The sequence below is a fragment of the Atribacter laminatus genome, assembly GCF_015775515.1.
In the GTDB taxonomy this organism is placed as follows: domain Bacteria; phylum Atribacterota; class Atribacteria; order Atribacterales; family Atribacteraceae; genus Atribacter; species Atribacter laminatus.
On record NZ_CP065383.1, the window covers coordinates 1,672,473 to 1,787,815 of the forward strand.

A 115,343-nucleotide genomic window follows, 5' to 3' on the forward strand; every position below is an offset into this window, starting at 1 on the left:
TTGAATTTGTCCTCTCGGCATCACATGATGAGTTTCCTCGATTTGTATTTGCTCCCCGAGATCCCCAAGATGCTATCGATACAATGATTCGTGCTTTTAATCTATCCGATCACTTTCAAGTTCCGGTTATAATTCTTTCCGATCAATACTTAGCTGATAGTAACTGGACTTTTTCTCAAATAAAAGTGAACGAGAAACCCAAAAATACACAAACTGTAATCGGTGACCAAAACTACCAAAGGTATGTTCTGGCTGAATCTGGAATCTCTCCACGAGCCCTTCCTGGAATGAGCGAAGCTTTGGTTGTTGCCGATAGTGATGAACATGATGAAATTGGTCATTTAACTGAGGATTTAGAACTAAGAGTTCAAATGCATCAGAAGAGAATGAAAAAAATTGAGAAAATGAGAGAAAAAACCCGGCCACCGGTTTATAAAGCCGGTAAAACCGCCACTATTGTCGGATGGGGTTCAACTTACGGAGTGTTGTATGAAGCAAGAGAGAAACTGGTAAATTTAGGAGTAGATGTCGGGTTGCTTCATTTTAACGATATTTATCCTTTATCAAAAGATATCCTCACTTTTATAAAATCAGTTCCCCAACCGGTTGTTATAGAGGGAAATTACCAAGGTCAACTGGCAAGGTTATTGGAAAGAGAAACGAAAATTCCCTTTAGTCTTCGTATTAACCGTTATGATGGAAGGCCCTTTTTTGTGAACGAGTTGATGAATCAAATTCGGGAGGTGCTTTCATAATGTTTTCTTTTCGAAATCAGCTTGAAATTGCTTGGTGTCCAGGTTGTGGAAATTTTAACTTACTTACTGCTCTTTCTGAAGCGTTGGTGGAGCTTGGTTTAAAACCAAGTCAAGTGGTGCTGGTCTCGGGAATTGGACAAGCAGCAAAAGCCCCCCATTACATTCAAGCCAATGTTTTTAACGGTCTTCATGGACGCTCGATCCCAGTTGCTTTTGGTATTCAATCAGTAAATCCTGAGCTTACCGTTATTGCTGAATCCGGTGATGGGTGCATGTATGGCGAAGGTGGCAACCATCTTATCCATGCTATTCGAAGAAATCCAAATATTACAGTTATTGTTCATGATAATCAGGTCTATGGCTTGACCAAGGGACAAGCCTCTCCAACTTCTGAAGCTGGGTTTGTCAGCAAAACCCAACCTCTAGGAACAGTATCGGAGTCTTTCCACCCCTTAGCTTTGGCTGTTTCTCAAAATGCTAGCTTTGTCGCTCGTGGTTTTGCCGGCGACAAAGAAGAGTTAAAGTCAATTTTCAAACAAGCCATTCAGTGGAAGGGGTTTTCTTTGGTGGACGTTCTTCAGCCATGTGTCACTTTTAATCGTATCAATACTTTTGGATGGTATAAAAGTCGAGTGTATTCTCTTCCCGAAGATTATGATCCTGAAGATCAAGTCGGCGCATTCAAAATATCTCTGGAGTGGGGAGATAAGATTCCTACGGGTATTATCTATCGTCATTCCAAACCGATATTTTCAGATCTGGTTTTTGAAAAGTTGGGTCGAAAAGAATTTCTTAACCCAACAAGGAATTACCAGTCAATTTTTGAAGATGAAAAACATGGGTTTGAGTAAAAAGCAGGTCCTTCCTACGGGGAGATAGGAATCTCCCCGTAATTATTTTTTCTTAATGAAGAGCAGATAGGCACTTAATAACTGTAACTGGAATACAGGTCCTTTTAATAACATCAACCGTAACACTTCCTAAGAATATACTGGCGAGTCCAGTTCTTCCATGAGTTCCCATAATAATCATGTCAACCTGGCTTTCTTCAGCAAACTTTACAATCTCTTCGGCAGGTTCTCCAACAAGAACTTCTAAAATTGGTTTTTTTCCCAGCTGGCATCCAGATGAGTTTTTATTGTATTCTTGCTGCATATCGTTTTGGATGGCTTGGATAACATTTTCCCAGGGATTTCCAGGTTCTGAAGTGAGTGCATTCACTTCACCCAAAGTCAGAATATGAGCTAAAGTAAGTTGGGCATCGAAAACCTTACAAAAGAAAGCCGCATTTTGAATTGCCAGATCAGAAAATGGAGAAAAATCAGTTGGTACCAAAATGTGAGAGATTTTCAAATAATGTTCCCTCCCTCTTTTTTTCAACAGATTAACCTTTACCCAGAGAAAAAGCAAGATATTTCTCCTGGGAAGTGGATAAAAATATGCTAAAATGACAAGCAAAATAGAGCCGGTGATAATGGTACTGGAGGGAGAGGTATTGAAAAACTATTGGAATATCTTTCGACTTAAAATGCATCTTCGCTCCCTTATTGGAGAAAAAGATCAGGGATTTCTAAGTCTTGGAAAAAAAGCGTTCCAACTGATACATGACAAGGAATTGGAAAGAGAAGATTTAAAAGAAAATGTACAGGAGATTCTTTCCATTGAAGATGAAATCGATCAGGTTCGGGAAGCACTCCACCGGGAAATGGGACAACCACCTCGCAAGCAATGCCAGTCCTGTGGGAAATATATCGATACCTATGCACGATATTGTCCCCATTGTGGAAATATTCAAGAAAGGAGTAAGTCAGAATGATAGAACGTTACAGTCGACATCAAATGAGTAAAATTTGGGACGAAGAACACCGGGTTCAAGTTTGGTTAAAAGTTGAAATGTTGGCTTTGGAAGCTTGGGTTAAACTGGGATTATTGACCAAGGATGAATATAAAAAGATTACCGATCAGGTTACTCTTTCTCTTGATCGTATGAAAGCGATTGAAAGTATCACCCGCCACGATGTCATTGCTTTTCTTAGCAGTTTAACCGAAAAATGCGGCTTAGAATCCCGTTTTATTCATTTTGGCATGACGTCATCCGATATGTTGGATACTGCTCAGGCATTTCTTATGAAAGAAGCAGCTGATTTACTTCTTGAAGACTGCCGAAAAGCTCTCCAATCCATCAAACAAAAAGCCATAAAGTATCGAAGCACGCTTATGGTGGGTCGAACTCATGGAATTCATGCCGAACCAACCACCTTTGGGCTAAAAATGGCCATGTGGTATGCCGAAATGCGAAGGAATTACCATCGATTAATCGAAGCTCGCGAAAATATAAGAGTTGGAAAAATTTCTGGAGCAGTAGGGAACTATGCGAATATCCCTCCCCTTGTAGAACAATATGTTTGTGAAAAATTGGGTTTAAAACCGGCAGAAGTATCTACCCAGATTATCCAAAGAGACCGTTATGCCGAATTTGTTTGGGCAATGGCAATGATTGGAACATCCCTAGAAAAGTTTGCTTTGGAGCTGAGAAGCTTGCAAAGAACCGAAATACGAGAGGTTGAAGAAGGTTTTTCTTCCGGTCAAAAAGGGTCGTCGGCCATGCCTCATAAAAAAAATCCTATCACCGGAGAACAAATATGTGGACTAAGTAGGGTTTTAAGAGGCAATCTGGTGGTTGCCATGGAGAACATTCCGCTTTGGCATGAACGGGATATTTCTCATTCTTCAGCTGAACGTATTATTATTCCTGATTGTTGTATACTTTGTGATTATTTACTTATTACCTTTTGTCGATTAATGGATAATTTACGAATTTTTCCTGAGAATATGCAAAAGAATTTAGAATCCAATCGTGGCTTAGTTTTTTCAGAACGAATTCTCCTTGAATTAATTAAGAGAGGTTTAAGTCGGGAAGATGCCTATAAAATTGTTCAAAGCTCGGCGTTGACCACTTGGGAAGATCCCAATACCTCATTTCAGGATGTTTTACTTCAGGATGATGAGCTGAAGAAGTATCTTTCCAAAGAAGAAATCAAAAAGCTTTTTGACTACCAGCATTTTCTTCACTCAGTCGATTATATTTTTGAAAATACTGGTTTAAATGAGGAGGATCAAGGGTGATAGAAGGATGGACTTATAAAAAAGCTGGTGTAAATGTTGATTTAGCCAATACGACAGTTGAAAAAATAAAAAATTTGGTGAAATCTACCCGAAGGTCTGAGGTAATTGCCGATATCGGCGGTTTTTCTGGTATTTTTTGTATGGGAGAAACAGGTAAAAACCGTCCTTGTTTGGTTGCCAGTACCGATGGTGTTGGGACCAAGCTAAAGATTGCTATTCATCTAGGGATACACGATTCGATCGGAATCGATCTGGTTGCTATGTGTGTAAACGATATTCTTTGTACTGGTGCCGAACCTTGGTTTTTCCTCGATTATTTTGCTTGTGGAAAATTACGTTCTGAAATTCTGGAAAAAGTTATTTCGGGAGTTGTCAAGGGGTGTCAATTGGCTGGATGTGCATTATTGGGAGGAGAAACTGCTGAAATGCCAGGAATGTACCAGGATAATGATTATGATTTAGCTGGTTTTGTAGTCGGGTCAGTTTTAGAAAAAAGAATTATCGACGGACGTAATATTCAAAAAGGTGATGGAGTTATTGCTTTGGCCTCATCAGGGCTTCATAGTAATGGATTTTCTTTGGTTAGGAAGGTTTTAGATTGGAACCATGTTCAATACGATCATGTGATTGGTGACCTTGACTTAGCCCAAGAATTATTAATGCCAACCCGAATTTATGTAAAGAGCATTTTGAAACTGCTTCAGGAAGTACCGGTCCGGGGAATTGCCCATATTACCGGGGGTGGAGTCGTGGAAAATGTTCCCCGTATTCTTCCTCAACACCATGGAATATTGCTCTTCAAGAATGAGATTCACATCCCTGAAATCTTTTCCTTTATACAGAAAATTGGAAAAATACCAGAAACCGAAATGTGGCGAACCTTTAATATGGGTATAGGGATGATTATTATTGTTGAAAAATCTGAAGTTGACAAAACACTCAATTTACTTACCAAAAATGGTGAAAATGCCTATCTGATTGGAGAAGTCGTCTCAGAACAAGAAGGGGTGAAATGGAGTGAATGAAAAAAATATTGTTGTTTTGGTTTCGGGAAGAGGAACCAATCTTCAAGCAATCATCGATGCGACTCAATCCGGTTATATTCCCGGAAAAATTTCTTTAGTGATCAGCGACTGTCCTGATGCCTTGGCTTTGATAAGGGCTCAAAAAGCGAATATTCCAACTTTAATTCTCGATTTTAAGAGTTTTTCTGGAAAAAAAGTTTATGAAGATGAACTTTTAAGAGTCCTAAAAAAGGAAAATCCATCAGTCATCTGTCTGGCTGGTTATATGCGAATCGTTGGGAAGACCGTTATTTCTCAATTTTATCATCGAATCCTTAATATCCATCCTTCTCTCTTACCAGCCTTTCCTGGTTTAGATGCTCAAAAACAAGCCCTAGAATATGGAGTGAAAGTGAGTGGATGTACAGTTCACTTTGTAGACGAAGGGATGGACACCGGCCCAATTATTCTCCAAGCTCCGGTTCTAGTCAAAGAAACTGACACGGTAGAAACGCTTTCTCAGTCAATTCTTGAGAAAGAACATGAAATCTATTGTCAAGCGATTAAGATGCTATTGGAAGAGAAGCTCATGATACAGGGAAGAACGGTTAGGGTAAAGGGGGGAATTAAATGAAAGTCATGTTAATTGGAAGTGGGGGAAGAGAACACTGCATTGTCTGGAAAATTAAACAAAATCAGGAAGTAAAGGAATTATATTGCATACCAGGAAATGGGGGCATAAGTTCTCTGGGAGTATGCAATACCTTGAATACTTTACAGGATATGGTTCAGTTTGCCAAAGAAAAGGAGATAAACCTTACCCTGGTTGGTCCCGAAGCTCCACTGGCTAAAGGATTGGTTGACCTCTTTCAATCAGCGAAATTAGCAATTGTAGGTCCTAACCAGGATGCGGCACGACTTGAATCAAGTAAGGTGTATGCCAAGCAATTTATGAAAAAAAATAAAATTCCAACTGCTCAATTTGAAGTTTTTAATCGTTCTGATTCGGCTATTACCTACCTTAAATCTGGTTTAAATTTCCCTTTGGTCATTAAGGCTGATGGGTTAGCGGCCGGGAAAGGAGTTTTTATTGTTGAAGATGAAGAAGAAGCCGAAGACGTTGTTGTTGATTTGATGGTTAATAAAATATTTGGGGATGCCGGGAACCAGATTATTGTAGAAGAATGTCTTGAAGGAGAAGAAGCGACAATTATGTTTCTTTTCGATGGAAAGTCCTATTGTATCCTTCCTTCTTCCCAGGACCATAAAAGAATTGGAGACAGCGATGTAGGACCTAACACCGGGGGGATGGGTGCTTATTCTCCAGCACCACTGGTCACCGATCAAATATTGAAAAAAATTGAAGTAAATATCATTCATCCTTTTATTGAAGGAATTCAGCAAGAAAAATTGGATTATCGGGGAGTTGTCTATCTGGGTTTGATGATAACCCATCATTCGGATATTCATGTTTTGGAATTTAATGTTCGTTTGGGAGATCCAGAAACCCAAGTTGTTTTACCTCGGCTTAGAAACGATTGGTTAGATTTAAGTTTAGCTCTTTATCAGGGTTCACTTTCCAAGGTCAAGCTTGAAGTAGATGCTCAAAAACTTTTGGGAGTGGTATTAACCAGTCGCGGTTATCCGGGGAATTATGAAATCGGGAAGAGAATTGATGGTTTAGAAGATTTTCCCAATGAACCGCAGGGAAAGGTTCTGGTTTTTCATGCCGGAACCCAGATAAAGGACAATCAAATTGTTACAACTGGGGGGAGAGTGTTAAATGTATGTGCTTTTGGCGATACTCTTAAAAAGGCAGCTTACAATGCTTATTTAGCAATTGGGAAAATCAGCTTCGAAAATATGTATTATCGTCGGGATATTGGATACCGTGCTTTTCATCGGGAGGGATAACTATGTCGGTTTATGTGGTTATTGGAAGTAAACATGATTTCAGCTACGCCCTGAAATGTATTGAGCTTCTTGATAAGTTTGGAATTCAGCATCGACTTTTTATCGCTTCTGCCCATCGGACTCCAGAAAAAATTGATGAAATATTACATTTGGTAAAAGAGAACCATATTCAGGTTCTTATTGCCATGGCTGGATATGCGGCTCATCTTCCCGGGGTTTTGGCTGCCCGTGCACTATGTCCGGTTATTGGAGTCCCACTGGATTCTTCCTCGCTTTTAGGACTGGATGCTTTATTTTCCATCGTTCAAATGCCGGCTGGCATACCCTGTGCCTGTGTGGGAATCGGAGAAAGTGGAGCTAAGAATGCAGCTATCTTGGCAGCTGAGATTTTAGCCCTTCAAAATTCTCAATTACAAGAGAGAATAAAAGCTTATCGAGAAGAAATGAAAGAAGCGGTTATTCAGGCTAATCGGGAAATAGCCCCTTGATTTCATGAAAAAACAATAAAAAAAGCCTCCCCTTTCAAAGGGGAGGCTTTTTTTATTTAGACTTTTGCTTTTTCTTTATGAGATTTTGGAGCTGGTGTTTCTTTTAGTTTTTCCAGGTACTCTTTTCTTTCAGTTTTATAATCTTTGTAATAGATGGTTCCTTTGTAGTTTTCTTCCCAGTATGGGTCAGATAATTCTTTAAAAGCTTGAGAATACTTATCGATATCATCTTTCAGTTCTTTGATGAGACTGTCAGCACCTTCATGGCTGGGTCGTGCTCCGTATTTTTCTACAACATCTCGAAGGACTTGAGGAACATCGATCAACATGCAAGGACGCATTAAATTATTGTCATACGGTTGATTTTCTTGAATCGCCCGGAAGAAGGGTGAAGAAAAGACCTCTTTCAAACTTTTATCCTTGATATTGTCAACAGTAAAGTGACAAAATACGCAAGGTTCAACATCGCCAGCATTGTTGATATGGAAATATCGTCGACCACCGGCTATACAACCCCCAACATATGGTCCGTCATTCCAAAAATCACCGATGAAAATTGGCTTGTCGTATCGTAGATGGTGAACTTGATTACGGATGTGAAGACGTTGCTCAGGTGTTGGCATGAGATTCATGTCTGGTTTTTTTCCAATCGGGACATAGGTAAAGTACCAGCCAAAACTCACCCCTTTGTTGATCAAGCCATCCATAAATTCGTCACTGCAAACCAATTCGGTATTGTTTCGGGTGGCAGTAATGGAAAATCCAAAGAGTGCTCCTTCGTCACGAAGAGCTTCCATGGCATTCATGATTTTCTTGTAAGTTCCTTTGCCGCGTCGAGCATCGGTTTCAGCTTCATAACCCTCAACACTAATAGCTGGATAAACATTACCCATTTGAGCTAAACGCTTTGCCATGTCTCGATCAATAAGGGTTCCATTGGTGTAAACTTGGAAGGAGAGTTCGCTGTGTTTTTCCATTAGATCAATTTGTTCTTTACGGAGAAAAGGTTCTCCACCAGAAATGGTGAGGAAATTCATGCCCAATTCATTAGCCTCAGTAAAAATTCTGTCAAGGACTTCTATTGGCATATCGCTTTCTTTGCGATATTCGCCGGCATAACATCCATAACAGTTGAGGTTACAACGCATGCTTGGGCTTACTACAAAAAACATGGGTACTTGACAGCCTAATTCCTTTTCAATTTTTTGTCTTTTAGGAACTCCTAAAAGAATGCTTTTGCAGATGAGATTTTCAATTAGCTTCCGTCTCACGTTAGGATGAATTTCTTGAAGCACTCGCCGTGCCAGCACTATCTGAGGTCTTTTTTCCTCAAACATCTGACGAAGTCCACGAATCTGGTCACGATAAAACTCAATCGGTGTAAGTTTTTCGGCTAGATAGGTTAAACGGATAATAGATTCGTCGGAGGAGTTTCGTAAAGAACCGACCATTGCTTTGACAACCTGTTCTGCAGTAAAAGCTTTTATGGAATCAAAATAACCCATATTATGAACCTCCTTCATACGACGTGTTTATTCTATAGAACATATAAAACCACCCCTTATGGAGTATAGTAAGTAACCGATATAACAAGTATACTCTTCAGAACCTATCGTTTTCAAAATCGTTCTTATCATTTCATGCGTTCCCGTATACTCTTTTTACGTAATTTCGGATAGGAAAGTTTTAAGTTACGAGTTTCATAGGTACTTAAAAGCATAATTATAAAATAAATTAAAGAAAAACTAAATACTTTACACTTCTATATTATAGCAAAAAAATTAAATTTCAACCTTGGATGCTATGACGAATTAAATCATAATTCCTTTTGACTTCTTTAATATCTTCCCAGGTAAGGTAACGGGGAGAACCCCTAGAACGATCGTTATAACGGAGGAGAAAACTGGGATGAAACATGGGAAATATTTTTTTGCCACCTCTCCATTCCTGCCAGACGCCGCGAATTTTGCTAATCGGATTTTTGGTATTGAGAAGGTAGCTGGTTGGAACACTGCCTAAGGTGATGATAAAAGTCGGGTTGATAATAGCTATTTGTGCTTCCAAATAAGGGAAGCAGGCATCTATTTCCTGAGATTCTGGATTTCGATTTCCTGGTGGACGGCATTTTACCATGTTAGCAATAAATACCTCTTCCCGAGTAATTTTAACCGATTGTAAAATTTGGGTCAGGAGCTTCCCGGCTCTTCCAACAAAGGGACTTCCCGTTCGATCCTCTTCTTCTCCAGGACCTTCACCAATAAACATGATAATTGCATCAGGATTTCCTTCACCAAATACAGTATGGTTTCGGTTATTAGCTAAGGGGCATAAATGACAACTATTAACTTCCTGGCGAATTTCATCTAAAAGCTGTTCTTTTTTTGATTTTTGGTATGACATCTTTCACTATCCTACGGCATAGATTAAAAAAACCTCTCAAAGATCATCAGATGATTTTTGAAAAAATTTCTAAGAACTTATCTTAGTTATAGTATATTGATACGGTTTTTTTTACAAATTTGCTTTGGAAAAAAAGAAATTTTGTGGTTTCTTTCGAATTATTTTGTGATGAGACCGGCTAGGTATGAAGCAAGCTGCCTTCCGTAGGGCTTCAGCATTAAAGAGAAACCATAAGTAAAGGTCTGCAAAAGTTCGTTCTTTAAATTTGTCCATAATTCCACTTTTTTTGATTTTTTCAATAGCTGGAGAATAACAATTCTGATACCATTGTTGAACGGCAACTTCCCAAGGTATTTTATTTTGGCATTGATCTCGAGTAATTTGGTTGTTTGGACAGTCAGAACATTGAAAACATTGAATTAATTTGAGTATTTCTCGGTACCCTCCGGGAAGAGTAATTTGGATATTTTGCAAACCGGTTTTCTCCCGAAACATTTTTTCTTCTAACTTTAAAAAATAATTATCAGGGGATGACGAATTAAAGTGAACATTTGGGATGTTGATTTCTATGACTTCAGCATCGATATAAAGTTGTCCGGCATTTTTGGCTACTGAAACCCGATTATGGCCGTCTCGGATAAAATAATAATCACCGATTTTATAGAGAGAGATAACCGGTAGGGATTCATGTTGTTCATAATAGGAACGAATATTCGTCCACTTTCTCCGGTTGAACTTGTTTAGTGGCAAAAACGCTCGGTCAAAGTCTTCAAAACGGTTTTCACTCCCGATTATCTTATCGATCTCAACAGTTTTCACACCCAGATGATGTTCTTCACCAGTTCCTATGATTTCTTTAATTTGGTTTAAAGGAAGTAAACGATTTTTGTGATTTTTTAAGGATCCAAGAATTTTTTTAAAGAACCCTTTTCGATAGAGATGATCAAATTCTCGATTCGATTCCGCTGATCGAAAAATCTCTGGCATCTTTACCCCTTCCAAAATCTATAATACGATAATTATAACAATTTATTACTATAGTTTGATAAAGAGGATCTTGATAGCTTTGATTCCGGTCATATAAATGAGTATGTCCATGAAGGTGGTATCTTGGGTGAAATTTTTTAATCATATGATTAAATACCTTAAAACCTTTATGAACCGGATCATCACTTTCATGAATTCCACTGGGAGGAGAATGAGTGACCAAAATGTCAAGATAATGGTGATAACGCATTTTTGCCCAATACAACTGAGGTAGTAGAGAAAGGTATTTATGATACATGTCTCTTTGGGTATATTGGTGAATATTCCCATTATACCATAGGGATCCTTCCAAGCCGGCGAGAAGGATCCCTTGAAAATTTATAACTTTTCCATCTAAATTATAACCACCTGCCAAGCTTTTTTTCCCGGCAGAAGGATCATGGTTTCCATGAACAAAGAATAAAGGGACATTGAGATTGCTGACTATGAAATCCAGATAATGCTCGGGAAGATCTCCACAGGAGATAATGCAACTCACATTATGAAAACGCTCCCGACAGAGGTTACTATAGATTCGTGGGTCAATATGGTCGCTCACGGCTAAGATTTTCATCCCGTTAATTATACCTAAAGGATTTATTTTTGATAAGTAATATTGGTTTTTAAACAACTCAGTATGAATTTTATTCCTAAATATTAGTTGCTTGCCAAGAGAGAAGATAATAAAAAAAAGAACCAACTTTCCTTGAAGGTTTCTAGATCTTTAATTTGTTTTAAATGAAAAAAATGAAAAAATATCATAAGAGGGAATGATATCCTTAATGATATAATGCTGATTGAAATCTTGTGGGAAGGAACTGTGAAGTTCGAATGGACGAAAAACATCATTATGGGGTAGTTGACAATCTTGATAAACTGTTTTTAGTTTTACCAGAACATATTCTGAAGGCCCTTGAGGAAAAGGAAAACTCTGACGAATTGATAGAAATCGTTATGGACTTAGGCCGTTCTCCTGAAGCACGGTTTACCAATGGTTTCAGTATTCTTATTGAAAGTCCTGTTGAAAGAAGTGATATTGAATTTACTTTAGGCAGAGTTGGCATGTTTACCCGTGATAACCGAGCTGGAATCGAGAGGACTCTTCACCGAATATCATGTATCCGAAATCGGGTAGGAAATGTAGTCGGTCTTACCATGCGGGTGGGGCGAGCTGTATATGGTACTATTGATATTGTTCGAGACATAATTGTATCAGGGAAAAATATCTTATTTTTAGGTCCTCCAGGGGTTGGCAAGACCACCAAACTTCGAGAGGTGGCTCGGGTGTTGAGCGATGAATTTCAAAAAAGAGTCATCGTTGTTGACACCTCAAATGAGATAGCTGGTGACGGTGATATTCCTCATCCAGCTATTGGACGGGCACGGCGGATGCAAGTACCGTCGCCAGAAAGACAACATGATGTCATGATTGAAGCGGTGGAAAACCACATGCCGGAGGTTATTATAGTTGATGAAATCGGACGGGAAGAAGAAGCTCGGGCATGTCGAACCATTGCTGAAAGAGGAGTCCAATTGATTGCAACCGCTCACGGTAATTCCTTACGAAACCTTTTGTTAAACCCGACGCTTACCGACTTGGTGGGTGGTATTCAATCGGTTATTCTCAGTGATGAGGAATCGAGAAGGCGTGGAACCCAAAAAGCCGTATTAGAGCGGAAGGCAATCCCGACATTTGATATTGTTGTTGAACTCAGGGATCGGGATACTTTAGGAATCTATCGAAACACTGCCGAAGCAGTAGATGTCATTTTAAGAAACTATGACCCTCGTCCAGAAGTAAGGAAAAAAACCAAAGATGGTTCAATCGAAGTTCTTAAAGAAATCGAGGAATTCGAAACCGTCGAGGAAGTATACAGCTTATCCGATTGGAATCAGCCGAAATATCCAGAAGGTAAAATGCTACGAGTATTTCTATTTGCTGTGAGTCGAAACTACATGGAAAGAGCTATTACCCAGCTTAAGGCAACTCTTGAAGTTGTTGAAGATATAAATGATGCCGATATCGTTTTAACCCTGAAAAGTCGTTATCGTAAAAAAACCAATCGGCTTCGAGAAGCTGAAAATCGAGGCATGCCGGTTCATGTTATTCGTAGCAATACCTATAGTCAGGTGCTCCGTTTTGTTAAAGATTTATTTGGTTTGTCCGATAGCTATGAAAAATCAGGAGAAACCGGTTTGATAGAAGCTGAGAAGGCCGCAAGGCAAGTCCTGAGAGAAAGTGAACCAATAGAACTTACTCCTCGGAATGCTTTTGTCCGAAGACTTCAACATAAAATCGCCGAAAGATATAATTTGTTTTCGCAGAGCATTGGTGAGGAACCTTTTCGCAGGGTAACCATCTATCCAAGAAATCTGGATGATACTTGATGAGACAATTTCCGGGATTGTTTATAACCTTTGAAGGAATCGAAGGAACAGGAAAGTCAACCCATGCTAAGCGCCTCTTTGCCTATTTAGAAGAAAAGGAGTATCGAGTTCTGTTCACTGCTGAACCAGGTGGAACAGATGTTGGTGATCAAATTCGATCAATCCTTCTTCACCCTCAAACTGGAGAAGTTGATCCCGTAACCGAGCTTTTTCTTTTTGAAGCCTCGCGTCGGGAACACGTCTTACAGGTTATTCAGCCAGCATTACAAACCGGAAGAATTGTTCTCTGTGTACGGTTTTGTGATTCAACCATTGCCTACCAAGGATATGGGAGAGGTTTGTCGGTTGAGATGATTCAATATCTCAACCGTTTAGCTACCAATGGTCTGGCGCCTGATTTAACCCTTCTCCTTGATATTGACCCCGAGGAAGGGCTAAGACGATCTTTTCATCATACCTCTCCGCAAGAGCTGCGATTTGAAGAGGAATTCATTAAGAAAAAGGATATTTTAGATTCCATTCGGAAAGGTTTTTTTAAAATTGCCAAGGAGGAACCAAATCGATTTCAGATGATATCTACTGTTGAATCAAAAGACGTTGTCTTTGAGAAGATAAAAAATTGTGTGTTAGCAGCTATTCAAGACAAAAAAAGGAGGAATGAGCTATGAGGCCAACCTCTTTGTTGATATGTGTTGTTCGGGATCAAGATGCTTTGAAGCTGGTCGATATCCTAAGAGAAAAGCAAATATCTTTCACCAAGCTGGCTTCTACTGGTGGATTTTTGCGAGAAGGAAACACAACACTCTTGATAGGTATCCACGAAGCAAAAAAAAATGAGGTTATTGAATTGATTCGCAGTCAGTGCGAACGCAGGGAAGAATATGTTGAATCTGCCATTCCGGTTAATGAACCAATTGGACCTTATGTACCACAACAGGTAAAAGTTATTCGAGGAGGAGGAGTATTGTTCGAAGTTCCCATCGAACGTTACGAAAGGTTTTAATGCGATGAGTTGGTCAGAGATCTGTGGGCACTCATTACAAAAGCAATTTTTTCAGCGAGTTTATCAGAATCAATCCCAAAGCCATTCATACCTCTTTTCTGGACCGGAGGGAATTGGAAAAAAGACTTTTGCTTTTGAAATTGCCCGGTTGTTTAACTGTGAGCATCCATCAATTGATGGATCCTGTGGAATATGCCAGAATTGCCGTTTAATCAATGCTGGAACCCATCCCGATGTAATTTTGCTTTCTCCTCGGGAAAGTAAAATTTTAGTGGAGGATGTGCGAGATTTTATTTTTCGTTTGGGATTGCAAAGAGTCTATGGGAAATTCCGGATTGGAATTGTTGAGTCAACTGAATTATTTAGTAAAGAAGAAATACAAAATTGTCTTTTAAAAACAGTCGAAGAACCTCCAGAGAATAGTATAATAATTCTTCTTACTTCCCAGGTTCAAGTTTTATTACCAACTCTCCTATCTCGATGTCAAAGGATCCATTTTCAGTTATTAGATCAAGAAATTATAAAAGAGTTTATCCAGAAAAAATATAATCTTACCGACCAAAAAGCTGATTCTATTGCTGAGCAATCAATGGGTCGTCTTCGGAATGCATTTGATTTATTAGAAGGGAACCAATCCCTCACAGAGAAATCATTTTTTTTGTGGGATTGGATTACTGGTGAAAATGAAATTTTTTCTCTTGGTTCCTGGTTTGTTGAGAACAAAGATAAAACGATCGAAATCTTTTCGCAATTAGAGTGGTATTTAAGAGATATTATGATTTTTCAATTCATGGGAAGAGATAGCGAGCGAATCCTCAGCTATTCTGGTTATAAAAAGCGGATTCTTGACGATTCAAATCGGTTATCACCAAAAATTATTTCTGGTTTTATCCTTGCAATTGAACAATTAGAGAAGGATCTGAAGAGCAATCTCAATTATGATACCACATTGTTGCATTTTCTTTTAATGGTAAGGGAGGAATTGAATAGTGCCCCGTGTTGTCGGAATCAAATTTGAACATAATTTAAAAATGTATTTTTTTGAAGCAAGAAATCTTGATTTACACTATAGCCAGAAGTGTGTAGTTGAGACGGTTTTAGGTTTGGAAATGGGTGAAGTGGTAAAAAGACCATTTATTTGTGAAAATATAAAAAATAACCTCAAACCAGTTATTCGGCCAGCTCAGGATATTGATATTTTGCAGCTGAAAAGTAACCGAGAAAAGGAAAAAATTGCCTTTGAAATAGCGAATCAAAAAATCAAAGAACACCAGCTTTCTATGAAATTGTTAAGAGCCCATTATACCCTGGATAGGGGAAGATTAACTTTTTATTTTGGATCTGAGGAACGAATTGATTTCCGCAATTTAGTCAAAGATTTAGCGGCCATTTTCCGAACTCGAATTGAACTTCGTCAGATGGGAGTTCGAGATGAAGCCGGGATGATTGGAGGATGTGGAATGTGTGGTCGTGAATTATGCTGCAGTACATTTCTTATCAATTTTGAACCCATATCGATTAAAATGGCTAAAGAGCAGAATTTAGCTCTCAATTCGGCAAAAATTTCCGGAGTTTGTGGTCGGTTAATGTGTTGCTTGTCTTTTGAGTATTCTCAATATAAAAAATTGATTTACCAACTTCCCAAAAAAGGGAGTAAAATTTTAACTTCCCAAGGATTAGCTAAGATTCTTGAAATAGATATTTTTAAGGATATGATTCGCTTGGAACTTGAAAACGGGAAAGAGATATGTATTAATGAAGAAGAATACAATCGTTTTTTCCTTTAGTTTTTTTCTGGTCGGGGTTTGAAGGATAAAAGGTGGTGGGAAAACCGTGGGAGAAGCGCAGGTTCAAAAAGCAGCTTGGTATCAAGGTTTAACAGTGGAGCAAGAAAAAATCTGGTTTGAAGAACAAATACGACAATGCGAAAAAGACATTACTCGATTTGCCTGTCATATTACAGGTAATATGGAAAAGGCCAAGGATATAATACAAGAAGCTTTTCTAAGAGCTTATAAGTATCGTCATAGTTATAACGACAAGTATCCCTTTCGAAATTGGCTTTATGCCATCCTTTTAAATATTCACCGACATAATTGTAAAAAAGAAAAGCTTATTAAGACTATTATTCCTTGGAAAAATTCCGATGATGAAGAGCAGGATACCTGGGATTTTATTGAAAGTGAAGAAGAAGGTCCTGAAGCGAGAACCTTAAAAAAGCAACTGGTAGTTGATATTGAAAAAGCTATTCAAAAACTTCCCTTGAAAATGAGAGAAGTAATCGTTTTGTGTGACATGGTTGGATATTCTTATGAAGAAGCCAGTGAAGTTGTTCATTGTCCATTGGGGACAATTCGGTCGAGACTCCATCGAGCCCGTCGTCAAGTTCAAAAGGAACTGGAAATTAAGTATGGGGAAGATTTACTCACTTCTTGGAGCTGAGAATTATGGAATGTGAACGGATAAGAAAATTACTTTCAGCTTATCTTGATGGTGAGCTGTCCAAAGAAGAACGCAGAGAAGTGCGAAAGCACCTTTTTGTCTGTTCTCAGTGTGAATTGGAATTCAAAAAAATGCGAAATATGAAAGGATTGATTATCCAATTTGGGCAATCTTTTGAACCGAAAGTCGACTATGAGATTCATTATGATACCCTTCAATCTCAAGCCAATGGACGCCGATTGAAAGAGGTTCTCCTTTTTTCAGTTTTGGCTTGTATTATTTTCCTCCTTTTTGTTTTTTTCCTCCCTATTTATAAAAACATTATGCCAGGATCAAACGCTGATGCATCGATTGGGGAGATACATCGTAATCTTACTGGTGACAGCTATGACGTACCTAAGAATTCAGGGAGAGTCGTGGTTAATTTTCTAAAACAAGTTTCGAATGACTGGGAATGAAAAGATCAACTCTATTTCTTGTGTTTAATGTTCTTCTTCTCGTTTCTTTTTTGGCTACCTATACCTCTCAAGCTCGTATTTTGAGTCCTGAAGAAGGCCGACTTTTTTTAAAGCGTATTATCCAGAATAGTACTGCCCATAGTTATTGGGGAATTTGGAAACTTTCCGATTATACCGATGAAAATGAGAGTATCTTCTATGAGGTGGCTTACATTCCCCGTTTTGGCTTTGGTTGGATAAATCTTGATAATCCTCATCATTATATAATTGGTGATGGCACTTATCGCTTTATTTACGATGAAGAAAAACAAATAATTACAGCTGTGTATCCCGGCTTTGATCTTCCTTTCCTTCCTCTGGGAGAAGATAATATTGATATATTGGTTTCAAATTATTTGATCAACGTTGACGAAAATGTCGTGATGATCATTTCTCGTGAAAATAAACAGGTGGTGAAATCTTTTCTTTTAGACGAAAGACAAGCGCTTATCAGCCAAACGTATTATTCTAAAGATGGACAGGTGATAAAACGTGGAGAATATGTTTATCGCATTGACCATCCCAATGATGATCGAATATGGAAAATATTCCAAATAATGGATCAAGTCGTTCAAAAGAAAAATAATTTCCCAGAGGTTCTTTTTAATCGGGAACGAATGTTGATTCCTCGTTTATTGCCTCCTGGTTATTCTTTGCGCCGATCCTATCTTGTGGAAGGTGATCAGGGAAAGATGTACCAAATGGTATATAGCGATGGAATAAATTTTTTTTCTCTCTTTCAAACTCTTTTATCTCCCCATTCAAAGTTCTCTAGCCGAATTCGAAAATTCACTATTAAGAAAGATGGAGAACTTACTACTCTAATCGGAGAAATAATGGGAAGACAAGTTTTTTTAGTTGGAAACTTGAGTCATGAAATTTTAAGTGAGATATTTGATTCAATTGCTGATGAAGGGAGATAATGATATGAATAAAAAAATGAAGTTAATATTTTTGTTATCCTTTAGCGTTTTTATCCTTTTTTCATTAACTAGCTGGGCTCAAGCTGTCAATTCAATCATGCCTGAAGAAACCAACCTGGTAGCTGATATAGTAGAAAAAGTCGGAGCCTCAGTGGTTTATGTTGATACGTTATCTTTTAAGACCTATCGGAATCCTTTTGCACCCTTTTTTAATGACCCCTTTTTTCGAGATTTTTTTGATTTTTTCCCACAGCAAGAAGAAAGGAGAATTCCTCAAAAAGGTTTAGGCTCAGGTTTTATCTTCCGATCCGATGGATATATTCTCACCAATGAACATGTTATTCAAGGGGCCGAACAAATCAAGGTTACCCTTAAGGACGGCCGGAAATATGATGGAAAGATAATAGGTTCTGATCCATTAACCGATATTGCTATTATAAAAGTGGATGCAACCGATCTTCCAGCCCTTCCTTTGGGTGATTCAGATCGAGCTCGAGTAGGAGAGTGGGTGATCGCTATTGGAAATCCTTATGGATTGTCGCATACAGTTACGGTAGGCGTTTTGAGTGCAAAAGGGAGACCAGTATACTCTGGAGACTCGGGAAGAGAATATGAGAATTTTTTACAAACAGATGCTGCCATTAACCCTGGAAATAGTGGAGGACCACTATTGAATATCAAAGGGGAAGTCATCGGGATCAATACCGCTATTCTTCCTTATGCCCAGGGGGTTGGATTCGCTATTCCTATTAATATGGCAAAAAATTTATTGGATCCTTTAATTGAAACCGGTAAAATCGTTCGTTCTTGGACTGGGATTTATCTGCAGGATATCACTTCTGATATGATTCAACAATTCGGTTTAAATGAACCAAAGGGTGCGTTAATTGCCGATGTTGTTCCAAATAGTCCAGCTTCGAAAGCAGGAATTCAACGTGGAGATGTTATTTTAAAAGTTGATGATCGAGAAATTATTGATGCTGCGGCATTTCATACCAAAATTCGAGATAAAAAACCTGGCACTCAAATAATGTTATCTGTTTGGAGAGACAACCGAAGCAAAGTAATTTCGTTAATCTTGGAAGAGTTGGTCACCGAAGGAGGAGCTGTCTCGACTACATCTTCTAACCTTGAGTTCGGTTTTGACGTTGAAGAAATTACTCCAGAATTAATTAGGAAATATAATTTAAAAACAAGATCTGGAGTGGTGATCACTCAAATAGACTCGCAAGAAATTATCGAAACCGGTTATTTACAAGAAGGAGATGTCATTCTTCAAATCGATCGTCAGACTATCAGAAACCTTCAGGATTGGAATGCTATTTTGCCAATGATAGAACCTGGTGATAACGTAATTCTTTTGGTAAGTCGAAGAGGACGAACTTTTTTTGTACCCGTAGAAGTAAAAAGTTCGAGCTTATTTATCCCATGAAGGAAATTTCAGAGTGGGGCAAATTCTTTATTTGCCCCACTCCCATTGGAAACTTAGGAGACATTACCTATCGTACCGTTTCGATATTCCATCAGGTAGATCTTATTGCCTGTGAGGATACAAGGGTATCTAGAAAGCTTTTACAACGCTATTCAATTCAAAAACCTTTGTTTTCCTATCATGCCCATAATTACCAATCTGCAATTCAAAAGATCCTTACCCACCTTAAAAGAAGGGAAAACGTCGCTTTGATTACCGATGCAGGAATGCCAGGAATTCAAGATCCAGGAATGGAAATTGTGAATCAACTGATTCACAATCATATTAACTTTGAAGTGTTGCCTGGCGCATCGGCAGTCTTACCAGCAGTAGTTTACTCAGGGTTTTCATTCAATGGTTATCTTTTTTTAGGTTTTCTTCCCAAGTCAGGGATTGAAAGAAAAAAAAGGCTGGAGCAGCTGCTTTTTTCTCCTCAAGCCGTTGTTTTATATGAGTCACCCAAAAGAATCCTGACTACACTTCAAGAAATTCAAAATCTGGTTGGAGAGGAAAGAAAAGCAGTTTTCTGCCGTGAATTAACAAAAATTCATCAAGAAATTATAAGAGGTACTCTAAAAGAAATAATTGATACATTAATTCAGAGAAAAACCGTTAAAGGTGAAATAGTATTGGTGTTGGAAGGGGTATCAATTGGCGAAGAAAGAGTTTTACCTTTGGTTCAGAACTGTTTAAAACAACTCTTATTTACTGGTCATTCTGAAAAAGATGCTGTAGAATTGACCAGTGCTATTTTTGGGCTCAAGAAAAATAGATTAAAACTCGAAATCAAACACCAAAAAAATCTTTTTGGTGAAAAGAAAGAGAAAAGCATTTTTTAAGATTAAAATTCAAAATATTGATTGAAAAGGCATACCTTGGAGCGAACTTTAATACCTCTTTATAAACATTACAGAATTGATTTTATTCTCAAAAATTGGTTTAATGAATTCGGTACAGGAGGTGTTTCCAATTAAAGCGCACCGCGAATCTGCCGGAATTATTCTGTTTTTGGTCGCCCTTTCTTCCCTTTTATTTTTAATTGGCATTATCGTTGTACTCTTTATTGAAGGATTACCCACCTTTCGTGAAGTTTCGCTATCGCAATTTCTTTTTGGAAACCGATGGTACCCAACATCAGAGCCCCCTCGCTTAGGAATTCTTCCCTTAATTCTTGGGTCTCTTTGGGTAACAATTGGAGCGTTAATTTTTGCAATTCCTTTAGGTCTTTTTTCAGCAATATTTCTTGCCGAACTTTGTCCAAAAAAGCTGAGAGAAATCTTAAAACCAATTATTGAAATGTTAGCAGGTATTCCTTCGGTAGTTTATGGTTTTTTTGGAATGGTTATTCTCAGTCCACTTTTAAAAGATCTTTTTTCTCTTCCTACTGGTCTGACTGCTTTTACTGCCTCGATCATTTTAGGGATAATGGCTATTCCCTCTATTGTAAGTACTGCTGAAGATGCAATCAGCATGGTCCCTAAGAGTTATCGTGAAGCTTCATTTTCAGTTGGGGCGACTCATTGGGAAACCATAAGGAAAGTTGTTATACCCGCTTCTTATTCAGGTTTAGGAGCGGCAGTGATTCTCGGTGCCGGACGAATTATTGGTGAAACCATGACAGTATTAATGATTGCCGGTGGAGCAGCAGTTATACCAACCAGTTTTTTCCAACCAGTCCGTACCATGACAGCAACTATTGCAGCCGAGATGGGAGAAGCGCCAGTAGGTAGTATTCACTACCATTCTTTGTTTGCTATTGCCATTATTTTGTTTCTCATCACTTTTCTTTTGAATATTTTTGTTGATCGTTTAGCTCAAAAATACCATACCCAGGTGAGATAGAGTGGATATTCGCTTGAAAATGAAGTATATATCACAAAAGATCTGGTTCTTTGTCTTCTTCCTTTCCATAATTATTATTTGTTTTGCCTTGGGTTTTATCATTTATTTTTTAGTAGCTCGAGGGTATAAAGTTATTAATTGGGAATTTCTCACCGCTTTACCTTCTCGAGGAATGACCGAAGGAGGAATTCTTCCGGCAATAGTTGGGACACTTTATCTCATAATTGGTAGCATCCTTGTTTCTCTTCCCCTTGGAGTTTTTTCAGCGGTGTATTTAGGAGAATATGCTAAACCGTCGACAACAGTTACTTTGCTTCGGTTAGCGATTCATTGTTTAGCCGGTGTTCCTTCGGTAGTTTTTGGTTTATTTGGTTTGGGAATATTTGTTAAATTTTTTGGATTTGGGGTTTCTCTTCTTTCCGGATCACTTACCTTGGGAATAATGGCTCTACCGATTGTCATTACTTCGGTCGAAGAGGCGTTAAAGACTGTCCCTCTTTCCTTTCGTGAGGCTTCCCTCGCTCTTGGTGCAACCAAATGGGTGACAATCCGGAGAGTTGTTCTTCCAGCTGCACTTCCCGGTATTTTAACCGGTTTAATTCTCTCAGTTGGAAGGGTCGCTGGCGAAACCGCCCCAATATTATTTACAGCTGCAGCTTTTTATGCCCGAGGCCTTCCTCGATCAATTTTTGATCGGGTTTTAGCTCTTCCCTATCATATTTACGGTTTAATGACCGAAGGTACTCGCCCAGAAAAACAGATACCGATTGCCTATGGCACTGCCTTAGTCCTTCTCATAATGGTTCTCTTGGTTAACTTTATTGCCATCTATCTCAGGCGGCGATCAAGATCAGCTCGAAAGTGGTGAAAACATGGAAAGGGATGAAAGCAAATTAAAAGTTTTAAATTTTAATTCTCATTTCGGGGAGAAGCAAATACTATATGATATCAGCCTTGGAATACCAGATAATCGAGTAACGGCGATAATTGGTCCCTCGGGATGTGGTAAATCAACTTTATTGCGCAGCATTAACCGTATGAACGACTTTATAGAAAATTTTTCAATATCTGGTGAAATTATTTTTGAGAATCAGAATATATATGGAGAAGAAGTTGATCCGGTTGAACTCCGACAGAAAATTGGAATGGTTTTTCAAAGACCGAACCCTTTCCCGAAAAGCATTTTTGAAAACATTGCTTATGGGCTTCGAGTTCAAGGTTGGAAAGACCGCCATGCCATTGCTGAACAGGTGGAAAAAAGTTTACGGGCAGCCGCTCTATGGGATGAAGTGAAAGACCGTTTAAATTCATTGGCATTTGATCTTTCGGGAGGACAACAACAGCGGCTTTGCATCGCAAGAGCTATTGCGGTTGAACCAGAAATACTACTCATGGACGAACCGGCTTCAGCTTTGGATCCAATTGCGACAGCTCGAATTGAAGAGCTCATTAAAGATCTCAAGGAGAAATATACTATTGTGATTGTTACTCATAATATGCAAGAAGCTGCTCGTACCTCGGATTATACTGCTTTTCTCTTGTTGGGACGATTGATTGAATATGGGTTGACTGATCAAATTTTTACCAACCCCCAAAAGAAAGAAACCGAAGAATATCTGACTGGTCGATTCGGTTGATAATGAGGTGAATTATATGAAGTTCCGATTCTTTTCCTGGTTGTTGGGAATATCTCTGGTTTTTTCTCTGGGAATTTTTTCTGTATACGCCCAAGAAGCGACAAGTATAGCCATTTTTCCCTTTTCAATGAGAGATGAGGTCGATGGATATTTCGGTTATTATCTTCGAGACCTCATTAAAGATGCTTTTGATGGTATCGAACAGGTTGAAGTCATCGATAACATCATGATTGATGAAATCTTGCGGGAAGCGAAAATTCCACGAGATGTAATCCTCGTTCAATCTATGGCTCAAGTTTTAGGAAAAAGAATCGGGGGAGATTATATACTGAGTGGAGCATATCGGATTCGTCAACTGGGAGATAAAGAACGTTTGGTTGTGAGTGTACGGCTTTTTGATTTGAGAAAAGAAGCCATGATTGATTTAAAAAGTAATGTTTTTGAAGTGAATAATCCCGATGAGTTTCGACAGCTCATTGTCCCTGAAGTCTTAAAATCGCTTAATATTGATTTTGCTGAGCCTGTTGAATCGTTTCTTTATGACCCCCAATTGATTTTTCCTCTCTATCGTGCAGTTGATAAAATGGATGAGGCTCTTCGGACGTACGGAAGTGCCCAATTTCCTGATAAACCACTCTGGAAAGAGGCTTTTGCCGAAGCGCAGGAAACCATTGATACCGTTCCGAATTACTTGGAGAGTTACTATTATCTCGCCTATATGTATCAAAAAACGGGATGGTTGGCGAAAGAAGTCGAGACCATGATGAAGTATGTTGAACTCCTTGAAGGTTCAGGAAGGGAAAAAAATTCAATACAAAGAGCGACTCGAGCTTATTTAAGACTGGCTAATTCTTACCTTTCTCAAAAGAAATATGAGATGGCCGAGGAGAGCATTAACCAGGCTTTACAAATAAACCCAGAAATCGCTGAAGCTTATTTTCTTTTAGGCAAAATTGCTTATGACCAAGGAAAATCTGCTCAGGCACAAGAATATTGGAATAAAGCCTACTTCTTGGATCCATCTCTTAAGGAAGCCCAATATTTTGCTGGAGAAGCTGGGAAAGCAGCAGTTTATGGGAAGGATGCCTATGAATCCTACCGAACTGGTTATACCTATTATGCCAATGGTGATCTTAAAACGGCGGAAGGATACTTTCGGAACGCTGCTCAACTAAATCCGAATATGAAGGAAGCCCAATATTGGTTGGGAAGAACCCTTTACGATTTGGGTAAATTAGCCGACGCTGAAGTGACTTGGAGGAAGGTTATTGAAATTGATCCCTTTGACAGCCAGGCAAAACGCTTCTTAGAAAGAACGATTCAAGAAAAACAATATGGGAGGAATGCCCTGAGCCAATTCCGTCAAGGCTTTGACCTCTATCAAGAAGCGAAATACGCTGAAGCAATTCCCTGCTTTGAAAAAGCCGTTCAGGAAAGTCCTCGTTTCCCCGAAGCTCATGAATATTTAGCTCGATCTTATTATCTGTTGGGGCAAAAAGATAAATACTTAAGAGAAAGAGAAAAAAGTCTGAATCTCATTGAACAACCGACTGATAAAGCCTGGCAATATTATTTGGTTGGGTATGAGCTTTTCTCTTGGAATGAAAAAGAAAAGGCGATTGATTACTTGCAAAAAGCGGTTGAAGTGGATACCAGTTTATCGGAAGCCCATCTTTTATTGGGCGAGATATATGGGAGTATGAATCAATGGAAACAAGCTGCTTTTCATTATGGCCAAGCTAGTTCTATCCCTGAAAAGAATACTGAAGAGGATCAATCCTCGGTATTGTGGGGAGCAAGTGTCTCATATATTCAATTGGGTGAGTGGGCCAAAGCGTATGAATACCTAAATGAACTGGTGAAGAAATACCCTTATGCCGATTTTATTGAAGAAGCAGAGTCATTACGGATTGAAGCGATGGTGAAAATGGGTCAATATCGCGATGCCCGAGTCGGTGTGCAACAATTTCAGTTGCGTTTTCCATCAGGGCGCTTTCGAGAAAGAGTGCAATTTTATAATGCATTTAGCTTTTATCAAGAGAAACAGTGGAAAGAAGCTGCTCAAGCTTTAGAATCATTCCATAAAAATTATCCTCAGAGTCAATATCGGAAAGAAGCCTTAGAGGCTCTGGGTTATTCTTATCGAAACTTGGGACAAGAAGAAAAGGCTCGGAGTTATTTTTCTCAAATCGAAGGACAGGAAAACACCTTTTTGGTAGCTGATACCTTTTATCGAGAAAAAAAATGGCAGCAAGCTCTATCGTCCTTTTTAGAATACCTTAAGACCACTCCTCAAGGTCAGTATGTTCAGGAAGCAAGATTAAAAGTGGCATCATGTTACTTAGAAACCAACCAGGTTGAATTGGCCGAGAAATTAGTAGATGAGATAACCAGTTCGTTAGATGCTAAGTTTCAACTGGACTACCTCCGGCTTACCATAAAGTTGGCTTATAAAAAAGGGAATTGGCAGAAGGTGGTCGAAGGAGTTGATCAACTAGAAAAGCAGTCTGGGTCTCTCGATGAGGAATATTTATACCTATTAGCTTGGTCTCAGGTAAAATTAGGAAAGGAATCTGAAGCTAGACAGCTTTTGGAAATAGCCGGTTTGAATCCCGATGAGATTCTTTCCGATTCGGAAATTGAAAAAATAAGCGATATTATGGACGTTCTCCGATCAGGTGATTATCCTTCGGCGATATCACAACTGAAAGAACTCTTGACCGAAGGTGTGAACAGTGAGAATAGTGCTGCCGTTCACTTTTTGTATGGAAAAGCTTTGTATCTCAATGGAGATTTTAATGAAGCCACCCAATACTTAAAAGAAGCGGTTGCTATAGAAAGCAAGGACTATAGGGAAGAAGCTTGCTTTTATTTAGGTGATATCGCCTATAAGAACGAGAATTGGTTGGAGGCTGCTCAATGGTATCAAAAGTTAAACATCCAGGATAATCTTGACCTTCTCTGGCGATTGGCAACTTCACTAGATAAATCGGGGGAAAAGGATCAAGCTCTTGATATTTATAAAAAACTGAAAGGTGATAATGCGTATTCTGAACGAGCTGGTATTATAGTTTTGGACACTTTATACGATCAAAAAAAATATCAGGATTTTTTAAAGGAAGCTACAGAATATTTAAGGGATCATCCTAGTTCGGTCCAAAACGAAGAAATAATATATATGACCGCGTGGTCGGCTTATTATTTAGGGAATGTCCCTGAAGCTTTGGAACGGATCTCTCTTTATCAGGATAAATACCCTCAAGGGGGATATTTCGATGAATTAGAGTCGTTGGCAGTCGATCTCATGATCGTACAAAAAAATTATCAAGATGTTCTAAACAAGTTATTTAGCTTAGAAAACAAACTCAAGGGAGAAAAATTGGAGTATACTTGGTATCGGATTGGAAGCGTCTATTTGAAATTAGAAGAATATGACCGGGCAGCTTTCTATTTTGAAAAATTATTAGGAAATGTGAATGGGAATTACTATACCCGTGGTGGATATTTGATGGGTGTTTGTCTTGAGTATTTAGAACAACCCGAGACCGCCTTGACGTTTTATCACCAGGTTGTTAATAGCGGATTAGAAGACGAATGGGTTGAAAATTCACAGAAACGAATCAGTCTATTGACTGAGGATTAAACTGGGGATACACTTATGCTGATTCTTTCTCTACAATGCAGGAGGTTTCATTGATGCAGATATTTACTGTGATTGGCAAGGGCGGATTAATCATGTATCCGATCGTGGCCTCATCGATTATTTTCTTAGCGGTGTTTATCGAGAGGTGGTATGTTTTACGACATTCAAAAGAGAGAGTAAAAAGATATTTGCGGTCATTGAGAAAAGCTATTAATCAGAGAGACTTGCGGACCGTTATCGACATTAGTCAGAAAAATCCTGGTCCAGCATCACGGATAATCATGGCAGGTATAAAAAAATATCTAAATGGTGTTCCACGGGAAGCAAAAGAAGCAATGGAAACTGTGGCAATGCAAGAGTTTCCTTATTTTGAAAAGCGTTTAGGAGTGTTATCGACTATTGCGAGCATTGCCCCGTTGTTAGGGTTACTTGGAACGGTTACTGGAATGATTCGAACTTTTAATGTTATAGCCTCGATTGGGGTAGGAAAACCGACGGAAATGGCTGGAGGTATTTCTGAAGCATTGATAACCACCGCTGCTGGATTGTCAATCGCTATTCCGACAGTCATTGGTCACTATTACCTTTCCCAGATTGCCGAAAACATTATGAACGATATTGAAAAAGCCAGTTCAGAAGTTCTAGATATTATTGAGGAACTGAGAATCAATAATGGAAACGAAGGAGTAGAATTCGAAAAAGCCAAGAACCCAGAAGGAGTTGAGGAGAATGTTCCGATTTCGACAAAAGAAACAGAGGCGCCAGCCTGAGATTAACCTCACTCCAATGATCGATGTGGTGCTCCAATTAATAATATTTTTTATCGTAACCACCACGTTTATCAGTATTGAAAGTGGGGCCAAAGTGAATCTTCCCTCGGCAGATTTTTCCAAAATTGAGGAAGCCAAGACCATCACCGTAACTATAACTGAAAACAATATGCTTTATGTCAATGGTGCTCTGGTTGATGCCAAAGAGCTTCCTTCGTCGGTCGTAGTGGCTTTACGTAATGAGCCAGAGGCAACGGTTATCGTTGAGGCAGATAAGCAAGTTTTGCATGGTAAAGTTGTGTCAGTCATGGATGTTCTTAAAAAAGCCGGAGCCGAGAAAATAGCCATTGCCACTCAACCGACCAAAGAAGAGTAGTCATGAATAAATTTTTCATTAATGAAAAAAAGGTTTGGACTTTTTCTCTTACCTTATCAGTAATTATTAATCTGGTAATATTGGCTGCAATATCTATCTATTGGTTATCGATAAAATACGAACCCCCTCTTCAAGACGAACCTATGGTGATTCAGGTTTTAGAAATACCGTCCTCTCGTAAGCCTGTAACAGTTGCTCCTGCTGAAGAAGCCAATATAGCTGAATTAAATCCTTTGAAGGACATTCAAAATCAAGATGTTAACAGTGAACCTCAGATACAAAGTGAAATAGCAACTGATGTTCAGCAAAAAAAGGAACAGGTTACCATTCCAAAACCACCTGTTGACCTCCCTGATTCAGAAATGATTTCCGAATCAGGATCACCTTCAGGAGCAAAATTGGTGAATCCAGGAGAAAATATCGATGTGCCAGAGGATTTAAAGTGGCAGGGGGTTGAAGCTGAAAATACACTGAAAGCCCAATTCGAAAGATCTGGCCAATCAACCCGTTTAGCTCGTTTAGCAGAAGAGGGGGTAGAAAGGATAGAAAGTACAGTTGGTGAAACACTGGCTACCGGTGAATTAGCTGTGCCAACTGGTCAGGTTGACAAAAAATCTCCCTTTTCTAAACGGCCGATTTCGGTCATCATTGAAAATGCACCCGCAGCACGTCCCCAAGCAGGACTTAGTAAAGCTGATGTTGTCTATGAAATTATGGCCGAAGGTGGAATTACCCGATTCTTAGCTATTTATAACGAAGGCGTAGCGGATAATGTTGGTCCAGTTAGAAGTGCACGTCCTTATTTTGTGATGAAAGCGGCTGAACACAATGCCATATTTGCTCATGCCGGTGGGAGTGTTGAAGCGTATGTCTATATGAAGGAAATGAACATTGATACCATCGATGAGTTTAAATTCTTTCAGGCTTTCTGGAGAAGTAAAGATCGGAAAGCTCCACATAATCTCTACACTTCTATAGCCAATCTCAGAAATCAAGCTCAGCGGTTAGGTTACAATAAACCGGTAAAAGGAGGAGGGGGATTTCAAGTCCGGACACCCCAAGAAGCTTTAGGAACCGAGGATGCTCCCCAAGTAGAAATCTTGTATGCTGGAGATTATCGAGTGAAATATACTTGGGATGCTTCTCAAAAAGTGTATCGAAGGTTTATCAATGGAAATCCCCACGTCGACTCTCTGAACGGTCAGCAAATTATAACTCCCAATATTATCATTCAAATTACTGAACAGAAAGTGAAAGATGAGGAAGGTCGAATAGAAATTACTTTTGTTGGGAGAGGAACTGGATGGATTTTATTAGATGGGAAAGCGGCTGCAATAAGTTGGGAAAAGAATTCTCTGGGAGAAAAAACCAACTTTTTTTATGCTGACGGAAGAGAGTTAAAAATTAATCCCGGAGCCCTTTGGATAGAAGTGGTCAGTACCCAGAATAAGGTGGCGATGTAATGCACAGTGTATTATTTCGAATTGGTCAATTTCCAGTTTATGCTTATGGCTTTTTTTTGGGGGTAGCTTTTTTAGTGGGCATTTATTATGCCTCGCGACGAGCTCCTGGTTATGGAGTTTCTCCCGATTCAGTTGTTGAAGTCAGTGTACTCTGTATTTTTGGAGCTATCTTTGGATCCCGTTTAGTTTTTGTTTTACTCAACTGGGATATTTATCGCGATAACCTCATTCATATCTTTTTAATCCGTGAAGGTGGTCTGACCTTCTACGGTGGTATTTTTGGAGCAATATTTTTAGCAATCCCATATATTATACATAAAAAATATTCTTTACCGGCTTTATTTGATATTTGTACTCCGGCTATCGCTCTGGGTTATTCCATTGCGCGGATTGGTTGTTTTCTTAATGGTTGTTGTTATGGTCGGGTTTGTTCCTACACCAGCTTTCCCCTTGGAGTTCATTTCCCTGCTTTGGAAGGGTGGAGGTATCCAACTCAACTCTATTCAGCTGGATACTCTCTCCTAATCCTCTATTTTTTACTCAAACTGGAGAAGAAAAAGGTTTTTCGCGGAGAGCTCTTTTTTGATTATCTTTGGATGTATGGGATCGCTCGTTTTTTAATCGAATATTTACGTGATGAACCCTTTTCGGTTTGGGGAGTTATGACAGCAGCTCAATTTGCCTGTTTGTTGATAATTATAATTGCTCTTATTCTGCGAGAGATATTGAGAAAGCATGCTACCCAACGATCTCAGGAACGTTCTTGAAGCGTATCTCCAGTTTTTGTATTGGGAAAAAAGACTTTCTGATAATACTATTCAATCCTATGAACAGGATTTGGAGCAGTTAGTTGGTTTTTTGGAAAAAAAAGACATAGTATCTTTTTCTCAACTTGATCAAGATATGGTTGAAAAATTCCTACGATATGAAGCCAAACGCGAAATAGCTCCAGCTTCTCTTGCTAGGAAAATTTCTGCCCTTCGTACCTTTTTTCAATATTTGATCCGTGAGAAAATTATGCCTGAAAATTGTGCTAAACTCATCGATTCTCCTCGTTTTCAAAGAAAAATACCCGATATTTTAGACGAAAGTGAGATCGAATCCTTATTAAATGCTCCAGATTTGGCCAAGCCAATTGGAATTCGGGACCGAGCAATTTTGGAGTTATTGTACGCAAGCGGATTGAGGGTAAGTGAATTAACCGCTCTAGAATTTTCACATTTGGATTTGGAAAATTTTATGTTACGGCTTTGGGGAAAAGGGTTTAAAGAGAGGATGGTGCCTTTTGGCGAGGAAGCCGGTGAAGCGTTAAATCGATATTTTCAGCAAGCAAGAGAACAAATATTAAAGGGAAAACGGAGTCGGTCGGTTTTTGTCGGAGCTTCCGGTAAACCTTTAACCCGACAAAACATTTGGGTAATGATAAAGAAATACGCACGAAAAGCTGGAATTGAAAAAACCATAACTCCTCATACTCTTCGGCACACCTTTGCAACCCATTTGTTGGAAAACGGAGCTGATTTGAGAGTTGTACAGGAGTTTTTGGGACATTCTGACATCGTGACGACTCAAATATATACCCATATTAGTAAAAAAATTCTTCGAGAAGCATATGCCCGTTCATTTCCAAGAAAATAATAAACAAATTGTTTTTTAAAAAAATGATTACTATAGGGTTTGCTTTTTACCAATTCGGACAATTATAATTTTGAAGGGGTGTTTTTATGGAGAATTTACGTTTAAAAATTGAAGAAAGTGCTCGTTTCATTCAAGAAAGAATTGATTTTTCACCTGGAATAGGCATTATCTTAGGTACTGGTTTAGGAGCTCTTGCTGATGACATTGAAATTGATCGAGTTGTACCCTATGATGAAATTCCCTGGTTTCCAGTTTCCACAGTTGAAAGTCATCATGGGAATTTTATTATCGGTGAATTAGCGGGAAAAAAGATCGTTGCCATGCAGGGAAGATTTCATTATTATGAAGGATATTCGATGAAACAAATTACTTTCCCGGTTCGGGTTATGCAAGAACTGGGAATTCAGATATTAATTGTCAGCAATGCCGCTGGTGGAATGAATCGAAACATGAAACGCAGCGATTTAATGATTATTTGTGATCATATTAACCTTTTAGGCGACAATCCACTTCGTGGCGAAAATGATCCGGAGTTGGGACCACGATTTTTGGATATGTCAAATACTTATGACCCTGAACTCATTCAATTGGCTCAACAAATCGCCCTTGAGAAAGGGATATATGTTATGAAAGGCGTCTATGCTGCTCTTGCTGGGCCAAATTTCGAAACTCCTGCTGAATATCGTTTTTTGATCTCGATTGGTGCTGATGCGGTTGGGATGTCAACAGTACCCGAAGTCCTGGTAGCTCGTCATGCTGGAATGAAAGTTTTTGGAGTATCTTGTATAACCGATCTGGCGATTGATGGGGTTATAGAACCGGTATCCCACGAAGTGGTCATCCAGGCAGCCAACGAAGCTCAACCAAAGCTTAAGCTTCTCATTCGAGAATTAGTGGGCAGAATAGACTTAGTATGAATTCGCAGTTATGGATTGCTCTTTTGAGCTTTTCACCCATTTCAGAAATTAGAGGGTCTTTGCTTTATTGGGTATCTAATCCGGTGATTCCATTCTGGCAAGCTCTTCTTATTTCAATTTTATTCAATCTTCTTCCATTTTTTTTGGTCATGTTTTTTCTTAATGCTATCTTATCAGTATTTTTACGTTTTCAATGGTTTCAATCCCTTTGGAATAGATTGGTGATCAGTACTCGAAAGAAATTTCAAAAATATGAAAAATGGGAACAGATCGGTTTGACTTTATTTATCGGAGTTCCACTTCCTATTACCGGAGTATGGACGGGTTCTTTAATTTGTTTTTTAATGGGCTGGCCAATAAAAAAATCCCTTCCCTTTGTTTTGTTGGGTTTAGGAATTGCTTCTACTATCGTGAGTGTGATTGTGCTTTCGGGTAGGAGTCTGTTCACTCTTTTTTAATTATTTCTACTCATGGTTTATGGAGAAATCACAGAGTATGAGGATATATTCAGGAAACACATCTAAGGATTTGATAAATCAAACCCTTACAAAAGATATTAAAACATATGGAAAAAATTGTTTGTGTCTGGTTAATAAAACGGTATGTAATAAATGAAAAAGAATCAATAACCTATGGAGATGAAAAATGTTCAAAACTATTGAGTGGAAGAATAACCAAGTTGTATTTCTTGATCAAAGGCAGCTCCCCTTAGAAGAAAATCTCATCGAAACCAATGATTTTCGTGTTATTGCTGATGCTATTTCGGCTCTTGGTTTGAGAGGAGCCCCTTTGATTGGAGTAGGAGCAGCCTATGGTATTGCTTTGGGGGCTCAGGAGGCTTTGAGCGGCCATAGGGATCAATATTTTTCCTTTTTAGAATCTGTTGACCAAACCTTACGATCCACTCGACCAACCGCTGTAAACTTATTCTGGGCTTTGGATCGAATGAAAAAGATTTGGAAGGATGCAGAAATGCAAGGAATATCACCTCATGATTGTACTGAAAAACTTCTTGAAGAAGCTATTAAAATACATAATGAAGATATTCAAACCAATCAAAGTATTGCACAAAAAGGATCTTCTCTCATTCAGGATAAAGATGCCATATTAACCCATTGTAATGCTGGAGCGTTAGCCTGCAGTGCCTGGGGAACAGCGTTAGGAATAGTATACTGGGCAGCTCTTCAAGAAGGGAAAAAGCTGACAGTATATGCCGATGAAACCCGACCACTTCTTCAGGGAGCGCGCCTTACCACTTTTGAACTTTTGAAAAATCATATTCCGGTCACGCTTATTACTGATAATATGGCTGGTTATCTTATGGCTCGGGGACAGATTCATAAAATTATCGTGGGAGCCGATCGTATAGCGGTCAATGGAGATACAGCCAATAAAATCGGAACCTATTCATTAGCGGTTTTAGCATCTTATCACAATATTCCTTTTTATGTTGCCGCTCCATTATCAACGATTGATATCCACATTACCTCTGGAGAGGTCATACCTATTGAAGAGAGAAAACCAGATGAGGTTTTTTATTTTGGAGAAAAACGAATAGCACCCCAAGGTATTGAAGTATGGAACCCGGCTTTTGATGTGACGCCACACCAACTGATTCGGGCTATTATTACCGAGAAGGGGATTCTTTATCCTCCTTTTGTTGAAAAACTCACCCTTTTGAAACAAGATGAGTAGAAATGATATGTATCTATCCTGGAAATACCATCTTATAAATTCCCCCATTGAGGGGGGATAAAGGGGGGTGTGCCTTTAATCGGTCATCCTGAGCCCTCGCTTTTTGAGGGCGTGAGGATCTCATCTTTTAAGTTTTTTCTTCATAAATACTTTAAATGATGAGATTCTTACGTCGTCCGGCAAAAACACCGGACTCCTCAAAATGACTAAGTGGATGGTAGAGATTGCCACCTCGCTGCGTTCCCCGCAATGACGGATTTAGATAGGTATTTTCATCCTCATCTGGTGCTACTAAGAAGCATGAAGGTCTATCCTGAAAATACCAGAACGTTTTTTAAGGTAATTCTTTTAGAGCAACTCACCAGGATTTCACTCTGTTCTGGGCTTTCACCCTCATCCTCACCTTCTCCCATCAAGGGAGAAGGAACTCTGAATTCTTTTGTTCTTTTTTCCCTCGCCCCTTGGTGGGAGAGGGCCAGGGTGAGGGGGCAACTTATTTTCATCCTCATCTGGTGCTACTAAGAAGCATGAAGGTCTATCCTGTAAACACAAGGTATGATAAATCAAACCCCTGCAAAAGAATGTTTTTGCCTAAGGGTGTAACTTATTGCACTGGATTAATCGTGACCTGCCAAGGCATGTTGAATCTTGTCCTTCATATCCATCTGGTGCCACGAAAGTTGCATGAGTTTCTATTCCGTCAAAACTTTATCTTCATAATGAAAAAGTAAGTTTTTCCAGTGAATTATTCTCAAAAGGAATAAAAAAGATATTCATTTGTTTTGTTATCTGTTATAATGTTCCCTCGAGAATCATAAAGATTTTGATGAAGTAACCGGTTTTCAACTTCCAGTTCTTCTGTCAAGTCCCCTTTTTTGAGTCTCAAAAAAAAGAACGAATGGATCGTCATTTCAAACATAGTGATAATTACATATTGGGAATGTATGGTGGCATTGAATGTCCAATGGGTGTACCTCCTCAAATCGATGGATCGGATCTCATCGGAAAAAATGTCAATGGGTGATTTTGATCGCGATCTTTTCGATTTAAAAAAAGGAGGTCAATCTATTGACCGAAAAAATAACTTTTAAACAATTTCCACTTCGTCAGGAAATTCTCTGTGCTTTGAAGAAGAAAAAATTTGATAATCCGAGTCCGGTTCAGATACAAGTGATGAATGAAACCAATATTATGGATGAAGATCTCATCGTCCAAGCCAAAACCGGATCAGGAAAAACCTTGGCTTTTGGAATTCCACTCCTCAATACCATTGAACAGATTCCAACCCAGCCGGTGATTCTAATTCTCTCTCCAACTCGGGAATTAGCCATTCAAACAGCTCAGGAGCTGAAATGGTTAGGGAGTGAGATGACTATAAAGGTAGCAACTTTGGTTGGTGGAATGGATATCGAAAATCAACGCCGAGAATTATTAAATGGACCTGCCTTGGTAGTTGGAACTCCCGGACGAGTATTGGATCATATTCGAAGAGGTCACTATCGTACTGAAGAAATTCAGACCATTGTTCTTGATGAAGGCGATCACATGTTAGATTTGGGATTTCGTGAAGAGTTGGAAGCAATTTTTGAATCACATGAAAATGTTGACCGAATCTGGTTATTCTCTGCAACCATGCCAAAACAGGTTCGTGAACTCTCAAAAAATTATCTGACTCATCCCAAGTGGATTTCATTAGACCAAGACCTTACCGCTCACCAGGATATTAAGCATCGGGTTTATTTAGTTCCATATCAACATCGCTTAGAAAGTTTGGTTAATGTGTTACTTTGGGAAGGACCAGAAAAAGCGCTGATCTTTTGTTCAACCCGCCAAGAAACCATAGAATGTGCTACTTTTTTAACTGAAGCTGGGTTTTCAGCTAAAGCACTCCATGGTGATATGACCCAAAGAGAAAGAAATTCTTCTCTCAATTCATTTCGAGTGGGAATAACGACCTGTTTAGTGGCAACCGACGTTGCTGCCAGAGGTTTGGATATCGATATGGTAAGTCATGTTATTCAGCTGGGACTCCCCGGAGACTTGAATAATTATGTTCATCGAAGTGGACGGACTGGGAGAGCGGGTCATTCGGGATTAAGCATCGCTTTGCTTTCTAATCGCGAAGCATCCCATTTTCGTAATATGTTTTCAAGAAGCTCACTTAAAGTAGAATGGAAGCCGCTTCCCGATCAAGCAGAGATCCAACTGAAAAATCAGCAACGGATTGAGTACAAACTCACCGATAGCAATATGGCGGTAGAACCTCACATTCAGCAATGGGCAGAGAAACTGATAGCTAAAGAAGACCCGGTTGATTTGGTGGCAAAGCTTTTACAGTGGAATAGCAAGGGAAATAATCTGGGCTATTCTTTAAAATTGTTTCTTGATGAAGATAAACGAATCGAGCGAGAAAGAAAGTCTCGGTTCCTTCAAGATGGAAAAAACCATCAGAAAAAAAACCGGGAAAAGAAAGGCTATTCAGCTTTTGCGAAGGGAGGTACTATTCGTCTATCGACCGGTACGACCAACGGTTGGGAAGTAGGTAAACTGCTGGGAACCCTTTGTCGAATTTTAGGAATAAGCCGTCAAGAGATTGGGAATATTCGATTACGAGAAGACTATGCCAATGTCGAGCTTTCCCAGAAAGCTTTACAACTATTTCAGGAAAAGAAACCAAAATTCGTCGAAGAATATCTGATTAATCATATGAGTTCTACCAAACGTTCCTCGCCAATGAGAAGCTCAATTATTTCAAATTAGCCATTTCAATAATGGGTAATGAATGAAAAATGGTGTTATCCGGTGTGGGAGATTTTCCCGCGGGTGGATTTCATCTGAAACCGAAAGCGCCACCCTCACGGTTTCGAAAAGCGAAACCGTGAGGGTTTCATCTTTTAATTCTTTTTCAAAAATGCTTCCTGAATGAAATCGACACATTTTTTCCCTCTCCCCTGGTGGGAGCAAATTAAGGTAAGGGAAACCTACAAATCTTTCTCAAGATCGTTTTAAAACACCAAACCTGGATCTGAATCTTAGGTTTCACCCGTATCTTGAATATTTCACCTCAAGGGAGAAAAAACTCTGATTCCATTCAATGACGGTATTCGATAGGTATTTTCATTTTCACCTGGTACTTTGACATTTTGTAAGAGTCTAACCAGTTTAGGACTATTTCCCTTTAAATTGTTTTAAATCGTTCAAAAACATTTTTTTATTGGTTATAAGATGAATCATTCCTAAAATAAACATAATAATCCCAAGAGTGGGATGGATGCGGGAAGCAAAGCTCCACAACCCTGGATTGTTCATGATTCCAAGCATGGCTAACCATAATATAATACCGCTAATCACCATAATAAAAATGAGAATAAGCATGCCCAATGCCACTAAACCTCGAATTTGCATAGTTAATTTGTTCACCATTTTCCTCCTTTATCTCCTGCGGGTTTGGGAAAAAGAGAATGATGCTTTTTAATAAAAAATGAAAAGTTTTATAAAGCGCTAAATTCTTTTCTTTCATTATAATATAATGAAGAGAAAGAACCGGGACAATTCTTTAGATCTTTTTTTTAAAGAACGAATGTCCTAGGTGATAAGGAGAATTCTCAATCAGGATAAAATAATTTTCTCAACAAACATAACTCTTAATTGAATCGGAGGGATAACGGTGAATCAATATATTTTAGTGCTTGATTGTGGTGCAACAACGCTCCGGGCAGTAGCTGTTGGGATGAAAGGAGAAATACTGGCCATCTCGGCTCTACCCAACGTTCCCCGATTACAAAGTGGATGTGAAGAATGCCTTATCTGGGATATAGATGAAATTTGGAATAAGTTTTTACAGGTTATTCCAAAGGTCAGGTCTCAAGTTGATGGAAAGATAGAAGCAGTCACTGTTACCACCTTCGGAGCTGATGGAACCACGGTAAAAAAGGATGGCACCTTAACTTATCCGGTCATATCCTGGCAATGTTCACGAACATCCGGATGGGCAAAAAGGATAGCAAGCTTAATATCCCCTCGAGAAATTTTCCGACTCACCGGCTATCAAATTATTCCCTTCAATACTATTATTAAGTTATTGTGGATGAGAGAAAACGTTCCAGAAGCACTCGACCAGGCTGATTCCTACATGATGATGCCTGGTTTGTTAAGTTATAAACTTTGTGGTGAAATGTCTTTTGATTATCCCTCAGCATCGACAACTATGATGATTGATATTCGAACTAAAAAATGGTCGGATCGTTTGTTGTCTTTGGTTGGCTTGGATGAAACATTTTTTCCACCTTTTACTCCAAGTGGAGGTGTAATCGGTCAAGTAACAGAAAAAGTTCATTCTGAAACCGGGATTCCCAAGGGAACACCAGTGATAGCTGCTGGTCATGATACTCAATTTGCTTTGATTGGATCAATGGCTGACCAAAGTGAGATGGTTTTGAGTTCTGGAACCTGGGAAATTGCAGCCATACGGATTCCAGAATATCATGACTCAGAAAGAGCCTTTGAAACTGGTATTATGACCGAATTTGATGCTATTGATGATCTTTGGAATCCTCAAATGCTGATGATGGCAGGTGGTGTGGTAGAGTGGGTGCGACGAAATTTTTATGCGGACATCAAAGATCGATCGGACATCTATTCATTGATGATTGATAGCGGGAGGGAAGTTGAACCCGGAAGTGGAAGAGTAATAGTGATTCCTTCCTTTATGCCCTCTGGTCCGAATAAGCCTTATGAAACCCAAGGAACGATTTTAGGGTTAGGATTAACTACTGATCGTTCGCAAGTGTATCGCGCCGCCTTGGAAGGATTATCCTTTCAACTAAAGCAAGCAGTAAAGGCATTTTTTGAGACCTTTGGATTTGAGCCAACAGCCCTAAGAGTAGTTGGAGGAGGCTCAAAAAACCACCTTTGGAATCAGATACGAGCAGATGTCTTAGGGATACCGGTTATTACGATTTCCTGTGAAGAGGGAACGGTTTTAGGAGCAGCCCTTTTTGCTATGGTTGGTTCCGATGCAGCTCGATCCATAGAAGAAGCCAAAAATATGGTTGAAATAACGACTCGGGTTTGGGAACCTTCGGAAAATTGGCCACGATATCAAAAGTTATATGAAGAGTATGAAAAGCTTCCTCTTTTCTTAGCTTCTCATTACCGAAATAAGATTTGAATCTCTTGACAATTAACAATATCAAGTTAGAATAAATCATTGAGAAAATACTTCTTCAGGGTAGGGTAAGGGAGAAATTCCCAATTCCTAACCGGCGGTGATGGTTAATCCTAAGCCCGCGAACCCTTTTTGGGTTGATCCGGTGAAAATCCGGAGCCGACGGTATAGTCCGGATGGGAGAAGAAGCCTATAGTGAGCCCATAAGCCCTGAAGGCGCAATGCTTTCAGGGCTTATTAATTTCTGGAGAAAGATAAATCGAGGAGGTTTCTTGGTATGAAGTGTCGTAATTTGGTTTATACTGGAGCATTTTCTGCTCTTTCCATTGTTTTGAGCTATTTAATCCACTTTCCCCTCATTCCTTCGGCACCCTTTTTACTGTATGACCCTGGTGATGTACCCATATTGATTATGGGCCTTAAATTCAGTCCTGGGATTGGAGTAATTATGACTGCAATTGTTTCAGTTCTATTTGCGGTTTTAACCGGCCAAGGAGGCCCCTGGGGGGTTCTCATGCATTTTATTGCGACTGGTGTATATGTATTGGTTGCTAGTTTGATTTACCGAAGGCATAGAAATCTTTCTTCAGCGGTAAAAGGTTTGATTATTGCTCCTTTGGTGATGACCGGGGTTATGGTGATAGCCAATCTTTTCGTTACGCCTCTGTACTTAGGAGTAACCAGAGAAATGGTTGTTGGCATGCTGCTTCCTGCTATTATACCCTTTAACCTTCTCAAGGGTGCTATTAACGGAATCATAACTTTCTTACTCTATAAAAAAGTCAGTAACTTTCTTGAAGTCGGTAATCAGTGTGTTTCAAAACCCAATGCTGTCGGGCAATAATTTTGTTTTTATAAATGAATATTTTCGAGGGTCAGTAAACGTAATTTCCAATTCAGCCCGTAACCGAATCCTCCTAAAGAGTTTTTGGCGATAACCCGGTGACAGGGGATAATCAGAGGAATTGGATTGCGGTGTAGCGCTTGTCCAACTGCCCGATAAGCTCGTTTCTGCGATGAAAGTTGTGCAACTTGTTGATAAGTCTTTACTTCACCCCAAGGAATATTTTTGGTGATATCCAATATCTGGCGTGTGTAATTAGGAAATTGGTTGATAATAATCGGCTCGGAAAACGCAACTTTTTCACCGGAAAAATAAGCATTAACCTTATCGGAAAGATCAAGCCAAGGCAATTTAGTTTCAAGTATGAATGAATCGTGGTGAGGGAGATGGTAGGACTGAAGATATTGGAAAGCTTCTTCAAGGGTTGGTTGAGGAAGAACAAATGCAGCCAGCAGGTCGTTTTGCCAGCCAATAATTGCCGTTCCCAATGGTGTGGATAGAAAGGAATAAAAAAAGGAATTTGATTTTCTCATAAAGTTACACCTTTCCTATTTTCTTTTCAAATTAGTCTTCGGACGGGGAAGTTTTATGGTTTATTTTGAAAAAAGTGCCGTTTGCCTCTTTACAAGATTGAAAATTGCCGTATAATTTTGTGATATATCATTAATATATCGTAAAAATCCGAAGAAGGGAACAAGTAGTTTCTTTTTACAAACTAAAGAGAGCCGGGAGAAGGGCTGGAATCCTGGTGTTTGTGATGAGATGAATGGAACCTGGAGGAGTGAAGCTGGTCGAAGAATGAGATTAAAGCTTCATCGCGTGCTGCGTTAAAGGTTTAAAGCTGGAGCCTCTTGCTCAATGAGGGTGGTACCGCGGGTCATATATCCCTCCCGTCCCTGTGTCGGGAGGGATTTTTTTTTAAAAGGAGGTACGATATGAGAAAGATTCTTTTTTTATCCTTGTTAGTTTTGTTGTCAATTGGTTTGGTTCTCCCAGCAACAGCTGCTGAACCAGTAAAAATTGGGATCATGCAGATTGTTGACCATCCGGCTTTAAATGCAACCCGAGATGGTGTAAGAGATGCTCTTCAAGAAGTCTATGGATACGTTCCCGATCAAGATATCATCTATGATATGCAATCGGCTCAAGGCGATGTCGCAACTGCAAACACCATAGCGCGCAAATTTGTTTCCGATCGGGTTGATGTTATTGTTTCAATTGCCACCCCCACTTCACAGGCTGCAGCCAATGCATCGAAAGAAATCCCAATTGTTTTTTCTGCTGTAACTGATCCAGTCAGTGCTGGTTTGGTTAAGGACCTACAACAGCCAGGCGGAAATGTCACCGGTGTATCGGATATGACACCGGTTGATAGGCAAGTCGAAATGTTAAAATATTTATTTCCTGATGCCAAAAATTTAGGAACCGTTTATAATGCTGGTGAGGTTAATTCGGTAGTAACCAATGATTTAGCAAAAATTGCCTGTGAAAAAAATGAAATGTCACTCATCGAGGCAACAGTTTCAACATCGGCTGATGTGGCTATTGCCACCCAATCATTAGTTGGCAAAGTCGATGCGATTTATGTTTCTACCGACAATACGGTGGTTAGTGCCTTAGAAACGGTTATTAAAGTTTGTGAGGATAAAAAAATACCGTTAATCTTGGCTGACCCAACTACTTTAGAAAAGGGAGCTACTTTGGCCTTAGGTTTTGATTATTATCTGCACGGTCGTCAAACCGGTGATATGGTAGCTCGAATTCTTAAGGGAGAAAAACCATCGGATATACCAGTAGAGTTTGCCAATAAACTGGTTTTAATGGTAAATAGTAAAAATTTGGAAATACTTGGTATTCAGGTTGATGATTTTAAGGCTCTTTTAGAAAAATATGTTGAAGACATGAGATCTCAAAATGTAGAAGTCACTTTGGAAGTCAAATAAAATAAACGAATTCAATTATAGCCCCATGATTATTATATCACGGGGCTATAGTTACCATTTTTTTAGATGCAATCTTGAATGAATGAAAAGCGGGTGAAGTGATTGTACGACTATTTTGTTTTTAGTGTGCAGGAAGGATTGTTATACGGTATTCTTGCCTTAGGTGTGTATATAACTTTTCGTTGCTTGAACTTTCCTGATCTAACGGTAGATGGGAGTTTTCCATTAGGAGCGGCAGTATTTGCTTCATTGGTTTATCGAGGATTTGGCCCGATAGAAAGCATGATCGCCGCTTTTATTGCCGGAGCCTTAGCCGGTTTGTTCACTGGGGTGTTACATACTTTTTCGAAAATTCCAGCTCTTTTATCGGGAATTCTTACCATGACCTGTTTATATTCTATTAATTTAAGGATTATGGGACGTCCTAATATATCACTTTCTGAAAACCTAGGACATCGAACGGTTTTTACTATGCTGAGAGATTCTTTCAATGGTATACCAGAAAGCTATCTTCGGCTCTTTTTTTTAATTGGACTCATTGTTCTTATAAAAATATTATTAGATCTTTTTTTGCAAACCGAAATTGGTTTAGCTATCCGGGCTACTGGCGATAATGAAACTCTGGTTGAGGCTCAAGGGGTCAATCCCGACCGTATCAAGTTGGTAGGAATTTCTCTATCCAATGCTCTAGTGGCATTTGCTGGTGCTATGTTTGCCCAGTATCAAGGTTTTGTCGATATCAATATGGGAATCGGTATGGTGGTTTTGGGTCTGGCTTCGGTAATCGTTGGAGAAGTTCTTCTAAGAGGAAGAATTATTTTAGTAATTACTCTTCAGGTTATTATTGGAGCGGTTGTTTATCGATTAGCTACCGCAATTGCTTTGAACTATGGGTACAATATTGGTTTTAAACCCTATGATTTGAAGCTTTTTACCGGTCTTTTAGTTATTATTATTCTCTCTTTTCCGGTAATAAAAGAGAAGTTTAGGAGAGTGAAATAGTGTTACAACTGGATCATATAGATAAAGTGTTTTTTAGAAATACTCCTGATGAAAGATGGGCTTTGAGAAACCTTTCCTGTACTGTACAACCTGATGAGTTTGTCACTATTGTAGGGAGTAATGGTGCTGGAAAAACCACCTTATTAAACATTATCAGCGGTAACCACTTTCCCGACCGGGGAAAGGTGGTTGTTGAAAGCCAAGATGTAACCTCCCTTCCGGCTTTTCGTCGGGCTCGTTTTATCGGTAGAGTCTTCCAAAATACCACTCAGGGGACAGCGGCATCATTGACCATTGAAGAGAATTTTGCTATTGCCTACGCCAAAGGAAGAACCAGAGGGCTCCGTTTAGCAATTTCAGAACATTTGAGAAAAAAAATTCGAGAGAAATTAGCTGAGGTTGGTTTAGGATTGGAAAACCGCCTTCGAGATCGAGTGGGACTTTTATCAGGTGGTCAACGGCAAGCTCTGGCACTGCTTATGGCGACTATTGGGAATCCAAAAATTTTACTTTTAGATGAGCATACCGCCAACCTTGATCCAAAAACTGCTGGGAAAATCATGAATCTAACCAACCTTCTTATTCGAGATGATCATCTGACGGCGTTTATGATTACCCATGACTTAGGAGATGCTCTGAACTTTGGGACTCGAACCCTTCTTATGGATGATGGCGAAATTGTTTTAGACATCTCAGGAGAAGAAAGAAAGAAGATGACCATCGAAGAACTTTTAGAGCGATTTAGTGAACGCCGCCGTAAAAAATTCGCTAACGATCGCGTGTTACTTTCAACCGAAACCAAGGAAAGTTAAAGTTAGAATGAACAATAGATTACCAATGGTGTAGATAAACTCTCCGGCCATTTTTATAGCACCAGATAAGGATAAAAGTAGCTATCGAAATTCGTCATTGCGAGGAGTTCAAACGTTTTTTGGTTGAACGACGTGGCAATCTCATTTAGCAATTCTTCCATTCTGAGGAGCGAATTTTGCGACGTGAGAATTCCATTTTTTAAATAGTTATGAAGAAAGAACCTAAAAGATGAGATCCTCACGGCTTCGAAAAGCGAAGCCTCAGGATGACCGATTAAAGGCACACCCCCCTTTATCCCCCCTCAATGGGGGAATTTATAAGATGGTTTTTTCGGGATAGAAAGATAGACATGGCAAGAGGTGTTTTATAAAAAAGATCAGTATTGAATAAAATTGGTAGATGTAAAAATTGCAGTTCGAGAATTTGTTCTCAACACAAGATATTGAAAAGAGAGTTTATAAAAAATATAAAACGAAATTAAGGATATTGGTTTTAGAAAAAGCCAATAAAAAAACACCGGAGGTGATTACCATGGAAGAGGCAAACCGAATATACCTGAGCGATAAGGAGATGCCGACCATCTGGTATAATATCATTCCAGATTTACCGCGGCCTCTTGATCCACCGTTGCATCCAGGTACCAAAGAACCGGTTACTCTTCAAGATTTGGAACCAATTTTTCCACCGAGCCTCATACAACAAGAAGTCAGCAACCAGCGTTTTATTGATATCCCTGGTGAAGTGCTGGATATCTATCGCCTCTGGCGTCCCTCACCCTTGTATCGTGCTCGACGATTGGAAAAAGCTTTACAAACACCGGCTCGTATCTATTATAAATATGAAGGTGATAGCCCGGTTGGGAGTCACAAGCCAAATACTGCAGTTGCGCAGGCGTATTATAACAAAAAAGATGGGACCAAACGTTTGACAACTGAAACTGGTGCTGGACAGTGGGGTTCAGCTCTTTCTATGGCTTGCCATTATTTTAATATGGAATGCACGGTTTATATGGTAAAGGTGAGCTACCAACAGAAACCTTACCGACGGGTTTTAATGCAAACCTGGGGTGCCAATGTTTTTGCCAGCCCCAGTGACAATACCAAAGCTGGGAAAAACATTTTAGAGAAATCACCTGATTCGTTGGGAAGTTTGGGGATTGCCATTAGTGAAGCAATAGAAGATGCGGTAACGACCCCCCATTCCAAATATAGTCTGGGAAGTGTACTCAATCACGTGCTTTTACATCAAACTATAATTGGAGAAGAGGCGAAACTTCAACTGGAGAAGGTTGGAGAAAAATATCCAGATATTATTATTGGATGCGTAGGAGGAGGGAGTAATTTTGGCGGACTCCTTTTCCCTTTTATGCGGGATAAAATCAGTGGAGAGAAAAATTTCCGAGCAATAGCTGTCGAACCAAAATCGTGCTCATCCTTTCTAAAAGGAAAATATGAATACGACTTGGGTGATGTAGCTGGAATGACTCCCTATTTAAAAATGTACACCCTTGGTCATGATTTCATTCCACCGGGAATTCATGCCGGTGGATTACGATATCATGGGATGGCCCCCTTGTTGAGCTTATTATATAATTCCGGTTTAATCGAAGCTCAATCGTATAAGCAAACTGATATTTTTGATGCTTCTATGGTATTCATGCAATCGGAAGCAATTTTACCAGCTCCGGAAAGTGCACATGCAATAAAATCAGCCATAGAAGAAGCGAAGAAATGCAAAGAAACTGGAGAAGAGAAGGTTATCCTCTTTAATCTCAGTGGAAACGGGTATCTTGATTTAGGAGCCTATGATGTTTATATTAATGAGGGTCTCCCCGAGGTAAATCATGATTCGTAAGAAGTAATGAATCAAATGCCTCTAGTGGTCAAACCACTGGAGGCATTTTTTTTCAATTGCTGTAAATTGGAGCAATACAATGAATAAAAACATCCTTTTAGTCAATCCTTGGATTTATGATTTTACCGCTTATGACCTATGGATGAAACCATTGGGATTGCTTTATCTGGCATCCCATTTGAAGAACTCTGGTTATAGGGTGTCCCTCCTTGATTGTATGGATCGTTATCATCCTTTCATGCCTCCACCTGACCATCCAGGACCGAAGCGGCTCAGGAGCATGGGTTGTGGTGGATATTATCGGGAAAATATTCCTAAACCAATTCAATTTTTTTCGATTCCTCGTTATTGGTCACGGTTTGGAATCCCTTGGGAAAGAGTTAAGCAACAGCTCAAGGAAATGAAACCCCCAGAATGGGTTTTTATCACTGGTACCATGACCTATTGGTATCCCGGACAAATTGCTTTTTTAAAGTGTGTTCGTCAAATATGGAATAATACTCGAGTTATTATTGGTGGTTGGTATCCTACCCTCTGCTTGGAACATGCTCGTCAATGGGGATTCGACCGGATTGTTGAAGGTGTCGATCCATTGCAGGTTATCAAACAACTTTGCTCAGATTTTAAGGAATTATCTTCAATTGAAAATTATCAGCATTTTTTTTCGGTGAAGCCAGCTTTTGATCTTTATAAAAAACTGAATTATACGATTGTTTTGACTTCTATCGGTTGTCCATTTCGCTGCACCTATTGTGCTTCAGGGAGGTACTTTCCAGAATTTTGGCGGCGACCCTGGAAGCAGGTCCTCGATGAAATTATTTACGATTACCAGAATTATGGGGTTCAAGACCTAGCTTTTTATGATGATGCATTGCTTTATCGAGCCGAAGAAAGCTTTCTACCCCTTCTTCGAGCATTGCAGAAAGAACGACTTCCCCTTCGTTTTCATCTCCCCAATTCCATCCATGCCCGGTATGTAACTCCTGAAATTGCTAAACTCATGAGAAAATGTAATTTTAAAACCATTCGAATCAGCCTTGAATTTTCCGATGCCAGCAGCCAAAAAAACACTGGAAATAAGGTAGATAACTCCATTTTTGAGAAAGCCATTCAATCTTTTATTCAAGCCGGTTATGCTCCTGAAGAACTGGAAGTCTATCTTCTTTTTGGACTCCCTGGGTTGAAGGAGAAGGACTATGAGTTTTCGATTGAATATGTTACTGATTTAGGTTTAAGACCTCGTCTGTCCCTATTCTCACCACTTCCTGGTACACCCGATTTCGAGCGGGTAAATACGCTTCAAATCAAAGATGAACCGTTGTTACAAAATAAAATAGCCTATCTTTATCTATCTGAACAAAATGAATTGTATGAGGCGTTGCAAAGGAAAATATCTAAATATACTTTTTTCCATAAATGTGACAAATAAACCAACGAATAATATTAATAATTTAATTAATTAGATAAAATAACTTTCTTAAATTCAAGGAATGAGATTCTGTTCTCATGGGTTTGATAAAAAGGGAAGAAATGTTGGAGGTGTAAGTATGAAAATTCAATGGTTTGGTCATTCTTTTTTTATGGTCACATCCCAAGGTGGGCAAAAAATAGTGTTTGACCCTTTTGATCAAAGTGTTGGTTACCCACTTCCTCAGGTATCGGCAAATACCGTTTGTGTCAGCCACTCCCATTATGATCACAATAATGTTCAAATTATTGGAGGTAATCCAGAAATTATTCAAAAAGCGGGTATATACGTTCGTGATGGTTTTAAAATACAAGGCTTTCAAACCTATCATGATCATAAAAAGGGGAAAGAGAGAGGCGAAAACGTTGTATATCGGCTGGAAATAGATGGTTTATCATTAATACATGCTGGTGACATGGGCATGTTGCCGAGTTTGGAGGTTGTTGAATCGTGGAAACCACTGGATATTCTCTTGGTTCCAGTTGGAGGAATCTACACGATTAATGGACATGAAGCTCAAACCCTGGTAGAAAATTTAAAACCAAGAGTGGTTATTCCCATGCATTATCGGACCCCTTTGCTCAAATTCGAACTGCAACCGGTTGAAAATTTTACCTATCGTTTTTTTGAAGTAAAAACACTTTTGAAAACCCAGATCGAAATTAATCGAGAAAGTCTTCCTGAACCAACTGAGATTTGGATATTTCCAATACCAAAATAAAGAAGGGAATTTCCAAAATTAAATAAAAGTAAAAAGAAATTGTGTTATAATGATAGGCTTGTTTGGAAAGCATTGATACTCTTTTTTATAATAAGAATTTCTTAAAGGAAAAAAGAGCTTTGATCTTTAAAAACGTTATTTCACAAGAACTTAAAAGAAAGAATAAATAGGAGTATATAAATGGTAACAATTGCTATATGTGTAGGAAGTTCGTGCCATTTAAAGGGAGCTTATGATATTATTCACCAATGTGAAGAAACCATAAGCAAACTTGGTTTACGGGATCAGGTTGAGTTAAAGGGCACGTTTTGTTTAGGGAAATGCAGTCAAGAGGGGGTAACCATAGTCATAGACGATGAAATTGAAACCGGTGTTACTCCCGACAATTTTCAACGTATTTTTAAAGAAAAGGTCATGGTAAAGGTTAAGGAGGATTAGTTGGTTGAATATACTTTCAACAATTAAAACCAGTTGCCGAGACTGTTATAAATGTGTGCGTCATTGTCCCGTTAAAGCTATTCGCTTTAGTATGGGGCACGCCGAAATTATTGACGAACGTTGCATCAAGGATGGTCGGTGTGTTTTAGTTTGTCCCCAGCATGCCAAGGTTATAAGAAATGATGTAGAAGTAGTCAAAAATTACTTTGAGAATAAAGAATTTGTTATTGCCAGCTTAGCGCCTTCTTTTGTGCCAACTTTTCCAGATATTATGCCTGGTCAGCTATTTAATGCTTTAAAAGCTTTAGGATTTACTGTTGTTCGTGAAACAGCGGAAGCTGCGGAATTGGTTGCTTTGGAACATGCTCGATTAGTAAAAGAAGGAAACAAAGCAATTATTACCAGTTCCTGCCCAGCGATAAACGCTCTCATATATAAGTATTATCCTCAGCACATTTCTTACTTAGCTCCAATAGTTTCTCCAATGGTTGCCCATGCTCGACTTCTTAAAAAAGAATTTGAAGGTCAACACCCTCGGGTGGTTTTTATTGGACCTTGTATTGCTAAAAAAGCCGAGAGAGAGGAAAGCGAAATAATCGATGAAGTTGATGTCGCTTTAACTTTTGATGAATTGAAAGAGTGGCTCATTCAGGAGAATATCGATATCAATCAATTTCCCATAGAGAGCGAGGACCTCTCTTCGGTTCAATGGGCAAGGGCTTTCCCGGTTGAAGGAGGTTTGCTCAAAACCGGAGAATTTGATACCGGAATTCTGTCTCAGGAATCAGTTGTTATCACCGGAATCGAAAGATGTCAACGGTTTTTGGATGACTTTGAAAAAGAAAAAGAAGGTTTAAAAATGGTTGAAATGATGAGCTGTGAAGGGGGATGTATCGATGGACCTCTTCTCAAATCACCCCTTTCTCTTTATCAAAGAAGAAAAAAAATTATTGAGTTTTCCCAACAAGGTACAAATTCGGGTAAGGCAAAAAAAACACTCGAAATCCCATCACTCAGGCGCGAATTTAATCCCCATCCCATTCTTCAACCACAACCAACGGAAGAAGAACTGAGAAAGATATTAACCTTGACCGGTAAATTTACCCCTCAAGATGAGCTCAATTGTGGAGCGTGTGGTTACGATACCTGTCGAGAAAAGGCGGTTGCTGTTTATCAAGGCTTAGCCGAAGCTGAAATGTGTATTCCCTATATGAGAGCTCGTGCTGAATCTTTTTCGAGTTTTTTAATTGCGGTGACACCAAATGGAATCATTTTAGTTGATGAAAACCTGAGAATTGTTGACATGAATCCTGCCCTACGTCAGATCTTCGACCTTAAAGGACGTTTAATGGTTGGAAAGACGCTAGATGAGTTTATTGATCCTTCGTTTTTTGTTGAGGTCCTCAGAACTAAAAAAGCAATTAGTCAAGAAATCCATTATCCACAACATAATAATGTTTATGTAAAGCTTTCGGTTTTTTACCTGGAAAAGTCAGGACTTCTTATGGGGGTGTTTGTAGATTTAACCAAACAAAAAGACCAAGAACAAATGATGGAAGAAATCCGTGGAAAAACCTTAGAAAAAGCTCAACAGGTTATTACTAATCAGATGTTGGTTGCTCAAGAAATTGCTAGTCTTTTAGGTGAGACAACCGCTGAAACTAAATCCTTGCTCAGCAAGCTCATGAAAATTCTTCGAGGAGAAAATGTCGAGGAATGAACGAGATATTTGTTGAAGTCGCTCAAGCTCAGATATCAAAATGGGGCGAAGAATTATGTGGGGATAGTGTTCGCATCGAGAAAGACGATCTTTCCACTATTGTTTCCCTCTCTGATGGGTTAGGGAGCGGAGTTAAAGCTAGCATTCTATCGACACTGACTACACGAATTATTGTTTCCATGCTTCAACGGAATTCACCCTTAGACGAAGTAGTGGAAACATTAGCCGAAACTTTACCGGTGTGCAAGGTGAGAAAAATTGCTTATTCTACTTTTTCAGTCATCCAGGTTTTTCAAAACGGCGAAGCCTATATCGCTGAATTTGATAGCCCACCAATCTTCTGGATTCGAAGCGGGCGAGTGATGCATATCGAACGGAAGGAAAGAAAAATTGGGAATCGGGTTATTCACGAATCAAACATGAAACTTCAAAAAAATGACTGGTTAGTGGTGGTTAGCGACGGAGTAGTGCACGCCGGTATCGGTGGGATCTGGAACTTAGGCTGGAGATGGGATAAAATTGCCTCTTTTCTTGAAAGCAGTGTGAACGAACACATCGATGCCGATTCTTTGTCAAGAAAAGTGATCGAAACGACAGAGAGTCTCTATAAAGGAATGCCCGGAGACGATGCGACCTGTGTAGTAGCAAAAATTCGTCTCCCCAGAAAAATAATTTTATGGGCAGGCCCTCCAGAAGATCCAAAAACTGACCAGCTGATTACCCAAAAATTTCTTTCCTTTCCCGGGAAAAAAGTACTTTCTGGCGGAACAACCGGAAATATCGTCTCCCGTTATTTAGGGAAGCCAATAGATGTGGATTTAAATTCCATGAAAGAAGATATCCCTCCAGTAGGCATATTAGAAGGAGTAGACCTCCTCACCGAGGGAATTTTAACTTTAGCCAGCGTTCGCCGCCATCTTAAACAAGGTGCAAGGGATATCGATGTTCTCTATAAACAGGACGGCGCCAGCCGATTATTGCATTTATTATTAGAATCAGATGAGATTCTTATCTATACTGGAATGGCTATTAATCCAGCTCATCAGAATCCAAAGCTATCAGGAGAGCTGTCATTAAAAGCTCGAATTTTAGAAGAGATAACTGAGGAGTTGGTAAAATTAGGAAAAGAGGTTAATTTGGAGTATTTTTAAATTTAGATTGATATATAAACGAAGAAGATTATTTCGTAACTCGGTGGGTTACGATGACCGTATATCCGGAGGTGAATGTCATTGGAAATGGAGAATCAAGAATTGACCTTAAGTCGTCAGTTCGAAAAAGTAAATGCTATTCTAGAAAAACACGATAGAAATGAATCACATTTAATTTCTATCCTTCAGGAAATTCAAGCCGATTATCGGTATCTTCCTGAAGAAATATTGACTTATGTAGCAACTGCCCTGGGAGTGTCTCCAGCTTATGTATACGGAGTTGCTACCTTCTATGCTCAATTTTCTTTAAAACCGAAAGGGAAGCATATGATACGGGTATGTGATGGGACTGCATGCCATGTAAAAGGATCAATCAATGTTTTAAAAACTGTCAAAGAACAATTAGGATTAAAAGAAAACGAAGAAACAACTCCCGACCTTCTTTTTACAGTTGAAACCGTCGCCTGTATCGGAGCTTGTGCTCTCGCACCGGCTATGATGATCGATGAAGAGGTTTACGGGATGTTAAACGAAGAAAAGACTCGCGAAATTATTGAAGGATTGATCGAAGAAAACAAGGGAGGAATGGTCCATGCCATTCAAGACTAAAGAAGAACTGGAAAATCACATTCAAGAATTAAAAAGGGAACCAGTTACCGCCCAGATTTTAGTCTGCGGTGGATTAGGATGCTTAGCCAAAGGAGCAGATGCGGTTTATAAAAGGTTTCAAGAATTGATTGAAAAAAACCAGCTCTCGGCTACAGTGAAAAAAACCGCTGATAATCACCAACCATCGCTTAAAGAGACCGGATGTATGGGATTGTGTGAAGCTGGCCCCTTGGTAAGGATTGAACCGAAGGGAATACTTTATCTGAGAGTAAAACCAGAAGATGTTGATCGAATAGTTGAGGAAACTTTGAAGAACAACCAAGTAGTTGATGACCTGGTATATCAGGAAGAAACCAACCAGGAAATCCGGAAATGGCCATTGATGAAAGACGTTCCCTTCTACCGGAAACAAATGAAAATTGTCCTCCGTAATTGTGGTTCAATCGATCCTGAAGAGCTTGATGATTATTTGGTTCATGACGGTTACTTGGCGTTAGCAAAAGTCGTTACGACCATGAGCCCCGACGATGTCATTGGAGAGATTTTAAAATCCGGGCTGCGGGGACGGGGAGGCGGAGGTTTCCCGACTGGGCGGAAATGGCAGTTTGCTCGTTTATCTAAGGCTGATCGGAAATTTATCGTGTGCAATGGTGATGAAGGAGATCCCGGTGCTTTTATGGACCGCAGTGTTATGGAAGGCGATCCTCATACCGTTATCGAAGGAATGGCTATTGCCGGTTACGCTTTTGGAGCTCAAGAAGGATATATTTATGTTCGGGCGGAGTATCCCTTAGCGGTAAAAAGATTGAAAAAAGCCATAGCCGATGCTCGAGAAGCTGGATTAATAGGGAAAAATCTTTTTGGGACTTCCTTTTCCTTTGACCTTATTATTAAAGAAGGTGCCGGTGCTTTTGTCTGTGGCGAAGAAACCGCTTTATTGGCTTCTATTGAAGGAAAACGGGGCATGCCCAACCCGAGGCCGCCTTTTCCTGCCAATAAAGGTCTTTGGGGATATCCTACTGTTATTAATAATGTTGAAACCTTGGCTAATGTTCCCATTATCATTTTAAAAGGAGCCGATTGGTTCCGTTCTTTTGGAACAGTCACCAGCCCTGGAACGAAAACTTTTGCCCTTTCCGGAAAAATCCGAAATACTGGATTAGCAGAAGTACCTATGGGTATCAGCCTCCGCGAGCTCATTTTTGATGTTGGAGGAGGCGTACAAGACAATGGAAAATTTAAAGCGGTTCAAATCGGAGGACCCTCAGGTGGATGTCTGACTGAGCAACATTTAGACCTCACTGTGGATTATGATTCGCTCTGTTCTGCCGGTGCCATTATGGGTTCTGGTGGGTTGGTCACCATGGATGAAAATACCTGTATTGTTGAGTTAGCACGTTATTTCCTTCATTTTACTCAAAATGAATCCTGTGGAAAGTGTGTTCCCTGTCGAGAAGGGACCAAGCATATGTTAAATATACTTCAGAAAATAGTTGAAGCTCGTGCCAAGGGTGAAGATCTGGATTTACTGATTGAAACAGCTGAAGTCGTGCGCGATGCGTCACTCTGTGGCTTGGGAAAGACTGCTCCTAATCCGGTCCTGACCACTCTCCGCTATTTTAAAGACGAATATCTCGATCATGTGTATAATCATGTTTGCGTTGCCCATGTTTGCAATGCTATGAAAGAATACCGGATCGATCCGGAAAAATGCCGGGCATGTGGAAAATGTGCCCGAGTATGTCCGGTCAAGTGTATTTCCGGACGACCGAAAGTCCCGTATATAATCGATCAAGAAGCCTGTATTAAGTGCGGTTCATGCTTCGAAGCTTGCCCCTTTGATGCGGTATTGGTTGAATGGAGGTCAAAGAACCATGAGTCATGAAAATCTTAAAAAATCAGTGATAATTGATGGTCAAGAAATTGAATTAAGTGGCGAGAAAAACATTCTCGAGGTAGCTCGCAAAGCAGATATCGATATTCCAACCTTTTGCTATTTATCTGATTTAAGTGTTTATGGTGCTTGCCGGATGTGCTTGGTTGAGGTTGAAGGACGAGGGATTATGCCATCTTGCTCGACTCCGCCTGAACCAGGAATGGTAATTAAAACCAATACCCAAAGAATTCTCAAAGCTCGTAAAATGGTTTTAGAACTCCTTTTAGCCAATCATAAACGTGATTGTACCACCTGTGAACGAAATCTAAACTGCCGACTACAGGAGCTCTCCGCTCGTTTGGATATAACCGAGGTCCCCTTTGGCGAAAGGACCGATGACCTTCCGTTGGATACCTCTTCCTTCTCTTTGGTTCGTGACCCGAATAAATGCATTCTTTGTGGTGATTGTGTTCGAACCTGTAAAGAAATTGAAGGGATTGGAATCTACGATTTTACCCAGCGAGGTTCAAGGTCGCTGGTGGAGCCGGCCTTTGGAAAAAATCTCAATGAAGTAGAGTGTGTTTATTGTGGTCAGTGTTCCGTTCGTTGTCCAACCGCGGCTTTAATTGTAAAGTCTGAAGTTAATAAAGCCTGGGAAGCAGTTTTGGATCCAGAGAAATTTGTTGTAGCTCAGATTGCTCCAGCAGTTCGAGTGGCAGTTGGAGAAGCTTTTGGACTGGAACCGGGGGAGATCAGTACTGGGAAAATTGCTGCTGCCTTGAAAAAAATTGGATTTGATCGAGTATTTGATACAGCATTCAGTGCCGATTTGACCACCGTTGAAGAAGCAGAGGAATTCTTCAAACGTTTGACCAAAGGTGGCCCATTTCCTCATTTCACCTCGTGTTGCCCCTCCTGGGTGGTTTATGCAGAAAGGAATTACCCTTTCTATTTAAATAACTTATCCAGTGCCAGATCTCCACAACAGATGTTTGGAGCAGTGATCAAGAATTTTGTAGCCAAAGTTGAAAACAAAACCTTGGATGAAATCGTTTCTGTTTCCATTATGCCTTGCACAGCGAAGAAATTTGAGGCTCGTCGACCTGAGTTTCAAACCGAGGGAAAACCGGACGTTGATATTGTCATGACCGCTCAGGAAATCATCAAAATGATCAAGTCGGCCAACATTGATTTCAAAGAGCTGGATCCGGTTCCATTTGATGTTCCACTGGGTTTGGGTACTGGTGCGGGTGTCATCTTTGGAGTGACTGGAGGAGTTTCCGAAGCGGTACTCCGTTATGCTTACGAAAGATTAACCGGAAAAGAACTCAAAAATGTTGAATTTAATGGAGTTCGAGGATTCGATAGTTTGCGTGAAGTCGAAGTTGACTTTGACGGTCGGACGGTAAAGGTAGCTGTGGTTCATGGTTTAGCGAATTTGCAACGATTAGTAAAAGAGATACGAGAAGGAAAGCGCTATTACGATCTGGTTGAAGTTATGAATTGCCCGGGAGGATGTATTGGTGGTGGTGGTATGCCATTAGCACACCCCAACCGCGAACTGACGCTTCGTAAAAGAGCCCAGGGTCTCTATAATGCTGACCGGATGAGTACGATTCGTAAAGCTCAGGATAATCCATCGTTGAAATATCTTTATGAAAAATGGTTAGAAAAACCCAATAGTGAGGAGGCCGAAAAAGTCCTCCACACCAGTTATCATTCACGTCGAAGAATCAGCCAAGAGTTTATTCGAATTCAAGAAGCCAAAGAATCCCAGAAAATTGACATTGCTGTGTGCGTTGGAACAAGTTGCTACTTGAAAGGCTCCTATAACCTTCTCCAGCGGTTGCTTGAATTAGCTAAGGAGCATGACCTCCAAGACCGAGTGAGTATAGGTGCTACTTTCTGTTTGGAAAAATGTTCTCTTGGTCCCAATATTCGGATTAACGATGAAGTTATTTCAGGAGTAACCGAACAAAACGTAAAAGAAATATTTGAAAACCATGTACTAGCTAAAATTTAAGCTTTTTTTGGCGAATCCGTTGACTGATGAATGGGATTCTCCTATAATAAAGGTCGTCTTCGAAGAAGTTTGGGGCTGTAGCTCAGTTGGGAGAGCGCCTCCTTGGCGTGGAGGAGGCCAGGGGTTCAACTCCCCTCAGCTCCACCAGCATATTAAAGCTCGTCCCTTCGGGACGGGCTTTTTTCCATATAGGGGGTAAGCAGTTTGCGAGAGAATTATGATTTTGACGCAATTGAGCTAGAATGGCAAAAAAAATGGTCAGATAATCACCTCTTTCAGGTTGAAACCAACCCCGATCGAAAAAAATACTATGTTTTAGAAATGTTTCCTTATCCTTCTGGTGACCCTCATATGGGTCACGTTAAGAATTATGTTATTGGAGATGTCGTAGCACGGTATTTTACTCGTCAAGGTTTTAATGTTCTCCACCCAATGGGTTATGACTCATTTGGTTTGCCAGCGGAAAATGCTGCTATTAAAAACAACATTCATCCATCAATTTGGACCCATGATAAAATCGATAAAATGCGTAAAGTTTTAAAGCGAATTGGTATCAGTTATGATTGGAGAAGAGAAGTCATAACCTGTGAACCAGAATACTATAAATTTACTCAGTGGTTTTTCCTGCAATTTTATAAAAATCATTTAGCATATAAAAAAGCCGGTCAAGTGAACTGGTGTCCATCTTGTTCTACGGTTCTTGCCAACGAACAGGTCGTGGAAGGAAACTGTGAACGTTGTGGAACTCCGGTTATTCGGAAAATGCTGAGTCAATGGTATTTAAAAATCACCAAATATGCCGAGGCTTTACTGAATGATATCGACACTCTAGGAGAATGGCCGGAACGAGTCCTCACCATGCAGAGGAATTGGATTGGTCGAAGCGAAGGGGCCTATATAGATTTTTCTATTTCGGGTTTAAACAAGCCAATAAGAGTATTTACCACACGACCTGATACCATCTTTGGTGTGACCTTTTTTGTCTTAGCTCCAGAACATCCTTTGGTTGACGAACTGGTTGCCGGAACTTCCTATCAGGATAAAGTCAAGAAATTTCGGGAAAAAATTTCTCGAAAAAGCGATATTAACCGTATGTCGGAAACCTTAGACAAAGAAGGGATATATATTGGAAAGGAAATTCTGAATCCCCTCAATGGAGAGGAAATTCCGATTTGGATTGCCGACTATGTACTCCTTGAGTATGGTACAGGTGCAGTTATGGCAGTTCCTGCTCATGATGAGAGGGATTATCAGTTTGCCGTAAAATACAATTTACCTATTCGCCAAGTGATCCAACCACTTCAATCAGATAGCAACGAGAAATGTTATGCTGGTTCTGGATTAATGGTTAATTCAGGAGATTTCAGTGGTTTGCCTTCCGAAGATGGAAAAAGAAAAATAATTTCCTATATAGAAAAGGAAGGAATTGGCAAGGGGGCGGTTTCCTATCGGTTAAGAGACTGGTTAATTTCTCGACAGAGATATTGGGGAGCTCCTATTCCTATTGTCTACTGTGATCGTTGTGGTGAAGTCCCGGTTCCAGAAAAAGACCTTCCTGTACTTCTTCCTCAAAACGTTGACTTCCAGCCGGGTGGTCCTTCTCCATTAGCGAGGTGTGCCGAGTTTGTCAATACTGTATGTCCTATTTGTGGTGAGCCGGCGAAAAGAGAAACTGATACCATGGATACCTTCATGTGTTCTTCATGGTATTTTCTCCGCTATTGTTCTCCTTGGACTGACCAAGAACCTTTTAAAAGAAAAGATGTTGATTATTGGATGCCAGTCAATCAGTATATTGGCGGGGTAGAACATGCCATTCTTCATCTTCTTTATTCCCGTTTTTTTATAAAGGTATTAAAAGACCTGAAGATTATCAATTTTTCCGAGCCTTTTATCAATTTATTTGCCCAGGGAATGGTTACCAAGGGCGGAGTTAAAATGTCAAAATCCAAGGGAAATGTGGTGAGTCCCCGGGAAATTATTCAAAAATATGGAGCGGATACCATTCGGGTCTTTATCCTTTTTGCTGGGCCTCCGGAACTGGATATGGAATGGTCAGATCGTGGTGTTGAAGGAGCCCATCGTTTTCTCAACCGAGTATGGAGAACGGTAACTGAAGTTATTCGGTGTGAAGAAGACCAACAGGTAGAACCTAATCAGGAGAGAATGAAAGCTTTGGAACGAATGATTCACCGGACGATTTTAAAAGTGGACACCGATATTCGTGAACGTTTCCACTTTAATACGGCGATCAGTTCATTAATGGAATTGATGAATGAAATTATCGATTCTCAGCGTATCTTTTCTGAAAAAGGGATTCATCCTCAAGAAAAGGAAATTTTATTTGAAGCGGCTAAAACTCTGGTATCACTGCTTAATCCCTTTGTTCCTCACTTAACCGAAGAACTCTGGAGAGCCTTAGGAGAAAGTTCCTTTTTGTCAGTTTCAGAATGGATGACACACGATGAAGAGAAACTGGTCGAAAATCAGGTTGAAATTGTTATTCAGATCAACGGAAAAGTAAGAAGTAAAGTTACCGTACCTGCTGGGACTGATGAAAAAGATGTTTTACAATTCGCCCTGAAAGATGAAAGAGTTCAGACTTGGATGGATCAAAAAGCTCTGGTTAAGCATATTTTTGTTCCAGATAAGTTATTGAATCTGGTGGTTCGATAAAGCGTTTCTCTTGAATAGAATCCTATTTCCATTTTTAAATAATTGATTATAATATTAATTATTGTATGTATGGTGAACTAAATATTTAATATAGAATAAAGTTAAAACAATTATTTAAATAAAGGGATAAGATCTAGAGTCTCAAATTTATTGCAATCAAAAAAAGAACAATGTTATTCTCTCGTCAAGAAAGAATCGTTTTTGTAGTTCTATCGTTAATATTGGTGTTTAGTATCAGTTTTTTATTTTATAAAACCCGGGTTGTTTCGGCAACGGGTGCGGATTCGAGCGATAAGAGACCAGAGAGCTATATTGTCCAAATCGCCGGCGAAGTACTCAAACCGGGAGTATATCAAGTAGAAGAGGGTACCCGACTTTACCAGCTCATTGAGCTTTCTGGCGGGGTCACTCCTCAAGCTGATATTTCAAGTTTAAATTTAGCAGCACCGGTTCATGATGGACTCCGTATTAATATACCAGCTCAGAATTCCATTCAAGGTGACCTTGATAGGTTTCAATTTTCTTTTTCTGAACAAATTCCATTGTCTGAAGAAACTGATAGTGATTTGGTTGTTCAGATCAACACTGCCTCCCTTGAGGAACTCAAAAGGCTTCCCGGAATTGGTGATGTAATTGCCCAGAGAATAATTGAATATCGAAAAACCTATGGTCCCTTTCGATCGGTTGATGACCTTATAAATGTGAAAGGGATTGGCGCCAAGAAACTTCAAGATATAAAAAATTCGATTCGCAATTAATAACTTCCAGCCAAGGATTGTGATACAAACCTATAAATAGTACTTTTTACGCCGGAGCTTCGTCCTTTTCTTTGTAAGAAACCTCTCGGATATTGACATCAACTTTGTTGACGGTCATTCCGGTTTTGTTTTCTATAACTTTTTTCACTTCTCGTTGCACATTTTTTGCTACATCGATGAGGACGGTATCAATATCAATAACTACGGAAATTTCTAAGCTAACGGTTTTTTCTTTGATGTCTACCTTTACCCCTTTGTTAATTTCTCTTTTTCCCATTATGGTACTCAAAGAAGCCGATGGAATACCTGCCATGCCGGTAATACCGGCAATTTTCATTGTAGTTATGCCGGCAAGGGTTGCAATAATGTCCGGTGCAATATTAATTTCGCCAATAGCCTCCGTTCCGGTGGGAATCGGTTGTTGTGGAGAATTATCCATGAGTTGATTTTTTTCTTCGTTCATGGTTGAAACCCCCAATCTGATATAATGTCATTATTATAATATCATTACCTTCCTATTTTTAGGAAGCAAATAAGATTTATCATCATTGTAAGGTTATATTAAACCAACGGTTTTGTTGTTTAAATTAAAAATTATAAAATGTGGGTTTATTAAGAACTCGAATTTTTATATACTCAGTTTTAAATAATCATTTAGACTAAAAATCGGGTGGAAGCCTTCTTTTCTGAGGTTTCATTGACACTCCATAGTGAATATCCTATAATTTTTTTACTTTGGATTTTAAAGGGAGGAATTTTGGTGACAGAAATAAAAGTAAGTCAGAACGAAAGCATTGATGAAGCATTAAGACGTTTTAAAAGAAAATGTCAAAGAAATGGGATAATTTCTGAGATAAAAAAACGAGAGCATTATGAGAAGCCCAGTGAAAAGAAAAGAAAAAAAGCCCAGGCTGCGGCTCGGAGGAAAAAAAGAAGATGATCAAAGAACAGCTGGTTGAGGATATGAAAAAAGCAATGAAAGAAAAAGACTTCACCCGGCTTGATACAATTCGTCTGGTCTTGGCCGAAATAAAAAACGAAGAAATTGAAAAACGCGAGCCTTTAAATGAAGATGAATTGGTTCGGGTACTTAAAAAAGGCGTAAAAAAACTAGAGGATTCTATAGGTTATTTTGAAAAAGGAAATCGGCCGGAACTGATACAAAAAGCAAAATTAGAAATGTCTATCCTCCAGGAATTTATACCACCTCAATTAACCGTCGAGGAGATTGAATCTTTGGTTGATGAGGTAATGGTGGCTTTGTCAGATAAGAAATCCTTTGGCTTAATTATGAAAGAGGTTATGTCCAGGGCAGCCAATCGAGCAGATGGCTCCCAGGTATCGGCTATTGTTAAACAAAAGTTGAATGAGGGATGATAAGCTCATTTGTCTATAAATGCGAAGCACAAACAAATTGAATATCGTCTTGATTGTTTTGAGATTTCAGATATAAAGAAACTTTTTGGATATTTAGATAAAAATCTTCGGTTAATCGAAGATATATTTCAGGTCAATATCGATCTGACACCAGAATCCCTAATAGTTGGGGAGAAGAAAGATGATACTAGTTTGACTCAGGTGAAAACCTTTCTTGATGAGCTGGCAACTTTTTTAAAGGAAGGACATGATTTGACGGGCGATGATATACAAAAAATGGGAGCTACCATTAAGGAAGGTAGAGAAATGTGGTGGAAGAAAGATTATAGTCAGGGAATTATTACCACCGCTTACCATAAAATCATTCATCCCCGAACCGCTGGGCAAGTGAATTATGTCCGAGCAGTGAAAGAAAAGGAACTCATTTTTTGTATTGGACCAGCGGGAACAGGTAAAACTTATTTAGCCATGGCAATGGCTTGCGCTGCTCTTCAAAAAAAAGAAGTGAGCCGGATTGTTTTAGTGCGGCCGGCGGTTGAAGCTGGTGAAAGTCTAGGATATCTCCCCGGGGACCTCCGAGAAAAAATCGAACCTTATCTTCGTCCGCTTTATGATGCTTTATATGAAATGCTCTCTCCCGAGCGTTTTCAAAAATATATTGAAAAAGATGTTATAGAAGTAGCTCCATTAGCCTATATGAGAGGGAGAACTTTAAATGATTCTTTTATTGTGCTTGATGAAGCTCAAAATACTACTCCAGAACAAATGAAAATGTTTTTAACTCGTATGGGTTTTGGTTCCAAAGTGGTTGTTACTGGGGATATAACTCAAGTGGACCTCCCATCTGGAAAAAATTCTGGTCTTATGGTAATACAGAAAATCCTCGCCGATGTTTCTGGTGTCGAGTTTATCTATTTAACCGAAAAGGATGTGATACGGCATCAACTCGTCCAGAAGATCATCCAAGCCTATGAAAAATTCGAAAAGAACCTTCCAACTCAAGAAGAAAGTACTTGATTTTTTTTCTCCCGTTTTTATTCGTCTCCAAGCAATTCTGACTTTCCAATTTTGGAATTATCCCTTGTATGGACTGGGTTTGTTTTTCGTCCTCTGGATCTCTTATTCAATGGGGGGTGTAGTACTCAGCGAAGGCCAAATTGCACCAAGAGATATCTTTGCCAGAAAAACCATTGAAATTGTTGACGTCAAAGCGACTGAAGAACAAAAAGACACTTTACTGGCCGATTTAGTGCCAATTTTTCGAATTGATGAGGGCATTACCCAAGACCTAAAAAAAGAATACACAACCTTTTTTAAAGAATTGGAAGTCATTCGCGACACCGTTTCTACTCAGTCACTTTCTTTTGAAATGAAGGAGGAATTTTTTCGAAAGTGGAAAATTACTCCTGGAGTTTTCGAGTGGTTTGTTGCAACGCCTCGAGAAAAGTATGACAAGATAAAAGAGGTTTTTTTATTAAATATGGAGAAAAACCTCGGTCAACCCATACGTGAAGGAGAAGTTGAACAAAAAATATTAGAGAGTTATTCAGCCTATGAAAGAATGGATTTAGAAATCGATGAAATTCGAGTCTTGAATTTATTAACCTCCCGTTTTTTGAAACCAAATGCAAGAATAGATATAGCTGAAACCGAGAAACAGCGAGAACAAGCTATAAAAAAAGTCGAACCAGTCAAACGGTATATCCAAAAAGGTCAAATTTTAGTCAAAAAAGGAACCGCTGTTACTCATGCAGACTTAGAGGGCCTGCGTGCTTTGGGATTAGTTAGCGAGCAATATGAATCTTACTTATTAGTAGCTCTAGGAATTCTGATTATTTTTACTTTAGTTTTTGAATATTCTTTTATTAAGAAATTTGCAACTGAAATCATCCAGAGGAATTCACTTCTATTAATTCGAATCCTAACAGCAATCGGAGTTATCGCTCTCAATGCTTTATCTCTCCGCTTTTCCTGGTATTTGATATTATTGGCTGCAGTTCCATTTATTCTCTATACTTTGATGGGGAGGAACCTGGCTTTATGCGAGTCGCTCATTCTTTTCCCCCTTTTAATGTGGGGTGAACGGGCTGATTTTATGAGGAGCTTCTATATCTTTATGAATCTCTTCTTACCGCTGTTTTTATTGGATAAAACTATTAAACGTCGCGATTTGGTAAAAACCGGTTTTTGGATAGCCCTGGCAAACATACTGATGGTAATAATATTTGGTTTACAAGAGGGAAATACTCCTACAGAGTTTCTCGTTAATTCTGTTTATGGATTTGGGGGAGCCATCATAGCCTCGACTGCAGCGTTAGGTGGGATATCTTTGTTTGAGACCACCTTCCATGTTGCCACGGATTTTCGTCTTTTGGAATTAGTTAACCCCACTCATCCATTGCTTAAGCGCTTGATGATGGAGGCCCCTGGTACTTATAGTCACAGCCTTATGATGGCTAATCTTGCTGAAGCTGCTGCCGATGCTATTGGAGCCAACCCACTATTGGCTCGAGCTGGAGCATATTACCATGATATTGGTAAAATTAAGCGACCCTATTTTTTTATCGAAAATCAGATGAATGAAAATATCCATAACCGCCTTTCCCCCCATCTGAGTACGTTGGTTATTCAAAACCACCTTAAAGATGGATTGGAAATAGCTCGGAAATACCATTTACCAGTTGAGATTCAAAATATTATTCAAAGCCACCATGGGAATACCGTAATGAGGTATTTTTATGATAAGGCAATCAAACAGAAGAAAGACGACGTAACCGATACCGAGTTTCGTTATCCAGGACCCCTTCCAAAAGCCAAGGAAGAAGTCCTCATTTTTTTAGCTGATAGCGTTGAAGCTGCTATCCGGAGCGCAAATAATCTTAATTCCAGCCGCTTGGAAGCAATAGTAAACGGAATAATTCAAAATTATCTCAAAGATGGGCAATTGGATGATACACCGCTTACTATGAGGGATATTCATAAAATTTCTGATGCCTTTGTAATGATATTAAGCGGGATGTTTCATGCCAGGGTTCCTTATCCGGAAAATACCGTGAATGGAGAGGACAAAGGCAACAAATGAGATGGAAATAGAATGAGCAAAGGCATATCATATTTATCGATAAATTAAAAGGAGTCGATAATGGCTACTGTTGTTGTGAGTCGTTCAACAAAAGAAAGTACGCTATCCCGCTCAGTATTAGAAAAAATTGTCAACTATGTTTGTGCAGAAGAGAATCGGGAAATTCTCGGAAAATTGAGTATCGCCTTTATAAGTCTTGATGAAATACGGGCACTGAAAAAAGAATTTTTTCATCAAAATATCGATACTGATGTCATATCTTTTTTTTATGGAACGGAAGAACCCGACGAAGTATGGGGAGAGATTATTATTTGTCCGGAAAAGGCAAGAGAATATGCTCATACCTATGGGACTAAATATGAAAATGAACAAAAGCTTCTCCTTATACACGGTCTTTTACATTTATTAGGTTACGATGACAGTGACGCGGATAAAAAACGAATCATGGAAACCAGACAAAATAATCTACTTGAACAATTTCTTATTACTGAAAAACGTGAGCGGTTAGTAACATCAGCCCAAAAAGCACAACATTTTGCCTATGCTCCTTATTCGCTCTTCCCAGTCGGTGCGGCTTTGGAAACCTGTGATGGCAAGGTGATTCAGGGAGGAAACATCGAAAACGCTTCTCTGGGGTTGTCGGTTTGTGCAGAAAGAGTTGCTCTTTTTAAGGCAGTATCTATGGGATATGCTACCTTCACACGACTGGCAGTCGTTTCATCCGGCCAAGACTATTGCCTTCCTTGCGGTGCCTGTCGGCAAGTTTTGTATGAGTTTGCACCTTATCTTGAAATAGTGGCTGCCCGACATGACGGTGATTATCAAATTTACACCTTGGATGAACTCTTGCCCCACCCTTTTCAGTTTAAACCCGAAAAAGGGGAATAGGCCATGGAAGATCAGATCGGTTTTCGTTCTGGCTTTGTAACCATTTGGGGAAGGCCAAATGTTGGAAAATCTACCCTTCTCAACAGCCTTTTAAAATATAAAATCACCATTGTCAGCGATAAGCCTCAAACCACACGTAAAAATATAAAGGGAATTTTAAATCGACCCGATTGCCAAATCGTTTTTATCGATACTCCAGGATTTCATATCCCAGCTGACCCTCTTGGAGAATTTCTTTCCAATCAATGGAAAAGTTCGCTTCCCGATGCCGATTGTTTACTCTATATAACCACCCCCGGTGTTTCAATTGATACCGATAGAACCTATCTAAAAGAGATTCGAGATTTTCACCATCCAATTCTATTGGTCGTGAATAAAATTGATTTATTTAAGAAAGAAACAATACAAAAAACCATTCAGGAATTTTCCCAGCATTTTTCATTTTACGATATTTTTGAGGTTTCAGCTTTAAAAGGTGTTGGGTTGGAGCAATTAATCCAAAAAGTCCTAAATCTCCTTCCTTTCGGACCACCCTATTTTGATAAGGAACAAATTTCTGATGTATATGAGAGAGATATTGTTGCAGAAATTATTCGTGAAAAAGTTTGGCATAATATTCACCAAGAAATCCCTTATGGAGTGGAAGTGCGAGTTGAGGAATTTAAAGAGAAAGAGGATTTGGTTTCCATTCGAGCTATAATTTATGTTGAGAAGGATTCCCACCGAAAAATTATTATCGGGGGGAAGGGAAGTATGATTAAAAGAATTGGTTCCGAAGCTAGAAAGGACCTGGAGGAATTTTTTAGAAAAAAAGTGTTTTTGGATTTATGGGTTAAAACTCAGTTGAACTGGAGAAAAAAACCTGATGTTCTCAGAAGATGGGGTTATACATTCTTATGATGAAAACTGGTCGTTACTGGAAAGATCAAGGAATTGTTTTAAAAAGTATAAATTATGGTGAATTAGATAGAATTGTTACCCTTTTTACTCGAAAAAAGGGGAAGATTAGCGCTATAGCCAAAGGAGCCAGGAAAGTAGGGAACCGATTTGGCCCGGCTCTTGACTGCCCAGCAATTTCGAATTTTATGTTTTATGATGGTCGGGGAATGCCGGTTCTTTCTCAGGCAGATATTGTGGATTGTTATCGAGGAATTGGCAAGAAAACCAATCAGTGGGTTTTTGCCAATTATCTTTTGTATGTCATTGACCGTTGTTATGAGCCTGAAGAATCCGATGAGAGGATTTTTGAAACCGTTCTATTTTATCTTGATTTATCGATGAAGTGCGAGAACTTTAATATTTTCACTTTAAAATTTCGTATCGATTTGATTCGATATTTGGGATTTTTCCCTCGGATACGAGCTTGTGCAGTTTGCGGGAATCCTTTCAAGAAAATTCCTCCTGGATGGAGTTCAGCATCCGGCGGCGTGATTTGTGAAAAATGCTCGTCTTCGATACCTGATCTTCATTATTTACCCCCTGATATGATGGTTCTCTTGGGCAAGTTAATGACCTTTTCCTGTGCTTCGTGTCTATCGATTCAACTGAGAGAAAACCAGTTTGCCTATCTCGATCGACTGGTATCCGAGTATCTCACTTACCATGTTGAAAAAAAAATTACCGAATGGAAAGTATTTCTCGAACGTTTTCAAGAAGTAAGTTGACACCCATAATGGCAACTGATATATTAATTCCTTGGTGTGTTTTGGGGTAGGTGATGATACTATATACTTTCAAGATATAATTTTAACCCTCAGTCAATTTTGGAAAAAAAACGGCTGCATTATACAACAACCATATGATATTGAAGTTGGTGCCGGAACCATGAACCCGGCAACCTTTCTCAGGGTGATTGGACCAGAACCCTGGGGTGTGGCTTATTGCGAACCTTCACGACGGCCAGCGGACGGACGTTATGGAGAAAATCCAAACCGACTTTATCAGCACTATCAATATCAGGTAATCATCAAACCGTCACCATCCGATATTCAGAATATTTATCTCAACAGTTTATATGAGTTAGGCATTAATCCAGCTGAACACGATATCCGTTTTGTTGAAGATAACTGGGAATCTCCCACTCTAGGAGCCTGGGGCTTAGGATGGGAAGTGTGGTTGGATGGGATGGAAATCACCCAATTTACCTATTTCCAACAAGCTGGAGGCTTAGATCTTAAACCAATATCAGTGGAAATTACCTATGGTTTAGAACGAATCACCATGTATTTACAAGAAAAAGAGAATGTTTTTGATATTCAATGGAATGAAACCCTCACTTATGGTGACGTTCGTTGGCAGGAAGAACGAGAACACTCGATTTATAGCTTTGAACATAACGGAACTGATATTCTTTTTAAGCTTTTTGAGTCCTATGAAAAGGAAGCTCAGCGGCTCTTGGAAAAAGAACTGGTTATGCCAGCTTATGATTATATATTGAAATGCTCTCATACTTTTAATCTTCTTGACTCCCGGGGTGGAATCAGCGTTCTGGAAAGAAGTCAGTATATGGGGAGAATTCGACAACTTGCCAACCAGTGTGCCCGTCTTTATTTCCAACAAAGAGAGAAAATGGGTTTTCCCTGGTTAAAAAAGTCAAATTAGGTGAAGGTTAATCATGACGAAAACAAGAGATTTCCTTTTAGAAATTGGAGTTGAAGAGCTGCCTTCTAGTTTAATCTCGTCGATATTTGAGGAAACCAAAAGTCGGTTTATCGAAAAATTGAAGGAATCACGGCTCCATTATGAGGATTTGTATTTAGTCGGTACTCCTCGAAGAATTGCCCTTATTATTAAAGAGCTACAAGAACGCCAAGAGCCTTTGATTTTGGAAGTAAAGGGACCGGCAGCTAAGGTTGGCTTTTCTCCTGATGGAGAAGCTTTACAACCTGCTCTGGCATTTGCACGGGCTCAAGGCATAGACCCTCAAAGCCTTTTCATAAAAGAAACCGAGCGGGGGAAATATGTTTTTGGAAAAAAAATAAGAGATGGGCAACCATCCAGGGATGTATTGATCCAACTCTGTCCGGTTGTTTTACGTTCTTTAAACTTTCCTCGTTCCATGCTTTGGGGAGAGGGAGACTATCGTTTTGTTCGCCCCATTCGTTGGTTGGTAGCAATATTTGGAGAAGATGAAATTCCACTCTCGGTGGCTAGCGTTTCTACTTCTCGTTTCACCCACGGACATCGATTTTTATCAAAAAACTCTCAAGCTTTAAATAAAGCAGCCGATTATTTTACAACATTGGAAAGTCTCAAAGTTATAGTTGATCCGATTCAAAGAAGGACAATGATTGAGGAAGCATTGGATAGAGAAGTGAAAAAGATTGATGGTCATTGGTTGAGAGATGAGGACCTCATAAATGAAGTTACCTTTTTAGTCGAATATCCCGATGCAGCTTTGGGAAATTTTAATGAAAAATATTTACAACTTCCAGCTTGCGTTCTCACCACGGTGATGAAACATCACCAAAAATATTTTGCCTGTGTTGATGATGAGGGAAAATTGCTTTCCCGGTTTTTAGTGGTTTTGAATCGACCGGCTTTTGGATGTGAGAAAATTATTCATGGAAATGAGAGAGTATTAAAAGCTCGACTCGAAGATGCTTTGTTCTTTTTTACCGAAGACCAGAAAAAAAAATTAGAACAGAGAACCAAGTCTTTAAAAGGAATAGTTTTTCAAGAAGGATTAGGAACCATGTGGGAAAAAACCCTCCGATTAAAATATTTAGTTGAACGATTGGGTGCTTGTTTCCCAGGCAATGAAAATTCTCTCTCCCACTTAGAGCGAGCTGCTCTTTTAGCAAAAACCGATTTAACCTGTGAAATGGTTAAAGAATTACCGGAGTTACAGGGACACATGGGAAAGGTTTATGCTCAATTAGACGGTGAAAATGAGGAAGTCGCTACAGCTATTAAAGAGCAATACCTCCCCTCCCCGGGACAGGAAGACTACCCGGAAACTTTCACCGGGTGCATTCTTTCCCTTGCTGATAAAATGGATAATATAGTTTCCAGTTTTTCTTTGGGGAGAGTACCAAGCGGTTCAACTGATCCTTTTGGATTAAGAAGACAAGCTCAGGGGATTCTTAATATTTTATTAAACCGTCGTTGGTATTCAAACTTGCGAGACTGGATTAGTTGGAACTTAACAATTTTAAAAGAACAAGGGTTTGTGAATCCCGATCCCTCGGTGACCAATGATATTATTCAATTTATCATTGGTCGATTTCGTTTTTATTTGTTAGAAACAGGAATAAATTACTCAATCATCAATGCAGTAATAAGTGTATCTTGTGATGATGTCTATGATATTTACCTGCGGATTCATGCACTTCAAAAATTATTCGATAATGAAAGGAAATTTTTTGAAGATATTATTACCGGGTATTCTCGAGCCAACAACATCACCAAAAATTTTCAAGAGCTTTCCTTAGTAGATACCAATCTCTTTGAAGAAGAAGTAGAACACCAACTTTACAAAACACTACAAAGCATAGAAAAAGAATTTTATCCGGCAATCCAACGAGGCGATTATATTTATGCTTGTGAGTCTTTTTCAGCTGTTGTCCCAGTACTCAACAACTTTTTTGACGATGTATTGGTTATGACCGAATCTGAATCAGTACGCAATAATCGCCTGTCGATGTTAAAAAATATTGTTGAACTCTGGCAACCCATAGCCGATCTTTCTCAGATCGTTATTGAGGAGGGATCCAGGTGAGTTCCGAATTAAGTGATTTTATGACCAGTGATGATTTCAGTATATTTGTGGTTTCTGATGGAACGGGCAAGACTGCCTATTTGGCAGTACAAGCAGCACTTGCTCAGTTTGATCTCCCTCGAGTTAAAATTTTACGATTTGATCATGTAAAAAATAAAGAAGAAATCTTTAGTATACTCGACATGACACGCCCTCATAAGGATTTGGTGATTTATACTCTGGTCAATGATGATTTTGTTCAAGCGCTGGTTACCGAATCACTTCATCGCCGAATTTTAGTATTGGATTTGTTGAGCCCAATTGTTAATTCTATACGAAAACTGTCCACTCGATCCCCACGGGGAGAGCCGGGTTTGCTTCATAGCTCCGATGGAGAATCAGTGGCAATTACTGAAGCGGTAGAATATGCATTGGCGGAAAGTACTGGAGTAAGCTTTTCTCGTCTGAATGAGGCACAGGTCATCATCCTTACCGTTTGGTTCCCCCACCGTGACGATTGCGTAATGCAATTGGCAAAAAAGGGAATAAAATGTGGTTTTATGATGTTGAACCCTGATCTTCCTCTTCCCCAAAACTTGAAAGATGTTTTGGGGAAAGACCAGGGGAAAGTAATTATTGGCTTTATCATGGAACCTGGTTTTTTACAAAAGGTCCGCAATGAACGCATTATGAACCTGGGTTTGAATTACATGGAATACAAATCCAATCAAGAGGTTGTTCATCAAGAAATTGAATTTGCACGAGACATATATAAGAAGTTAAACTGTCCAGTGATTGATATCACCAGTTTAAATAGTAAAGATATAATCAATCAGATTTTGCTTAAAATTCAAAAGCAAAGGGAGGAAGCAGAATGAAGAAGTACGTTTATTTTTTTGGTGAAGGCGATGCATCAATGAAGATGCTTTTGGGCGGAAAAGGTGCCAATCTTGCTGAAATGACCAGAATAGGTCTCCCCGTCCCTCCAGGATTTACCATTAACACTGAAGCTTGCCATCATTATTACAAAAACAACGAAACTTGGCCCGAAGGACTTGAAGAAGAGGTAAAAAAGAACTTAGTTGAACTGGAAAAGAAGTCGCAAAAAAAATTTGGAGATCCAGTAAACCCGCTATTGGTTTCTGTTCGCTCTGGTGCTCCGGCATCCATGCCAGGCATGATGGATACGGTTTTAAATTTGGGTTTGAATGAAAGCTCTCTCCAGGGCCTAATAAAGCTAACTGGTAATGAGCGGTTTGCCCTCGATTGTTACCGACGTTTTATCCAAATGTTTGGTGATGTGGTTATGGGGGTCGACCACGATAAATACGAAGAAATTCTCAGTGATGTTAAAAAACAGGTTGGTGCCAGGCTTGATACCGACCTCACTGCTGAAAACCTAAAAGTTGTTATTTCACGGTATAAAGAACTGTATAAAAAGGTGACCGGTGAAGATTTCCCTCAAGAGCCGTTTAATCAGTTAAAAAAATCCATCAATGCTGTTTTCAGTTCTTGGAATAACAAAAGAGCGATTACCTACCGAAAGATAAATAAAATTCCAGAAAGCTGGGGAACCGCAGTCAACGTTCAAATGATGGCTTTTGGGAACATGGGCAATGATTCGGGAACCGGTGTTGGTTTTACTCGCAATCCGTCAACCGGTATAAAAGAGTTTTATGGAGAATACTTGGTTAACGCTCAGGGTGAAGATGTGGTAGCCGGTATTCGAACTCCGAAAGCAATTAAGGATATGGGACAGGATCTTCCGGCGGCCTTTGAAGATCTGAAGAAGATTTACTCTATACTTGAAGAACATTATCGGGATATGCAGGATTTTGAGTTTACCATTGAAAAAGGAAAGCTTTATATGCTTCAAACCCGAACCGGGAAACGAACCACTCAGGCAGCCATTAAAATAGCTGTAGACATGGTGAGTGAAGGATTAATTGACAAGAAAACAGCTGTAAAACGAATTGATCCAGCTTCTCTCAATCAACTCCTTCATCCACAGATTGACCGTAGTGTTTCATTGAAAGTTATTGCCAAAGGACTTCCGGCTTCTCCTGGTGCAGCTAGTGGAAAGGTTTATTTTGATGCTGATGATGCCGAACGGGTAGCCAACGAAGGAACCAAAGTTATCTTGGTTCGTCCTGAGACCACCCCTGATGACATCCACGGTGTTGTTGCTGCTCAGGGAGTTTTAACCAGCCGAGGTGGAATGACCAGTCACGCTGCAGTGGTGGCCCGAGGAATGGGAAAACCCTGTGTTGCCGGCTGTGAAGCGGTAGCTATCGATCTTGATAAAAAGCAATTCCAAGTCAACTCTTTGGTCGTCAAAGAAGGAGACTTTATCAGCATCGATGGTGGGAAAGGCGAAGTTATTTTGGGACAAGCTAAAACCATTCCGCCGCAACTTTCCGATGATTTCCAAAAGCTTTTAGGTTGGGCTGATAGTATTCGAAAGCTGGGTGTTCGTGCTAATGCCGATACGCCAAATGATGCTCGTAAAGCAATTGAATTCGGTGCCGAAGGTATTGGTTTGTGCCGGACCGAGCATATGTTCATGGCACCCGATCGTTTACCAGCAGTGCAAGAAATGATCATGGCTCAGAATGTAGAAGAACGGAAAAAAGCCTTGGCAAAAATAGAACCAATGCAAAAAGGTGATTTTAAAGAAATTTTTAAGGTTATGGAAGGAAAACCGGTGACCGTCCGCTTAATCGATCCTCCACTCCACGAGTTCCTCCCCAAATTGGAGGACTTGCTGGTTGAAGTAACCACTTTACGGGTGAAGGGAATCAGTGGTCCTGAATTAGAGGAAAAAGAGAAAATGCTCAAGATCGTTCGTGGACTTCATGAAACCAACCCGATGTTAGGTCTCCGTGGTTGCCGATTGGGAATTGTATACCCAGAAATTGTCGAGATGCAGGTCCGGGCAATTATCGATGCAGCCTGTGAGCTGGATAAAGAAGGAGTGAAAGTCCTTCCAGAAATTATGATTCCATTGGTAGGCCACCAGAACGAGATTAAAATTCAAAAAGAAATTTTGGAAAAAATTGCTAAAGAAACTCTAGATCGACATCAATCGAAAGTTCAGTATAAATTTGGAACCATGATTGAAATCCCTCGAGCAGCAATAGTTGCCGATCAGATTGCTGAATACGCCGAATTTTTCTCCTTTGGAACCAACGATTTAACCCAGATGACGTTTGGGTACAGCCGTGATGACGCTGAAGGCAAATTCCTTTTCTTCTATGAAGAAAATGGTATTCTGCCTGAGGATCCTTTTCAATCCATCGATCTTGATGGAGTTGGTGAATTAATGAAAATGGGTGTTCAGAAAGGAAGACAAGTCCGACCGGATCTCAAATGCGGGATCTGCGGTGAACATGGTGGAGATCCGAATTCGGTTATATTCTGCCACACCATTGGATTAAACTATGTCAGCTGTTCACCTTTCCGAGTTCCTTTGGCTCGTTTGGCGGCCGCTCATGCGGTAATCGAAGATGAGGGAAAGGTTAGGGATACTTCTAAGTTCGATAAATAAGCACTTTTATTGAACCGAAATAAACCGGACTGGTCTATACCAGTCCGGTTTTTCAGGTGATCGCTTGGAAATTACTACAATAAAAAAATTTTGGGAAAAATGGGAAGCTCAGACCCTCTCACCACTGGCAACCTTAAGTACCAAGAGCCGAGGGCGCGAGCGTCCCGAAAATGAGTGTGAATTGCGGAATTGCTTTCAAAGAGATCGTGACCGAATTATCCACAGCAAGTCATTTCGACGACTCAAACATAAAAGTCAGGTTTTTTTAAGTCCGGAAGGTGATCATTATCGGACCCGGCTTACTCACACCCTGGAAGTATCTCAAATTTCTCGAACTATTGCTCGAGGGTTACGGTTAAATGAGGACCTCACCGAGGCGATCAGTCTTGGTCATGATCTGGGTCATACTCCTTTTGGACATGCTGGCGAGGAAGCCCTCCAGGAAATTCGTCCAGGGGGTTTTAAACACAATGAACAGAGTTTGCGAGTTGTTGAATTTATCGAAAGAGATGGAAAGGGTCTTAATTTGACCTGGGAGGTGAGAGATGGTATTCTTCGGCATTCCAAGACCAGGGATTTGAATATGGAGAAAGTTTCAAAAGAAAATTTACCCCATACTTTGGAAGGCCAAGTAGTGAGATGGTCAGATATGATAGCTTATGTCAATCACGATATCGATGATGCGATAAGGGCTGGTGTTATCACTCAGTGTGACCTTCCCCAGGATTGTTTAGAAATTTTGGGGGAAACCCACCGAGAAAGAATTAATCGAATGGTGAAAGATGTTATTCTTAATAGCGTTGATAATTCTTCGGTAACCATGAGCGCTCCAGTTCGAAATGCCACCCAGAAATTACGAAACTTTTTATTTGAAACCGTATATTTTGGTGAATATCAAAAGGTTGAAAGAGAAAAAGCGAAACGATTAATAAAAGAGCTTTATCAATTCTTTTTAGAAAATTTAAAAGTCCTTGAAAAGGAATATCGGATTAATTTATATTACCAAGATGTCAATTTAATCGTATGCGATTTTATCTCCGGGATGACCGATCGCTATGCTATGGCCATCTACCGGAAGTATTTTATTCCATTTTCCTGGCCGCAGGAAGGAATGGGAAAAGAAATCAACTGAATGAATTGGAATTCAGAAGGGAGGATTATATTGTGGGATTAGCAGTATTTGCTACTATAGCTGGTTTAATAGCGGTTATATATGCAGTTTATTTAGTTATGAAAATTAATGCCTTTGATGCTGGTAACGAAAAAATGAAAGAGATTTCTCATGCTGTTCAAGAAGGGGCTATGGCCTTTCTTAAAAGAGAATACTTCTTTTTGATATTTTTTGTTATCGGTATGTTTATCCTCCTCACCTTTACCCGAGGAATTGTTGAGGCCATTTGTTACCTTTGTGGGTCGATTTGTTCGGTATTAGCCGGTTTTGTGGGAATGAGGGTTTCAACCAAAAGCAATGCCCGAACTACCCAGGCTGCCACACAAGGAATAAGCCAGGCACTTAAAGTAGCTTTTTCGTCAGGCACGGTTATGGGGATGTGTGTAGCTGGTTTTGGGCTCTTGGGCTTGGGAATTCTCTATCTGATCATTCGAGATGCTAATATAATCAACGGATTTGCCTTAGGTGCCAGCTCAATCGCTCTTTTTGCCAGAGTAGGCGGAGGGATTTATACTAAAGCAGCTGATGTAGGTGCCGACTTGGTGGGAAAGGTTGAAGCAGGTATTCCTGAAGATGACCCTCGCAATCCAGCAGTTATAGCTGATAATGTCGGAGATAATGTCGGAGACGTGGCCGGCATGGGTGCCGATTTGTTTGAATCCTACGTTGGTTCGATCATTGCTGCCATGGTTTTGGGAGTATTTGCTTTCCCCGGAACTTTAGGTGGAGTGATGTACCCACTGGTTTTAGCCGGTGCTGGAACTCTGGCTTCAATTTTTGGAACATTGTTTGTAAGCTCAAAAGACGAAAAAGGTTTGGCAGCAGCACTGAATCGTGGCACCTATATCAGTGGTGCCCTGGTTATCGTTATCAGCTTGATTGCCTCACTTTTGATCTTTAAGACAACTGGACCCTTCGTGGCGACGATTGCAGGTTTGATTGCAGGGATTGTTATCGGATTGACATCTCAATACTACACTGCCAGCGATTACAAGCCAGTTAAGGAATTAGCCGAAAACTCTAAAACCGGTCCGGCAACTGTGATCATCAATGGTTTAGCCCTTGGCATGGAAAGCACTCTTCTCCCCACGTTATTGGTTTGTGCAGCCATCATGGTGGCTTTTTGGGCAGCTGGAATTTATGGGATAGCTATTGCTGGAATCGGAATGTTATCGATTACAGCTATTATTGTTGCGGTTGATGCCTATGGACCGGTTGCCGACAATGCTGGTGGAATTGCTGAAATGGCTGAACTGGATCCCAAGGTAAGAAAGATTACCGATTCACTCGATTCACTCGGGAATACAACTGCTGCTATTGGGAAAGGATTTGCAGTTGCATCGGCAGCTTTAACTGCCCTAGGATTATTCGTAGCCTATTCCCAAACCGTTAAGCTCAGTGTGATTGACATCCTTAATCCCCGAACGGTAGTCGGGCTTTTCATTGGCGGTATGTTGCCCTTCCTGTTCTCGTCGATGGCAATGAAAGCAGTTGGTGCTGCGGCATTTAAGATGGTTGAGGAAGTTCGTCGGCAGTTCCGAGAAATCAAGGGATTGATGGAAGGGAAAGCCAAACCTGATTATGCCCGTTGCGTCGATATTAGTACTAGGGGTGCTATTACCAAGATGATTGTTCCAGGATTGATGGCTGTTTTAGTCCCTCTCTTTGTAGGAATTGCATTGGGAAAAGAAGCCTTGGGTGGACTTCTGGCTGGTGCCATTGTTACCGGTTTAATGCTGGCGATTATGATGGCAAATGCTGGTGGTGCCTGGGATAATGCCAAAAAATTTATCGAAAGTGGTTTCTTAGGAGGCAAAGGAACTTCTGCTCATTCGGCAGCAGTGGTCGGCGATACGGTTGGAGATCCTTTCAAGGATACTGCTGGTCCATCGCTGAATATTTTGATCAAATTAATGACCATTGTGGCACTGGTTTTTGCCCCGCTCTTTTTGAGATAGGATGCTCTTCAATATTTTAATAAAAAGAATAGCTCGGGGTTAATTATCAATACCCCCGGGCTATTATAATTTTCTATCCTGAAAATACCATCTTATAAATTCCCCCATTGAGGGGGGATAAAGGGGGGTGTGCCTTTAATCGGTCATCCTGAGCCCTCGCTTTTTGAGGGCGTGAGGATCTCATCTTTTAAGTTTTTTCTTCATAAATACTTTAAATGATGAGATTCTTACGTCGTCCGGTAAAAACACCGGACTCCTCAGAATGACTAAGTGGATGGTAGAGATTGCCACGTCGCACAAGACGCTCCTCGCAATGACGGATTTAGATAGGTATTTTCATCCTCATCTGGTGCTGCAAAGCAGCATGACGGTCTATCCTGAGAATTCATATCCATTTCTTTATTCTCTTCATAGTGGAAGAGGTTTAAATGAGGAGAAATAATATTCTTCTAAAGAGGGACCTTTTAAAATCTGAGAGGAATATTGGTTTATAATAAATTTATTAAATTTTAAAGAGGTTTATCTTTGGCAATTCAAGACCAAACTTTAGAAGAAATAAAAAACCGTATTGATATCGTTGAGCTCATCTCCAACTATGTAGATTTAAAACCAGCCGGGAAAAATTATCGAGGACTCTGCCCTTTTCACGAAGAAAAAACGCCTTCTTTTATCGTTTCACCAGAAAAAGGAATTTTCCATTGCTTTGGTTGTGGTGTTGGAGGGAGTATTTTTAATTTTATCATGAAAGTGGAAAATCTATCCTTTCGGGATGCGGTGATTCATTTATCACAGAAAGCGGGTATTGAACTACCTACCTCAAGACGGGATATACAGAACAAGGAATATCGACAAAAAGGAAAAATAATACAGTTAAATCAAGTCGTTCAAAAATTTTATTATGATTCACTCCTTCATTCTGAAGATCCGTTGGCAAAAACATCAAGGCATTATCTCTTTCAAAAAAGAGGTATTAAACCGTCAACAGCTGAACAATTCGGACTGGGTTATTCGCCGGCAGATGGAAAGGCGATTATCGAGTATTTATACCAACAAGGATTTAACGGGAACGATTTTATCCAGGCAGGGATAGGAAACGTCATTAGAAAAGGAGAATTATACGATCGATTCCGAGGACGAATAACCTTTTCGCTTCATGACAGCAACGGAGAGATTGTAGGCTTTGCTGGAAGAACCCTCCTTGAAAACGAGCATCCTAAATATATCAATTGTTCTGAAAGCCCGGTTTTTTCTAAAGGGAACAATTTATACGGTTTATTTGCCACGAAAAACGACATACGAAAAACCAAGACGGCCATATTAGTTGAAGGATACATGGATTTTCTATCTCTTTTCGAGAACCAGGTAACCAATTGCTTGGCATCGATGGGGACAGCCTTAACGGCTCATCAGGCAACTCTCATCAGAAGGTTCGCTGAAGAGGTTGTTATCTGTTATGATTCAGATAATGCTGGAAGAGTAGCAACTTTCCGTGGAATTGATATTTTAACCAAAAAGGGATTATCGGTAAAAATTGCAGTGCTCCCTGCACCTTATGATCCCGATTCCTATCTTCGCAAGAAAGGGAAGGGAGCATTTTTAAAAATTTTGGAACAAAAAAAACCGATTTTTGATTATCAATTGGAATTATTATTGCATGAATATGGTTCTAAATCATTAGAATCACAAATACATATCATTCGCGGCCTTCTTCCTTCCATCAATGCTATGACTGATTCCATTGAAAGGTCATTAAAAATACGTTCTTTGGCTCAGTACTTAAAAATTCCTGAATCTTTAATTTATAATGTTTTAAAGGGAACTCGAGAAAGCGAGAAAAAAATAAAACTCTTTAAAACAGCTCAGAAAGACGCTATTTACGGAGCAATAAAGGCAGAAAAAATATTAGTGAAATTTCTAATGGAAGAGCCAACCGTTAGAAGTATAATTTGTGACCAGGTTCCAGCTGAGTATTTTTCTATTCCAGAACACCGGAGAATCTATCAGGTGATTTTAAATAATTTGGATGAGAATTTTTCTCTTTCTGACCTGATTAACGTATTTTCTGGAGATGAATTGATGTCATCATGTATTTCAGCCATAGGTTCAATGGAAACCGAATGTCACGAAATGAATGAGGAATTGATTCAAAGTTTGATAAAAACTCTTAAATGGGCTGAATTAAGAAGAGAACGATCAATACTGGCTGGAGAATTAGCCCAACAAGCCGATTATGAATCAAAATTATTGATTGGAAAACGGATAGAAGAAATAGATAAGGAAATACAGAGATTAAAATCTTGTTCTTAATTATTCCTTGAAAAGGAAGGGGTAGATTATAATTTGGGTAATAAGATTTCTGAAAGGAATATATTGTGATACAATCTCTATATTTTGCAACTCAATAATTTGAGAGAGGGTGATTTATTGATTAGCAATAATGAAAATCAAGCCTCTCATACTTTAACCGCTGAATTTTCAAATCTTATTGAAAGCGGAAAAAAGAAAGGCTTCATCACTTTTAAAGAATTAAATGATGTTATTGGTGACGATGCGGTCAACATTGATAAGCTTGATGATCTCTATACTGTGTTGTCTGATCAAGGTATCGAAGTTTCTGACGAAGAGGAAGCAGGGAAAGAGGATCAAATAGTCGCCAGCACCGAAGATCTTAAGCTGGAAGGAATTAAAGGTATCGGTGTAGACGATCCGGTAAAAATGTATTTAAAAGAAATTGGTCAGGTCCCATTGCTTACTCCTGAAAAAGAAGTCGAGTTAGCAAAAAGAGTTGAAAAAGAAGACTCCATTGCTAAAAATGAATTGATTGAAGCAAATCTTCGCTTGGTGGTGAGTATCGCCAAGAGATATGTTGGTCGAGGAATGCTATTCCTGGATCTCATTCAAGAGGGAAATTTGGGACTAATTCGTGCGGTGGAGAAGTTTGACTATCGTAAGGGATATAAATTTAGTACTTATGCCACTTGGTGGATTCGTCAAGCAATTACTAGGGCTATCGCCGACCAAGCTCGTACTATTCGAATTCCAGTTCATATGGTTGAAACCATCAACAAATTGGTGCGCATTTCCCGTCAACTTCTTCAGGAATTGGGTCGAGAGCCGGCACCCGAAGAGATCGCCCAAAAAATGGGTATTCAGGTCGATAAGGTTAGAGAAATTTTAAAAACTGCTCAGGAACCGCTTTCCTTGGAAACTCCCATTGGGGAAGAAGAAGATAGCCATCTGGGTGATTTTATTGAAGATCAGGGAGTGATGGCACCACCCAAAGCGGCTTCCTATACACTCTTAAAGGAACAACTTGACGACGTGCTCAATACTTTAACCGACCGGGAACGAAAAGTCCTGAAGCTGCGTTTCGGCTTACAAGATGGAAGACCTCATACTCTTGAAGAGGTGGGGCAGATTTTTGGAGTTACCCGGGAACGGATCCGGCAAATTGAGGCCAAAGCCCTCCGTAAACTTCGTCATCCAAGTCGGAGCAGAAAATTACGCGATTATCTTGACGAGGCGGAATAAACCGTATATAATCCTTATCGTTGAATATTCCTCGGTAGCTCAACGGTGGAGCATCCGGCTGTTAACCGGAGGGTTGCAGGTTCGAATCCTGCCCGGGGAGCCAGATTATAAAAGCCGCCTTATAAGGCGGCTTTTTTTGTTGTGAGATCAATCTAAAATATATATTTATTAAAATAATATAAATAAAAAATGATATCTTGACAACGGTTTTGCTGTTGGATAAACTTGATTTTAGTTAATATTCTCTTGATAAGGGCCTTTGGTGTGGACTAAGAAGATTTTAATGGTTAGAATTAATGTTAAGTTGATGCTAGGTGGTAAACTTTTTAATGACCAATAAGGAAACCATCAAAGAGCCGGACATTAGGTTTATTTTCTTCTTTTTAACAGTTATTATTTTAGCTCTTATAACTGGAGGATATTTATATTATCACTATAATATACAAGCTGTTCAGGCTGAAAAAGAAATTGAACTCAAAGCCATAGCCGAACTAAAAGTTGAACAAATCCAGACTTGGCGAAACGAACGCCTTATCGATGCCTCCATGAATTCTTCAGGAATTCTCCGCATAGAAATCCTGCGATGGCTCAGGTCTCCCAATGATCAGGATTTAAAAAAACTCCTTGCTAATCACTGGCAAGATCTCCAAGATAATGCCAAATACCAAAATGTTCTTCTCATTTCACCTGCTGGACAAATTTTGCTTTCCCTTGATCCCGATATTGTTGAATTGGAAACCGATGCTATACAGCTGGTTAATCGAGCCATCGCAACTGGTCATGTTGTATTCGGGGATTTTTATCGGTGTATACAAAACGAAAGAATTCATTTAGATTTGACAGTTCCCGTACTTGATGATAATGAAACTCCCTTGGCAGCTCTCCTACTCCGTACTGACCCCGATAATTTTCTTTATCCTTTTATACAAACCTGGCCAACTCCAAGTGAGAGCGCAGAAACCCTTATTTTTAGACAGAACGGTCAGGAGATCGTATTCCTCAATCAACTTCGCCATCAACCTGATTCCGCGCTTAACACTTGTATTCCACTTACAGAAACTGATAATTCAACAGTTCAAGGGATAATGGGGAAAACCGGAATCATTCGTGGTAAAGATTATCGAGGAGAAGAAGTTGTTTCCTATATTCAACCAATACCTGATACTGACTGGTTTATGGAAGCTAAAATCAATATTGATGAAATATTTTCTGAGGCTCAGACCCGAGGAGGCTATATCCTTTTACTGTTTTCGCTTTTTGTAGCAATGGTGATTCTCCTTGCCATCCTGTTAATGAATCGCCGAAAAAGTAGAATATACCGAGAACTTTACCTTACCGAACAACAATTATCACAGTCCAAGGCAATTATAGCTGCCAGTAGTGATGCAGTATTGGTAATAGACCCGATTACGAATCGATATTTAGAGGTGAATGATACAGCGTGTGCCCGACTGGGTTACACCCGTGAGGAATTATTACACATGACTGTTCAAGATATAAACCCGGCTTTTCTCAGGGAAGAGTTCCCCCAATTTTTGCAAAAAGTTCACGAAAAGGGGAATCTATTAATTGAAACTTTTTATCAAAAAAAGGACGGGACAACTATCCCAGTCGAGGTCAATGTTCGTTCTATCCAGGTGGATGGAAACGAATATTTAGTTTCTACAGCCCGAGATGTAACCGAACGAAACCGCATAGAGAGGGAACTCTGGGAAGCCACCCAACGTCTTGATATGATTTTGGCTGCTACCAAAACCAATATTGACATTATTGATCATGACTATAATCTCATTTATGTGGATAAGCATTGGCAGAATATTTACGGTGACTTTATTGATCGAAAATGCTATGATTATTTTCTTGGATTAGAGGAACCCTGCGATTATTGTATTATTCATGATGTTTTACAAACCAAGCAACCAGTTGTTTTAGAAAGAATACTCACGAAAGAAAATGACCGGGTTATTGAAGTTCATACTATACCAATAAAGGATATATCGGGAAAATGGGTTGTAGCCAAATTTAATATTGATATCACCAAACGCAAGCAAGCGGAAAAAGCGCTTAGAGAAAGTGAAGAAAAGTTTCGTCTTCTGGTGCAATCCACCAACGATATTATCTTTACCTTAGATACTCAGCAGCGACATACCAGTGTTTATGGACAATGGTTAGTACAAGGTGGGTTGAGTGAAGATAAGTTTTTAGGAAAAACCGCTGCTGAATTTTTTGGTGAGGAAGCTGCAAAAATCCATACACAATCCAATCTACTTGCTCTTCAAGGTGAATTTGTTAAATATGAATGGTCAGCAAAATTAGAAGGGGAAGAGCGTTTTTACCAAACTTCACTTTCTCCAATGAAAAATAGTGAGGGAAAAGTATTCGGTTTGGTCGGTATTGGTCGTGATATTACTGCCCTAAAAAAGGCAGAGAAAGCTCAACGTGATATTGAAGCTCAGTTCCAAAAAGTGGTTGAGGGTGCACCTGATGCAATCTTCATAGAAACGGTCAATCAATTTAGCTATCTCAATCCGGCAGCTTGTAAACTTTTTGGAGCCAAGTCTCCTGATGAGCTATTAGGTAAACCGTTATTGGATCGGATTCATCCTATAGCAAGAGAGCGATCTAAACAACGTATTCATCTTTTAAATATTGAAAAACAATCAGTTCCCTTAATTGAGCAAATTTATCTTCGTTTGGACGGCAGTGAAGTTCCAGTGGAAGTAACGGCGGTTCCCATTTTCTATCAAGGGAAAGACGGGGCTCTGGTGTTTGTTCGAGATATTACCAAGCGGAAAAAAGCCGAGGAAGAACGTTCAAAGCTCGCCGAACGCTTACAGGTTTCTGAGAAGATGGAGATTATTGGAAGTTTAGCTGGTGGGATTGCTCATGATTTCAATAACCTGCTATCGGTAATCACTGGGTATACCGATTTAATTTTATCCAGAAATTGTAAAGATGATTCAATACGTGAAAATTTAACCGAAGTTCGAAAGGCTACCGAAAGGGCGACAGCGCTCACTCAGCAATTACTCACCCTTAGCCGTAAACAGGTTGTCAATCCCGGACAAATTAGTCTCAATCAAATTATTGTTGGGATGGAAAAGATGGTGAGGCAAGTTATTGGAGAAAATATTGGACTGATGCAAATTCTCTCTCCCGACCTGTGGCTAACCTTGGCTGATCCCAACCAATTAGAACAGGTCATTATGAATTTAGTTGTTAATGCCCGTGATGCAATGCCCAATGGAGGAAAACTCATTATTGAAACTTCAAACGTTGAGCTTGATGAAAAATACGTATCCCAGCATATTGATGTCCTCCCTGGGCAATATGTCATGCTCAGCATCTCTGATACGGGAAGCGGTATGGATGAACAAACCAAGTTGAAAATATTCGAACCATTTTTTACTACTAAAACCAAAGGGACCGGCCTTGGGCTTTCCACGGTTTATGGTATTGTTAAACAAAATAAAGGACATGTCTGGGTTTACAGCGAACCGGGAGAAGGAACTACTTTTAAAATTTATTTAAGGCGGGAAACTCTTCAAAAAATCATTCATAAACCCACAGTACCAGTGGAGAGCAAAAATCCAAGAGGGACTGAAACCGTTCTGGTTGTGGATGATGAACAATCAGTTCGAAATCTAGTGAAGAAAATTCTGAGTAATGTCGGTTATACCGTATTATCAGCAGCAAGTGGTTCAGAAGCTCTTAAAATATTGAATCAGGATGAAAGACGAGTACAATTGGTGCTTACCGATATCGTTATGCCTGAGATGAGTGGTGAAAAATTTTCCCAACATCTTTTAAAGCTATTCCCTCATATCAAAGTCATCTTTATGTCGGGTTTTGCCGATAGTGCCGTACAAAATAATGAGATTGATCATGATCAGGTAATCTCAATATCGGTAAACCCTTCAGTGCCGCCGATCTTACTCATAAAGTGAGGGAAGTGTTAGATGGTGTCATACCTTCAAAAATTGAAAAAAATGAGAAGATGATAATAACTCATAAAACCAGAAATAACAGAGTTATTCCTCTAAAAAAATTACAGCTTCTTCCGATAAAAATCTATAAAGATCTGCGACAAGCTACATTAGCCGCACGATACGACGATTTAGTTCAAATCATTGAGAAAATCCATTCCATAGATACCAATTTAGCCGAAATACTTTATCAATTAGTTGATGAATATAATTACGATGGAATTTTAGATTTAATCGATGAAAAAGGAGGGGGAGAAAAGTCAGATGGTTGAAATGAATGTTGGGAATGTTTTGGTGGTTGATGATGCCCACGATAATCTTCGACTGCTCAGTACTCTCTTAAAACGGGGCGGACTGGTACCAAGACCAGTTGACAGCGGTAAAAAGGCTTTTGAAGTAGCAGTTGTTGACCCTCCTGATTTAGTTCTTTTAGATATCCAGATGCCGGAGATGTCGGGGTTTGAGGTGTGCCAACGATTTATGCAAGATGAACGGCTCCAGAATATCCCTATTATTTTTATTAGTGGATAACAAGGAACTGATGATAAAGTGAAGGCTTTTCAAGCTGGAGGGGTTGATTATGTTTCCAAACCCTTCCAAGAACAAGAAGTTTTGGCACGGGTTTGGGCTCATATACACCTTAAAAAACTCCGAGAAGAGCTGGTTTATCACAATAAACAATTGGAAGAAATTGTCACAAAACAGGTTGAAATTATTACTGCATCTCAAATGGCAACCATTTTTGCCCTGGCAAAGTTGGCAGAATCGCGGGACAAGGGAACCGGTCAGCACTTTGAGAGGGTCCGCATTTTTACTAAAAAACTTGCCCTTCAAATGCGGGAAATGGGATTATATGAGGATATTTTAACTCCATCTTTTATAGACAACCTTTATCAAGCTGCCTGTCTTCATGACATTGGGAAAGTAGGAGTACCTGATGCCATTTTATTAAAACCTGGGAAAGTGACCCCAGTAGAATATGAAGAAATCAAAAAGCACAGCATTTATGGCGCCGATACTTTGGCTGAGGTTTTAAAATATTTTCCCGAGAATCAATTTTTACAAATGGGTGTCGAACTAGCTCGATATCATCATGAGAAATGGGATGGAACTGGTTATCCCGAAGGTCTGGTTGGGAAGGATATACCACTAAGTGCTCGGATAATTGCTCTGGCTGACTACTACGATGCTTTGACTTCAATCCGTTGCTATCGAGAGGCTTTTAGCCATGAAGAAACAATTCAAATGATTTATCGAGAAAGTGGGAGACATTTTGACCCCGATGTGGTTAAGGCTTTTCGACTTCTTGACAAGGAATTTAAACGTATTCGTCAGGAAATACAGGATTAATACAATCCTCGATATTCTTGTGTTCTACCCTGAAAATACCATCTTATAAATTCCCCCATTGAGGGGGGATAAAGGGGGGTGTGCCTTTAATCGGTCATCCTGAGCCCTCGCTTTTTGAGGGCGTGAGGATCTCATCTTTTAAGTTTTTTCTTCATAAATACTTTAAATGATGAGATTCTTACGTCGTCCGGCAAAAACACCGGACTCCTCAGAATGACTAAGTGGATGGTAGAGATTGCCACGTCGCACAAGACGCTCCTCGCAATGACCGAGCAGGAAAAAAACTCAAATCCCCCTAACCCCCTTTGCTAAAGGGGGAAACGATTCCTGGGAAGGCATTTTCATCCTCATGTGGTGCTGCATAAGCAGCATGAAGGTATATCCTGAAAACCAACTAACGCTTAAAAATGCCGTCATCCTGAGCCCTCGCTTTTTGAGGGCGTGAGGATCTCATCTTTTCATTATTATAAAAAAATACTAAATGAGATTGCCACGTCGCTGCGCTCCTCGCAATGACGGAGCAGGGGGATGAGATTGCCACGTCGCACAGGACGTTCCTCGCAATCAGACTGTGTCACAATTATTCTGTAAATTTTTTACCACCACTTAGGTTAATATTTTACAGTAATATTGGGAATAGATAACCAAAAAACTGAAGATAAATAGAATATATCTTCCACTTTCAAACTCTTCTTGGTGTATGAAAGAGATTATGACACAGCCTGAATGACGGAGCAGAATACAAACCCCTCATACCCCTTTTCTAAAGGGGGAAATTGATCGGCATATTCATTCATTATCATCAAATGATGTAACATGGCATGAAAATAAATCATGAAAATATACGGGCGTGATAAATCAAGACAGTACAAAAGAATTTAAAATGTAGGGGTTTGATTTATTGCGCCCGATTAATGTAGCGACATGCCATGGCATGTCGAATCTGGGCTTTCACCCTCATCTTCACCTTCTCCCATCAAGGGAGAAGGAACTCTGAATTCTTTTGTTCTTTTTTCCTCGCCCCTTAGTGGGAGACGGTCCAGAGTGAGGAGGGGCAACTATTTTCATTGTCATTAGGTTCCATATATGGCATAAAGATAAATTATGTGGTATGAAGTTAGTTATAATAAGAAAAATATTTTTAAGGGAGGTGTAACATGAGAGGAAAATTTAAGTTTCAAGACGATTTTATTTACAAAATGCCAGCTCATTTTGGAGGATCGCCCTTTTATCCAATAAGAGCAGTGTATGGAGATATGTTAGGTGTCTCCGTCCAATATGAAACCGACCAAAAAGCGTTACTCCAATACATACCCGAAGATTTTGAACTTCGAGAACCGATAGTAAGCGTCCAGTATACCAACTGTCGAGATGTGGTTTGGATGGCGGGGGGCGAATATCGGCTGATACAAGTTTCTGCTCCGGTTACATATATGGGGAATTCTGAAGGGCTTTCTGGTGATTATGCCCTGGTGGTATGGGAAAATAAAACTTGCCCCATCATCGGAGGGCGAGAGGAGGATGGTGTTCCCAAGATTTTTGCTGACATCGCCAACGAACGTCGTGTCGAAAATCATTGGTTTACAAATGCCAGTTATGAAAGCTGCACTTTTCTTAAAATTGATTTTAATCAACAGGATGAAGTATCGTCAAAAGATATTGAGAAACTAAACGAAAATCCCAAAGTCAACCTATTTGGCTGGCGTTATTTACCCAATCTTGGAAAGGGAGGAGCGACTTTGAGTCACGCTACCCTTTACCCGCAGGAAATGAACATAAAACAAGCTTGGTTCGGTGAAGGTAGTCTCCAATGGACGACGCTGACCCCGGAGCAACATCCTTTACAGAGTCATATCATCAAGGCTTTGGCAGATTTGCCAATAGTGAAGTATACCAACGCTATGATGTTAAAGTGCTCAGCCAGTCTCAACGTAGGCGATTCGAAAATTCTACCCTAAAGGAGGGAGAAACATGAGCGAATATTTTGAAAATAAAGTAGCAGTGGTCACCGGAGCGGCATCAGGTATCGGTTTGGGACTCACCGAACATTTGCTGGCAAGAGGAGCAAAGGCAGTATTCATGGGTGATGTGAACGAAGAGAATCTCGTCAAAGAATCCGGACGTTTAAACCAAAAATACCCCGGAAAAGTCAGCCCTCAACTCACCGATGTAACCAAGCTGGAGCAAGTTGAGAAACTGATTCATGCTGCTAAAGCCTTTGATGGTCATCTTGATTTTGTGTTCAACAACGCTGGAGTGGGTATCACAATTCCAACGGAAAAAGTGACCTTTGAAATCTGGAAATTTGTTATAGATTTAAATTTCATGGGTATTGTCTATGGTACCTATACGGCGATACCCATCATGCGGGAGCAGGGGTTTGGACACATCGTTAACACTGCTTCTATTACCGGGAGAATACCGGTTCCTTACCAAGCGGTTTATGCTGCAAGCAAAAGCGCAGTGATATCCATGACCGAGAGCTTGCAATATGAGTTGGAAGAGGAAGGATTAAATTTTAGTGTTTTTTGTCCCGGGAACGTCAGAACAGCTATTTTTGGAAACACGACACCGCCACCAGATTCAATTAGTGTTGACGAAGCGGTGGACTATATTTTTCAGGAACTCGAAAAAAAATCGATAGTCATAGTCTTTCCTCAACAAATGCGAGATTTTGATAGACTTTATAGGGAAAGTCGCCCGGAATTTGAAAAGAAAATTCGTAATTTAGCTGCCGAACGCCGAGAGAATTATCGAACCAAGGGCACCTACTATTAGGTTGGGTAAACAGACATGCCTATAAATCGGATATTCAACAAGGCAGATCTTCCCCTGGAAGTGGCGATTCTGTTGATTGCCGGTTTGATGATGCTGGTTACTGGAATATTGCTTTTTCCAGTGTCGACCGGAGCACTTCCTTATTATGAAAATGGATTGTACGGATTGCTCCTGTTCATCTTTGCCTTGCAAATAGTGACCTTGGGGAAAACCCCCTTTGGTGATATGAGCCGATCAAAACCTTTAATTGTTATTGGTGTGGTTATAGCGGCAATCGGCATCGTGACCTGTTTTATTCCTGACCTTTTAAGCCAAATACCCCGCATCCTCCTTTTTATTTGCTTTGCTCCGGGAGGTTTTCTCCTACTTCTTCAGATGTTTCTTTCCCAAGAAAAACTCCGTACTTGGGTAAAGTATGGAGGCATTTTTAAACACCTTATTGTTGGATGCGGAGCTGTCTATGTGTTATCAATATTGATTGGTTTCCTTATTTTAGTGCAAAGCTTGCTCACCACTACGATGACCGCTGTGGTTGGTTTGATTTTTGGAATAGCTATTATTTATCTGGCTTTGGTTCTTCAGAAAATCTACCTGACTTATCCGGAAGCGGAAAACACCAACTTGGGGACAGTTGAACTTTCTATTGATAAAATGATGCTTTTGATAACTGGTGTTTTCATGCTGCTTTTGGGAATACTACTGATACCAGTCAATTTAGGTCAACTTCCTTTCTCGGGGAGCGCCCAACTGGGGTTGCTAATGGTCATTTTTTCTATCCAAATGCTGGCATTAGGTAGCACCCCCATTGGTCCTTTTCCCCGGAGCTGGTTGATGATAATATTTGGGCTTTTATTTGCAGCATTGGGAATTATATCCAGTATCATTCCAGGAATTCTGGTGAAACCGTTGACAATTCTTATCGGAGTATTGAATATTCTCGGTGGTTTTATAACCTTAGTGAAAACACTATTACCTCGGCTAAAAAAAACACAAAAGTCAGGTGGTCAAGTTACTCCAATCTTACAGAAGCTATTTGTTACTCAATTAATTATGGGTTTTCTATCGATTCTATTCGGATCATCTATGCTGGCTTCTCGTCTCCTTCCGGGGCTAGTTGTTGGTGTGGTTCTATTTGCCAACGGATGTGTTCTTATGTATTTGATGTCAATTCTTCTGACTTTGGATAAGATGATCAGCCAAAAAGCAGACATGAGAGATCCGTCATCCTGAGGCTTCGTTTTTCGAAGCCGTGAGGATCTCATCTTTTAATTTTTTCTCCTTAATAAATGCTTTAAAGGATGAGATTCTCACGTCGTCCAGTAAAAGTTACCGGACTCCTCAGAATGAAGGAGATGGTGGGTGAGATTGCCAGGTCGCTGTATCCCTGGTAAAGAAGATTTAACTAATATTTTCATTATCATCAGGCAAACCAAGTAGCAAGAGTGTTTTTTAAAACTAATAGTCTTGATACATTAAAACTCTATAAAAATTTATAATCATTGGAGCGTATTATTGCACCCACTTAATGTAGAGGCATGCCATGGCATGCCGAATTTTGGTCTTTCACCCTCATCTGGTGCTACCAAATAATATTGGAGTCAATTCTTATCAGCATGAATAGCAAAATATTAAACATTGAGAAGGAGGAGGTAAGATGAAAAATTTTTCTGAATTAGACTTAGAAAATCTGGTTATTGATACTCCCATAGGGAAGAAAAAGATTGATTTAGAAGGTTCACCAGTTTCCGGAGTCAGAATGGAAGTCTCAAAAGCCTATGCCGAGATTCCTGTATTATTACAAAAAGTTATCGACCAAAACGATCAAAATGCTTGGCAGGAAATAACTAATAAGATTGACTACATTTATTCCAATCTCGATTTTTCCTTGGGTAAACTGGACAAGGAAACTGGCTTTGGCAAGGAAGTTCAGTCGCAGATAAAACATGGAAAGAGATTATTATTCAAACCCAATATTGTCGCCCCTTTAGTCATCGATCCGACCACCCATGGTGAAAGGTACCGCAGCTATCATAGCTACTGAATGGTCCTTGATTGCTGCTTTGATGCGGTGGTTCCACGATAAGCTCAATATTCACTACTACCAAATGGCATTAGGAGAAGCCTCAACATCAACTTTTCTCGTTGCCGAACTATTTGGGAAGACATTTGGACAAACGATGACCACTGAGGCATTATTTGAAGGAAAAATCTTTGATATATATGGTGGCTGGGGGTTTTATTTTGTCAGAAAGTATCTTGCCGACCGTCATCCTTCTTCTCATCAAGACGACCCCATGAAGGGATTTGAGGACAGTGTTACCGGAAATTATCTCCCACCAGGACAAGCCAAAGATAAGTTAATGGTCTATGATTTAAATAAAATCCATAATGACCCATCGAGAGGAAGAACAGTCGTTGTTCCCAATGGTGCCAATTTCAAAGAGATCACTCTTCATAAAGTAATCATAGGAGGTGATCTAGATAATGCTGAAGACCTGCGAAATTATCCTGGCTGTGTTTTAGTTAATGTACCCAAGCACAAGATCCATGCTCAAGACCTTTTAACCAACGCCATTAAAAACCTGGGCATCGGTCTTTATCCAACCCTCTGTGCCTTTGAGGGTGACAAAAACGCTGAGACCTGGAAATATTCCTATCCAGCTCAAACTTTGCCAACCTATAAAGGAAAATTACCTCATTGTCCTTGGATGCTCAAAATTGATGAAAAGACCAATCTGCCGGTGAAGGATAAAAACGGTGAATACATTGCCATTAAGACAGCCGGTATGCCTGGAACTCAATCGGATGTCATGATGATGCCAGTCTTTGGTCGATTTATGGGAAGGCTTTTCAGTATGCAGATAAAGCTTTCAACTCAGGTGGGTATACCGGAAACCGTGATGAAGGGACAACCGATCCAAACGCATTAACCAAATATTATGCTGCTCTTTCCAAGGGAGCGAAGCCTCTACAGTTCACTTTTTATGTACCAGTTGGCTATGGAAAGCTAAGTAACCATCCATTACCAAATGTGGAAGAAACGACTGATCCTCAAAAGATTTTTACCGCTCATTTTAATGGTGGTCAGGAAGTCTGGTAGTCACCAATCAGCAATTTGAGCTGAAGTCATTTGTTTATTGGCTGGATAATTTAAAACACTCAAAAGCGCCTGTTTTCATTGATTCCCCGGGGGCTTTTTATATTATCACCGCTCAGGATAACTCATCATTATAATTCCTTCTTCCTTGATGGGAGAAGGTCAGGATGAGGGTGATTATTTTTACTCCTCACAACTCACCACTCGTTTTCACCGTTTTTCCAAAATTGAATCTCATCCTAAATAAAAGTAGCCCGGTTTCGACCGGCAGCTTTTGACATATAGAGAGCTTTATCGGCCTTTTGAATGAGTTCTTCCAGTGATTCCTTTTTATCTCCATCCCAGAAGGTAGCACCAATGCTGATGGTCACTTTCACTTTTTGTTCACAGGCAATGATTTCTTCCTGACATACAGTCATAAGAAGGCGTTGAGTTACCATTTGAGCTTTTTCCTTATCCAACTCAGGGAAGAGAATGATAAACTCTTCTCCGCCTATTCGACCGAAAATGTCATTTTCTCTCAATTGTGATGAAATATTTTTCACCAATTGAATGAGAACCGTATCTCCTCCCTCGTGTCCTAAATTATCGTTGACTAATTTAAAATGATCAATATCTAGATAGGCAATAGTCAAAGGTCTGCCATAGCGTTTTGCCCGTTTAAGTTCGGTCTTAGCAAGATTCATCCATTTCCTTCGATTCCAAATACCAGTTAACCAATCTTTTTCAGCATATTCGTGTAATTTTTGAAGCAGTTTATATTGTTCTGTAAATTCTCGAATATATAAAGCCATTCCAATCTTTTTGTTTTGTTTATTTTTAATTGAAATCTTTCTTGCTTCATAAAATAGAACGGCATCATCTTTTTGAATTGAAAGTGGATTATATCTCGAGATGTTTTCTGTTGAGAGATAGGGTTTTAATTCTGGGACTAAAGTGGGCAAATGGTGTCCAATGTTTTCTTGGATAAGATTAGGAAATATATGATGCGCTGCAACGTTAAAATCAAGAATTCTTCCTTGAGGGTCAGTTACCGCCACTCCATCCTGCATGCTTTCAAATACTTGCTCTCGGGCAATGGGAGAGATGTTGAGAAATGCTAATCGGGTAATGGCGATACTCAAGATAAATCCATTAATGGATATAATCAAGGGGCCGATATCTAAGCTCCAGGGGATTACCTTTAAAATATAAATAAGATAATTGACAAGACATACAATTACCGCAATGACCATAGCAAGAGCTCGTTTCCGAAGAATAGCTGTGGTTTGAAAAAAGTGATGTAAACATAGAATGAAGCTTAGCAGAAATGAAACGATAAACCATAGGATGTTAAGGATGTAAAAGATACCCCTTCCTAAAGCAGCGGTTGGAAAAAGACCGCGATAATCGACTTCGATAGAAGAGTAGTAAAGATGGTGGAAATTGTTGGTTAAGACCACAATGAGAAAAAAAAGAGATACTCCAACAAGAACAACGAGAATCACAGGTTTATGGGTTTTAAAGCTTCCAGTGAACTCAATGCTTAACCAGAGAAAAGATCCGGCTATAAAAGAAAGTCCAAAATATTCCACACGAAGCCATAAAAAAAACCACTCAGGGTCGGCTTTCATGATTTCAAAAGCATATCCAAAGGCATAAATACCTGAAAAAAGAAGCAGAAACCCCAAAGGTCGTGCATGGGGCGTGAATCGAGAAAACCAGAAAGATAAGAAACTCAAAGTAATGGCAAGAGTGGCAGTAACAAGACAGACAATACTGAAAAGGTAATTATATTCGATCAATATTATTCGCCCTCATTCTAATCTCATAATTCTTAAACATTTTACCCAAAGGGAATTTAAAGTAAATACTCAGCTCAGGCAAATTTTTTCTTTTGAATAATTTTTCATAGAAAACCAGTCAAGATCAAACATCAAGACCATAACTTTAAGGGATTTAATCAGTCTTTCTAAGGAGCGTATTATGCAACACGAGAATCTCTCCCTTACCAAATCCCCAATTCCACAGACTAATATTCATTCAAGAATCAAGACTAGAACTCCAGGAATTCTCTGTGGAACTGAGAAAAGACACAAAATGATTTCCTCATGTCCTCATAAAACGAGGGTCCAGGGTTATGGTTGTCTTAGGGAAAAGAAGTTAATAAAGAATAATCTTATGAGATTGCCACGTCACTCCGTTCCTCGCAATGACGGATTGTGTTGATGAGAAGAGCAGATCCTGAGGGTCAGGTCTTGATTCTTGAATTTTAAAAAAGCTATGGAGTTGGGGAATTGGGAAAAAGGCTTAAGGATGAGATCCTCACGCGGTTAGGCACATCCTGAGGGTCTATCATACAATTTTGAGAGGATAACTATCATACAATTTTGAGAGGATAACGAGGCATCCCCGGATAAAATATGCTATGCTATTTGAGACGGGGGTGTGGCTGTTGGGGTTCGTTATCCAGGAAACTGGGTTCACTCGACTCTGAAATGCCGCCCTCGTTTTTTTATTGTCCCGTAACATCTGCTGGGATGGTGCCGGTCGTGTGACTGTGGCTCTGTTAATAGACGCGATGTGGGACAATAAAGAATACATCCTCAATATATCAAGCTTGGAGGCTCCGCTCATGAACGAACACCTTCTGGTTGGCATCGATGTTGGATGTCATTCACATCAGGTTGCCATTGCAGAATCAAATGGCACACATCTTTAAAGAATTTGGGATTTCTCATAATGCCAGTGGTTTTAACTCTCTTTTTTCTGAAATTAATCATTATGAATCAACTTTGAAATGTCCAGTCATAATCGGAATGGAAGGGTTTAATGGGTATGCTCGACCTCTTGATCAATTGATTCAACAGAAAGGCTATATCCTGTATAACATCAATAATTTAAAACTGGCTCGATTCAAAGAGCTGTTCTTAAGGTCCTGCAAAAACTGATGTGATTGTGCCCTAAAAGATTGTCGAGTTCATGCGGATTGCTCCTTCTTTCCAAGGAGAGCGTTGAGCCATCACTCAAAATCAAACCAGGAAACGGAGTGAATCAGACCCTCAAACGGCTCACTCGACGACGTCGACAGTTGGTGAATGAAAAGATCAGCATCCAGAATCGAATGCAAGGCTCTCCTTGCAATCAGTCGCTCCGGGGTTAGTTGATTTGGTGAAAAATGTTGATAGTCGCTGGTATCTCCATTTTCTCACCTGCCGTCCTTCACTGCGAAGTCTCGCTACCATGCGGAAAGAGAGTCTCCTCAAGATTAAAGGAGTCGGGAAAAAGTATGCTGCAGTAATCGCTTCCTGGCAAAAAGAAGCTCATTTTTCTATTGATGTTGACTTGGTCAGTTCCATGATCATTGAGGATGCCAAACGCATACTAGCGCTTATGGAAGCCATTGCAACCATTGAAAACGAATTCGAGCCTCTCTGCGAACAATCAGATCTGGCTAGAACCATCGGAAGTATTCCTGGTTTTGGACCAATTTCTTCAGCTGAACTAGCTGGTGAAATTGACGATCTCAGTCGTTTTCCGCAAGATATGAGCTTAGCTTTGTACCTAGGAATGGCACCACTTGATAATAGTTCAGGGAAAAAAGAAGGCTGTAAAGTTGCCAAATCAGTGAATACTCGAACTAAAGCAGCAATGATGGTTGCGGTGGCTCATCATTCTTGGCAAGTCGAAGAATCAAAGCGATACTATGAGAAAAAACGATTAGAAGGGAAAAAGCATAATCAGGCTATCCGATCACTGGGGAGACATCTGGTGAGGGTTATTTGGTCACTCATAAAAGAAAAGCGCTTCTATGAAATCCGAGAAGAAAACGAGAGAAATATTTTAAAAATGGCTTGAAATTTGTAGTGGGATGTTCAGGTCTTGATTCTTGAATTTTAAAAAAGCTATGGAGTTGGGGAATTGGGAAAAAGGCTTAAGGATGAGATCCTCACGCGGTTAGGCACCGCTCAGGATGACACCTACGGTGTCAGATGAGATATACACAACTTCAGAGAATGAGGCGGAGAGTATTAGTGAAATGCGCTGAGGGGGCGAGGGGGCGAAAAAGAAGAAGGAGAACGAGCTAAGGATGACGCTTTAGGAGTCAGATGAAATCCTTGTGGCTTCAAAAAGCGAATCCTTGAGAAGGGCAATACTGTTCTGTTATTTCTTATCTCTGAATGGAAGAATGATTGTTACTTACAGTTCAATCCTCTCATTATCAATAGAAAAAACAAAAATATGATAGAATAAACGAAAGATGTGTATTTGAAGGATTTAAAGAAGTGCTTATTGAATATATAGAAAAAGTCCTTAACTAAGCTCACTATGGTATTATTGAAGATGAAGAGCCATTTTATGGGGAAGTTAAAGAACTACCTGGGATATAGGCTTCAGGCAATACTTTAGAGGAATACCGCAAAAACCTCAGAGATACTATTGAGGGATGGATAATCTTGAGTATAAAAAAAGAACTTCCTATTCCAAAACTGGGAAATATCAGCATTGATATTGAAGCCGAGATCAGTATTCATTCATGAAGTTAATAAAAAATATTTAATTTTAAGTTTTAGTTATTATTTTCGATATCAAAGTTGTTTCCATTTGAGATAGGGTTGAGAATAATTAATAAGGAGAATGTAATACTATGGAAAATGATCTTTGGCGAGATCATATCGTTATCAACCCAAAGGTAATGATGGGTAAACCCGTAATTCGTGGTACTCGCCTAACCGTCCAATTTATCTTAGGTCTTCTTGCTCATGGTACAACGATAAATGAGATCATTGAGGAATATCCAAGCTTAACCAAAGAGGATATTTTTGCCTGCTTATTCTTTGCTTCCAAAGCTTTGGAAACAACTGAATTTATTCCTATTCAATTAGAGGTTGGATGAGTGCGTTTTCTTCTGGATGAATGCGTTGGTCCTGTTGTAGCCCGATGGCTTCAAAATCTAAACCATGATGTGATTTCAATATATGATACCAACCGAGGCATAGCTGATCAGCAGGTACTTCAAAAGGCGGTTCGTGAAAAACGGATTCTGATAACCAATGATAAAGATTTTGGAGATATGGTAATTCGTAAAAAGAAAAAGCATTGTGGTATTATTTTACTTCGCTTAGAAGATGAAAGGTCATCTAATAAAGTAGCTGTTCTTACAAATTTGTTTGAAAAATATAGTGACGATCTTTCTGATGCTTTTGTAGTGGTTAGTGAAAGTGGAGTTCGTATCATAAAGAATAAATAAATCCCTTCTTATCCGCGAATTTTAATCTTTTATACTAACCCTTATTTTTTAGATTCCTAGTATAAATAATAACTTCTTGGTTTGATATTTATGAAGATTCTTTGGAGTTACAAATCTTAGGCGTCCTGGTGGTTAATTCTTGATTCTGGAATTTTAAAAAAACAGTGATACCTGGGAATTAGGGAAAGAAAATAGCTAAAAGATGAGATCCTCACGCGGGAAGGCACCGCTCAGGATGACACCTAAGGTGTCAGATGAGATCCTCACGACCTCAAAGAATGAGGGGGAGAGGGCGAGAGGGGGCGAGGGGGGCGAAAAAGAAGAAGGAGATTGGGCTCTGGATGACGCTTTGGGCGTAAGAAGAGATTTTCAGGAGGAAAGAACCATAATGGACGAGGGATTTAAAACAATCTCTATTTGTAAACATCTTTACGGTTTCGGATATAGATTATCATTACATTTTTTATATTACTGTTTACTTCATATATAATACGATAATCTCCAATTCTTAATCGATAAAGGTTTACAGAACCAGTTATCTTCCGAACTCGAGGTGGAAGTGGATTTTTTGATAAGCTATCAATAACCTCAATGATCCGATTAATAAGTTTATGGGGAATGTTTTTGAGATCTTTTTCAGCAGACTTTTTCCATAAAATTTTATATAAGACCATTGTTTTTCAAGTTTTTATATACTTCATCGTGAGATAGAATTGATTCGTCTCTCCTTTCGGCTACTACAGCTAAATCATGAAGGTCTTCCAATAATTCATTATATTCACCAATTGGTAAAATAATGGCTTTCTTTTTACCATGATCGTCAACAATAAATTGTTTTATGACCTCTTTCGATTTCATGTTTTCCTCCAAGATCAAATGTTTTTTCTAATTTATATTTTATCATAGACCTTTGCAAATACTGGGGACAGGTCTTGATTCTTGAATATTTAAAGCTATGGAATTGGGGAATTAGGAAAAGGACTAAAGGATGAGTCCTCACGCGGTAAAGCACCGCTCAGGATGACACCTACGGTGTCAGATGAGATCCTCACGACCTCAGAGAATGAGGGGGAGAGAGGGCGAGTATTAGCGTAATGTGCTGAGGGGGGCGAGGGGGAGAAAAAGAAGAAGAAGAAGGTAATAAATTACAGAATGACATGCCCCCTGTCTATTGAAAGTCGGCTTTCTGGCGGAGGATATACAATCGTTTCTTCGGGAAGGGTTAAAGTATAAGGGGGATTTCGGTCGCAGGCGGAATAGGCTTCCAGAGTACAGTGTAAATAAATCCGGTTAGGCTTTTTGAACGATGCAGTTTCTCCCTTCTGCTTTGGCTTCATACAGAGCTTCATCCACTTTCCTCAATAATTCGTCAATGTTGGATATCTCCTCGCTGTACGCTGCCACACCAATACTTGCGGTGAACGTTATCTTCTTACCCTGGTAAAGGACGGTACTTTTTTCCACATTTTGCCTTAGTCTTTCAGCTAAAAGAGCTCCATTTTTAAGATCTGTGTTGGGAAGGATAATTCCAAACTCTTCACCACCCATGCGTCCCGGCATATCTGAATCACGCAAGCTGCTTTTTAATACGGACGCAAACTGTCTTAAAGCCGCATCTCTCGCGGAATGACCCAGCGTATCATTGATATGCTTGAAGTTATCCAGATCCAAGAACATAACGGAAAAGGATTGTTTATAGCGATGTGCACGTTCCATTTCTCGTTCGAGGGATTGCATAAAAACCCTGCGATTTGGAAGGCCGGTCAATTCATCGGTCGCGGCCAGCTCGTGCAACCTTTGGTTGATTGTTTCCAGTTCAGCGGTGCGTTCTTCAATGATGATCCGTTGTTCAAATTCATGCTGTTTCATTTGGAAGGTTAATCTCATAAAAACCAAAACCAAGATGACTGCGATGGATGAATTCGCTATGTTCCTCACCATGAGGTAGGTATCAGAGTTTCCAAGAATGGAGGCTATAACAAAAACCGAATGAGTTGTAGCGAGAAATATGAATGAGTGCTTTGGGCTCAATAGGACAAACAATCCCACGGCAAAGACAGGCAATATGTAGATTATGAGATCTTTGACATAATAGAAAAGAGCAGTAAAACCGAGCGCCGTTACAATCAGAAAGCAGTAAGAAAGGACAAAAGCCATCTGCCAATGGATCGAATCATTGAGCCTCTTCTTCTTTGCCAGCGCTGTCATTCCCCAGTACAGCAACGAACATCCAATTGCTGATAGGTGAATGAAAAAGAGCACGGGGTATTGGTCGAAGACCACGTCAAAAAGTAAAAGAGCGGCAAAAATCGCAATAAGAAATTTTATAATAAGCTGAATGCGAAAGTAATTTATTGCCCAAACTTCCTTGACAAAAAGGTCATGAAAACGATATGTCGAACTCTTTTTTTTGTGACTGGTGTCTCGTTGGTCATGAGTATTTGTGTACACGGTAATAGACAATTCCTCCGGCTTCTCTGTCGAATTAATGAAAAAAAACCTCCGACAATCTTTAGCTTCGAATCCTTTTCCAAGACGGTCTTTTCGAGACAGATTTCCCATTTCAAGACAGAAAAAAAGACTTAATTTTGCTTTATTATAACACTCAAATTTTCCTTTATAAATTAAAAGACCATTCTAATGGTAGGTAGCATGAGATCATTCGTAAAAATGTGAATAACGAATTATTAGAGTTTAGTCTTACCTCATTCATTTATAAAAAGCTGTGGAATTGAGGAATAAACTAATGAGGCTTGGTCTTGATTCTTGAGTTTTCAAGTTGAAGAAATGGCTCATTCTCGATTAAAGTTATCTTATTCTTTTACTGCCCCTAAGGTAAGACCGCTGATAATAAACTTTTGAATGAGTATGCCTAGAATAACTATTGGAGTTGCTTGCAAAATGCCAATGGCAAGAATTTGGCCCCAATAAACGTGTTTGTCGGTCCAGAAAGTCATAACTGATACTGGCAGAGTATAGCTATCTAAACCGGCTAAAGTTAAAGCATAGAGAAATTCATTCCAGGAAGTGATAACACAGAAGAGCACAGCCGATGCTATGCCATTAACCGACAAAGGGATAACAACTCTCCAAAAAAGTTTCCCAATTGAACACCCATCAATTAAAGCAGCTTCTTCGATTTCTCTTGGTAAGCCTTCAAAAAAAGTTGTCATCATCCAGATAATAAATGGGATATTAAAAGTACTATAAACTAAAATAAGTGAAGTTCTGGTTTGGAGGAGACCAAGCTGTTTCATGAAAAGATAATAGGGAACAACGGCTGCAATTGGGGGAAGCATAAGCTGACTCAGTAACCAAAAAGATATGTCTTTTTTCCGTCGAATTTTAAACCTGGCCAGAGCAAAAGCGGCAGGAATACCAAGTACCATGGAAAAAAGAACGCTTATGGTAGTAACAGAAAAGCTATTACGAAAATACATCCCAATTGGTCGAGTCTTAAACAAATTAACATATTGACTCAATGTGAACTTAGAAAATATCTTTGGAGGATAACTCCAGGCATCCTGGTCAAAGCGAAATGATGTAGCAGCCATCCAAATTACCGGAAACAAATAAATCAATAAAATAGCTATCGCTGATATGGTTATTAAATAAGTTTTTGATCGGTCACCTTTCATTTTAATTCACCTCCTGGTTTTAATGAGGGGAATAACCAAGTAAAGGAAGCCATGGCAAGGATGGAAATAACAGCCAGGATAAGAAAGGCAAGAGCAGATGCTTCGCCGATCATCATATATTGAAAACCTTTTAGATAGAGTTTGTGCATCAAAACATCTGTAGCGGTGCCTGGTCCGCCTTTGGTAATGATTCGAAAGCTTTCAAACACTCGGAAGCTAAAGATAAAACGCATAATAAAGGCTAAAGCAATGAAAGGTCGCATCAGAGGAAGCTTAACATTCCAAAATAATTGTGATGTTGTTGCTCCATCGACCCGAGCAGCTTCGAGTATGCTAGCTGGTAGGGTTTGTAATCCCGCGAGAGTAATAAGTGCTATAAAAGGTGACCATTGCCATATTTCAACCAAGCTGATTGAGTATAAAGCAATCCCAGGCTTTTGAATCCAACCGATATCATTAACACCAAACATGCTTGCTATATAAGTTAGAACCCCATAACTCGGATGATACATCATTCTCCAAACCGTAGCTACGACTGCCGGAGCTATCATCATAGGAACGATAAAAAGAGAACGGAAAAGTTTTGGCCAAAGCAGATATTTGTTATTTAAAAAGAATCCGAGACCCAAACCAATTAACATTTGCATTGCGATTGAAATAACAAAAAACCGAACGGTAATAAAAAAAGAAAAACGCATTTCACTACTGGTAAGAATGTCAATATAATTCTTTAATCCTACGAAAACCGGTGGTTTTGGGGATGCTAAATACCAGTAGTGAAAACTCGTATAAAGAGAATATAGAAAAGGGTAAATGACGATAACAAAGAGAACAATTAGTGCCGGTAAAAGAAGAAAATAGGGAGTTAAATTGGGTTTCATTTTAATCATACGAAATATTTCACCCCTTTCTGCTCCTAACTAATAGAGTATCAGGCGGGGAAAAGACTTCCCCGCCTTCCTTTTCATTTCTATTTATAGCCGTGTTTCTTGAGAAGATCTTCAATGTCTTTTTGTGCTTTAGCTAATGCATCTTTTGCAGATAGCTGGCCGGTCAATGCTTCGTTGATAGCGGTTCCTAATAAAACATGGTATTCAGCTTCTGGTATAAGAATTTGACCGCCTTGATAGGTTTCAGCATATTTTCGAATATTTTTAAATTCTTGATAAACAACGTCAACCCAAGGAACTACTGCTTTTACTTCTGGATCCTGGGCAACATCTATACGGATGGGGGTTGCAATGGATACGTCAAGTGATTTTTTGGTTACTTCAGGTCCACATGCCCATCGCAAAAAGGTATATGCTGAATCAAGATCTTTAGAATTTTTGTTAATGGAAAGTGCCCATCCACCCAAAAGTGGGTATTTTCCTGGGATAGACGCGTAAGCAGTTTTTTCTGCAAAGGGATTCTTAGCTGGGTCAGCTACATCACCGGCAAAGGCATCCCAGTTTTCCATCATGGCTATCTCTCCATTGGTAAAATGAGCAACTTGTTCTGGGAAATAGTTGGTTCCAAAACCTGGGGCTGAGTACTGAGCAGACTCTACAAATGCTTCAAGTGCTTTTAATGCTTCAGGTGTGTTCAGAGTTACATTCCAGTCTTCATCAAAAACACTTCCTCCATATCCCCACAACCAAGGCAACCATAAGCTTATAGCTCCATCTCCTCTTTCTCCAGCAGTTGATATACCATATTTGACAGGAGATTCTGGGTTAAAGGATTGAGTGAAGAATTTTGCTATTTCATTAAATTCATCCCAGGTTTCAGGAATTTTCTTTCCGTATTGTTCAAAAAGATCGCTTCGATAAAAGAGGATGGTAGTGGTTAACATGATTGGATATCCATAATATTTTCCCTCATATAAACCATAAGCATCGAGAACTGCCTTATCGAAACCGGCTAAATATTCGGGATCCTCTTTTGACATATATTCATCGAGTTCTAACAAGTTGCCAGTTTGGACATATTCGGCAATCCAAGGGTTATCAACCATCAGGAGATCATAATTATTGGTACCGGAAACAAGATCTAATATACCTTTTGTGTGTGTATCCTCGTAGCCAACAATTTCAACTTTAACCTTGATACCAGTTTCTTTTTCAAAATCATCCTGAAGAGTTTCCATAACATCGGCAAGGGGTGAACCAGTAAGAAGAACACTGATCTCTTTTTCTTGCGATACCGCAACAAATGAAAGTGTGAGTATTGCCAACGAAATTAAACAAACGAGTAAATACTTTTTCATTTTTTTCCTCCTTTTATTCGAGGGCAAAGCTTATTTATTTAAGTTTTGCCCTTTATTTTTCGTAATTGATCAAATGACTTAATAAATTTTACCTGCTTCACATTTAAGTGGAAGGTCAACAGTTAAACACTTGGTATTGCCTTCGTGGTCAATAATAAATGGATTTTCAATTCGAAGACCCAGATGATTTTTATCAAGGCTTTTGAATGAACGGCCAAATATTCCTAAATCAAGCATAAAAGCAATTCCTTTGGGGAAATTCCAGGTTGAATGCTGTGTAGCGGCACCTTTTCCTTCCATGGCTTCAGTCCAACCGATACCATGGACTAAGCTGTATAAGGGGGATAAACCCTGGGGATCAAGAATTGAGCGAACTGTACGATCGACTTCGCTTGCAGGTTGACCATAAGCAATAGCTTCAATCCCTTTTTCGTATGCATTTATCGCAATATTAATAAACTCTAACTGGTCTGGATGGGCTTTTCCGGCGATAACTGTTCTTCCCATGCAAGAGGCAAGACCGTCATATCTGGCACTGACCGTCAGGTCAATCATGTCTCCTTCTTCGATAACTTTGTTCGAAGCTCTTCCAATGACATTTGGTGATCTCCAACCAGAGCATACAATGGTACTAATACCTACTCGGTCAGCTCCCATTGCTTTCATTACATAATCAGCACAGGCAGCTACTTCCAATTCTCTCATGCCGGGACGAATAGCGGCAATCATCGCTTTCATGGCATAGGTGGAAATTCGAGCAGCAATACTCATCATTTCCAGTTCTTGAGGGCTTTTCTGATATCGGTAATCCAAAAGAATATCGCTGGCATCAATTATTTCAGCATTGGGAATTTTTTTAAGAAGATGAAAAATTTCTAATGGAAGGATACTTGGCAGTGTGAGAATGCCAATTTTTTTTGGTTCAATTCCTGCTGCTTCAATGAGTATTTTACTTAATGGCATAAATTCATATCCAGGGTAATCTTCTTCTGGTATTTTGAACTCCAATACATTGATGAAAGTGCCAGCCATCATAGTTTCTTTTGCATAAGCTTCACCTTCAGGTCCACCCAAAACAAATAATCCTTTTACCCCAATTACGGCTGCCGTTGGTTCGATTTGAGGATCATAACCAGTTAACCAACCAGTATCGCCTGGTCGCAGTTCATTCCCAAAAGCTATGCCAACATCAATTCCGCGATTGTTCAATATGTCTTGGAGAGTCTTTATCCGGGATTCGTATTCTGACTTGGTTATTTTTCTTTCGAGATCAATAGGTTCAAGATTTTTAACAAAAGAACAAACATCGAAAGTCATACATGAAACCTCCTTTTTTATATTTTAAAAGAATTGTTAGCTAAGATTGCGTTTATTATTTACTTAGTTAAAGTTGAATTAATATAATAACCACATGATTTGCGAATGATTAAGCGAGGCGAAATAGCAATCTGATGATTTCCACTATAGTTATCTTCAATTAGTCCTAAAAGCATCTGAAGCGCAGTTCGACCGAGCTCAGCAACTTCAATTTTCACTGTTGTTAAGGGCGGATCAAAATATTCCATGAACGGCATCCCGTCCATTCCCACAATGGCAATATCTTCGGGAACGGAAAGTCCATAGTCTTTTATGGCTTTAATGGAACCAATTGCCATTTCATCATTAACAACAAAAACTCCTCGGGGTGGTCGATTTATTTTGAGCAATTTTATCATCGCATCATAACCTGACCCTAGATCTCCATTACCCTTTGCTAAAAAATTTGGATCGGTTCGTATTTCAGATTCTAAAAGAGCTTGAAAATAACCCATTTCACATTCACGATTAAATGCATGTTCAGAAATACCGATAAAACCGATCGATTCATACCCAAGAGATAAAAGATGCTTTGTGCCAAGATAGGCTCCCAAACGGTCATTGTTATTGACAGCATAAGATTGAAGATTGTCGAAATGATTATCAATAAGGACAACTGGGATATTTTTTATAGTAAGTTTTGCCAATATATCTTCACTAACTACATTTACAATCAATACTCCGTCTGCATCACGATTATCAATAATTCGTTGAAGCGCACCAGTTTGATGTTTTTTTGATTCTTTGGCAAAGGTCAGATTGTAATTGGCTGCATCGGCCACTTCAAATATTCCGTTAACTACAATAGAATTAAATATTTGCAAAGAACTGTAATCTCTGGTTTCAATGCTTAAAATAACGCCGATGTTTTGAGTTCTTCCAGAAACTAAACCCCGAGCGGTAAGATTTGGCTGATAATCCATTGATTGAGCTATATGAAGAATTTTTTCGCGGGTTTTCTTTGAAACCGAAGAGCAATCGCGAAGTGCACGCGAAACGGTACTTGGAGAAAGATTTAATACTTTGGCAATATCCTTTATTGTAGCTCTCATTTTACACTCCACAAACCAGGATTAACTAAATATAACAAACGTTTGCTATCCTGTCAAATTACCTCTTTGTTTAATTTTTTAAAATATTTTTTTTATAAATAAATCAAATATTATAATAATAACAAACGTTTGCTATAAACTCCTGATGTCCGATCTCGATTCTTGATTTTTAAAAGGTTGTCGAGATATCAAGATGGAAAATTTAAAACGCTAAGGAGAGGAAGAAGTCAAGGGAAAATTAGTTAAGGATGAGAATTGAAATAGAAAAAGTGGCAAGGTGGAGAGAAGGGAGATTTAAAAAAGTTAAAAAAATTGAATCCCTCTCAGGTTCCCCTTAGCCTAAGGGATAAAAAACAATAAAGATGATGCATAGAGATTGCCACGTTGAGCTCCTCATAATGGTGGATCAAAATCAATTCTTCCTTTATGCTCTTCCCTGAGAGTTTGATCTTGATTCTTGAATTTTGTTACAAGAAATTAAAAAAGCGGCTGATAGTTAAGGTGAAATTTTACTACTAAAAATATCAGTCGCTTTTTTAATGTTCAACCTTCAAGATTTATTATCAATCATAAAATATGGTGACGATCTTTCTTTGAAATACGTGAGGTTTATTCCAGCCCCAAGAAATCAAAAGGTTCGGTTTCGACAAACAATTGAGCGGTATCTCCAGCATAGAAATGTTCCGGAGAGATAACCAGCTTCCGAACCGGTGCCGAAGGTGAGAAATCGATCTTATCCAGTTGAACCCAGAAAATATTGGGAGTCAAAGTAGATTCAAAGTAATATACCTTGTTTTTTTGGTCGGCGACTGTTCTCCATAGAGTTGAAGAAATGTTTGGTTTATCAGGGGTACTGATACCAAAAGGTACCGACACATTCCGAATCACGCTAAATACCGAAGCTACTGCTACCTGAATGTCGGCGGTTTTGGGAATGGCATTGATATAGAACCAAGCCCGGGCAAATCGATCGGCAGCTCGACTGGTACCAGGGAGCACAACCATCCCGCCAATTTCCTTCCAATACTCATTCAGAGCGAGCTGCTGCTGATATGTCGGAGAATTGGTCATGACCAGATACGAAGAATCATGGTGAATAACCAATTTACCGTCAACATATTCAAAGATAGCACTATCACCTAAAGAATCGGAAACGGCCAAGTGAACGGTCGCTAATTTATCAAGACCTGGCATGTCGGCGGTAACTAGAATAAATTCTTCTCTGGACAAAGCTTCCACGGTTTCCTCAACTGTAGCAAAAGAATCTAATACGTATTGAGCCCATGCTGCTAAGCATAAACCCGGTTTTTGACCATCCCACTCAGGGTATACCGATTCGGCTAACCACAGCACGTTGGCTACTAAGCCTTCCTCATTCATACCATCGGTAGTGGAGATATCGTATCCAGTTGCAATAACACTCCCATACTTAGAAGTCCATTTAAAAGAATTGGGTCCCACTCTTCCTTCTTGTTCCATTTCTCTTGGGAAGATCCAGAGATTGGTTCCAATGTCTTCTGTCCAATCCATAGTCCGGCCGGTGATTACCGTTCCTTCCAGTCCATGGTAGAGCACTCTGCTGCAGGCATTGGCTGAGGGATTGGCTAATAATAAAATCATTAAAAAGAATATTACTAACAATAACAACCGATTTTTACTTTTCATGATAGCCTCCTAATAAATTTGTGATTAGTGAGGAATGAAAGGTGGATGTTACAATTATACCCCAATTCTCATTTTCTTCCTTTTGATTCCTAACTTTTTAAAAGATAGGATTTTCACGTCGCACAATAAGCTCCTTAGAATAACAAATTAAGCAATGTGATTGCCATGTCGTCCAACCAAAGAACAGTTAAGCTACTTGTAGTGAAGTTTTTAATAAAAAGTATTTTTAATCATCATATGGCGCCACAACATGGTATGAGGATCTATCCAGGAATCAACGAAATTTCATTAATGTTCTTAAATTAAATCATTTATAAGTTTGATAAAGAAAAATCAGCTTTTCTATATTAATTTTTAATCAAGAAAGACCGATATATTATGAAATAACGAGATGCAAACAGGAGGATCCCAAGTTGAAGAGATTTATGGTGGTAATAATTGTTATTTGTACGCTGTATTTATTAACAGTCAATTTACTGGCAGATGAACAGCAGGATAAATTTCAGGCACCAGAGTCAGAAGATTTTAGCAGTCTGACTTGGAGCGAAGCATTTGATAAACTCCATACCAAGTTTTCTCGTGAATATGGGTTTATGGACTGGAAGAAGATTGATTGGCCAGCTCTTTATAACCAATTCAAACCCCGAATAAACCAATCCCAGGAATCGAATGATTTCACAGCTTATTACCTCACCTTAAGAGAATATGTCCATTCTATTCCTGATGGGCATGTTCATATGAATTCTTTATCGGAAATTGATAACCGTTATATTGGAGGTGGTTTCGGATTTTCGATTGTGAAATTAACCGATGGAAAGATAGTGGTTATTTGGATTGATGAAAGCAGTGAGGCTTATACTCAAAGGATGAGGACAGGAGCAGAATTGGTAGAATGGAATGGTTGTCCGGTTCAAGCAGTTTTGAATGAAGTGTCAACCATTTTTTACAACAACTCGGCTACCGACGAGGATAGTATGAACCAAAGGGTGAGATATCTCACCCGGGCTCCAATTGGTACCAAACTATCTCTTTCGTTCAAAAATTTGAATGATGAAAAAATAATCAAGGCAAAACTGGTTGCTTATGATGATCATGGTGAATCTTTAAAAAAGACCTATCCTGCAACGATGGTTTCCGATGGATTAAGAGAATTGATCTTGGGGGTAGAGAATCCCCAGAATCCACCAGAATCGATGGTAGAGAAGAAAATGCTGGATGGAAATATTGGCTATTTAAAGATCTGGGGTTTGCTCGATGCTGATTTAACGGATTCAGGTGAAATTGTTTCAACATTGGGCTTATTTAAAGTAGCTATTGAGGAATTTAATCAAAAGAAGGTTAAAGGCTTAATAATCGATATCCGTAATAATGTAGGTGGTTTAGATTCGATGGTAGCGGATATGTTGGCTTCATTTTATACCGAAAAAACCTTTTATGAATACCAAAGTTGCTACAATGTTCTTTCCGGCTCCTGGGAAATACGTCCTGATGAAACACGAGAAGTTAATCCTGCTGATCCGGGTTTATACATCGAACCAGACGAACCCTTCTTCGGTGGTCCCATAGTGGTAATTATTAATTCAAAATGTATCAGCTCAGGGGAAGGCTTGGCGATGGGAATTACAAATTTACCCAATGGTGAAGCACTGGGCTTTTACGGAACCAATGGATCGTTTGGTTTGGTGGGGAGTGGGGCACAAATGCCCGGAGGAATTGAAATTCGTTGGCCTTATGGACAATCTCTCGATAAAGATCGGCAAGTACAGATAGACAGCCGTGGTGGAATTGGTGGAGTTGTTCCTTCGATTCGCATCCCGATGACTCTCGAGAATGCCTTACGCATAGCTCAAGGTGAAGATGTAGAGTTGGAACAGGCTATTGAATTTATTAAGAATTTATAATTATCAACAACCCAATCCGTTATTTTGAAGATTCTACGAATTAAAGGCACACCTCCTCAACAGGTGAATTCATTTGAGGATATTTTCAGGATAAACCATCATGCTGCATAACATCGCCAAATAACAATGAAAATATTTATATACCGATCAATTTCCCCCTTTAGTAAAAGGGGGTTAGGGGGATTTGAATTTTTGGAAACCAATCGAATACCTCTAATCTCCCTTTGTCCAAAGGGAGAGGAATTAATAAAAATTGAACTCATGAGATTGCCACGTCACTTCGTTCCTCGCAACGACGAGTCAGAGTTCCTTCTTTCTTGATGGGAGAAGGTTAGGATGAGAGCGAAAGCCCACGATGAGGTTCTGGTTAGTTGCTCTAAAAGAATTACCTTAAAAAACGTTCCGGTATTTTCAGGATATAAAATAATAAAGTTGCCAAAATTTCAAGATAAAAATTTTGGAGGCAATGATTGATATCCCATAATACTTGCAGCTTGGCTAATTGATTGCATTCCTTCGAGTATCAGTTGCTTGGATGTACCATGTGCTAGAAGTTTGCCGTGGATATCCTTAATTGTCGCCTCAGATAAACAAATGCTACGCCCGACCTTGATCTGTTTCCCTTCCACGACTAACTTTCCTTCTTTGGCAGAAGATAAATTGTCCACCTTAAGGTCGATGGTGATCAAACTTATATTTTCTCTTAAGTCACAATAAACTGCACAGAATGTAGCAGTATCTATCAGGGAAGCATATACTCCACCATGTGCTCCTCCGAAAGGATTGAGATGCTTCTTTCCCAGATCAACCTCAACCTTACAATAGCCTGATTGTAATTCACTGACTTTTATTGATAGGAGTTTTAAGTAAGGGCTCTGATTAATTATGTCCAGAATAACTTTTATGTGTTCAGGATTTATGGTTTTCATATCCAATTCGAGTCTCCTAGAATAGCCTTCTATTCATGTTTATTTATGGAATTATTCACTCGTCCTCATCAATAGGTACATAAACAGTCCTTTTATCTACTCCAATAACCATACTTGTTTCAACAAAGCTGATCGAAGCATTCTGCATTAATGAATCGATGATAAAATTCCTATAACTTATCATATCCTTTGCCACAATTTTAAGTAAATAATCATGGCTCCCTGTAAGGGTGTAACATTCTTGAATCTGTGGGTATTTATGAACATCTTCTAAAAATGAATGTATGGTTTTTCTGTTAAGAGGCGATAAATTGATAAAAACAAAGGCAAGGACTTCCATTCCTAATTTTTTTTCATCAACTATAGTGGCAAATTTTTTTATAATACCGGTTTCAATCAAGTTCTTTTTTCTTGCCAAACATGCTGATGGCGAAAGTCCAATTTTTTTTGATAAATTAAGATTTGATATTGAAGCATCTTCCTGTAATTCTCTTAGGATTGCTTTATCAATATGATCAAAAATTGTTGACATAACTCATTTCTCTTCCTTTATAGAAATAAATTCTGTATTATTGGCATATTACCATTATATATTCTGTATGTAAATATAATTTAAGTAGATAATTCTGAATATTCTATAAATAGAAAATTTAATTAATAATAATTGTTTGATTTTATGACTTTATTCATTTACAGATCTCATACGATCTTTTTAAATAATAAAATTATGACTGGATAAAATTATATAAATTATTGTTTGGTCTTAGATTGGTCAAGAAGGCAGATTTTCGTGTGATCCAAATTCCAAAGCTATTCAATACTTAGGATGTTTTTTAGTAAGCTAATAATGGAGGTTTGCCTTATTTCAGCAATTTTGATGAGTGAAGTTTTAATGAGTGGAACTGGAGAGAACTATATTCTAAATATCGAACAACCATGAGGTAGTTTTCTTTCATTAATTAGAGGGGTGGATATCTTTATGGTCTGTTTGATTTTGTAATTTGTTGGAAGTGGAATAAAAGAGAGTAAAAAAAAGACCACGGACTCTAACGAACCTTTTTGCCTTCATCTCACTGGGAAGGTTATTGTTATAAGCTTCCTCAGTGTTTCAGGATCAGACTTCCATTTTTCCTCTCGGAAAAACTTCGAACCTTTTTCCTTGCGGTTAAAAGTTCTTTGTTCTAATCCTCCGGTCTTAGAGTTCCTCAGAATCCGTGGTAGTTATTATATTAAATGATGCATCCTCTTTTGTCAAATTTTAGTAGTATGATGAAATGGTAATCGTTGAGCGATTTAAAAATTGGAGGGTGGGAATTTTACTCCTAATAAAAGGGAAATTGAAAACAGAATTATTTTTAGGAAATTTGGGAAATTTCTCTTTTCTTTTTTTTAAAATGAGAACAATGATCTAGATTAAAAGCGTTATCTGGTTTGACCTATCCAACATTTGAAAGAACAGCGACATGGACTACATTTTTATCTGTATATTTAAGAATCAATTCTTTGGTAATCTGGTTATTCAAAGGCAATGAAAAAGAAGAAAGACATAATCACCAGGAGGAGGAAATCATGAATTGTCAAGATATTGAAAAAATTGGAAAGATTCAAAGCGATCGAAAAACTGCCAATGAATTTTATTCAAAAAATTCAGAAGTGTATCGGTCATTTGTAAGCATGGAAAGAAAAACCTATTCGAATGGAGAACTGGAAAAAAGGTACAAAGAGATGATCGCTATTGGGATTTCGATCATCATTAACTGCGAATCGTGCCTGGAGTGGCATATCAAAGAAGCTTTGCGGTCTGGAGCATCGGAAAAACAGATCATTGAAGCCATTGAAGTCGGAATCGAGATGGGTGGAGGACCAGCAACAGTTTCTGCCCGATTTGCCATGAAGGTTTTGAAGTATTACCAGCAGAAAGCATAATTTTATGATGATTTAAAATAGTTATCAAGGAATTTTTCAAAAAGGAGAGTAGATTCTATAAAAACTAAACAATTTTTTTTTTAGCTTATAGTCACGATTGATTAAAAAATAGATATTATGCTGTTGTCATTTTTAGCTTAAAATCAGCATTATTGCTAATGGATTGGAATAGTTTATGAAATACTTCAATTAAATGAGGAGTAATTATTAATGGATATTAAAAAAGAAAAATTGAACTTGATATCATGTCTGAATTCAACTACCCTATGGGTTAAACTAATTTAAAAAAGCGATGAATCAAAAGGAGCGGATTATGATTGATATCCATCTTCACCCTCTTTTTATAAATGAGTTAGACAAAACAATTGATGAATGGAGAAGAATTAAAACAGTATTTTTGACTGAAAGTCAGATATTATCACCACCAATGCAACCTATCCGAGCGGTTCTCTCTAAATTGGATGCAGCTAATATCCAAAAAGCTGTTCTTCTTCCCATTGACTGCCGTCGTTCCCGAGGAGTTTCAATTCTTGGTAATCAAGATATCCAAAAGATTTGTTTGTTATCCAATCGCTTTGTAGGGTTTGCATCGATTGATCCTCTTGATTCTCATGGTCTTGATTATCTCGAAGATGCTCATGCTATAGGTTTGCGAGGCTTAAAGCTGGATCCAGGGTTACAGCTCTTTGCAGTAAAAGATATTATTCAACATCCTATGTGGAAATTCATTGAAAAGTGGAGATGGCCGGTCATGCTTCATGTTGGATATTCTTTCGTTCCTCATGTGAGTATGTATAGCTGTACTGTCAAGGATGTTGAAATGCTGGTAGATACCAATCCAAAAATCAACTTTATTGCCGCCCACTGGGGCTATCCTAACTCTTTGGAATTATGTCTTACCGCAATAAAATATCCAAATCTTTTTATTGATACTTCAGCTTTTTATTTTGATTCACCAACGAAATTTCACCGTGACCTTTTCGAAAAAATTATTCCCCTTTCGGTGGTGGAGAAAAGCCTCCGTCATCAGATTTGTTTTGGGTCAAATGCTCCCAAAGTCTATATTCAAGATATGAAGTTAGCAATTGAAGAGCTTCCATTATCAGACAAGACAAAATTGGCAATATTTCAATCCAATACTGAGAAATTATTGAATCAACGATAGGAGGGGAGAAATGAACACCATCATCAAACATTTTAATATCGAAACGCATAAACCCATTGAAATAATCAATATTACTTCCTTGATTTTGGGTTTTCAAAAAGAAGCCGGTATTCAAGATGGAATGATATACATAATGACCCGACATACCACGACAGCGCTATTAGTTACTGAGGGCTTAAGCTGTATCGAAGAAGATATTCTTGGTAATCTTGATCGGCTTTTCCCCAAGCAACTAGATTATCATCATCACCGGTATCTTCCCGATGATGGGTGTGTTGGATATAACGCAGAAGCTCATTTAAAGAGCATTTTTACTGGTTATTTTTTATATTTTCCAGTGGAAAACCATCTCATTTTGAAAGGGACACGCCAAACTATTTATCTAGTTGAGTTGTATGGTCCAGCGTCTCGTGAAATTATAATCCAAGGTTGGATTAGTTAAGGAAATTGATTGTACTATAATTTTTTAAATCGACTCAGACTCCAGAAAAAGCGCTGAACCCACCGTCAACTGGAACGACAATGCCTGTAACAAAACTTGAAGCAGGTGATAGGAGCCATAAAACAGTGCTTAAGAGGTCCTCGGGAACCCCAAACCGACCACAGGGGGTATGGGAAAGGATTGCTTCTCCTCGAGGAGCTAGAGTACCATCTGCTTTATATAAAAGGTAGTAGTTTTGGTTGGTAACAAAAAAGCCAGGCGCTAAAGCATTTACCCGTACTTTCGGTGTATAATTTTGGGCGATATGGACCGCTAACCATTGAGTAAAGTTGCTTACGGCTGCTTTCGCTGCCGAATAACCAATAGTGCGAGTTAATGGTCGAAAAGAAGTCATAGAAGAGAAATTAATGATATTTCCACCATGGGGATTTTCAATCATCAATTGGGCGAAAACTTGGGACGGTATAATAGACCCCCCGAAGAGGTTCAGACTGACCACCTTTTGGAGAGCTTCGAGGGGAAGATCAAAAAAGGAGCAGTCTGGAGAAACTGTAGCATCTTTCATGTTGCCTCCAGCAGCATTGAAAAGAGCATCAATGTTGCCAAATTTTTGAATCACTTTTTGGGATACTTCTTGAATCTGCTGTTTATTCAAAGCATCCATTGGATAACCGGTAACTTGGATATTTTCCTTCCGGAATTTATCAAGAACATCATCAAGAGGGGCAATATCGGTAAGTATTATTTTGGCACCCAGCTTGCCTAATTCATAGGATAATGTTGATGCTAAAATTCCAGCTCCTCCTGTAAAAAAAAAGACTTTATCTTTTAACGAAAACATTTTTTCAACCATTGATTCCATTTTATTTATCCTCCGTATTCATTCTTACTTTTTCCCATCAAGGGAAAAGAAATTATTGTAATATGTTATCTTTCGGTTTAGCATTTAGATGCAATAGAATTTTATTTATTAATGTTTAATAAAAAATTTTCTAAATGAGATTCTCACGTCGCACAATCAGGCTGTGTCACAATCCCTTTCGTACACCAAGAATAGCTTGAAAGTGGAGGACACAGTACATTTATCTTCAGTTTTTGGTTATCTATTCTCAATATTACTGTAAAATATTAACATAAGTAGGGGTAAATAATTTACAGAATAATTGTGACACAGCTTGAATGCGCTCCTCGGAATGTCGGAACGGCTGGATGAGATTGCCACGTCATCCAGCCAAAGAACGGTTGGATTCCTCGCAATGACGGAGCAGTAAAAAATTCAAATCCCCCTAACCCCCTTTTCTAAAGGGGGAAATTGATCGGTATATACCTATTTTCATCCTCATCTGGTGCTGCTAAGCAGCATGAGGGTCTACCCTGAAAACCCACGGGCATGATAAATCAAGCCCCTACAAAAGATTTTCACCCTCATCCTTACCTTCTCCCATCAAGGGAGAAGGAAATTAAGTGATGCCTTATCCTTAACGGTGCTTTTCTGCGTGAGGATCTCATCTTTTAATAATATTTCTTTTTCGTTTTTTAACCACCCATTACGCTTTGCTGATCTTTAATGCTTCAAGATAGAATTGAACTGTTTCCTGTTCAAAACACACAAAACGGACCAAAAGTGGATATTTTTCAAGAAACTTCTTGACTTCTCTTACAGCTATTCCAGCAGCTCGCTTTTTGGGAAAACCATAGACTCCGGTTGAGATAGCTGGAAAAGAAATACTTTGAATAGAATGCTCTTTGGCTATTTTAAGACTGTTTTTGTAACACGAAGCGAGGAGCTCATCTTCCTGGGCATTACCACCTCTCCAAACCGGGCCTACGGTATGAATGATATATTTCGCTATCAATTGATATCCCTTGGTGATCTTTGCCTCTCCCGGTGGACATCCTCCCAGAGTGCGACATTCTTCCTTAAGCTTAGGTCCGGCTTTCCGGTGAATAGCTCCGTCCACTCCGCCTCCTCCCAAGAGGGTAGAATTAGCAGCATTGACAATCGCATCGGTTTCTTCTTCGGTAATATCACCCAAAACGATTTGAATATTTCCCTCAGAGTAAAGGGCGTTGAGAGACATGATTGGCCTCCTTTACTGGTTATTCACACTCACTTACAAAAATGAGGTTCACTCTTTTTGTTTTATTATAACAGCCTCCAATCGAGTTTTTTCAAAAAAAAGAAAAGGCTATTGACAGGAACCAACCTATCCCTTTTTTTAGCTATACTAGTATATGCCTATCAGATTTTAGGAGATAATAAAGATTAGCATTCACCTTCATCTACTTTTTACCGAAATACAATGAATTGTCTTTTCCGGCCACCTGGAGTGGTTTTTTTATAGCTTAGAAATCTTTTTTCATTTTTATCTATCTCTATCATACAACTCGCTTTTACACTTGTTAGAAGGTGTAAAATAAAAAAGAGGAGAAAATAGAAAAAAGATTGTATTCAGGGAAAACCACAAAAAGTAACGAAGCGAATATTGAAAATGAAAATGAGTCGTTATTCTGAGAAAAATATTTATAAGTCTCGAGGTTATTTTTATCGCAAACTCTGATTTTCCCAAAAGAATGTATCTCTGAACGAACTGAGATGAATTATTTGTTGTGAACCATATAAAGAGAGAATAAAAATGATCAAGAATGAATGTAAAGTTGTCTATAAAAATGGGATCGGATATGTGTTAAAGGATGGCAAGGAATTGAAGTGGAGCCCATGGCTGGGCGATTTGTTTGCAATGTTTTATGATACAACAATGGAAAAATCGGTGTTTCCTCATAAATTTAATGCATCGTATAAAAAGCATATACAACTTCTCCAGAATAAGTTAAAAGACATTCATCATTACACTATTTTAGAATTAGCAGCCGGAAGCGGGAATCTTGCTGATATCCTCCCTCATGATAATATTTACGTAGGAATAGATATTAGTGCCCGATTACTCCGAATTGCACTACAGAAATAAAAAAATGGAAGGAGATGAACATATGACGGTCCTCGTAGATAAAAATCGGTGTGTTGGTTGTGGAATATGTACGAGTATATGCTCCGATGGTATACGGTTAGACATTATAAAAGGATATGCTCTCATTGTTGATGGGAATTCTGAATGCATGGATAAAGCGAGGCGTGCCTGTCCTCAAGAAGCAATAACCGAAATAAATGAAAAACTGAAATTTGCCATTGGAACAGATGATAAAAAAACAGTGAAACCCGATGACCATGTAGGAATGTCGGCTTTTTTCCACATTTTTGAATATTCCGATGGAGAGATGATTTTTAAAGAAAAAAGAGAGAATCCGAAATATAAATCCGACGAAACAAGAATTCACGGTGATCCCGGGAAAGCGAAGGCGACTGCTTCGGTTTTGCAAGATGTAGATGTATTAATTGGAAAAATGATGGGTCCCAATATTGTTCGTTTAAAAAAACAATTTGTTTGTGTGATTGTGAGAGAAAAAGAGATTTCTCATGTTATCGATATCATAAAAGAAAACATATGCACAGTATTGCATGAGAAGAATAAGAGCGATAGCAACGAAAGAAGAGGGATATTGTTAAAATGAAAGAGAAATCAATTTCACTTTTGTAAGGAGAGATAAGTGGTTATTGAAATGAAGTTAAAGCCCATTGGTGTCATTCGAACACCGTATCTCGAAACGGCGCCATATCAACCGGTTCATGATGATTTTGGCGAATTTCGAGTTATTTTATTAAAAGAGTATTCGAAGGGGCTCAAGGATCTTGATCGTTTTCGATATATATATGTGATTTACTATCTACACCGTCTGCAACGCAGCATTTCCTTGATAGAAAAACCATCTTGGGCGCAAGGCGTTGAA

General features: G+C 39.3%; 107 protein-coding genes, 2 tRNA genes, 1 pseudogene, 1 riboswitch and 1 other annotated feature (2 of these 112 cut by a window edge). Of the genes and pseudogenes, 87 read left to right on the forward strand and 23 right to left on the reverse strand.

What is annotated here, in order from left to right; all coding sequences use genetic code 11:
* Nucleotides 1–755 carry the 3' portion of a 2-oxoacid:acceptor oxidoreductase subunit alpha gene (locus RT761_RS07635; RefSeq protein ID WP_218110834.1) on the forward strand. 943 nt of this gene lie to the left of the window's left edge, so 755 of the gene's 1,698 nt are visible here — the last part of the coding sequence; its start codon lies off the left edge, out of view; its stop codon occupies nucleotides 753–755.
* A complete protein-coding gene (locus RT761_RS07640; protein WP_218110835.1) occupies nucleotides 755–1,606 on the forward strand; it encodes a thiamine pyrophosphate-dependent enzyme in 852 nt (283 codons plus the stop codon). Before RT761_RS07635 ends, RT761_RS07640 begins: the two co-directional genes overlap by 1 nt.
* A gap of 52 nt (nucleotides 1,607–1,658) precedes the next feature.
* Here the strand turns inward: RT761_RS07640 and RT761_RS07645 are convergent, their stop codons facing one another.
* Complete coding sequence (locus RT761_RS07645; protein WP_218110836.1) at nucleotides 1,659–2,108, reverse strand: universal stress protein; 450 nt, start codon at nucleotides 2,106–2,108, stop codon at nucleotides 1,659–1,661.
* 142 nt (nucleotides 2,109–2,250) lie between these two features.
* Between RT761_RS07645 and RT761_RS07650 the strand changes: the two genes are divergently transcribed.
* The 6 genes from RT761_RS07650 to purE are packed head-to-tail and all read left to right on the forward strand — an operon-like array spanning nucleotide 2,251 to nucleotide 7,287.
* Nucleotides 2,251–2,571, forward strand: coding sequence for a zinc ribbon domain-containing protein (locus tag RT761_RS07650; RefSeq protein ID WP_218110837.1), 321 nt, complete (start codon nucleotides 2,251–2,253; stop codon nucleotides 2,569–2,571).
* A complete protein-coding gene (purB, locus tag RT761_RS07655; protein WP_218110838.1) occupies nucleotides 2,568–3,881 on the forward strand; it encodes an adenylosuccinate lyase in 1,314 nt (437 codons plus the stop codon). The genes RT761_RS07650 and purB overlap by 4 nt, the downstream gene beginning before the upstream one ends.
* Complete coding sequence (gene purM / locus RT761_RS07660) at nucleotides 3,878–4,906, forward strand: phosphoribosylformylglycinamidine cyclo-ligase (protein ID WP_246465107.1); 1,029 nt, start codon at nucleotides 3,878–3,880, stop codon at nucleotides 4,904–4,906. Before purB ends, purM begins: the two co-directional genes overlap by 4 nt.
* The gene (purN, locus tag RT761_RS07665; protein ID WP_218110839.1) at nucleotides 4,899–5,519 is read left to right on the forward strand and encodes a phosphoribosylglycinamide formyltransferase; all 621 of its coding nucleotides are present in this window, start codon (nucleotides 4,899–4,901) and stop codon (nucleotides 5,517–5,519) included. Before purM ends, purN begins: the two co-directional genes overlap by 8 nt.
* Entirely contained in the window at nucleotides 5,516–6,799 is a 1,284-nt protein-coding gene (purD, locus tag RT761_RS07670; protein WP_218110840.1) for a phosphoribosylamine--glycine ligase, read from the forward strand. Before purN ends, purD begins: the two co-directional genes overlap by 4 nt.
* Before the next feature lie 2 nt (nucleotides 6,800–6,801).
* Entirely contained in the window at nucleotides 6,802–7,287 is a 486-nt protein-coding gene (gene purE / locus RT761_RS07675; RefSeq protein ID WP_218110841.1) for a 5-(carboxyamino)imidazole ribonucleotide mutase, read from the forward strand.
* A 56-nt stretch (nucleotides 7,288–7,343) separates the two neighbouring features.
* Here purE and RT761_RS07680 read toward each other — a convergent pair whose 3' ends face one another.
* The 4 genes from RT761_RS07680 to RT761_RS07695 form a co-directional block, all read right to left on the reverse strand.
* Nucleotides 7,344–8,792 carry a radical SAM protein gene (locus tag RT761_RS07680; protein ID WP_218110842.1) on the reverse strand — a complete coding sequence of 483 codons (1,449 nt, stop codon included), beginning with the start codon at nucleotides 8,790–8,792 and terminating at the stop codon, nucleotides 7,344–7,346.
* A 283-nt stretch (nucleotides 8,793–9,075) separates the two neighbouring features.
* Nucleotides 9,076–9,687, reverse strand: a complete 612-nt coding sequence (locus RT761_RS07685) for a uracil-DNA glycosylase (protein ID WP_218110843.1) — start codon at nucleotides 9,685–9,687, stop codon at nucleotides 9,076–9,078.
* A 111-nt stretch (nucleotides 9,688–9,798) separates the two neighbouring features.
* Entirely contained in the window at nucleotides 9,799–10,674 is an 876-nt protein-coding gene (locus tag RT761_RS07690) for a hypothetical protein (RefSeq protein ID WP_218110844.1), read from the reverse strand.
* Complete coding sequence (locus RT761_RS07695) at nucleotides 10,631–11,287, reverse strand: metallophosphoesterase family protein (protein ID WP_343073744.1); 657 nt, start codon at nucleotides 11,285–11,287, stop codon at nucleotides 10,631–10,633. The genes RT761_RS07690 and RT761_RS07695 overlap by 44 nt, the downstream gene beginning before the upstream one ends.
* Before the next feature lie 257 nt (nucleotides 11,288–11,544).
* On the opposite strand from RT761_RS07695, the gene RT761_RS07700 reads away from it, so the two are divergent.
* The 23 genes from RT761_RS07700 to RT761_RS07810 all read left to right on the forward strand — a co-directional run bounded on the left by RT761_RS07700 (nucleotide 11,545) and on the right by RT761_RS07810 (nucleotide 36,178).
* Entirely contained in the window at nucleotides 11,545–13,101 is a 1,557-nt protein-coding gene (locus RT761_RS07700; RefSeq protein ID WP_218110846.1) for a R3H domain-containing nucleic acid-binding protein, read from the forward strand.
* Nucleotides 13,101–13,769 carry a dTMP kinase gene (tmk, locus tag RT761_RS07705; RefSeq protein ID WP_218110847.1) on the forward strand — a complete coding sequence of 223 codons (669 nt, stop codon included), beginning with the start codon at nucleotides 13,101–13,103 and terminating at the stop codon, nucleotides 13,767–13,769. The genes RT761_RS07700 and tmk overlap by 1 nt, the downstream gene beginning before the upstream one ends.
* On the forward strand, nucleotides 13,766–14,104 hold the full coding sequence (locus RT761_RS07710) for a cyclic-di-AMP receptor (protein WP_218110848.1): 339 nt from the start codon (nucleotides 13,766–13,768) through the stop codon (nucleotides 14,102–14,104). The genes tmk and RT761_RS07710 overlap by 4 nt, the downstream gene beginning before the upstream one ends.
* A 4-nt stretch (nucleotides 14,105–14,108) precedes the next feature.
* A complete protein-coding gene (locus RT761_RS07715; protein WP_218110849.1) occupies nucleotides 14,109–15,122 on the forward strand; it encodes a DNA polymerase III subunit in 1,014 nt (337 codons plus the stop codon).
* Complete coding sequence (locus RT761_RS07720; protein ID WP_218110850.1) at nucleotides 15,094–15,891, forward strand: PSP1 domain-containing protein; 798 nt, start codon at nucleotides 15,094–15,096, stop codon at nucleotides 15,889–15,891. The genes RT761_RS07715 and RT761_RS07720 overlap by 29 nt, the downstream gene beginning before the upstream one ends.
* Nucleotides 15,892–15,937: 46 nt before the next feature.
* Entirely contained in the window at nucleotides 15,938–16,546 is a 609-nt protein-coding gene (locus RT761_RS07725; protein WP_218110851.1) for an RNA polymerase sigma factor, read from the forward strand.
* Between the two features lie 5 nt (nucleotides 16,547–16,551).
* Nucleotides 16,552–17,004 carry an anti-sigma factor family protein gene (locus tag RT761_RS07730; protein ID WP_218110852.1) on the forward strand — a complete coding sequence of 151 codons (453 nt, stop codon included), beginning with the start codon at nucleotides 16,552–16,554 and terminating at the stop codon, nucleotides 17,002–17,004.
* On the forward strand, nucleotides 17,001–17,966 hold the full coding sequence (locus tag RT761_RS07735) for a hypothetical protein (RefSeq protein ID WP_218110853.1): 966 nt from the start codon (nucleotides 17,001–17,003) through the stop codon (nucleotides 17,964–17,966). The genes RT761_RS07730 and RT761_RS07735 overlap by 4 nt, the downstream gene beginning before the upstream one ends.
* Before the next feature lie 4 nt (nucleotides 17,967–17,970).
* Nucleotides 17,971–19,398: a Do family serine endopeptidase gene (locus RT761_RS07740; protein WP_218110854.1), complete on the forward strand. Its 1,428-nt coding sequence runs from the start codon at nucleotides 17,971–17,973 to the stop codon at nucleotides 19,396–19,398.
* Nucleotides 19,395–20,276, forward strand: coding sequence for a 16S rRNA (cytidine(1402)-2'-O)-methyltransferase (gene rsmI / locus RT761_RS07745; RefSeq protein ID WP_218110855.1), 882 nt, complete (start codon nucleotides 19,395–19,397; stop codon nucleotides 20,274–20,276). The genes RT761_RS07740 and rsmI overlap by 4 nt, the downstream gene beginning before the upstream one ends.
* Before the next feature lie 103 nt (nucleotides 20,277–20,379).
* Nucleotides 20,380–21,279: a phosphate ABC transporter permease subunit PstC gene (gene pstC, locus RT761_RS07750; protein ID WP_218110856.1), complete on the forward strand. Its 900-nt coding sequence runs from the start codon at nucleotides 20,380–20,382 to the stop codon at nucleotides 21,277–21,279.
* Between the two features lie 19 nt (nucleotides 21,280–21,298).
* On the forward strand, nucleotides 21,299–22,147 hold the full coding sequence (gene pstA, locus RT761_RS07755; protein ID WP_343073778.1) for a phosphate ABC transporter permease PstA: 849 nt from the start codon (nucleotides 21,299–21,301) through the stop codon (nucleotides 22,145–22,147).
* Nucleotides 22,148–22,151: 4 nt separating this feature from the next.
* Nucleotides 22,152–22,916, forward strand: a complete 765-nt coding sequence (pstB, locus tag RT761_RS07760) for a phosphate ABC transporter ATP-binding protein PstB (RefSeq protein WP_218110858.1) — start codon at nucleotides 22,152–22,154, stop codon at nucleotides 22,914–22,916.
* A 16-nt stretch (nucleotides 22,917–22,932) separates the two neighbouring features.
* Entirely contained in the window at nucleotides 22,933–26,559 is a 3,627-nt protein-coding gene (locus RT761_RS07765) for a tetratricopeptide repeat protein (RefSeq protein ID WP_218110859.1), read from the forward strand.
* 53 nt (nucleotides 26,560–26,612) lie between these two features.
* On the forward strand, nucleotides 26,613–27,329 hold the full coding sequence (locus RT761_RS07770) for a MotA/TolQ/ExbB proton channel family protein (protein WP_218110860.1): 717 nt from the start codon (nucleotides 26,613–26,615) through the stop codon (nucleotides 27,327–27,329).
* Nucleotides 27,289–27,705: an ExbD/TolR family protein gene (locus tag RT761_RS07775; protein ID WP_218110861.1), complete on the forward strand. Its 417-nt coding sequence runs from the start codon at nucleotides 27,289–27,291 to the stop codon at nucleotides 27,703–27,705. The genes RT761_RS07770 and RT761_RS07775 overlap by 41 nt, the downstream gene beginning before the upstream one ends.
* Before the next feature lie 2 nt (nucleotides 27,706–27,707).
* The gene (locus tag RT761_RS07780) at nucleotides 27,708–29,168 is read left to right on the forward strand and encodes a DUF3048 domain-containing protein (protein WP_218110862.1); all 1,461 of its coding nucleotides are present in this window, start codon (nucleotides 27,708–27,710) and stop codon (nucleotides 29,166–29,168) included.
* On the forward strand, nucleotides 29,168–29,935 hold the full coding sequence (gene lgt, locus RT761_RS07785) for a prolipoprotein diacylglyceryl transferase (RefSeq protein WP_218110863.1): 768 nt from the start codon (nucleotides 29,168–29,170) through the stop codon (nucleotides 29,933–29,935). Before RT761_RS07780 ends, lgt begins: the two co-directional genes overlap by 1 nt.
* Nucleotides 29,904–30,806 (forward strand): site-specific tyrosine recombinase XerD, encoded by a 903-nt coding sequence (gene xerD / locus RT761_RS07790; RefSeq protein ID WP_218110864.1) that lies wholly within the window; start codon nucleotides 29,904–29,906, stop codon nucleotides 30,804–30,806. Before lgt ends, xerD begins: the two co-directional genes overlap by 32 nt.
* A gap of 86 nt (nucleotides 30,807–30,892) precedes the next feature.
* The gene (locus RT761_RS07795) at nucleotides 30,893–31,723 is read left to right on the forward strand and encodes a purine-nucleoside phosphorylase (RefSeq protein ID WP_218110865.1); all 831 of its coding nucleotides are present in this window, start codon (nucleotides 30,893–30,895) and stop codon (nucleotides 31,721–31,723) included.
* Nucleotides 31,720–32,181, forward strand: coding sequence for a COG2426 family protein (locus RT761_RS07800; RefSeq protein ID WP_218110866.1), 462 nt, complete (start codon nucleotides 31,720–31,722; stop codon nucleotides 32,179–32,181). The genes RT761_RS07795 and RT761_RS07800 overlap by 4 nt, the downstream gene beginning before the upstream one ends.
* Nucleotides 32,182–32,368: 187 nt before the next feature.
* A complete protein-coding gene (mtnA, locus tag RT761_RS07805; protein WP_218110867.1) occupies nucleotides 32,369–33,418 on the forward strand; it encodes an S-methyl-5-thioribose-1-phosphate isomerase in 1,050 nt (349 codons plus the stop codon).
* 1,068 nt (nucleotides 33,419–34,486) lie between these two features.
* Nucleotides 34,487–36,178: a DEAD/DEAH box helicase gene (locus RT761_RS07810; protein WP_218110868.1), complete on the forward strand. Its 1,692-nt coding sequence runs from the start codon at nucleotides 34,487–34,489 to the stop codon at nucleotides 36,176–36,178.
* A 408-nt stretch (nucleotides 36,179–36,586) separates the two neighbouring features.
* Here RT761_RS07810 and RT761_RS07815 read toward each other — a convergent pair whose 3' ends face one another.
* On the reverse strand, nucleotides 36,587–36,841 hold the full coding sequence (locus RT761_RS07815; RefSeq protein ID WP_218110869.1) for a DUF4405 domain-containing protein: 255 nt from the start codon (nucleotides 36,839–36,841) through the stop codon (nucleotides 36,587–36,589).
* A 244-nt stretch (nucleotides 36,842–37,085) separates the two neighbouring features.
* Here RT761_RS07815 and RT761_RS07820 point away from each other — a divergent pair, with 244 nt between their 5' ends.
* Nucleotides 37,086–38,588, forward strand: coding sequence for an FGGY family carbohydrate kinase (locus RT761_RS07820; protein ID WP_218110870.1), 1,503 nt, complete (start codon nucleotides 37,086–37,088; stop codon nucleotides 38,586–38,588).
* A gap of 47 nt (nucleotides 38,589–38,635) precedes the next feature.
* Nucleotides 38,636–38,777, forward strand: a riboswitch (FMN riboswitch).
* Nucleotides 38,778–38,862: 85 nt separating this feature from the next.
* Nucleotides 38,863–39,429, forward strand: a complete 567-nt coding sequence (locus RT761_RS07825; RefSeq protein WP_218110871.1) for an ECF transporter S component — start codon at nucleotides 38,863–38,865, stop codon at nucleotides 39,427–39,429.
* 8 nt (nucleotides 39,430–39,437) lie between these two features.
* On the opposite strand, the gene RT761_RS07830 is transcribed toward RT761_RS07825, so the two are convergent.
* Nucleotides 39,438–39,962, reverse strand: coding sequence for a methylated-DNA--[protein]-cysteine S-methyltransferase (locus RT761_RS07830; protein WP_218110872.1), 525 nt, complete (start codon nucleotides 39,960–39,962; stop codon nucleotides 39,438–39,440).
* Between the two features lie 142 nt (nucleotides 39,963–40,104).
* Nucleotides 40,105–40,330, forward strand: a binding site (T-box leader).
* Nucleotides 40,331–40,364: 34 nt separating this feature from the next.
* On the opposite strand from RT761_RS07830, the gene RT761_RS07835 reads away from it, so the two are divergent.
* The 15 genes from RT761_RS07835 (at nucleotide 40,365) to RT761_RS14115 (ending at nucleotide 58,481) form a co-directional block, all read left to right on the forward strand.
* Nucleotides 40,365–41,372 carry an ABC transporter substrate-binding protein gene (locus RT761_RS07835; protein ID WP_218110873.1) on the forward strand — a complete coding sequence of 336 codons (1,008 nt, stop codon included), beginning with the start codon at nucleotides 40,365–40,367 and terminating at the stop codon, nucleotides 41,370–41,372.
* Between the two features lie 102 nt (nucleotides 41,373–41,474).
* On the forward strand, nucleotides 41,475–42,374 hold the full coding sequence (locus RT761_RS07840) for an ABC transporter permease (protein ID WP_218110874.1): 900 nt from the start codon (nucleotides 41,475–41,477) through the stop codon (nucleotides 42,372–42,374).
* Nucleotides 42,374–43,186, forward strand: a complete 813-nt coding sequence (locus RT761_RS07845; RefSeq protein ID WP_218110875.1) for an ABC transporter ATP-binding protein — start codon at nucleotides 42,374–42,376, stop codon at nucleotides 43,184–43,186. Before RT761_RS07840 ends, RT761_RS07845 begins: the two co-directional genes overlap by 1 nt.
* Before the next feature lie 532 nt (nucleotides 43,187–43,718).
* Nucleotides 43,719–45,041, forward strand: coding sequence for a TrpB-like pyridoxal phosphate-dependent enzyme (locus RT761_RS07850; protein ID WP_218110876.1), 1,323 nt, complete (start codon nucleotides 43,719–43,721; stop codon nucleotides 45,039–45,041).
* A gap of 79 nt (nucleotides 45,042–45,120) precedes the next feature.
* Nucleotides 45,121–46,470, forward strand: coding sequence for a B12-binding domain-containing radical SAM protein (locus tag RT761_RS07855; RefSeq protein ID WP_218110877.1), 1,350 nt, complete (start codon nucleotides 45,121–45,123; stop codon nucleotides 46,468–46,470).
* A 118-nt stretch (nucleotides 46,471–46,588) separates the two neighbouring features.
* Nucleotides 46,589–47,230, forward strand: coding sequence for an MBL fold metallo-hydrolase (locus tag RT761_RS07860; RefSeq protein WP_218110878.1), 642 nt, complete (start codon nucleotides 46,589–46,591; stop codon nucleotides 47,228–47,230).
* A 180-nt stretch (nucleotides 47,231–47,410) separates the two neighbouring features.
* Complete coding sequence (locus tag RT761_RS07865; RefSeq protein WP_218110879.1) at nucleotides 47,411–47,668, forward strand: (2Fe-2S) ferredoxin domain-containing protein; 258 nt, start codon at nucleotides 47,411–47,413, stop codon at nucleotides 47,666–47,668.
* Between the two features lie 4 nt (nucleotides 47,669–47,672).
* On the forward strand, nucleotides 47,673–49,388 hold the full coding sequence (locus tag RT761_RS07870; RefSeq protein ID WP_218110880.1) for a [Fe-Fe] hydrogenase large subunit C-terminal domain-containing protein: 1,716 nt from the start codon (nucleotides 47,673–47,675) through the stop codon (nucleotides 49,386–49,388).
* On the forward strand, nucleotides 49,385–50,539 hold the full coding sequence (locus RT761_RS07875) for a SpoIIE family protein phosphatase (RefSeq protein ID WP_218110881.1): 1,155 nt from the start codon (nucleotides 49,385–49,387) through the stop codon (nucleotides 50,537–50,539). The genes RT761_RS07870 and RT761_RS07875 overlap by 4 nt, the downstream gene beginning before the upstream one ends.
* Before the next feature lie 87 nt (nucleotides 50,540–50,626).
* Nucleotides 50,627–51,148 (forward strand): NADH-quinone oxidoreductase subunit NuoE, encoded by a 522-nt coding sequence (nuoE, locus tag RT761_RS07880; RefSeq protein ID WP_246465335.1) that lies wholly within the window; start codon nucleotides 50,627–50,629, stop codon nucleotides 51,146–51,148.
* Nucleotides 51,132–53,033, forward strand: coding sequence for an NADH-quinone oxidoreductase subunit NuoF (locus RT761_RS07885; protein WP_218110883.1), 1,902 nt, complete (start codon nucleotides 51,132–51,134; stop codon nucleotides 53,031–53,033). Before nuoE ends, RT761_RS07885 begins: the two co-directional genes overlap by 17 nt.
* Nucleotides 53,023–55,047, forward strand: a complete 2,025-nt coding sequence (locus RT761_RS07890) for a [FeFe] hydrogenase, group A (RefSeq protein WP_218110884.1) — start codon at nucleotides 53,023–53,025, stop codon at nucleotides 55,045–55,047. Before RT761_RS07885 ends, RT761_RS07890 begins: the two co-directional genes overlap by 11 nt.
* A gap of 71 nt (nucleotides 55,048–55,118) precedes the next feature.
* A tRNA-Ala gene (locus RT761_RS07895) sits at nucleotides 55,119–55,194 on the forward strand.
* Nucleotides 55,195–55,251: 57 nt separating this feature from the next.
* Nucleotides 55,252–57,723 carry a leucine--tRNA ligase gene (gene leuS, locus RT761_RS07900; RefSeq protein WP_218110885.1) on the forward strand — a complete coding sequence of 824 codons (2,472 nt, stop codon included), beginning with the start codon at nucleotides 55,252–55,254 and terminating at the stop codon, nucleotides 57,721–57,723.
* A 170-nt stretch (nucleotides 57,724–57,893) separates the two neighbouring features.
* On the forward strand, nucleotides 57,894–58,481 hold the full coding sequence (locus tag RT761_RS14115; RefSeq protein WP_246465115.1) for a helix-hairpin-helix domain-containing protein: 588 nt from the start codon (nucleotides 57,894–57,896) through the stop codon (nucleotides 58,479–58,481).
* Nucleotides 58,482–58,527: 46 nt separating this feature from the next.
* On the opposite strand, the gene RT761_RS07910 is transcribed toward RT761_RS14115, so the two are convergent.
* Nucleotides 58,528–58,944: an Asp23/Gls24 family envelope stress response protein gene (locus RT761_RS07910; protein ID WP_218110886.1), complete on the reverse strand. Its 417-nt coding sequence runs from the start codon at nucleotides 58,942–58,944 to the stop codon at nucleotides 58,528–58,530.
* Between the two features lie 297 nt (nucleotides 58,945–59,241).
* Here RT761_RS07910 and rpsU point away from each other — a divergent pair, with 297 nt between their 5' ends.
* The 25 genes from rpsU to RT761_RS08035 all read left to right on the forward strand — a co-directional run bounded on the left by rpsU (nucleotide 59,242) and on the right by RT761_RS08035 (nucleotide 89,778).
* Complete coding sequence (gene rpsU / locus RT761_RS07915; protein ID WP_218110887.1) at nucleotides 59,242–59,421, forward strand: 30S ribosomal protein S21; 180 nt, start codon at nucleotides 59,242–59,244, stop codon at nucleotides 59,419–59,421.
* On the forward strand, nucleotides 59,418–59,858 hold the full coding sequence (locus tag RT761_RS07920) for a GatB/YqeY domain-containing protein (protein ID WP_218110888.1): 441 nt from the start codon (nucleotides 59,418–59,420) through the stop codon (nucleotides 59,856–59,858). The genes rpsU and RT761_RS07920 overlap by 4 nt, the downstream gene beginning before the upstream one ends.
* 9 nt (nucleotides 59,859–59,867) lie before the next feature.
* The gene (locus tag RT761_RS07925; RefSeq protein WP_218110889.1) at nucleotides 59,868–60,875 is read left to right on the forward strand and encodes a PhoH family protein; all 1,008 of its coding nucleotides are present in this window, start codon (nucleotides 59,868–59,870) and stop codon (nucleotides 60,873–60,875) included.
* A complete protein-coding gene (locus tag RT761_RS07930; protein WP_218110890.1) occupies nucleotides 60,829–62,940 on the forward strand; it encodes an HD family phosphohydrolase in 2,112 nt (703 codons plus the stop codon). Before RT761_RS07925 ends, RT761_RS07930 begins: the two co-directional genes overlap by 47 nt.
* Nucleotides 62,941–63,000: 60 nt before the next feature.
* Nucleotides 63,001–63,828 (forward strand): cytidine deaminase, encoded by an 828-nt coding sequence (cdd, locus tag RT761_RS07935; protein WP_218110891.1) that lies wholly within the window; start codon nucleotides 63,001–63,003, stop codon nucleotides 63,826–63,828.
* 3 nt (nucleotides 63,829–63,831) lie between these two features.
* Nucleotides 63,832–64,728 (forward strand): GTPase Era, encoded by an 897-nt coding sequence (era, locus tag RT761_RS07940; protein WP_218110892.1) that lies wholly within the window; start codon nucleotides 63,832–63,834, stop codon nucleotides 64,726–64,728.
* Complete coding sequence (gene recO / locus RT761_RS07945) at nucleotides 64,725–65,492, forward strand: DNA repair protein RecO (RefSeq protein ID WP_218110893.1); 768 nt, start codon at nucleotides 64,725–64,727, stop codon at nucleotides 65,490–65,492. The genes era and recO overlap by 4 nt, the downstream gene beginning before the upstream one ends.
* A gap of 61 nt (nucleotides 65,493–65,553) precedes the next feature.
* Nucleotides 65,554–66,429 carry a glycine--tRNA ligase subunit alpha gene (gene glyQ / locus RT761_RS07950; RefSeq protein WP_218113409.1) on the forward strand — a complete coding sequence of 292 codons (876 nt, stop codon included), beginning with the start codon at nucleotides 65,554–65,556 and terminating at the stop codon, nucleotides 66,427–66,429.
* A 13-nt stretch (nucleotides 66,430–66,442) separates the two neighbouring features.
* Nucleotides 66,443–68,548, forward strand: a complete 2,106-nt coding sequence (gene glyS / locus RT761_RS07955) for a glycine--tRNA ligase subunit beta (protein WP_218110894.1) — start codon at nucleotides 66,443–66,445, stop codon at nucleotides 68,546–68,548.
* Entirely contained in the window at nucleotides 68,545–69,405 is an 861-nt protein-coding gene (locus tag RT761_RS07960; protein ID WP_218110895.1) for a kinase/pyrophosphorylase, read from the forward strand. The genes glyS and RT761_RS07960 overlap by 4 nt, the downstream gene beginning before the upstream one ends.
* Complete coding sequence (gene ppdK, locus RT761_RS07965; RefSeq protein WP_218110896.1) at nucleotides 69,402–72,074, forward strand: pyruvate, phosphate dikinase; 2,673 nt, start codon at nucleotides 69,402–69,404, stop codon at nucleotides 72,072–72,074. The genes RT761_RS07960 and ppdK overlap by 4 nt, the downstream gene beginning before the upstream one ends.
* Nucleotides 72,075–72,144: 70 nt before the next feature.
* Complete coding sequence (locus tag RT761_RS07970) at nucleotides 72,145–73,206, forward strand: deoxyguanosinetriphosphate triphosphohydrolase (RefSeq protein WP_343073779.1); 1,062 nt, start codon at nucleotides 72,145–72,147, stop codon at nucleotides 73,204–73,206.
* Between the two features lie 29 nt (nucleotides 73,207–73,235).
* Nucleotides 73,236–75,203 (forward strand): sodium-translocating pyrophosphatase, encoded by a 1,968-nt coding sequence (locus tag RT761_RS07975; protein ID WP_425491274.1) that lies wholly within the window; start codon nucleotides 73,236–73,238, stop codon nucleotides 75,201–75,203.
* Nucleotides 75,204–75,728: 525 nt separating this feature from the next.
* Entirely contained in the window at nucleotides 75,729–77,510 is a 1,782-nt protein-coding gene (dnaG, locus tag RT761_RS07980) for a DNA primase (protein WP_218110899.1), read from the forward strand.
* A 117-nt stretch (nucleotides 77,511–77,627) separates the two neighbouring features.
* Nucleotides 77,628–78,734 carry an RNA polymerase sigma factor RpoD gene (rpoD, locus tag RT761_RS07985; RefSeq protein ID WP_246465119.1) on the forward strand — a complete coding sequence of 369 codons (1,107 nt, stop codon included), beginning with the start codon at nucleotides 77,628–77,630 and terminating at the stop codon, nucleotides 78,732–78,734.
* Between the two features lie 28 nt (nucleotides 78,735–78,762).
* Nucleotides 78,763–78,837, forward strand: a tRNA-Asn gene (locus RT761_RS07990).
* Nucleotides 78,838–79,063: 226 nt separating this feature from the next.
* On the forward strand, nucleotides 79,064–82,681 hold the full coding sequence (locus RT761_RS07995; RefSeq protein WP_218110900.1) for a PAS domain S-box protein: 3,618 nt from the start codon (nucleotides 79,064–79,066) through the stop codon (nucleotides 82,679–82,681).
* Nucleotides 82,682–82,686: 5 nt separating this feature from the next.
* Nucleotides 82,687–82,992, forward strand: a complete 306-nt coding sequence (locus RT761_RS08000) for a hypothetical protein (RefSeq protein WP_218110901.1) — start codon at nucleotides 82,687–82,689, stop codon at nucleotides 82,990–82,992.
* Nucleotides 82,985–83,251, forward strand: a complete 267-nt coding sequence (locus tag RT761_RS08005) for a response regulator (protein WP_218110902.1) — start codon at nucleotides 82,985–82,987, stop codon at nucleotides 83,249–83,251. Before RT761_RS08000 ends, RT761_RS08005 begins: the two co-directional genes overlap by 8 nt.
* Before the next feature lie 18 nt (nucleotides 83,252–83,269).
* On the forward strand, nucleotides 83,270–84,070 hold the full coding sequence (locus tag RT761_RS08010; protein ID WP_218110903.1) for an HD-GYP domain-containing protein: 801 nt from the start codon (nucleotides 83,270–83,272) through the stop codon (nucleotides 84,068–84,070).
* A gap of 1,157 nt (nucleotides 84,071–85,227) precedes the next feature.
* Entirely contained in the window at nucleotides 85,228–86,028 is an 801-nt protein-coding gene (locus RT761_RS08015) for an acetoacetate decarboxylase family protein (protein ID WP_218110904.1), read from the forward strand.
* Nucleotides 86,029–86,041: 13 nt separating this feature from the next.
* Nucleotides 86,042–86,848 carry an SDR family NAD(P)-dependent oxidoreductase gene (locus RT761_RS08020; protein ID WP_218110905.1) on the forward strand — a complete coding sequence of 269 codons (807 nt, stop codon included), beginning with the start codon at nucleotides 86,042–86,044 and terminating at the stop codon, nucleotides 86,846–86,848.
* A gap of 15 nt (nucleotides 86,849–86,863) precedes the next feature.
* Nucleotides 86,864–88,078, forward strand: coding sequence for a hypothetical protein (locus RT761_RS08025; protein WP_218110906.1), 1,215 nt, complete (start codon nucleotides 86,864–86,866; stop codon nucleotides 88,076–88,078).
* 424 nt (nucleotides 88,079–88,502) lie between these two features.
* Nucleotides 88,503–88,889 (forward strand): hypothetical protein, encoded by a 387-nt coding sequence (locus RT761_RS08030; protein ID WP_218110907.1) that lies wholly within the window; start codon nucleotides 88,503–88,505, stop codon nucleotides 88,887–88,889.
* Nucleotides 88,855–89,778: a DUF362 domain-containing protein gene (locus tag RT761_RS08035; RefSeq protein ID WP_218110908.1), complete on the forward strand. Its 924-nt coding sequence runs from the start codon at nucleotides 88,855–88,857 to the stop codon at nucleotides 89,776–89,778. Before RT761_RS08030 ends, RT761_RS08035 begins: the two co-directional genes overlap by 35 nt.
* A 406-nt stretch (nucleotides 89,779–90,184) precedes the next feature.
* Here the strand turns inward: RT761_RS08035 and RT761_RS08040 are convergent, their stop codons facing one another.
* Nucleotides 90,185–91,729 carry a histidine kinase N-terminal 7TM domain-containing diguanylate cyclase gene (locus RT761_RS08040; protein ID WP_218110909.1) on the reverse strand — a complete coding sequence of 515 codons (1,545 nt, stop codon included), beginning with the start codon at nucleotides 91,727–91,729 and terminating at the stop codon, nucleotides 90,185–90,187.
* Between the two features lie 749 nt (nucleotides 91,730–92,478).
* On the opposite strand from RT761_RS08040, the gene RT761_RS08045 reads away from it, so the two are divergent.
* From RT761_RS08045 to RT761_RS08070, 7 genes and pseudogenes are all read left to right on the forward strand, one after another.
* Nucleotides 92,479–92,646, forward strand: a complete 168-nt coding sequence (locus tag RT761_RS08045; protein ID WP_218110910.1) for a hypothetical protein — start codon at nucleotides 92,479–92,481, stop codon at nucleotides 92,644–92,646.
* Nucleotides 92,630–92,875 carry a hypothetical protein gene (locus tag RT761_RS08050; RefSeq protein ID WP_218110911.1) on the forward strand — a complete coding sequence of 82 codons (246 nt, stop codon included), beginning with the start codon at nucleotides 92,630–92,632 and terminating at the stop codon, nucleotides 92,873–92,875. Before RT761_RS08045 ends, RT761_RS08050 begins: the two co-directional genes overlap by 17 nt.
* A gap of 187 nt (nucleotides 92,876–93,062) precedes the next feature.
* Nucleotides 93,063–93,782, forward strand: coding sequence for a transposase (locus tag RT761_RS08055; protein ID WP_218110912.1), 720 nt, complete (start codon nucleotides 93,063–93,065; stop codon nucleotides 93,780–93,782).
* A 545-nt stretch (nucleotides 93,783–94,327) separates the two neighbouring features.
* Nucleotides 94,328–94,465 (forward strand): annotated as a pseudogene (locus RT761_RS14285) (type II toxin-antitoxin system HicB family antitoxin); the annotation flags it as partial.
* A gap of 107 nt (nucleotides 94,466–94,572) precedes the next feature.
* Entirely contained in the window at nucleotides 94,573–94,821 is a 249-nt protein-coding gene (locus tag RT761_RS08060) for a DUF433 domain-containing protein (protein WP_038961635.1), read from the forward strand.
* Nucleotides 94,822–95,175: a DUF5615 family PIN-like protein gene (locus RT761_RS08065; protein ID WP_218110913.1), complete on the forward strand. Its 354-nt coding sequence runs from the start codon at nucleotides 94,822–94,824 to the stop codon at nucleotides 95,173–95,175.
* Nucleotides 95,176–95,410: 235 nt separating this feature from the next.
* Nucleotides 95,411–95,665: a hypothetical protein gene (locus RT761_RS08070; RefSeq protein ID WP_218113429.1), complete on the forward strand. Its 255-nt coding sequence runs from the start codon at nucleotides 95,411–95,413 to the stop codon at nucleotides 95,663–95,665.
* Here the strand turns inward: RT761_RS08070 and RT761_RS14370 are convergent.
* The 10 genes from RT761_RS14370 to RT761_RS08120 form a co-directional block, all read right to left on the reverse strand.
* A complete protein-coding gene (locus RT761_RS14370) occupies nucleotides 95,589–95,849 on the reverse strand; it encodes a type II toxin-antitoxin system RelE family toxin (RefSeq protein ID WP_038961632.1) in 261 nt (86 codons plus the stop codon). The two genes, RT761_RS08070 and RT761_RS14370, sit on opposite strands and share 77 nt — an antisense overlap.
* The gene (locus tag RT761_RS08080) at nucleotides 95,836–96,033 is read right to left on the reverse strand and encodes a hypothetical protein (RefSeq protein WP_218110914.1); all 198 of its coding nucleotides are present in this window, start codon (nucleotides 96,031–96,033) and stop codon (nucleotides 95,836–95,838) included. The genes RT761_RS14370 and RT761_RS08080 overlap by 14 nt, the downstream gene beginning before the upstream one ends.
* Before the next feature lie 287 nt (nucleotides 96,034–96,320).
* Nucleotides 96,321–96,512, reverse strand: a complete 192-nt coding sequence (locus RT761_RS08085; protein WP_218110915.1) for a hypothetical protein — start codon at nucleotides 96,510–96,512, stop codon at nucleotides 96,321–96,323.
* Nucleotides 96,466–97,626, reverse strand: a complete 1,161-nt coding sequence (locus RT761_RS08090; protein ID WP_218110916.1) for a GGDEF domain-containing protein — start codon at nucleotides 97,624–97,626, stop codon at nucleotides 96,466–96,468. Before RT761_RS08090 ends, RT761_RS08085 begins: the two co-directional genes overlap by 47 nt.
* A gap of 362 nt (nucleotides 97,627–97,988) precedes the next feature.
* Nucleotides 97,989–98,813 carry a carbohydrate ABC transporter permease gene (locus RT761_RS08095; RefSeq protein WP_218110917.1) on the reverse strand — a complete coding sequence of 275 codons (825 nt, stop codon included), beginning with the start codon at nucleotides 98,811–98,813 and terminating at the stop codon, nucleotides 97,989–97,991.
* Nucleotides 98,810–99,703, reverse strand: coding sequence for a carbohydrate ABC transporter permease (locus RT761_RS08100; RefSeq protein WP_218110918.1), 894 nt, complete (start codon nucleotides 99,701–99,703; stop codon nucleotides 98,810–98,812). The genes RT761_RS08095 and RT761_RS08100 overlap by 4 nt, the downstream gene beginning before the upstream one ends.
* 80 nt (nucleotides 99,704–99,783) lie before the next feature.
* Complete coding sequence (locus tag RT761_RS08105) at nucleotides 99,784–101,061, reverse strand: ABC transporter substrate-binding protein (RefSeq protein WP_218110919.1); 1,278 nt, start codon at nucleotides 101,059–101,061, stop codon at nucleotides 99,784–99,786.
* 78 nt (nucleotides 101,062–101,139) lie between these two features.
* Nucleotides 101,140–102,378 (reverse strand): M24 family metallopeptidase, encoded by a 1,239-nt coding sequence (locus tag RT761_RS08110; protein ID WP_218110920.1) that lies wholly within the window; start codon nucleotides 102,376–102,378, stop codon nucleotides 101,140–101,142.
* Nucleotides 102,379–102,437: 59 nt separating this feature from the next.
* Nucleotides 102,438–103,469 carry a LacI family DNA-binding transcriptional regulator gene (locus RT761_RS08115; protein WP_218110921.1) on the reverse strand — a complete coding sequence of 344 codons (1,032 nt, stop codon included), beginning with the start codon at nucleotides 103,467–103,469 and terminating at the stop codon, nucleotides 102,438–102,440.
* A gap of 609 nt (nucleotides 103,470–104,078) precedes the next feature.
* The gene (locus RT761_RS08120; protein ID WP_218110922.1) at nucleotides 104,079–105,134 is read right to left on the reverse strand and encodes a linear amide C-N hydrolase; all 1,056 of its coding nucleotides are present in this window, start codon (nucleotides 105,132–105,134) and stop codon (nucleotides 104,079–104,081) included.
* Nucleotides 105,135–105,547: 413 nt separating this feature from the next.
* Here RT761_RS08120 and RT761_RS08125 point away from each other — a divergent pair, with 413 nt between their 5' ends.
* Nucleotides 105,548–107,035 (forward strand): S41 family peptidase, encoded by a 1,488-nt coding sequence (locus RT761_RS08125; protein WP_218110923.1) that lies wholly within the window; start codon nucleotides 105,548–105,550, stop codon nucleotides 107,033–107,035.
* A 443-nt stretch (nucleotides 107,036–107,478) separates the two neighbouring features.
* On the opposite strand, the gene RT761_RS08130 is transcribed toward RT761_RS08125, so the two are convergent.
* Nucleotides 107,479–107,964, reverse strand: coding sequence for a PaaI family thioesterase (locus RT761_RS08130; protein WP_246465337.1), 486 nt, complete (start codon nucleotides 107,962–107,964; stop codon nucleotides 107,479–107,481).
* 55 nt (nucleotides 107,965–108,019) lie between these two features.
* Nucleotides 108,020–108,496, reverse strand: a complete 477-nt coding sequence (locus tag RT761_RS08135) for an Lrp/AsnC family transcriptional regulator (protein WP_218110925.1) — start codon at nucleotides 108,494–108,496, stop codon at nucleotides 108,020–108,022.
* A 1,037-nt stretch (nucleotides 108,497–109,533) separates the two neighbouring features.
* Between RT761_RS08135 and RT761_RS08140 the strand changes: the two genes are divergently transcribed.
* The 3 genes from RT761_RS08140 to RT761_RS08150 all read left to right on the forward strand — a co-directional run bounded on the left by RT761_RS08140 (nucleotide 109,534) and on the right by RT761_RS08150 (nucleotide 111,497).
* Nucleotides 109,534–109,890, forward strand: coding sequence for a carboxymuconolactone decarboxylase family protein (locus RT761_RS08140; RefSeq protein WP_218110926.1), 357 nt, complete (start codon nucleotides 109,534–109,536; stop codon nucleotides 109,888–109,890).
* Nucleotides 109,891–110,203: 313 nt separating this feature from the next.
* Nucleotides 110,204–111,055: an amidohydrolase family protein gene (locus tag RT761_RS08145; RefSeq protein ID WP_218110927.1), complete on the forward strand. Its 852-nt coding sequence runs from the start codon at nucleotides 110,204–110,206 to the stop codon at nucleotides 111,053–111,055.
* A 10-nt stretch (nucleotides 111,056–111,065) separates the two neighbouring features.
* On the forward strand, nucleotides 111,066–111,497 hold the full coding sequence (locus RT761_RS08150) for a secondary thiamine-phosphate synthase enzyme YjbQ (protein WP_218110928.1): 432 nt from the start codon (nucleotides 111,066–111,068) through the stop codon (nucleotides 111,495–111,497).
* Between the two features lie 34 nt (nucleotides 111,498–111,531).
* Here RT761_RS08150 and RT761_RS08155 read toward each other — a convergent pair whose 3' ends face one another.
* Together RT761_RS08155 and RT761_RS08160 are read right to left on the reverse strand one after the other, a co-directional pair.
* Nucleotides 111,532–112,359, reverse strand: coding sequence for an SDR family oxidoreductase (locus RT761_RS08155; protein ID WP_218110929.1), 828 nt, complete (start codon nucleotides 112,357–112,359; stop codon nucleotides 111,532–111,534).
* Nucleotides 112,360–113,044: 685 nt separating this feature from the next.
* A complete protein-coding gene (locus RT761_RS08160) occupies nucleotides 113,045–113,578 on the reverse strand; it encodes an O-acetyl-ADP-ribose deacetylase (RefSeq protein ID WP_218110930.1) in 534 nt (177 codons plus the stop codon).
* A 555-nt stretch (nucleotides 113,579–114,133) separates the two neighbouring features.
* On the opposite strand from RT761_RS08160, the gene RT761_RS08165 reads away from it, so the two are divergent.
* The 3 genes in view from RT761_RS08165 to tsaA are tightly spaced (at most 36 nt apart) and all read left to right on the forward strand, a layout consistent with a single transcriptional unit that may run on beyond the window.
* A complete protein-coding gene (locus tag RT761_RS08165) occupies nucleotides 114,134–114,466 on the forward strand; it encodes a class I SAM-dependent methyltransferase (protein WP_218110931.1) in 333 nt (110 codons plus the stop codon).
* 22 nt (nucleotides 114,467–114,488) lie between these two features.
* Nucleotides 114,489–115,067 (forward strand): NifB/NifX family molybdenum-iron cluster-binding protein, encoded by a 579-nt coding sequence (locus RT761_RS08170; RefSeq protein WP_218110932.1) that lies wholly within the window; start codon nucleotides 114,489–114,491, stop codon nucleotides 115,065–115,067.
* Nucleotides 115,068–115,103: 36 nt separating this feature from the next.
* Nucleotides 115,104–115,343, forward strand: the start of a protein-coding gene (gene tsaA, locus RT761_RS08175) for a tRNA (N6-threonylcarbamoyladenosine(37)-N6)-methyltransferase TrmO (protein ID WP_218110933.1). Its footprint extends 258 nt past the window's final position; the window shows 240 of its 498 coding nt (coding positions 1–240); its start codon is at nucleotides 115,104–115,106; its stop codon lies beyond the right edge, outside the window.

Excerpts from the sequence above, each read along its gene's own strand:
- RT761_RS07640 (WP_218110835.1), top strand. The coding sequence starts at position 755 with ATGTTTTCTTTTCGAAATCAGCTTGAAATTGCTTGGTGTCCAGGTTGT.
- purB (WP_218110838.1), top strand. The coding sequence starts at position 2,568 with ATGATAGAACGTTACAGTCGACATCAAATGAGTAAAATTTGGGACGAA.
- purD (WP_218110840.1), top strand. The coding sequence starts at position 5,516 with ATGAAAGTCATGTTAATTGGAAGTGGGGGAAGAGAACACTGCATTGTC.
- purE (WP_218110841.1), top strand. The coding sequence starts at position 6,802 with ATGTCGGTTTATGTGGTTATTGGAAGTAAACATGATTTCAGCTACGCC.
- RT761_RS07680 (WP_218110842.1), bottom strand. The coding sequence starts at position 8,792 with ATGGGTTATTTTGATTCCATAAAAGCTTTTACTGCAGAACAGGTTGTC.
- RT761_RS07685 (WP_218110843.1), bottom strand. The coding sequence starts at position 9,687 with ATGTCATACCAAAAATCAAAAAAAGAACAGCTTTTAGATGAAATTCGC.
- RT761_RS07690 (WP_218110844.1), bottom strand. The coding sequence starts at position 10,674 with ATGCCAGAGATTTTTCGATCAGCGGAATCGAATCGAGAATTTGATCAT.
- RT761_RS07695 (WP_343073744.1), bottom strand. The coding sequence starts at position 11,287 with ATGAAAATCTTAGCCGTGAGCGACCATATTGACCCACGAATCTATAGT.
- RT761_RS07700 (WP_218110846.1), top strand. The coding sequence starts at position 11,545 with ATGGACGAAAAACATCATTATGGGGTAGTTGACAATCTTGATAAACTG.
- tmk (WP_218110847.1), top strand. The coding sequence starts at position 13,101 with ATGAGACAATTTCCGGGATTGTTTATAACCTTTGAAGGAATCGAAGGA.
- RT761_RS07710 (WP_218110848.1), top strand. The coding sequence starts at position 13,766 with ATGAGGCCAACCTCTTTGTTGATATGTGTTGTTCGGGATCAAGATGCT.
- RT761_RS07715 (WP_218110849.1), top strand. The coding sequence starts at position 14,109 with ATGAGTTGGTCAGAGATCTGTGGGCACTCATTACAAAAGCAATTTTTT.
- RT761_RS07730 (WP_218110852.1), top strand. The coding sequence starts at position 16,552 with ATGGAATGTGAACGGATAAGAAAATTACTTTCAGCTTATCTTGATGGT.
- RT761_RS07735 (WP_218110853.1), top strand. The coding sequence starts at position 17,001 with ATGAAAAGATCAACTCTATTTCTTGTGTTTAATGTTCTTCTTCTCGTT.
- RT761_RS07740 (WP_218110854.1), top strand. The coding sequence starts at position 17,971 with ATGAATAAAAAAATGAAGTTAATATTTTTGTTATCCTTTAGCGTTTTT.
- rsmI (WP_218110855.1), top strand. The coding sequence starts at position 19,395 with ATGAAGGAAATTTCAGAGTGGGGCAAATTCTTTATTTGCCCCACTCCC.
- pstC (WP_218110856.1), top strand. The coding sequence starts at position 20,380 with ATGAATTCGGTACAGGAGGTGTTTCCAATTAAAGCGCACCGCGAATCT.
- pstA (WP_343073778.1), top strand. The coding sequence starts at position 21,299 with ATGAAGTATATATCACAAAAGATCTGGTTCTTTGTCTTCTTCCTTTCC.
- pstB (WP_218110858.1), top strand. The coding sequence starts at position 22,152 with ATGGAAAGGGATGAAAGCAAATTAAAAGTTTTAAATTTTAATTCTCAT.
- RT761_RS07765 (WP_218110859.1), top strand. The coding sequence starts at position 22,933 with ATGAAGTTCCGATTCTTTTCCTGGTTGTTGGGAATATCTCTGGTTTTT.
- RT761_RS07770 (WP_218110860.1), top strand. The coding sequence starts at position 26,613 with ATGCAGATATTTACTGTGATTGGCAAGGGCGGATTAATCATGTATCCG.
- RT761_RS07775 (WP_218110861.1), top strand. The coding sequence starts at position 27,289 with ATGTTCCGATTTCGACAAAAGAAACAGAGGCGCCAGCCTGAGATTAAC.
- RT761_RS07780 (WP_218110862.1), top strand. The coding sequence starts at position 27,708 with ATGAATAAATTTTTCATTAATGAAAAAAAGGTTTGGACTTTTTCTCTT.
- lgt (WP_218110863.1), top strand. The coding sequence starts at position 29,168 with ATGCACAGTGTATTATTTCGAATTGGTCAATTTCCAGTTTATGCTTAT.
- xerD (WP_218110864.1), top strand. The coding sequence starts at position 29,904 with ATGCTACCCAACGATCTCAGGAACGTTCTTGAAGCGTATCTCCAGTTT.
- RT761_RS07795 (WP_218110865.1), top strand. The coding sequence starts at position 30,893 with ATGGAGAATTTACGTTTAAAAATTGAAGAAAGTGCTCGTTTCATTCAA.
- RT761_RS07800 (WP_218110866.1), top strand. The coding sequence starts at position 31,720 with ATGAATTCGCAGTTATGGATTGCTCTTTTGAGCTTTTCACCCATTTCA.
- mtnA (WP_218110867.1), top strand. The coding sequence starts at position 32,369 with ATGTTCAAAACTATTGAGTGGAAGAATAACCAAGTTGTATTTCTTGAT.
- RT761_RS07815 (WP_218110869.1), bottom strand. The coding sequence starts at position 36,841 with ATGGTGAACAAATTAACTATGCAAATTCGAGGTTTAGTGGCATTGGGC.
- RT761_RS07825 (WP_218110871.1), top strand. The coding sequence starts at position 38,863 with ATGAAGTGTCGTAATTTGGTTTATACTGGAGCATTTTCTGCTCTTTCC.
- RT761_RS07830 (WP_218110872.1), bottom strand. The coding sequence starts at position 39,962 with ATGAGAAAATCAAATTCCTTTTTTTATTCCTTTCTATCCACACCATTG.
- RT761_RS07835 (WP_218110873.1), top strand. The coding sequence starts at position 40,365 with ATGAGAAAGATTCTTTTTTTATCCTTGTTAGTTTTGTTGTCAATTGGT.
- RT761_RS07850 (WP_218110876.1), top strand. The coding sequence starts at position 43,719 with ATGGAAGAGGCAAACCGAATATACCTGAGCGATAAGGAGATGCCGACC.
- RT761_RS07855 (WP_218110877.1), top strand. The coding sequence starts at position 45,121 with ATGAATAAAAACATCCTTTTAGTCAATCCTTGGATTTATGATTTTACC.
- RT761_RS07860 (WP_218110878.1), top strand. The coding sequence starts at position 46,589 with ATGAAAATTCAATGGTTTGGTCATTCTTTTTTTATGGTCACATCCCAA.
- RT761_RS07865 (WP_218110879.1), top strand. The coding sequence starts at position 47,411 with ATGGTAACAATTGCTATATGTGTAGGAAGTTCGTGCCATTTAAAGGGA.
- RT761_RS07875 (WP_218110881.1), top strand. The coding sequence starts at position 49,385 with ATGAACGAGATATTTGTTGAAGTCGCTCAAGCTCAGATATCAAAATGG.
- nuoE (WP_246465335.1), top strand. The coding sequence starts at position 50,627 with ATGGAGAATCAAGAATTGACCTTAAGTCGTCAGTTCGAAAAAGTAAAT.
- RT761_RS07885 (WP_218110883.1), top strand. The coding sequence starts at position 51,132 with ATGCCATTCAAGACTAAAGAAGAACTGGAAAATCACATTCAAGAATTA.
- RT761_RS07890 (WP_218110884.1), top strand. The coding sequence starts at position 53,023 with ATGAGTCATGAAAATCTTAAAAAATCAGTGATAATTGATGGTCAAGAA.
- RT761_RS14115 (WP_246465115.1), top strand. The coding sequence starts at position 57,894 with ATGTTATTCTCTCGTCAAGAAAGAATCGTTTTTGTAGTTCTATCGTTA.
- RT761_RS07910 (WP_218110886.1), bottom strand. The coding sequence starts at position 58,944 with ATGAACGAAGAAAAAAATCAACTCATGGATAATTCTCCACAACAACCG.
- RT761_RS07920 (WP_218110888.1), top strand. The coding sequence starts at position 59,418 with ATGATCAAAGAACAGCTGGTTGAGGATATGAAAAAAGCAATGAAAGAA.
- RT761_RS07930 (WP_218110890.1), top strand. The coding sequence starts at position 60,829 with ATGAAAAATTCGAAAAGAACCTTCCAACTCAAGAAGAAAGTACTTGAT.
- cdd (WP_218110891.1), top strand. The coding sequence starts at position 63,001 with ATGGCTACTGTTGTTGTGAGTCGTTCAACAAAAGAAAGTACGCTATCC.
- era (WP_218110892.1), top strand. The coding sequence starts at position 63,832 with ATGGAAGATCAGATCGGTTTTCGTTCTGGCTTTGTAACCATTTGGGGA.
- recO (WP_218110893.1), top strand. The coding sequence starts at position 64,725 with ATGATGAAAACTGGTCGTTACTGGAAAGATCAAGGAATTGTTTTAAAA.
- glyS (WP_218110894.1), top strand. The coding sequence starts at position 66,443 with ATGACGAAAACAAGAGATTTCCTTTTAGAAATTGGAGTTGAAGAGCTG.
- ppdK (WP_218110896.1), top strand. The coding sequence starts at position 69,402 with ATGAAGAAGTACGTTTATTTTTTTGGTGAAGGCGATGCATCAATGAAG.
- RT761_RS07995 (WP_218110900.1), top strand. The coding sequence starts at position 79,064 with ATGACCAATAAGGAAACCATCAAAGAGCCGGACATTAGGTTTATTTTC.
- RT761_RS08005 (WP_218110902.1), top strand. The coding sequence starts at position 82,985 with ATGGTTGAAATGAATGTTGGGAATGTTTTGGTGGTTGATGATGCCCAC.
- RT761_RS08015 (WP_218110904.1), top strand. The coding sequence starts at position 85,228 with ATGAGAGGAAAATTTAAGTTTCAAGACGATTTTATTTACAAAATGCCA.
- RT761_RS08020 (WP_218110905.1), top strand. The coding sequence starts at position 86,042 with ATGAGCGAATATTTTGAAAATAAAGTAGCAGTGGTCACCGGAGCGGCA.
- RT761_RS08025 (WP_218110906.1), top strand. The coding sequence starts at position 86,864 with ATGCCTATAAATCGGATATTCAACAAGGCAGATCTTCCCCTGGAAGTG.
- RT761_RS08030 (WP_218110907.1), top strand. The coding sequence starts at position 88,503 with ATGAAAAATTTTTCTGAATTAGACTTAGAAAATCTGGTTATTGATACT.
- RT761_RS08035 (WP_218110908.1), top strand. The coding sequence starts at position 88,855 with ATGGTGAAAGGTACCGCAGCTATCATAGCTACTGAATGGTCCTTGATT.
- RT761_RS08050 (WP_218110911.1), top strand. The coding sequence starts at position 92,630 with ATGGCACACATCTTTAAAGAATTTGGGATTTCTCATAATGCCAGTGGT.
- RT761_RS08060 (WP_038961635.1), top strand. The coding sequence starts at position 94,573 with ATGGAAAATGATCTTTGGCGAGATCATATCGTTATCAACCCAAAGGTA.
- RT761_RS08070 (WP_218113429.1), top strand. The coding sequence starts at position 95,411 with ATGACACCTAAGGTGTCAGATGAGATCCTCACGACCTCAAAGAATGAG.
- RT761_RS14370 (WP_038961632.1), bottom strand. The coding sequence starts at position 95,849 with ATGGTCTTATATAAAATTTTATGGAAAAAGTCTGCTGAAAAAGATCTC.
- RT761_RS08080 (WP_218110914.1), bottom strand. The coding sequence starts at position 96,033 with ATGAAATCGAAAGAGGTCATAAAACAATTTATTGTTGACGATCATGGT.
- RT761_RS08085 (WP_218110915.1), bottom strand. The coding sequence starts at position 96,512 with ATGAAGCCAAAGCAGAAGGGAGAAACTGCATCGTTCAAAAAGCCTAAC.
- RT761_RS08095 (WP_218110917.1), bottom strand. The coding sequence starts at position 98,813 with ATGAAAGGTGACCGATCAAAAACTTATTTAATAACCATATCAGCGATA.
- RT761_RS08100 (WP_218110918.1), bottom strand. The coding sequence starts at position 99,703 with ATGATTAAAATGAAACCCAATTTAACTCCCTATTTTCTTCTTTTACCG.
- RT761_RS08105 (WP_218110919.1), bottom strand. The coding sequence starts at position 101,061 with ATGAAAAAGTATTTACTCGTTTGTTTAATTTCGTTGGCAATACTCACA.
- RT761_RS08110 (WP_218110920.1), bottom strand. The coding sequence starts at position 102,378 with ATGACTTTCGATGTTTGTTCTTTTGTTAAAAATCTTGAACCTATTGAT.
- RT761_RS08115 (WP_218110921.1), bottom strand. The coding sequence starts at position 103,469 with ATGAGAGCTACAATAAAGGATATTGCCAAAGTATTAAATCTTTCTCCA.
- RT761_RS08120 (WP_218110922.1), bottom strand. The coding sequence starts at position 105,134 with ATGAAAAGTAAAAATCGGTTGTTATTGTTAGTAATATTCTTTTTAATG.
- RT761_RS08130 (WP_246465337.1), bottom strand. The coding sequence starts at position 107,964 with ATGAAAACCATAAATCCTGAACACATAAAAGTTATTCTGGACATAATT.
- RT761_RS08135 (WP_218110925.1), bottom strand. The coding sequence starts at position 108,496 with ATGTCAACAATTTTTGATCATATTGATAAAGCAATCCTAAGAGAATTA.
- RT761_RS08140 (WP_218110926.1), top strand. The coding sequence starts at position 109,534 with ATGAATTGTCAAGATATTGAAAAAATTGGAAAGATTCAAAGCGATCGA.
- RT761_RS08145 (WP_218110927.1), top strand. The coding sequence starts at position 110,204 with ATGATTGATATCCATCTTCACCCTCTTTTTATAAATGAGTTAGACAAA.
- RT761_RS08150 (WP_218110928.1), top strand. The coding sequence starts at position 111,066 with ATGAACACCATCATCAAACATTTTAATATCGAAACGCATAAACCCATT.
- RT761_RS08155 (WP_218110929.1), bottom strand. The coding sequence starts at position 112,359 with ATGGAATCAATGGTTGAAAAAATGTTTTCGTTAAAAGATAAAGTCTTT.
- RT761_RS08160 (WP_218110930.1), bottom strand. The coding sequence starts at position 113,578 with ATGTCTCTCAACGCCCTTTACTCTGAGGGAAATATTCAAATCGTTTTG.
- RT761_RS08165 (WP_218110931.1), top strand. The coding sequence starts at position 114,134 with ATGATCAAGAATGAATGTAAAGTTGTCTATAAAAATGGGATCGGATAT.
- RT761_RS08170 (WP_218110932.1), top strand. The coding sequence starts at position 114,489 with ATGACGGTCCTCGTAGATAAAAATCGGTGTGTTGGTTGTGGAATATGT.